Below are 88,511 nucleotides of genomic sequence, written 5' to 3' on the forward strand. Positions count from 1 at the left end.
TCCAGCACGACCTCGGCGCCGCAGGCCCGCGCCGCCTGGCGCGCCCCGGCCGACACGTCGAGCGCAACCACCTGGGCGCCGTCGGCCACGGCGATCATCACCGCCGACAGCCCGACGCCGCCGCAGCCGTGGACCGCGAGCCAGTCGCCGGCGCGGGGCCGGGCGTGCACGGTGACGGCGCGGTAGGCGGTCGCGAACCGGCAACCGAGCGCGGCCGCGGTCACCGGCGACATGCCGACGGGCAGCCGGACCAGGTTGACGTCCGCGTGGTCCAGCGCCACGTACTGGGCGAACGACCCGGCCTGCGTGAACCCGGGCTGGGTCTGGCACTCGCACACCTGCCCTTCCCCGGCCGCGCACGCCGCACACTCGCCGCACGCGCACACGAACGGCACGGTCACGTCGTCGCCCACACGCCAGTCGCGCACCGCCGGGCCGACCTCGGCCACGGTCCCGGCGAGCTCGTGCCCCGGCACGTGCGGGAGCGTGATCCCGTCGTCGTGCCCCTGCCAGCCGTGCCAGTCGCTGCGGCACACGCCGGTCGCGGCGACGCGCACGACGACGCCGTCGGCCGGGCACCCGGGGATCGGCACCTCGCGGACCACCAGCGGGCCGCCGAACTCCTCGAACACGACCGCACGCATCAGCGGAACGCCGAACGCGGCCGGGCTCGCCGTCCCGAGATCCGTGGCTCCCGGGCTCGTCGACCCAGAATCGACAGCCTTCGGGTTCGTGGACCCGACCACCTGGCCCGTCGGGATCGTCGGCGAAGACGTCGGCGGGGGAGTCGTCAGTGCGGGACTCGTCAGTGCGGGAGGCGTGGTGGCGGCGTCGGGCATCATCGGGTCAGCGTGCACCAGGTCCACCGGCCGGCGAGCAGCGTTCCACTGACCGGCATGGCTCGCAGCGTCGCGTCGTCGGCGTCGAACGGGTCGACGTCGACGATCGCGAGGTCCGCGACGTCCCCGACCTCGACGCCCGCCCGACCCCCGGTCGAGGCCGCGAGCGCGACGTCCAGCGGAAGCTCCTGCTCGGGGTGCCACGCCTCGCGGTCGTCGCGGGAGCGGTGCACCGCCGCGGCGATCGCGAGCCACGGATCGAGCGGCGCGACGGGCGCATCCGACCCGAGCACGAGCTCCGCGCCGGCCGCGAGCAGGTCGGCGTAGGCGAACGCGCGACCGGTCTGCCCGGGCCAGTGCCGGTCGGCGACATCCCGGTCGTCGAGGGCATGCTCGGGCTGGATGCTCGCGACGACGCCGAGCGCGGCGAACCGGACGAGGTCCGCGGGCGCGAGCAGCTGCGCGTGCTCGATGCTGCCCCGCGCGCCGGTCGCCTCGAACGCGTCGAGCGCGAGCCCGACCGCGCGATCGCCGATCGCGTGGATCGCACACGTCAGCCCGAACCGGGTCGCCGTGGCCATCAGCCGGGTGAGCTCTTCCGGGCCGACGGCGAGCACCCCGTGCGGCGCCGTCGTTCCCTCGAGACCGGGGTACACCTGGTGGCAGAACGCCGTGCGGGTGTTGAGCGAGCCGTCGCTGATCACCTTGAGCGGCCCCTGGGTGAGCAGCCCGTCCGAGCCGGGCACGACGTCACCGGTGGCGAACTCACGCAGTCCCGCCTGGTCGAGGTGCTCGGGCCAGGTACCCGCCGCGACCCGCAGCGCGTCCGCGCCCGCGTCGATCCGCCGACGCCAGGCGACCAGGTTGTCGGCCAGCTCGTAGTCGATGACCGAGACGACCCCGCGCGCGGCGGCAGCCCGCGCGGCCTCGTCGACCCAGGCGTCGAGCACGGGGGTCGGCACCGCACTGATGGCCTCACTGAGCGCGAACCACTCCTGCTCGCGCATGATCCCGGTCGGGTGCCCGACGACGCCGTGACGCGCCAGCGCGGTCACGTTCAGCCACCCGCAGTGCAGGTCACCGGACACGAGCACGACCGGGGTGTCCGGCAGGCCGGCCGCGCGCAGGCCGTCGTCGAGCATCGCGGCGCTCGGGGCGTCCGGCCAGAGCCCGTCGCGAAACCCGAACCCGATGAGCGGCGCACCCGGGGCGAGCGGGCGGTCCCGCAGGCGCGCGACGACGAGCGCAACCGTGTCGGCCGCGGACCGTGCCCCCGACACGTCGAGCCGCTGCCTGGCCAGCGCCCACTGGGCGAAGTGCACGTGCGCATCCCGAAGCCCGCGCATCACGGTGCGCCCGCCGAGCTCCACGCGCTCGGGCTCGTCGGCGCCGTCAGACACGCCCGGCCCGCCCGAGCCGTCAGACCCGCCCGACCCGCCCGGACGACCAGCTGCCGCCGCGGCGATGCTCACCACCCGACCGTCTCGCACGAGCACATCGACGAGCTGGGTCGACCCCAGCAGCCGTCCACCGCTCAGCAGAACCGAACCACTCACCGTGACCGCCACCCCGTCCTCCCCACGCCGCACCGGCTCTTCCGCGCGACTCATCATGACGCTCCGAGTTGTCATACCAATGCCCAGCCGCGACGACGCCGCATCCCCGACGCCGTTCGGTGCCCGGTGCTGACAGCCGCACCTGGGGCGAGAGTGGCCACCGGGGCAGATGAGACATCCCACCGACCACACGGCGACACTGCAGCCCCACGCGCGGCTGTCCACACCGCGCACCCTGCCCGAGCATGCGCCTGCGGACCCCGGACCCGGCCCGGGCCTACCGCAGGGGGTGGCCGGTGAGGCGCTCGTACGCCTCGTGGTACCTCGCCTGCGTGCGCTCGACGACCTCGGCCGGGAGCTCGGGCGGCGGCGTCGTGCCCGCACGGTCCCAGCCCGACGCCGACGACGTCAGCCAGTCGCGCACGTACTGCTTGTCGAAGCTCGCCTGCGCGCGGCCCGGGGCCCACGTGTCCGCCGGCCAGAACCGCGACGAGTCGGGAGTGAGCACCTCGTCGCCGAGCACGATCGCGCCGGCGTACGGGCCCTGGGTCGCCCGGCCGAACTCGAACTTCGTGTCCGCCAGGATCAGTCCGCGTCCGCGGGCGATCGCCTCGGCCCGGCCGTACACCGCCAGGGTGAGATCGCGCAGGCGCGCCGCGTCGTCGGCCCCGATCGCGCGCGCGACGACGTCGTAGCTCACGTTCTCGTCGTGCTCGCCGACGGCGGCCTTGGTCGCCGGGGTGAAGATCGCCGCGGGCAGCCGTGACCCGTCCACCAGACCGCCGGGCAGCGGGACCCCGCACACGCTGCCGCCGTCGGGCCCGCCGCGGCGGTACTCCACCAGCCCGGAGCCGGTCAGGTAGCCGCGGGCGACGCACTCGACCGGGAACATCTCCAGGCGCTGGCAGATCATCGCGCGCCCGGCAACCTGCGCCGGGACGTCCAGGCTCACGACGTGGTTCGGCACGAGGTCGCTGAGCTGGTCGAACCACCACAGGCTGAGCTGGGTCAGCACGACGCCCTTGCCGGGGACGGGCGAGGGCAAGATGTGGTCGTACGCGCTGATCCGGTCGCTCGCGACCACGAGCACGACGTCGCCGTCGGGGTGCGGCGCGGCCGGCAGGTACAGGTCACGGACCTTGCCGGCGTAGGTGTGGGTCCAACCCGGCAGGTCGAGGGCGGTTCCGGGCACAGGCGCAGGTGGCTGGATCACGGGAGTCATCCTCCCGCATCGGCGGACGGCGGTGCAGCGCGCGCCACCTGCCGGTCGGCCGAAGCCGGTCCGGGACGAGGCGAGGCGCGGCGCGGCGAGCGAACCTTCGGCTCAGCGTCGGTCAGGACGCGGTCGACACCGCCAGGGCGATGTCCGACCGGTGGTGCGAGCCGGGCAGGGCGATCTGCTCGACGCCGGCGTACGCCGCCGCGCGGGCCGCCGCCAGGTCCGGGCCGACACCGACCACGGAGAGCACGCGTCCCCCGGCGGCGACGAGCGAACCGCCGTCGGAGAGCGCCGTGCCCGCGTGCAGCACGTGCACCCCCTCGACCTGCTCGGCGGCCTCGATCCCGGTGATCGGGTCGCCGCCGCGGGCCGACTCGGGGTACCCGTGCGCGGCCACGACGACGGTCACCGCGGCCGCCTTGCGCCAGCGCAGCGGCGGCACGTCGGCGAGGTGCCCGGTCGCCGCGGCGTGCAGCACGCCCGCGAGCGGGGTCTTGAGCCGGGCGAGCACCACCTGCGTCTCGGGGTCGCCGAACCGGGCGTTGAACTCGACCACACGCATGCCCCGACTCGTCATCGCGAGGCCGACGTAGAGCACGCCGGTGAACGGGATCCCGCGGCGGGCCATCTCGTCGACGGTCGGCTGCGCGACGCGCTCGAGCACGTCGGCGACCAGGCCCTCGGGTGCCCACGGCAGCGGCGAGTACGCGCCCATGCCGCCGGTGTTCGGGCCGGCATCGCCGTCGTGCGCGCGCTTGAAGTCCTGCGCCGGCGCGAGCGGCACGACCGTGACACCGTCGGTCAGGCAGAACAGCGAGATCTCCGGCCCGTCGAGGTACTCCTCGATCAGCACGGTCCCGCCGGGCTTGTCCAGGCAGGACGCGGCGTGCGCGAGCGCCTCGGCCCGGTCGGACGTGACCACCACGCCCTTGCCGGCGGCCAGACCGTCGTCCTTGACGACGTGCGGCGCGCCGAACGCGTCGAGCGCGTCGGCGACCTCGGCGAGGGTGGTGCACACGTGGGCCATCGCGGTGGGCACCCCGGCGAGGGCCATGACCTCCTTGGCGAAGGCCTTCGACCCCTCGAGCACGGCGGCCTCGGCGCTGGGGCCGAAGCACGCGATCCCGGCGTCGCGGACGGCGTCGGCCACCCCGGCGACCAGGGGCCCCTCGGGGCCGACGACGACGAGATCGGCACCGAGGGACGTCGCCAGCGCGGCGACGGCGGCGCCGTCGAACGCGTCGACGTCGTGCAGCTCGGCGAGCTCGCCGATCCCCGGGTTGCCCGGGGCGGCGTGCAGCTCGTGGGGCGCACCCCCGTCGGGCCCGACGGCGAGTGCGCGGACGAGGGCGTGTTCGCGGGCGCCGGTCCCCACCACAAGAATCTTCACCCGGACAACCTATCGGCCCGGCAGACCCCCGGCAGACCCCTGGCAGACCCTCAGCCGACTCCGAAAAGCCCCCGCCGAGAAGGTGAATCCCGTCCGAACACGCCGTTGTAGTCGGACGGGAATCACCCCCTCGGCGAGGTGGGTCGAGGCGGGTCAGCCGGCGGCGAGGCGGCTGCGCAGGGCGTCGAGCTGGGTGGTCATCTCGGCCGGGAGGGTGGCGCCGAACTGGGCGAAGTACTCCTGCGTCAGCTCGCACTCCGCCAGCCAGGACGCCGGGTCCACCTCGAACAGCGCCCGGACGGTCGCCGCGTCCAGGTCCAGCCCCGTGAGGTTCAGGGCACCGTCGGCCGGGAGGTACCCGACCGGCGCGGGGACCGCGTCCGCCGTCCCCTCCACCCGGCGCAGGATCCACTCGATCACGCGCGAGTTCTCCCCGAACCCCGGCCACAGGAACTTCCCGTCGGCGCCCTTGCGGAACCAGTTGACCTGGAAGATCAGCGGTCGGCCGACGTCGCCGAGCACGTCCCCCATCTCGAGCCAGTGGCCCCAGTAGTCGGCCATGTTGTAGCCGCAGAACGGCAGCATCGCGAACGGGTCGCGGCGCAGCGCCCCGACGGTCCCCTCCGCCGCCGCGGTCTGCTCGGACGAGATCGTGGCGCCCATGAACACCCCGTGCGCCCAGTCGAGGGACTGCGCCACGAGCGGCACGTTGGTCGCGCGCCGCCCGCCGAACAGGATGGCGTCGATCGGGACCCCCTCGGGCGCCTCCCACTCGGGCGCGATGGTCGGGCACTGGCTCGCCGCGACGGTGAACCGCGAGTTCGGGTGCGCGGCCGGGGTCGTGGACGACGGCGTCCAGTGGGCGCCGCGCCAGTCGATCAGGTGCGCGGGGGCCTCGTCGGTCAGGCCCTCCCACCACACGTCGCCGTCGTCGGTCAGGGCGACGTTGGTGAAGATGGTGCGTTCGGTCATCGTCGCGACGGCGATCGGGTTGGTCGAGTGCCCGGTGCCGGGCGCGACGCCGAAGAAGCCCGCCTCGGGGTTGATCGCGCGCAGCCGACCGTCCGCGCCCGGTCGCATCCACGCGATGTCGTCACCGATCGTCTCGACCTTCCAGCCCGGGATGGTCGGCGTGAGCATCGCGAGGTTCGTCTTGCCGCACGCCGACGGGAACGCCGCGGCCAGGTGGAACGGGCGGCCCTCGGGGGAGGTCACCTTGAGGATGAGCATGTGCTCGGCCAGCCAACCGCCGTCGCGCGCCATCACCGAGGCGATCCGCAGGGCGAAGCACTTCTTGCCGAGCAGCGCGTTGCCGCCGTAGCCCGAGCCGTAGGACCAGATCTCGCGGGTCTCGGGGAAGTGCGCGATGTACTTGGTCTCGCTGCACGGCCAGGCGACGTCGAGCGGGCCGCCTTCTTCGCCGTCGGTGCCGTCCGCCTCGACGAGCGGGGCGCCCACGGAGTGCACCGCCGGCACGAAGTCACCGTCGGCCCCGAGCAGGTCGAGCACGGCCGCGCCCATCCGGGTCATGGTGCGCATGCTCACCGCGACGTAGGCCGAGTCGGTCAGCTGCACCCCGAGCTGCGAGATCGGGCCGCCGAGCGGTCCCATCGAGAACGGCACGACGTACATCGTGCGGCCGCGCATCGACCCGGCGAACACGCCGGTCAGCTCGGCGCGCATGACCACCGGCTCACGCCAGTTGTTCGTCGGGCCGGCATCCTCGGGCCGCTCGGAGCAGATGAACGTGCGGTCCTCGACGCGGGCGACGTCCGACGGCGCGGAGCGGGCCAGGTAGGAGTCCGGTCGCAGCACCGGGTCCAGGCGCAGCAGCGTGCCGCGGTCCACGAGCAGGTCCGTCAGCCGTGCCCACTCCTGGTCCGACCCGTCGCACCACTCGATCCGGGCCGGCTCGGTGAGCGCCGCGACCTGGGCGACCCAGGCGCGCAGGGCGGCGTGCCTGGTCTGGACCGGCTCACCCCCGCCGAAGACGGGCTGCTCGAGACGGGTCCGGCGAGTGTTGGCTACGGAGCTATCCAGGAGCGTCATGCGATCGGCCTCTCACAGCGGGGGACATCTCGGCGTGTTGTTCTTCCACCCTCCGCTCGAGGCGCACACTTTTCCACCCGAGTTGCCGAGAAGAATCGCCGTTCTTGCTCTAGCGTCAAGTCATGGTCCCCACCCCGCGCTCCACCCCCCTGGCCGACGACGACGGCGCCGACGGCGACCCGGCGGTCGACGCGGGCGCTGCGGCACCCGACCTGATCACCCTCGGTCGCCGGATCCGACACTTCCGCACGGAACGATCCTTCACGCTCGACCGGCTGTCCGCCGCGGTCGGCACGGCCTCGAGCCAGCTCTCGCTGATCGAGAACGGGCACCGCGAGCCCCGCCTGTCGCTCCTGCGCGCCATCGCTGCCGCGCTCGACGTGCCGCTCGCGGACCTGCTGGCCGCCGAGCCGCCGAGCCGCCGGGCCGCGCTCGAGATCGCCCTCGACCGGGCCCAGCGCGGCTCGCTGTACGCCTCCCTCGGCCTGCCGCCGGTCCGTCCGGGCCGCAAGCTGCCGGTCGAGGCGCTCGAGTCGCTCGTCGGGCTGCACACCGAGCTGGCCCGGCGCGCGAACCAGTCGATCGCCACCCCGGAGGAGGCGCGCCGGGCGAACACCGAGCTGCGGCTGTGGATGCGGAGCAAGGACAACTACCTGCCCGACATCGAGCAGCTCGGCGAGGACATGGTGCGGGCAGCCGGGTACACCGTGGGGGCCGTCACGCACCGGGCGGTGGCACGGATGGCCGAACAGCTCGGGTTCACGATCATCCACGTGCGCGACCTGCCGCACTCGACCCGGACCGTCACCGACCTCGCGAACGGGCGGATCTACCTGCCGCCCGCGTCGATCCCGGGCGGGCACGGCCTGCGGTCGCTCGCGCTGCAGGCGGTCGCGCACCGGGTGCTCGGCCACGAGCGGCCGGCAAGCTACGCCGACTTCCTGCGGCAGCGGGTCGAGATCAACTACTTCGCCGCGGCCGCGCTCATCCCCCGCACCGCGGCGCTCGACTACCTGTCCGCGGCGAAGAAGGAGAAGGACCTGGCGATCGAGGACTTCCGCGACGCGTTCGGCGTCACGCACGAGGCGGCCGCGCACCGGTTCACGAACCTCGCGACCGTCCACCTCGGTCTGCCTGTGCACTTCCTGCGGGTGGGCGACGACGGCGCGCTGTACCGCGGGTACGAGAACGACCGGGTGGGCTTCCGCACGGACCCGACCGGCGCGATCGAGGGGCAGCTGGTGTGCAAGCACTGGGCGGCGCGGGCGGCCTTCGCCCGGCGGGACCGCACCACCGAGTTCCACCAGTACACCGACACCCCGAACGGCACGTTCTGGTGCACCACCCAGACCGGGGCGACGTCGTCAGGCCCGTTCTCGATCACCGTGGGGGTGCCGTACGCGCACTCGAAGTGGTTCCGTGGCCGCGAGACGACCCGGCACACGGTGTCGCGCTGCCCGGACGACACCTGCTGCCGGCGCCCGCCGGCCGACCTGGCCTCGCGCTGGTCCGACCAGTCCTGGCCGAGCGCGCGCCTGCACTCGCAGATCCTCGCGCCGCTGCCGCAGGGCAGGTTCCCGGGGGTCGACGACACGGACCTGTACGCCTTCCTCGAACGGCACGCCACGAGCTGACCGCCGCCCCGCACCCCACCGGCGGCGGCCTGCGGTCAGCCCAGCAGGTCGTGCCGGGTGATGGTCGCCTCGCGGTCGGGTCCGACGCCGATCGCGGAGATCCGCGTCCCGCTCATCGCCTCGAGCGCGAGGACGTACGCCTGCGCGTTCGCCGGCAGCTCCTCGAAGGTCCGGCAGCCGGTGATGTCCTCGGTCCAGCCGTCGAACTCCTCGAGGATCGGCACGGCGTGGTGGAAGTCGCTCTGGTTCATCGGCATCTCGTCGTGCCGCACGCCCGCGACGTCGTACGCGACGCAGACCGGGATCTTGTCCAGGCCGGTGAGCACGTCGAGCTTGGTGAGCACGAGGTCGGTGAGCCCGTTGATGCGGCCCGAGTAGCGGGCCACGACGGCGTCGTACCAGCCGCAGCGGCGCGGCCGCCCGGTCGTGACGCCGAACTCCCCACCGGTCTGGCGCAGGTGCTCGCCCATCTCGTCGAGCAGCTCCGTCGGGAACGGGCCCTCGCCGACGCGGGTCGTGTACGCCTTGATGACGCCGACGACGCGGTCGATCCGGGTCGGCCCGATGCCCGAGCCGGTGCACGCGCCGCCCGCGGTCGAGCTGGAGGACGTGACGAACGGGTAGGTGCCGTGGTCGACGTCGAGCATGGTGGCCTGACCGGCCTCGAAGACGACGATCTTGCCGTCGTCGAGCGCGCGGTTCAGCACGATCGACGCGTCCGCGATCATCGGGCGCAGGCGCTCGGCGAACTTGAGCAGCTCGGCCACGGTCTCCTCGACCGTGATGGCGCGGCGGTTGTAGACCTTCACGAACAGGTGGTTCTTCTGCTCGAGGGCGCCCTGGACCTTCTGGCGCAGGATGTGCTCGTCGAACAGGTCCTGCACGCGGATGCCCACGCGGGAGATCTTGTCCGCGTAGGTGGGCCCGATGCCGCGGCCGGTCGTGCCGATCTTGCGGCTGCCGAGGAACCGCTCGGTGACCTTGTCGAGCGTGCGGTTGTACGGCGCGATGATGTGCGCGTCGCTCGAGACGAGCAGGCGGCTGACGTCCACGCCCCGCTCGATGAGCGCGTCGAGCTCCTGGAAGAGGACCTCGAGGTCGATCACGACGCCGTTGCCGATCACCGGGGTGACTCCCGGCGACAGGATGCCCGAGGGGAGCAGGTGCAGCGCGTACTTCTCGTCCCCGATCACGACGGTGTGGCCCGCGTTGTTGCCGCCGTTGAACTTCACGACATAGTCCGCGTGCGAACCGAGCTGATCGGTCGCCTTGCCCTTGCCCTCGTCGCCCCACTGGGCGCCGATGACTACGACGGCTGGCATCTGATTCCCACTCTCGCCCTGCCTTGGTGGCTGGCACCCGGTCGAACCGCGTCAGCCGGGGCCCGGACGGCAGTGGCCCGGAACCCCGGATAGAGGTTACCTGAGGGCACGACGGCGGCGTGGGCCCCGTCTCAGCGCAGCGGCCGGTCAGCGCTGCGCAGCCGGTCAGCGCAGGGCGGCGACCTCCGCCGGGGTCGTGCCCGAGTCGAGCAGGAGCTGCGCGCACCGTTCGGCCTCCGGGGCCTCGCCGATCGCGGCGGCCGCCTCCGACAGGGCGAGCACGGCCCGCAGCACGCCCTGGTTCGGCACGTGGTCGACCGGGACGGGTCCCTGGCCGCGCCAGCCCGCGCGGCGCAGCGCGTCGAGACCGCGGTGGTACCCGGTGCGGGCATAGGCGTAGGCGGCGACCGGGTCGGACGCACCGCCGCCGGCCGGCGCGAGGGCCTCCTCCGCGAGCAACGCCCACAGGTACGACGACGCCGGCTCGTGGCGGACGACGTCGCGCACCTCGGCCCCGGCCGCGAGCGCCGCGCGGGCCGCGGTATCGGGGTGCGTGGCAGGCAGGAGCACGGGGGCCGGGCCGTCGAGGAGGTTGCGGGAGGTCGGGTGTTCGAGGCTCATCGGGACAGTGTGGACCGTCGCAGGGCGGCGTGCGGCCACGTCCGGCCCCGGCGCGACCAGGATTCGCGGCCGAGAACCTGACCACGAGCGGCCCGGATCGTCTAGCGTGCGAGCGAGGTCCTATGTCCGAAAAGTGGTCGCGGACGCGGTCACGCAGCGCACCGACGTCAGGAGCACCGTGGCAGATGCAGACGGCCCGCCGGGCGACGCACCCGACCCCATCGACCCGGCCGCCCAGCCTGAGGTGGCCGACCCCGTCGAGACGGTCGCCCCGACGTTCGGCCCCGGCGCCGTCGAGCCGGGCACCGTGCACGTGTTCGTCGGCGCGGACCGGACCCGGATCGTGCTCGCGGGCGAGATCGACACCGAGCTGGCGGACGACCTCCATGACGCGGCCGCCGCCGCTGAGCACGCGCACCAACCGATCGAGATCGACGCGCACCACGTGACGTTCATGGACTCGTCCGGGGTCGCGTTCCTGGCTCGGCTCTCGACCCGCAGCACCACGCCGGTCCGGCTGATCCGCGTGCCGCCCACGGTTCGCTTCCTGCTCGAGGTCACCCGCATCGGCGAGCTGCTCGACGTCGTCGACGACGACGACCCCGGCACCGAGCTCTAGCGCCGACGGCGCCTCGAGCACCGCCTGACCGCCTGATCGCCTGGACCTGACACGACAACGTCCGAGCGCCGACGTCCTCTCGGACGCCCGCGCTCGGACGTTGGTCGCGAGATGCGGTGCAGCTGGTGGGTACCAGGTCAGATCTTGGTGCCCGCCGAACGCAGCTGCTGGCAGGCCTCGACGAGGCGAGCGGCCAGTCCGGCCTCGGCCAGCTTGCCCCAGGCGCGCGGGTCGTACATCTTCTTGTTGCCGACCTCGCCGTCGATCTTCAGGACGCCGTCGTAGTTCTTGAGCATGTGGCCGGCGACCGGACGCGTGTACGCGTACTGGGTGTCGGTGTCGATGTTCATCTTGATGACGCCGTTGTCGACAGCCTCGGAGATCTCGGCCGCGGTCGAGCCCGATCCGCCGTGGAAGACGAGGTCGAACGGGTTGACCTTGCCGAGCGAGTCGCCGACGGCCTTCTGGATGTCCGCGAGGATCGCCGGACGCAGCTTGACCGCACCGGGCTTGTAGGCGCCGTGCACGTTGCCGAACGTCAGGGCGGTGAGGTACCGGCCCTTCTCGCCCGAACCGAGGGCGGCGACGGTGGCCAGGCCATCAGCGACGGTCGTGTACAGCTTGTCGTTGATCTCGGCCATGTGGCCGTCCTCTTCGCCGCCGACGACGCCGATCTCGATCTCGAGCAGCGTGCGGGCCGCCACGGAGAGCGCGAGCAGCTCCTCGGCGATGACGAGGTTCTCGGCGAGCGGCACGGTCGAGCCGTCGAACATGTGCGACTGGAACGTGGGGAGCTTGCCGGCCTTGACCTGCTCCGCCTCGAGGGCGAGCAGCGGGCGGACCCAGGAGTCAAGGTTCGCGGCGACGCAGTGGTCGGTGTGCAGCGCGACGGTGATGCCGTAGTTCTTCGCGGCCTCGGTGGCGAACGCCGCGAGGGCGAGCGTCCCGGAGACGCGGTTCTTGATCGTCGAGCCGGACGCGTACTCGGCGCCGCCGACGGAGACCTGCAGGATGCCGTCGCTCTCGGCCTCGGCGAAGCCCTGGAGGGCGGCCGTGATGGTCGAGGAGGACGTCACGTTGATGGCGGGGTAGGCGAACTTGCCGGCCCTCGCCCGGTCCAGCATCTCGATGTATACCTCGGGGGTTGCGATGCCCATCGACGGATCTCCTCAGACGTGTTCGGGTGTGGTGATTTTCGCTTCGATTCTGGCACGGATGAACGCCGCGTGGCCGGGACGTCCCGCCTATGGACGCGCTGGTGAGCGCTCGAAGGAGCTCAGCCGACGTGCGCGTGCTGCGCGATCCACGCGTGCATCGCGATCGCGGCGGCCGCGCCCGCGTTGATCGAGCGGGTCGAGCCGAACTGCGCGATGTGCAGCACGTCCCGCGCCCCCGCCCGCGCCTCGTCGGACAGCCCCACGCTCTCCTGCCCGAACAGCAGCACGCACGCCCGCGGCAGGGCGTACCCCTCGAGCGGCACCGAACCGGGCAGGTTGTCGATCCCGAGGACCGGGATCCCGGCCCCATCCGCCCAGGTCAGCAGGTCGGCGACGTCGGCGTGGTGGCGCAGGTGCTGGTAGCGGTCGGTGACCATCGCGCCGCGCCGATTCCAGCGGCGGCGCCCGACGATGTGCACCTCGGCGGCGGCGAACGCGTTCGCGGTCCGCACGACCGACCCGATGTTCATGTCGTGCGCCCAGTTCTCGATGGCGACGTGGAACGGGTGCCGGCGGGTGTCGAGGTCGGCGACGATCGCGTCCATCGACCAGTACCGGTAGCGGTCGACGACGTTGCGCCGGTCGCCGCATCCGAGGAGCTCGGGGTCGTAGCGGGGGTCGTCCGGCCACGCCTCCGGCCCACCGGGCCAGGGGCCGACGCCGACCTCCATCCGGACCTCCGCCGTCCCGTCCGGGCCGTCGGGGCCGCGGACCTGGGACGTCACGTCGAACGCGGTGCGCTCGCCCAGTGCCTCAGTCATCGACCCACCCCTCGACACCGGCCGCGGCGGCCACGTGCGGGGACGACCCTAACGAGAAACTGCGTGGGTGCTCCACGTCGGGGCGAGCCCCGGAGGCGGCGCACCGAATGGGGACGAGGGCGCGCCCCCCGTACTCTGGACGGTGTGCTTGAGCTGACGGCCTTCGCGGCCCCCCTGTCCAGCGGCCTGTCGTCCGGTCTCGTACCGGACTGGATGCATGCCGACTCGCTGATCGCGTCGTTCGGTCCGTATGCCCTGATCGGCATCGTGATCGTCGTCTTCATCGAGACGGGGCTGCTGTTCCCGTTCCTCCCCGGCGACTCGCTGCTGTTCACCGCCGGCCTGCTGGTGGCGCAGTCCGAGCTGGACTTCCCGCTCTGGCTGCTCTGCCTGCTGATCTTCCTCGCCGCGTTCCTGGGTGACCAGGTGGCCTACTTCATCGGCCGCACGATCGGCCCGAAGCTGTTCGACCGGCCCGACTCGCGGATCTTCAAGCAGCAGTACATCGATCACACCAACGCGTACTTCGAGAAGTACGGCGGGCGCACGATCATCATCGCCAGGTTCGTCCCGTTCGTGCGGACGTACGCCCCGGTGACCGCCGGCGTCGGCAAGATGAGCTACCGCCACTTCGTCTCGTTCAACGTCGTCGGAGCGCTGATGTGGGGCGTCGGCGTGACCGTGCTCGGGTACTTCCTCGGCAACGTCACCATCGTCAAGGACAACATCGAGCTCATCCTGGTGGGGATCGTCGGGGTCTCGGTCGTGCCGGTGGCGATCGAGCTGCTGCGGGCCCGCCTCGGAAAGGGCGCGAGCCCGGCCGACGGGTCGCAGGCGCACGCTCGGGTCGAGCCGACGGACGTCGAGGGATGACGCGCGAGATCCGCAGCTGGCTGTCCGACATGGACGGCGTGCTGGTGCACGAGGGGCACGCGATCCCGGGGGCGCCGGAGTTCGTCACCGCGCTGCGCGACAAGGGCCTGCCGTTCCTGGTCCTGACGAACAACTCGATCTTCACGCCGCGCGACCTGCGGGCCCGGCTGGCCGTCTCGGGGATCGACGTGCCCGAGATCGCCCTGTGGACCTCGGCGCTGGCCACGGCCCAGTTCCTCAAGGACCAGATGCCGGGCGGCAGCGCCTACGTGATCGGCGAGGCGGGCCTGACGACCGCGCTCTACGAGGCCGGCTACACGCTCACCGACTCGGACCCCGACTACGTCGTGCTCGGCGAGACGCGCACCTACTCGTTCGAGTCGATCACGAAGGCGATCCGGCTCATCCAGGGCGGGTCCCGGTTCATCGCCACGAACCCGGACGCGACCGGGCCGAGCAAGGACGGCGACCTGCCGGCGACCGGCGCCGTCGCCGCGCTGATCACCCGCGCGACCGGCCGGGACCCGTACTTCGTGGGCAAGCCGAACCCGATGATGTTCCGGTCGGCCCTGAACCGGATCGACGCGCACTCCGAGCACACCGCGATGGTCGGCGACCGGATGGACACCGACATCGTCGCGGGCATCGAGGCCGGCCTGGCCACCTACCTCGTGCTCACCGGCTCGACCCGGGCGGAGGACGTCGGCCGGTTCCCGTTTCGCCCGCACCACGTCGTCGACTCGATCGCCGACCTGGTCCCCCTGATCTGACCCCACCAGCCTGACCCACCAGCCCGCACCCCGCCGAGTGCGGGCGTTCGGTCGTTCCGGACCCGCCCGCACCAACCGATGTTCCGCACTCGGCGAGCTCCGCGGTCGGGAGTAGGTGTCCGGGGCGTCCGACGGTTCCGGACCCGCCCGGTCGAGCACGGGCGTCCGTACGGGGTCGAGTGCGGGCGTTCGGCTGCTCCCGGCTCCGCCACAACGACCGAACACCCGCACTCGGCGAGTTTGCCGGGTCCGGGCGTTCGGGCGGGTCGGTTGGCCGGGCTGGGCGGGCTGGGCGGGCCGGTGGGGCGGGTCAGTCGGTGGGGGTGCCGAAGGTGACGTTCGGGACGGCGCGGACGGCCGGGTCCTCGGTCTCGAAGTACTCCGCACGGCTGAAGCCGAACGCCGAGGCGATCAGGTTCGACGGGAACGACTCGACCTTCGTGTTCAGCAGGCGCACGTTGGCGTTGTAGAACCGGCGGCCGGCCGCGATCCGGTCCTCGGTGTTCGTGAGCTCGAGCTGCAGCTGCTGGAAGTTCTCGCTCGCGCGCAGCACCGGGTAGTTCTCGGCGACCGCGAACAGGTGCCCGAGGGCCTGGCTCAGCACGTTCTCCTGCTGGGCCTGCGTGGCCGGGCTGGTCGGCCCACCGCCGACGGCGGCCGCCCGCGCCCGGGTGACCTCCTCGAACACGCCACGCTCGTGGGCGGCGTAGCCCTTGACCGTCTCGAGGAGGTTGGGGATCAGGTCGTGCCGGCGGTGCAGCTCGACGTCGATCTGCCGCCACGCCTCCTGGACCAGGTTCCGCAGCCGCACGAACCCGTTGTACGTGGCGATCGCCCAGATCAGGGTGATGACGATGATCGCGACGATGACGATCACAGCGATGGTTACTGCAGTCACTTCTGCTCCTCGAACGGGGTGAACGTGGGGGGACTCGGATCGTAGCCATGCTCCAGCCAGACGAAGCGCGGGACCGAGCGCACGACGGCGTCGAGCAGGCCCAGGCGGGAGGCGATGAGGTCGAGATCGGTGCTTCCGGCCGACCAGGTGAGGATCTCGGTGCCCTCGATGCGCAGGTTGGTGGCCGACCCGGGTCGCAGCAGCCGCTCCATCAGCCGCGGATGGACGACGTCGGACGCGAAGCGCGGCATGCGCGAGGTCACGCGCCAGGCCCGGTTGAAGTCCTCCGACTCGAACTGCAGGTCCTGACCCCCGATCGCCTTGGCCAGCCGGGCTCCCATCCCCTCGGGGGTGAGCTCGAGGGTCGGCAGGAACGCCGGCAGCCCGAGCAGGAGCACGTGGAACGTGTGCGTGGTCCGGTGCTCCCCGCCCTGGTCGGTGTACCGGTACCGGAACGACGTCGCCGGCCGGCCCTGCCACGTGCCCGACAGCACGTCGGTGGCCCGGCGCGAGCTCCCGATCCCGAACGGCAGCCCCCGCCACCGCTCGGTGAGCTCGGGTGCGGAGCTGCGGTACTCCCACCCGTTGAGGGCCGCCCAGGCTGCCAGGGCATGCGTCCGCCGGCGCTGCAGGACGAGGCCGACCACGCCGATCGCGGGCACGAGCAGGAACGCGACGGCGAACAGCAGAGAGATCTCCATCGGCCCGGTCCCCTCGTCGCCCGGGCCCTACAGGCCGAGATCCTGCAGGTCGAACAGGTAGTGGTACGGCACCCCGAGCGCCTCGATCTTCTCGCGCGCGCCGGTCGCCCGGTCGACGATCACCGCGACGCCGACGACGTCGGCCCCGGCCTCGCGCGCGGCCTCGACGGCCGCGATCGGTGAGGCGCCGGTGGTCGAGGTGTCCTCGAGGACGACGACGCGACGCCCGGCGATGTCGGGCCCCTCGACCCGGCGCTGCATGCCGTGCGCCTTGGCCTCCTTGCGCACCACGAACGCGTCGAGGTCCTGGCCGCGGGCGGCGGCCGCGTGCAGCAGGGCGGTCGCGACCGGGTCGGCACCGAGGGTCAGCCCGCCGACGGCGTCCACCTCGGCGGTGCCGAGCCCGACCTCCTCGAGCAGGTCGAGGAGCACGTGCCCGACGAGGGGAGCGGCGCGGTGGTGCAGCGTGATCCGGCGCAGGTCGACGTAGTAGTCGGCCTCCGCGCCGGACGACAGCGTCACCCGACCACGCACGACGGCGAGCTCGCTGATCAGGTCGCGCAGCTGCTCGCGAGGCGTGGGGGACATCAGGGCGGGATCGGGTCCGGTCACGCCCCCAGGCTACCGATCGATCGCCCCGGCCAACGGGACCGGACGGGGGACACCGCCGTCGGGCCGGCGTCAGGCATCGGCGGCGTCAGGCATCGCCGGCGTCGGGGACGGCGACGTGCCCGTGGGACCCTGTTGGTCGAGGCCGGCACTCCAGCGCTGCAGGACCTACCCCACCCTTGAGGACCCTCATGACCACCCCCCTGACGACCGTGATCGCGCCGGACGGCACCGTGTTCCGCGATCTGAACGGCAACGGCGTGCTGGACCCGTACGAGGACCCGCGGCTGCCGGTCGGCGCCCGCGTCGAGGACCTGCTCGGGCGGATGACGCTCGAGGACAAGGCCGGCCTGATGTTCCAGACGGTGATCGAGACGGGGGCGGACGGCTCGCTGGTCGAGGCGCTGGGCGTCATCAGCAAGTCCCCGACGACGCTCGTGGTGCAGGGCAAGCGGGTCAACCACTTCAACGTGCACAAGCTGCCGACCCCGCGGCTGGCCGCGCGCTGGCACAACGCCCTGCAGGTGCTCGCCGAGCACACGCCGCTCGGCATCCCGGTGACCGTCTCGACGGACCCCCGGCACGCGTTCCACGAGAACTCCGGGGTGTCGTTCGCCGCCGGCCACTTCTCGCAGTGGCCCGACTCGCTCGGCCTGGCCGCCATCGGCGACGTCGACCTCGTGCGCGAGTTCGCCGACGTCGCGCGCCAGGAGTACGCCGCGGTCGGGATCCGCGCCGCGCTGCACCCGTGCGTCGACCTGGCGACCGAGCCCCGGTGGGCCCGCCAGCTCGGCACCTTCGGTGAGGACACGCTCCTGACCAGCGAGTTCACCGCTGCCTATCTCGACGGCTTCCAGGGGCCCGGCGGGCTGCTCGGCACCGGCTCGGTCGCCTGCACCACCAAGCACTTCCCCGGCGGCGGCCCCCAGAAGGACGGCGAGGACGCGCACTTCCCGTACGGCCGCGAGCAGGTCTACCCGGGCGGACGGTTCGAGGAGCACCTCGCGCCGTTCCGGGTCGCGATCGCGCACCGGACCGCGGCGATGATGCCGTACTACGGCATGCCGGTCGATCTGGTCGTCGACGGCGAGCCGATCGAGGAGGTCGGCTTCGGCTACAACCGCCAGATCGTCACCGGTCTGCTGCGCGAGAAGCTCGGGTACGACGGCGTCGTGGTGACCGACTGGGAGCTCGTCAACGACAACCTCGTCGCGAGCGGCCAGGTGCTCGCGGCGCGGGCGTGGGGCGCCGAGCACCTCGACGCCCCCGGGCGGATGGCGAAGATCCTCGACGCGGGCTGCGACCAGTTCGGCGGCGAGGAGTGCCCGGACCTGCTGATCGGCCTGGTGCGCGACGGCCAGGTCACCGAGGCCCGGCTCGACGAGTCCGTCCGCCGGTTGCTGCGGGTCAAGTTCGAGCTCGGGCTGTTCGACGACCCGTACGTCGACGAGGACGCCGCCGAGGCCGTCGTCGGGCGCGCGGACTTCGTCGCCGCCGGGCTGCGCGCGCAGAGCCGCGCGGTCACGGTGCTGACGAACGGCATGCTGACGAACGGCGCGATCCTGCCGCTCACCCCCGGGTCGCGCGTGCTCGCGATCGGGTTCTCGGCCGCGGAGGCCGCGCTTCTCGGCACCGTGGTCGACGACGTCTCGGACGCCGACGTCGCCGTCGTGCGCCTGGCCGGGCCGTTCGAGCCCCGCGACACGATGTTCCTCGAGGCGTGGTTCCACGCCGGCTCGCTGGAGTACTCGGACGAGGTCGTCGCCCAGGTGCGGGCACTGGCCGAGCGGGTCCCGGTGGTGCTCGACGTCAACCTCGAGCGTCCGTCGATCCTCACCCCGCTGGTCGGGCTGGCGACCGCGATCGTCGGCTCGTACGGCACGTCCGGTCCCGCGCTCGCGGACGCGCTCACCGGCGTCGTTGCGCCGCACGGGCGGCTGCCGTTCCAGCTGCCGCGCTCGATGGACGCCGTGCGCGCGTCGCGCCCGGATGTCCCGTCGGACACGATCGACCCGGTCTTCCCGGCGGGCCACGGCCTGACGCTCTGACGCGGCGGCGCGGGGAACCTCAGTCGGTCGAGACGTCCTCGACGGGCTCGGTCTGCTTGCGGTACTTGCCGATCGAGCGGACCGCGGCCCGCGGCAGCAGGCGCATGACACCGGAGACCGCGCGGTAGCGCAGGCTCGGGGTCGAGATGACTGCACCGCGCCGCACGTCGGCCAGGGCGGTCGCCACGACGGCGTCGGCGTTGAGCCAGGCGATCTCGGGGTAGTCGGCCATGTCGATGTCGGCCCGCTCGTGGAACTCGGTGTGCACGAAGCCGGGGCACAGCACGGTCGCCGTGACCCCGGTGCCCTCGAGCGCCACCGCCAGCCCCTCGGTGAACGTCCGCACCCATGCCTTGTGCGCGGCGTACGTGCCGGTCGTGAACAGCGCAGCGATCGACGCCACGTTGAGGATGGCACCCCGCCCGCGGGCGGCCATCTGCTCGGCGGCGGCATGGGACAGCACCAGGACCGCGCGGACCATGACCTCGAGCGCACGTTCCTCGACCGCGAGGTCGCCGCCGACGAACTTCTGGTGCAGCGCGAACCCGGCGTTGTTGACGAGCAGGCTGACGGGCTTCTCGGTCGCGCGCAGCCGCTCGGCGACCCGCTCGACGTCGGCCCGCACGGACAGGTCCGCGGCCAGCACCTCGACGTTCACCCCGGCAGCGGCGTGCAGCTGCGAGGCGAGGCGCCCGAGGCGCTCGGCGTCCCGCGCCACGAGGACGAGGTCGTACCGCGCGGTGGCGAGCTGCCAGGCGAACTCGAGGCCGAGCCCGGCACTCGCACCAGTGATCAGAACGGTAGCCATGGGAGTCAGCCTACGGTGGACCGAACCCCGCGCGCCGCCGCCCGCGCGAAGGGCTCCGCACCTTTCGACGGTTAGCCTGACCGCATGCGGCTGGCAACCTGGAACATCAACTCGATCCGCTCCCGAGCAGACCGTGTGCTCGCCTTTCTCGAGCGCAGCGGTACGGACGTGCTCGCCCTGCAGGAGACCAAGTGCAAGGACGAGCAGTTCCCGCGCGCGGGGTTCGAGGCCGCCGGGTACGAGGTCGCGACGTTCGGCCTGAGCCAGTGGAACGGAGTCGCGATCGTCTCGCGCGTGGGCCTGGCCGACGTCGAACAGGGTTTCGCCGGGCAGCCGACGTTCGCCGCCCCGACCCTGGAGCCCGTCGTCGAGGCGCGCGCGATCGGCGCGACGTGCGGCGGCGTGCGCGTGTGGAGCCTGTACGTGCCCCACGGCCGCGCCGTCGAGGACCCGCATTTCGCCTACAAGCTCGAGTGGCTCGCCCAGCTCAAGGCCCAGGCCGAAGGCTGGCTCACCGGTGACCCGGCCGCCCAGATCGCCCTCGTGGGCGACTGGAACGTCGCCCCGAAGGACACCGACGTGTGGGACCTCGCCGCGTTCGCCGGGCTGACCCACATCACCCCGGCCGAACGCGCGGCGTTCGCCGCCTTCGCCGCAGCCGGGTACACCGAGGTCACCCGCGAGCACGTCCCGGAGGATCGCAAGTACACCTACTGGGACTACCAGCAGCTGCGCTTCCCCCGCAACGAGGGGATGCGGATCGACTTCGCGTACGCCTCCCCCGCCCTCGCGGCGCGGACCACGGGCGTGGAGATCGACCGCAACGAACGCAAGGGCAAGGGCGCCTCCGACCACGTCCCCGTGATCCTCGACCTCGCCGACTGAGCCCGTCGGCCGCGCTCGCCCCGACGCATTCGGGCGAACGCGTCGGAGCCGGCTCCCCGCGCCACTAGGTTCGAGCCCATGAGCACGCCACCCGCCTGGTCCCCCGGCCGCCTCGACGACAGCTGGCCGGCGCCGCCGCCGCCGAGCGGTTTCGAGGCGAAGCTCGACGTGGTCGCACCCACCCCGCCCAACCCCTTCCGAGCGCCCGAGCCGGGGGCACCCGAGCCCGACCCGCGATTCACGGCGAGCCCGTACGACGCCGCCCCGTTCGGGAGCCGCCAGGGTTCCGGTCAGGCATACGCCGGCCAGGCATACGCCGGCCACCAGGGCCCCGGGTCGCAGTACGCCGGGGCGCAGTACGGAGCCGGGGCTCAGGTCAGCGCCGACCCGTACGGCGCCCCCGCGCCCGGAACCACCGCGGGGATGACGGCCCCCGGATACGGGGACGGGTACGGGTACGCCTACGGACCGGGGAACGCCTACGCGGTCCAGACCACCAGCGGCCTGGCGATCGCGTCCCTCGTCACGAGCATCTCGGCCATCTTCCTGGGGATCACGGCACCGGTCGGGTTGATCCTCGGCTTCTTCGCGCTGTCCGGGATCAAGCGGAACGGGACCAAGGGCCGCGGACTCGCCATCGCGGGCATCGTCGTCGGGGGCCTCTTCACCCTCATCCTCCTCTTCGCGGTCGCCGCCATGGTCCTGATGATGATCGCCTTTGCCGGGGCGGGCATGTGAGTCAACCGCCTCTGGCCGCGCCCGACGGGCCGTACTACGCGCCGGGCTGGCAACCGCCCCGGCCGCCGACCGACGCGTTCGCTATCGCGGCACTCGTGACCGGCGTCCTCGGTCTCGGGCTCGTCGCCGTGGTGCTGGGCATCGCCGCGCTGGTCCGGATCGGCCGGGACGGCACGCGGGGACGCTGGCTCGCGATCGCGGGCGTCGCGCTCGGGACGATCTCCACGCTCGTGGTCGCCGGACTCCTCGTCGTCGCCGTGAACGGGGTGCTCGAGACCCGCCCGCTGCCGCCCGACGTCACGGCGGCCCGCGATGCGCACGCCCGCCAGCTGGTCACGGGCAACTGCCTGGACCCGCTGCCCGACGACGGTGAGGTGAACGACGTGCGCGTCGTCCCCTGCACCGACCCGCACGCCGCCCAGGTGATCTCGCAGTACGAGTTCGAGTCCGACGCGATCTGGCCCGGCCAGGCCGCGGCGGACCGCCGGGTGGCCACCGCGTGCCAGGTCAGCGCCGCCGAGACCGAGGCCGGCCTGACGCCGGTGACCTGGGCGCCGACGGAGCAGTCGTGGGAGGACGGCGACCGCACCGGACTGTGCCTGCTGCACCGCGCGGACGGCACCCCCCTGACCGGCTCGCTCCTGCCCTGACCCCACCACCTCAGCGGACCGAGAGCACCAGACCCTGCGCATCCCCGGGGGCACGATCGACCACGACCGTCTGGCCGTCGTGCGCGTCGCCCGCGAGCAGCAGCCGGGCCAGCCGGTCACCGATCTCGCGCTGCACGAGCCGACGCAACGGTCGCGCACCGTACGCGGGGTCGAAGCCCTCGATCGCGAGCCATTCGCTCGCCGCCGGGCTGACCTCGAGCGTGAGACGCCGGTCGGCGAGCCGCGCCCCGAGGTTCGCCACCTGCAGGTCGACGATCCGGCCGAGCTCGGTGAGGGTCAGCGCGTCGAACAGCACGACGTCGTCGAGCCGGTTGAGGAACTCGGGCTTGAACGCGGACCGGACCGCGCTCATCACGGCCTCCCGCTTGGCCTCGTCGCTCAGCATCGGGTCCACCAGGAACTGTGAGCCGAGGTTCGAGGTGAGCACGAGGATGACGTTGCGGAAGTCGACCGTGCGGCCCTGGCCGTCGGTGAGGCGGCCGTCGTCGAGCACCTGGAGCAGCACGTCGAAGACCTCCGGGTGCGCCTTCTCGATCTCGTCGAGCAGCACGACCGAGTACGGCCGCCGCCGCACGGCCTCGGTGAGCTGACCGCCCTCCTCGTACCCGACGTACCCGGGTGGCGCCCCGACGAGCCGAGCGACGGTGTGCTTCTCGGCGTACTCGGACATGTCGATGCGGACCATGGCGCGCTCGTCGTCGAACAGGAAGTCCGCGAGCGCCTTGGCGAGCTCGGTCTTGCCGACGCCGGTGGGTCCGAGGAACAGGAACGAACCGGTCGGCCGATCGGGGTCCGAGACGCCGGCCCGGGCCCGGCGAACGGCGTCGGACACCGCGGCCACGGCCTGGCCCTGGCCGATGAGCCGACGCCCGATCGCGTCCTCCATCCGCAGGAGCTTGCCGCTCTCACCCTCGAGCAGGCGGCCGGCCGGGATGCCGGTCCACGCCGCCACGACGTCGGCGATCTCGTCCGCGCCGACCTTGTCGGCGATCATCGGCGCGAGCGCGGGGCCGACGACGTCGACCGAGACGTCCTGACCGGCGGTCGCGGCCTCGGCGAGCGTGGCGCTGTGCTCGCGCTCCTCCGCCTCGGCGATCTCCTTCTCGACCGCGGGGATCTCGCCGTACATGAGCTGGCTGGCGCGCGCGAGGTCGTTCTCGCGCAGGGCCCGCTCGGCCACGCCGCGCAGCTCGTCCAGGCGCGCGCGGAGCTCACCCACCCGGTTGTGGCCGGCCGTCTCGGCCTCCCAGCGCATGGTGAGGGCTGCGAGCTCCTCCTTGCGGTCGGCCAGGTCGGCACGGATCTTCGCGAGCCGCTCGATCGAGGCGTCGTCGTCGGAGTGCCCCAGCGCGAGCTCCTCCATGAGCAGCCGGTCGACGGCCCGGCGGAGCACATCGATCTCCACCGGCGAGGAGTCCATCTCCATCCGCAGCCGGGAGGCGGCCTCGTCGACCAGGTCGATCGCCTTGTCCGGCAGCTGCCGACCGGGGATGTACCGGTTCGACAGGGTCGCCGCTGCGACGAGCGCGGCGTCGGAGATCCCGACCTTGTGGTGCGCCTCGTACCGCTCCTTCAGCCCGCGCAGGATCGCGATCGTGTCCTCGACGCTCGGCTCACCGACGAAGATCTGCTGGAACCGCCGCTCCAGGGCCGGGTCCTTCTCGATCCGCTGGCGGTACTCGTCGAGCGTCGTCGCCCCGACCAGCCGCAGCTCACCGCGCGCGAGCATGGGCTTGAGCATGTTGCCCGCGTCCATGCTGCCCTCGGCCGCGCCGGCGCCGACGACGGTGTGCAGCTCGTCGATGAAGGTGACGATCTGGCCCTCGGAAGCCTTGATCTCCTCCAGCACGGCCTTGAGCCGCTCCTCGAACTCCCCCCGGTACTTGGCCCCGGCGACCATCGCCGCGAGGTCGAGCGCGATCAGTCGCTTGTCGGTCAGGGAGGCCGGGACGTCCCCGGCGACCATGCGCTGGGCCAGTCCCTCCACGACGGCGGTCTTGCCCACCCCGGGCTCGCCGATCAGCACGGGGTTGTTCTTGGTGCGGCGCGAGAGCACCTGGACCACCCGGCGGATCTCGTTGTCGCGCCCGATCACCGGGTCGAGCTTGCCGTCCCGGGCCGCCTGCGTGAGGTCCACGCCGTACTTCTCGAGCGCCTTGTACGTGTTCTCGGGGTTCGGGCTCGTGACCTTCGCCGTCCCGCGCACCGCGGGCAGCGCCGCGAACAGCGTCTCCCGGGTCGCGCCGGCCGACCGCAGCGCCTCGGCCGCGGGGGACTGACCCGCAGCGATGCCGAGCAGCAGGTGCTCGGTCGAGATGTACTCGTCGCCGAGCGCCTGCGCCTCGGTGCGCGCCGTCTCGAGCACGGCAGACGTCGCCCGGGACGGGGTCGGCTGCGCGACGGCGGTCCCGCTGGCCGCCGGGAGGGCGACGAGGGCCGCGCGCACGCGCCGACCGAGGGCGCTGCGGTCCGCGCCGACAGCGTCCAGCAGACCCGACGCCACACCACCCTCCTGGGCGAGCAGCGCGTTCAGGAGGTGCGCCGGCTCGAGCTCGGGGCTGCCGGCGGCGGACGCCTGCTGGATCGCGTCCCCGAGGGCTTCCTGGGTGCGGGTGGTGAGCTTGTCGGCCACGGGGTCCTCCACTGATTGCCGTTTGGTCTGAGTGTGGCCCGTCTCGGCGGGCGCCGCGCGCACGCCCAACGTCTCAGGGGCGCCGCGCGCACGCCGCCCTGCGCCCTGCGTTCACCGGATGCGGATTGCCGGCACGGATTGCTGGCAAGATCATCGCGAACACGGCGTCGTCTTCGCTCGGCGCCCCAGCACGCACGAGAGGACCGAGCGCATGCCGATCATTGTCGGGTACACGACCAAGCCCGAGGGCAAAGCAGCGCTGCAGCACGCGCTCACGGAGGCCCGCGCGCACGGGGAGTCCCTCGTCGTGGTGAACATCGGCACCGGCCCGCACCCCGAGAACACGCTGGCGGGGGAGGAAGACCTCGCCGAGGTCAGCCGGATGCTCAAGGCGACCGGCATCGAGCACCAGGTCCGCCAGCTCGTGCGCGGCAAGGAGCCGTCCCAGGAGATCGTCGACCTCGCCGACGAGATCGGCGCCACGATGATCGTCATCGGCCTGCGCCGCCGGAGCCCGGTCGGCAAGCTGCTGCTCGGCAGCAACGCGCAACAGATCCTGCTCGACGCGAGCTGCCCCGTCGTCGCCGTCAAGGCCTGACCTCACCCGCAATCACCGGGCACCCGGCCGTGCACGGTGGGACGATCGGCCTCATGACGCACCTGTCGGACCGCCCCGCCCCCGAGATCGACGAGCCCGTCCCGGACGTCCTGGGCCCGGGCTGGACCGCCCGCACGATCCACTTGCGACCCGACGACGAGGGCGACGTGGTGGCCACGCTGGTGCGACGCACCCCGCCCGCCGAACCGACCCGGCGGGCCGTGCTGTACGTCCACGGCTTCGACGACTACTTCTTCCAGTCCCATCTCGGTGACGCGTGGGCGGAGCAGGGCTTCGACTTCTACGCGCTGGACCTGCGCAAGTACGGCCGGTCGCTGCGCCCTGGACAGTCCCCCAACTACGTCACCGACCTGCGGGACTACCTCGAGGAGCTCGACGCCGCCGCGCAGGTCATCCGGGACCAGGACGACCACGACGTGATGGTCGTCCTGGGGCACTCCACGGGTGGACTGCTTGCGAGCCTGTGGGCGCACTCGGAGCGGGGCAGCGGCCTGATCGACGCGGTCGTGCTCAACAGCCCGTGGTTCGACCTCGACCGGGGCTGGTTCGAGCGGGTCGCGCTCACCCGCACGGTCGACGTCGTCGGCCGCTTCGTCCCGCGGCTGCCCATCGGCGCGACCGGGTCGGACTACGGCCGCAGCCTGCACCGCGAGACCGGCGGCGCCTGGGACTACGACCTCACGTGGAAGCCCCACGAGGGTTTCCCGGTGCGCGCCGGCTGGCTGCGCACGATCCGCCGCGGCCACGCCCGGATCGCCCAGGGGCTCGACATCGACTGCCCCGTGCTCGTGTGCTGCTCGACGGCCAGCGGGCCGCACGACCGGCTGCATCCCGACATCGGCACCACCGACAGCGTCCTCGGCGTCGAGCAGATCGTCGCGCGCTCGACCGGGCTGGGCGCCGAGGTCACGGTCGCGCAGATCCCGGGCGGCGTGCACGACCTCGCCCTGTCCGGCCCCGTCGCGCGGCAGCACTACTTCGACGTGATGTTCGACTGGGTCCGCACGCACGTCCCGGGCGGCGACCTCGCGCCGACGAGCCATTCCCCGCAGCCCCCCGTGGTGGTCTGATAGGGCTGCTGCCGCCGCTCGGGCGGCGCCCGTAGGGAGAGGAGTGCCCCATGATCCGCCAAGAGGCCTGGCCCGAGGGAACCCCCGCCTGGATCGACCTGATGATTCCCGACCGGCTCGTCGCGCAGGCGTTCTACGGCCCGCTGCTGGGGTGGGACTTCGCCGTCGGCGGCCCGGAGACGGGGTACTACACGATGGCGCTCAAGCACGGGCAGCCGGTCGCGGGGCTCGGCGAGCCGATGGGCAACGAGGCTGCGCCGGCCTCGGCCTGGACCACCTACCTCGCGGTGGACGACATCGAGGCGACGGTCGAGCTCGCCCGCGCGGCGGGCGGGACCGTCCTCCTGGAGCCGATGGCGGCGATGGAGTTCGGCCGGATGGCCGTGCTCACGGACCCGACCGGCGCGGTCGTCGGCCTGTGGCAGGCCGGGACGCACACCGGCGCGAACCTCGTCAACGAACCCGGCACCATGATCTGGAGCGAGGCGCTCAGCGACGACCTCGCGGCGGCGCGCGCCTTCTACGGGGCGGTGTTCGGGTACGAGGTCGCCGACATGTCGGGACCCGGCTTCGAGTACGCCTCCGTGAGCCTGCCGGGCACGACACCCGACGAGGCCGTCGGCGGCCTGGGCGGTGTTGGCACCCAGCCCGAGGGCACACCCCCGCACTGGCAGACCTACTTCGCGGTCGCCGACACGGACGCGGCGACCGCCCTCGTGCTCGAGCTCGGCGGACACGTCCTGGACGGACCGAGCGACACCCCGTACGGCCGCGTGGCACGCGTGAGCGGACCCGCGGGGGAGCAGTTCTCGTTGATGTCGACCACCGAGCCTGAGAGCGCCGACGGGCCGGTCTAGGTCGGCACGTACCCTCGGCCCTCTTCGACGAAGGGGCCTGCTCACGATGCGCCGCACGACCTGCCCACCGGGCTGCCCCACATGATGGGTGGGCACCACGCGATCAGCGGCGCCGCCGCGTGGGTGGCGGTCACCGCCGCCGCTCCGTTCACCCTGGGCCTGAACCCGCTGCCCGCGTCGTCGGTCCTGCTCGGTGCCGTCGTGACCGCCGGGGCCGCCCTCCTGCCCGACCTCGACCACCGCAGCGCCACGATCGCCCGCTCGGGCGGGATGGTGACCTGGGGCGTCTCGACGGCGGCCAGCGTGACCTCCGGCGGGCACCGGCACGGTCTGCACTCGCTGCTGGCGGTGGTCGGGTTCACCTTCGGCACGACCCTGGCGGGCCGCTGGGAGGCGGTCGTCCCGGTCTTCGGCCTGATCCCGGCCGGCTCGGCGCTCCTGCTGCTGGCCCTGGTCGCGTTCTCCACGAGGGCCCTGGACATCACGCGCGGCGGGGACGTCGTGCTGTGGCTCAGCGCCGCCGTCGCGGTGGTCGTCGTCCTCGCGGTGGCACCGGAGCAGCTGGAGTGGCTGCCGACGTCGGTCATGATCGGGGTCGTCGTGCACCTGCTCGGGGATCTGATCACCACCGGCGGGATCCCGCTGCTGTGGCCGTGGATGCCGCGGCCACCGCGGGCCGTGTCGCGGATCCCCGGGATGCGCAAGGTGTGGAGGTCCGGCGGGTATCTGGCCCTCCCGGTGCTCGGGAACGCCGGCTCGAAGCGCGAGTGGGTGCTGTGTGCAGGGCTGTCCGTCTACGCGCTGTACGGGCTGGCGGCGTCGGCCGGGGTGCTCGGGGCCCCCTGAGGGGACGTCGGCCGGGGCCTCGGGTTCGGCACCGAGGCCCCGGCCGGGGCGACCTCAGTAGGTGAAGGCCGCCAGACCCTCACGCAGGCCGGCCGAGAGCAGGGCGAGCTCGTCGACCGAGGCGCCCATCTGCGCGAGCACCTCGCTCGAGGTTGCTGCCCCGGCGGCGAGGCCGACGATGTTGGCCGCGATCTCCCCCGAGCCCGTCGCGGCCTCGGAGACCGACCGGGACATCTCGTTGGTGGTGGCCGTCTGCTCCTCGACGGCGGCGGCGATCGTCGTCTGGTAGTCGTTGATCGAGGCGATGATGTCGCCGATCTCCCCGATGGCGACCACCGCGCCGGTGGTGTCGACCTGGATCGCCTCGACCCGGCGCGTGATCTCCTCGGTCGCCCGCGCGGTCTCCCGGGCGAGCTCCTTGACCTCGCCGGCCACGACGGCGAATCCCTTGCCGGCCTCACCGGCGCGGGCGGCCTCGATCGTGGCGTTCAGGGCGAGCAGGTTGGTCTGCTCGGCGATCGACGCGATCGCCTTGACGACCGCCCCGATCTCCGCGGTGGACATCCCCAGCTTGGTGACCGTGTCGTTCGTGGTGGTCGCCACTCCCGTCGCGCGGCTCGCGACCCTGGCGGCCTCGTTCGCGTTCTGGGCGATCTCCCGGATCGAGGCGCCCATCTGCTCAGCCCCGGCGGCGACCGTCTGCACGTCGCGCGAGACCTGCTCCGAGGCGGCCGCGACCACGCCTGCCTGTGCGCTGGTCTCCTCCGACCCGGCGGCGACCTGGGTGTTGGCCGCCGACAGCTCCTCCGCCGCGGCGGCGACCGTCTGGGCGGTCTCACCGACCCCGGTGAGCATGGAGCGCAAGGACCGCTGGGCGGCGGCCAGGGCCTGCGCCATCTGCCCGATCTCGTCGCGGCTGGTCACGTCGGCCGGCACGGTCAGGTCCCCGGACGCGAGCGCGTCGAGCGACACCCGCACCTTGGCCACGCCACGGCGGATGGTGCCCGCGGTCACGAACCCGAGCGTGATCGCGATCACCAGGCCGGTCGAGAGCGAGATCACCAGGGTGCGCACGGCCGAGTCGGCCTCGGCCGCGGCCGCCACCGCGAGGTTGTCCGTCACTTCGGTCAGCTCGATCTCAAGCTGGTCGAGGTTGGCCACGAACGCGGCGATCAACGGGACGCTCACATCGTTGAGCACCGCCTCGAACCCGCCGTCGGTGCTGTTGGCCAGCGCGGCCGGGACGATCTCGGCATCCCGTGCGTCCACCCAGTCCGCGTAGGTCGCCAGGAACAGCTCCCAGCTCGGCAGCTCGGCGCCCTCGCTCGCCGCGAACTCGTCGAGCACACCCTGGAGGCCTGCGTCGTTGTCGGTCTGCTTCTGCACCCAGATGTCCTTCGACTCCTGGGTGCTCAGGCCGGCGATGTTGCCGACGATCTGCCGGGCCACCACCTGCTTGATGTGGATCTGGCCGCGGAGGTAGGCCGGCCCGGACTGGATGGTCGCGAGGTGCTCCGTGTCGGCGGCGATCGACCGCATCGAGGCGATGGACAGCACGCCCGACCCGATCGCGACGACCGCCAACGTGGCGACGACCGCCAGGATCTTCGTGCGGATCGACCGGTCCGCGATCCAACGGGTCCGGCCGGTGCTCCCGCTCGGCAGGCTTGCGGCGGGATAGGTGTTGCTCATGGACGGATCCTTCAGCGATGGGCGGGGACCCACGCGATCGGGGGCCGAGGAGCCAATCGGCCACGGATGCCGCGCATGAGCGTTGACGGACGAGTGCTTGCACACGTTTCTCACAGGAACCCGCGGGAAGGCCCCCGCGCCGGGGTGGGCAGGGGCCTGGGGGCGCGGCGCTCAACCCTCCTGCTGGGCCGCCTGGAGGAGACCGATCACGTTGCCGTCGGCATCGGTCACCGAGGCGATGAGCCTGCCGCCGACATCGGTGACCGGCTGCTGCGCGGTGGCCCCCGCCGTGAGCAGCCGGGCGACCGTGTCGGCCAGGTCCGCGACGTGCCAGTAGTTGACCGGGCCGGTCATGCCCTTGCTGTGCCCGTGGGGGTCGAGCCCGACCTCCTGAGTCGCGGTGTTGAACTGGACGTAGTAGGCCTCGTCGAGGATGGGCTCGCTGCCCAGGAGCGTGGCGTACAGCGCCTTGGCCTGGGCGAGGTCGGAGACGGGGTGGATGACGGTCTTGAGGATGGGGGTCACGAGAGCTCCTCGGGTCGCGGGTCACATCGGCGAGGTTTCGCCGGTCATCTAGATGACAGTCCGGAACGGAGGAGTGTGACGAGTGGACGATGACGACTGGCTCGCGCAGCGATTCGAGGCGCACCGCCCCCACCTGCGGGCCGTGGCGTTCCGCATCCTCGGCTCGCTGAGCGACGCCGAGGACGCCGTTCAGGAAGCGTGGCTGCGCCTGAGCCGCTCCGACACGAGCGAGGTCGAGAACCTCGGCGGCTGGCTCACCACGGTGGTCGCCCGGGTGTCGCTCAACCTGCTGCAGACCCGCAGGTCCCGGCGCGAGGACCCCCAGGGCGCACGCGTGCCGGACGAGCTCGCCGGCTGGGCGGGCACCGCCCAACCCGAGGATGAGGCGCTGCTGAGCGACTCCGTGGGCCCCGCCCTCCTGGTCATCCTCGACAGCCTCGAACCCGCCGAGCGGCTCGCGTTCGTGCTGCACGACCTGTTTGCGGTGCCGTTCGACGAGATCGCCCCCATCGTGGGCCGGTCGCCGGCGGCGGCCCGTCAGCTCGCCAGCCGCGCGCGTCGACGGGTCCGGGGCGCCGAGCCTCCTCGTGACGCAGACCGCCGTCGCCAGCGGGAGGTCGTGGCCGCTTTCCTCACGGCCTCCCGCAACGGCCAGTTCGACGCCCTCCTGGCGCTGCTCGATCCACGCATCACGCTGCGCGCCGACGACGCCACCGTCCGGATGGGTGCGTCGAGCGAGGTGCTCGGGGCGCGGGCCGTCGCCGAGACCTTCTCCGGGCGGGCCCGAGGCGCCCGGCTGGCGCTCATCGACGGGGCGCCGGGCGCGTTGTGGGCGGTGGACGGTCGACCGCGCGTCGCGTTCCGGTTCACCGTCGCCGCCGGAAAGATCCTCGCGATCACGATGACGTCCGACCCGGCGACCCTGAGCACGCTCGACATGGAGGTCCTCACCGACGAGATCCTCACCGACCCGGCGGGCTGACGTCCCCTTCGCGCGGGTGGCCGGGGGGCGAGGTCAGGCCCGGAGGCGAGGTCAGGCCCCGGGACCGCCGGTCAGGGCCTGGCGCACGCGCGCCGAGAGCGCCTTGCCGTCGACCCGCCCCACGGCCGCCGCCGCGGCGGTGGCGGACTTCATCACGGTGCCCATGTCCTTGATGGTGGCAGCGCCGGTGGCGGCGATTGCCTCGGTGACGATCGTGTCCAGCTGTTCCGGGGTGAGGGCGGCCGGCAGGTAGGCCTCGATCAGGTCGGCCTCGGTGTTCTCCGTGGTCGCCCGGTCGGTGGCGCCCGCGGCGAGGTAGATCGCGGCGCTCTCGCGGCGCTTCTTGACCTCGGCTCCGAGCACGGCCTGGACCTCTTCCTCGGTCAGGTCGTGCGCGGCGGTCCCGGACTTCTCCGCGACTCGGACCGCGGCGATCATCTGTCGCACGGTGTTGGTCCGGAAGGCGGTGCGGGCCTTCATGGAGGTCGTCAGATCGGCTGTGAGTCGTTCGATCGTGGTCATGGGTCCCATCGTGCTCCACTCCGGGTTCGGTCCCGACGTCACGCGGGCCTCGGAGTCATGGCTGTGCCCCGTGGGATCGACCCAATCAGGCCGGTGCGGCTCCTGCGGTCTCTGCACCGGGTGCGGCACGAAAAAGCCGGAACCTCGGGAGTGAATACCCGTGATTCCGGCTGCTCGAACTGTGTGCGCCCGAAGGGATTCGAACCCCCAACCTTCTGATCCGTAGTCAGATGCTCTATCCGTTGAGCTACGGGCGCGTGGCCTTACGGCCGGAGTCGAGGATAGCGCCCTTGGGGCCGATGCCCAAACCGGCTCCCAGATCCACCCCTCGGAGGGACAAATGCAGAGGGCCCCGACTCCACCAGGGAATCGGGGCCTTGCGATGCGGAGACGGTGGGATTTGAACCCACGGAAGGGTTGCCCCTTCACGACCTTAGCAGGGTCGCGCACTAGACCGGACTATGCGACATCTCCAGGCGGAGACAGGGTACCTGCCCGGTGCACCGTGCTGCAAAGCGTCCTCACCAGCGGCTTTGGCTATCGCTCGAATGCCCACGCGCGGTCGGTCAGCATGCGCGCCCCCGCCAGCCCGATGGCGATGGCGACGACGACCAGTCCCGCCTGCAGACCGTACGAGATGGCCTGCGTCATGTCACCGTTGTTGAGGAAGAACACCGCGCGGTACGCCGCCGCACCGGGCACCATGATGACCACCGCCGGCACGGAGACCGTGATGCGCGGCACGTGCATCCGGGGCGCCAGCCAGGCCGCCATCAGCCCGACGGAGAGCGCGGCCGCGGCGGCGCCGGCCTGGGGTGCCGCACCGACGTCGACGAGCTGGATCCGCACGACGTTCGCGACCATGCCGATGCTGGCCGCCGTCAACGCCATCTTGGCCGGCGAGTTGAACATCAGCGCGAACCCGAGCACCCCGAGGAAGCTGGCCAGCGCCTGCAGAGCGATCATCGCGACCGGCGCGAGCACGATCGGCTCGACCGGATCCGGGCTCAGCCCGGCCAGCGACGACACGGCCCAGACGCTCAGGGCGGCCGACGTGAGGATCATCAGCGCATACGTGAGCCGCGCGACCCCCGCGCTGAAGTCGAGCTTGGCCAGGTCGAGCGCCGCGGTGACGAGCGGGAAGCCGGGGATGAGGAACAGGACCGCCGAGACGTACCCGATCTCGTGGCGCGGATCGACCACCCCGAGGGCCTCCAGCCCGAGGATGAAGGCCAGGTACCCGAGGCAGGCCACCGCCGCCGCGACCATGGCCGCGCCGAACTGGTTGTAGCGACGGTGCGCGAACGCGCGGCGGACGTACTGCCCCAACCCCGCGCCGACCAGGACCCCGAGTATCTCCACCGGGCCACCGTTGTTGAGGAACGCGAACGCCCCGCAGGCGATCGAGCTCCAGAGCGCGTTGAGCAGCGGGCGGTACAGCGGCGGTTTGCGCTCTATCCGGTCCAGCTCGGCCGACACCTCATCGACCGTGACCTTGGGCGGCAGCGCACGCGTGAGGCGCTCGAGCTCCGCGAGCCGGTCCGAGTTCACCCCGATGGAGCGCACCTCGGTGACCTCCGTGCGGAAGATGGACCCCCGGTGCGACGTGGCCGTGATCTCGGTGAGCGTCACGTGGGCGTGGTGCCGGTCGAGACCGAGCGCCAGGGCCACCCGCTGCATCGCGTTCTTGACCCGGTAGGACCCCGTACCCGCGGAGAGCATCAGCTGACCGGTGCGCAGCACGACGCCGGACTGACGGATCAGCTCGACGGGTTCGAGGGTCTCTTCGGCGGGTGGTTGCGCGGTCACGCGACAATCATGACGGCGCGCCGCGGCTGTCGGTAATCCGGGTATCCGCGGAGCGGACGATATTGCTTTCGTGCTTGGCGGAGGGCGTGGGATTCGAACCCACGAGAACGGGGTTACCCGCTCCAACGGTTTTCAAGACCGTCTCTTTCGGCCGCTCAGACAGCCCTCCCGTACGCAGGCATTGTGCCGCACCCGCGCCTACCGCTCCCACCACCCGTCCACCGATCCCGGACTCACCACGGTGAGCCCGTAGATCGCCGCCACCCGCGCCAACAGCTTGTCGTAGGTCGCGAGCGTGGAGATCTCCGGATCGGACGACGCCACCCCCAGGTGCAGGGCCCCGAACGGAGACAGGACGGTCAGGGCCATCGCCGCAGTCCTGATCGCCTGGTCGGAGAAGCGCCTCACGGCGATCGTCTCGCGGACCTCGAAGGCACGCGTCCGGCGCGCGGCGTCGAGCCCGTCGGCCGCACGGTGGAACTCCATCAGGCCGAGCGGGGAGGTCACGAACGACGTCTCGTGCGTGGCCGCCCAGGCGCGCCACTCGGCGGCGCCGGGGACGTCAACCAGGTAGCGCCGCAACGACGAACCGTCGACGTAGACCTGCATCACGCCCCGATCCCGACGATGCGCCCGTGGGCGCCCTGATGGTCAGGAAGCCTATCGGGCGCACCTCGGTAGCCTCGCACCGCGAACGGCGCGAACCGCCCTTGGCGCACTCCAGCGTCGCGTCAGGCGCCGTGCAGACGCTGCATCGCGAGCTGGACGAGCTTGATCAGCGACTGCTTCGTGGCGGCGCGAGACCGCGCATCCGTGTAGAGCACGGGGACGTGCGCCGGGATCTGCAGCGCCTCACGGACGTCGTCGAGCTCGTGCTTGGCGACACCGTCGAAGCAGTTGACTCCGACGACGAACGGGATGCCGCGGCTCTCGAAGTAGTCGATCGCCGGGAAGCACTGCTCGAGCCGGTCGGTGTCCACCAGCACGACGGCGCCGATCGCGCCCCGCACGATGTCGTCCCACATGAACAGGAAGCGGTCCTGGCCGGGGGTGCCGAACAGGTACAGCCAGAGGGCGCCCGGGAGCTCGATCCGACCGAAGTCCATGGCGACGGTCGTGGTGGTCTTGCGTGCGGACCGACCCCCGGCGTCATCGACCCCCACCGAGTGCTCCGTCATGGCCGCCTCGGTGTTGAGGGGCTCGATGTCGGAGATCGACCCGATGAAGGTCGTCTTGCCGACGGCGAAGCCACCGGCGACGACGATCTTGACGACGGTCGGCGCGACGCGCAGCCCCGCGGCCGTGGGCGCGACCACCGTGGTATCAGAGGGCGGATAGGCCATTGAGAACACTCTCCAGCACGCTCATGGACATGGCAGGGAGCCCGTTGCGGACGTCCGCCGGCGTCGAGGTGTGGACGCGAACATATTTCGCGTCCGCAAGGTCGGCCACGATGACGCGGACGACCCCGATGGGCAGATGAAGCAGCGCCGAGAGCTCGACGACGGTGACAAACGTGTGCGCAGCATGCTGCAGGATCGCCCGCTTCTCGGCGGGCAGACCTTGGCCGCCGACGGCGCCGGGCAGGACCTCGACGAGCGCCTCGAGAGGCATGTCGGGGGTTGCGGAGCGGACCCGGCCGCCCGTGACGGAGTACGGCCGGACCGACCGGGTCTCGAACTCCTCGTGTGGCGCGAGCGAGGCGTCATCCCATGGGGGCACGGGTCGCTCCATCGGTCGGCAGCTGGCCGCGCATCTCGGTGATGAGCTGGGGGGTCAGGGTGGCTTCCGTGCGCGAGACCAGCATCGCCATCTCGTAGCCGATCAGGCCCACGTCGCAGCTCGAGTCCGCGACCACCGCGAGCACCGAGCCGTTCGACACGCTCATGAGGAAGAGGAAGAGCTCGTCCATCTCGACGATCGCCTGCCGGACCTCGCCCGCCTTCAGCTGCCGCGCAGCGCTTCGGGTCAGGCTGGACATCCCCGACACGATGGCCGCGAGCTGATCCCCGCTGGTCCGGTCGAGCTGCTCCGACATGGCCATGAGCAGCCCGTCAGCCGAGACCACCATGGTGTGGCGCGTGCCCGGGATCGTGCGGACGAAGTTGTCCAGGAGCCAGCCGAAGTTGGCTGCCTCGGTGCTGAGCGCTGTCACTCTTCCTCCTCGTGTGTGGCCCTGGGCGCGTCTGCTGCGCGGGGCCGCGTGATGACCGTTCCGGTGTCGGACGGCGCTTCAGCGTCACCCGTCGCCTCGACGGGCTGCTCAGCCGCGGCCCGACCGCGACTCGTTCCGGACTGGAAGCTCGACAGCCGCGAACGCAGCTGATCGGGGTCCCGGGTTGTGGGGCCTGCCTCGTCGATCGGCGGGGCCTGGGCAGGCATCGCGGTGGGGACGCGGCGAGTGAGGGAGTTGCCGCCGTTGGACCCGACAGCGCTGGGCCGATAGGCGGCCAGCTGACCGAGCTCCGCGAACGCCTGCTCCTGGATGTCGGACCGAAGCGCGAGCATGGCCGCGACATCGGCGTCCAGCACGCCCGACGAGGGCGGCCGGTGAACGATCACCGGCGGCGGCGCCGGAGAAGGAACCCCGCGGGTGTCTGCGGGGTCGGCGGCCCGATCGGCATCCGACGTGCTGTCGGGGCCAGTCTCTGCCCACACCGGCGCGCCCCACCCGCTGGACGGGACGCTCGGGATGGCATCGACAGGCACGTACGCCACGGGCTCGGGCTGATCCCGCTGGGGGGTCCACCGCGGTGCCGCGTCAGCGAGGGGCGGCACGACGGCGGGTGCTTCCCACGCGGAGATCCGCGGCGGAAGTACGGAGCTTGGGTCGACCGCAGCTGGCGCCTGCTTGCGCCCCCGCCAGCCACGCTTGACGCGTGGGCTGGGTTCGGCGGGGCCGGCCGCAGCCTGGCTCCGCTCCGGCTCCGGCTGTGGGTCGAGCGCGGCGCCGATGATCTCGCCGAACGACGTCGGGGCCCAGGCCACCTTCGGCAGCGGCGGGTCCGTCGGGTCAGCCATCGCGGGATCGGCGACCGGTGCGGGATCGGCGACCGGTGCGGGATCGGGCTCGGTCGCGGCGACGACGGCGATCGCAGCCGTCCGCGGACGCCGCGCATCACTGCGCTTGACGAGGGCGCCGGTCTCCGACCCGCCGACGACGGGCGCCACCCACTGCGGCTCCTCGTGGAGCGCGGCCAGGGCAGCGGCCGCGGCGTTCTCCTCGAGGGTCGGCCAGCTCTCGACCGCACCCTGGCGGCTGTGACGCCCCGACCTGGGGGCGGCGGGCGCGAGCGGCTCGCCGACGACGGCCGCGGCGGCTTCGGCTGCGGGAGCTGCGGGCGCTTGGGGCTCGGGCAGGAACGGCTTCGGCAGGACGGACGTGCGTTCGGGCACGATCGCGACTGGCTCGACCGCCGCGGCAGAAGCAGGTTCGACCGCCGCGAGAGGTTCGGCCGGCACCCAGGGCGCGGCCACAGCCGGCTTGGCCGACCGACGACCGAACCAGCCGCGCTTGGCCGGCTTGGCCGGCGCGGTGGCCTCGGCGTCGGGCGTCGGCGCATAGACGACCGCCGACGGAACCGGCAGGATCTCGACTGCTGGCGCCGGAACGACGTCGGGCACCGGAACGACGTCAGGCACCGAAGCGCCGTCGGGCACCGACCACGCTGCGGAGACCTTGTGCTCGACTGCGACCTCGGGCTGGACCTGCTCGTCCACGACCGGGGCCGGATGCAGCTCGGGCGCGCTCCACTGCCCGGCGCCGGGCGCAGGCACCGGCTCGACCTGGGGTGCGGGCTTCCAGGAGGAGACGTCGTCCTCGCCCCAGGCACGGGCCTCGTTCAAGATCGGGAAGACGACGGGGGCGTCGCCGGCAATCGTGGCTGCTGGTGTGGGGGCCGACGGCGTGACTGCGACCGGCGGCGTGGCCGCAGCAACCTCGACCTGGGTCACCGGCGCGACGGCTTCCGCCGGCGCAACGAGCGGCTCGCCGACGGACATCTGCGGCGCCCAGGGCTCCTCGTCGGGCTCCAGCTGGGGCACCACGAAGTCGAACCGCGGCTCGGGGCTCGCGACAACGGGGGGCACGACGGCGGTCTCGGTCTCCGACACGTCGTGCGCGCCAGGGATCGTGCGCCGGTCGAGCGGCGGCCGGTCGATCGACGGCGGCGCGTCGGCAGCCCGTCCGCGGAACCCGCCGAAGAGCGCGCCCCGGTCGGGCTTGGAGACCCGGGGGGCGGTCGAGCGGGTGCCGATGCCATGGTCCTCGCCCACGACCGTCCGCGGCGCGTTCGCGCGGTTCGGGAGCTGCGAGGCGGACGTGGTGGAACGGGAGGCGGACACCTCGGGCGCCCAGCCGGCCTCGGGGACCGACAGCTCCGGCGTCAGCCGGGCCTCCTCGAGGGGCGGCAGCACGAACAGGCGGCCGTCCCGGTCGACGACGGACTCCGGCGGCAGCGCGCCGGTCGGCAGGTCGGACTCGTCCGGGCGGAGCGCGGCGGCGTCCCCGGACGCGGACTCGGGTGCCCCGGGAGTGACCGCTGACCCGTCCGGCGCAGCCGCTCCGGCCTCGACGCGCGGGCGACGGCGCGGAAGCCCGAGAGAGGTCTCCCCGTCAGTCAGGGCCGCCAGGTCGACCGGCACGACAACCGGCGGCTCGGGCTCGGCGAGCGCAGGGCTCAACCCCAGCTCGGACGTGGACGGCGTGGTCGAGTCGTCCGTCAGCGCGGTCGTCCCCTCGAACAGCCGGGCCGGGAAGCGCACCGTGATGACGGTGCCGATCCCGTTCGGGCTCTTCGCGATGACGACGTCGGCGCTGAGCCGGGCTGCGAGGCGGCCCACGACGTAGAACCCGAGGTGCTGAGCGCCGAGCACATCACCGGCGGCGGTGGACCGGATCTTCAGGTGTGCCGCCTCGATCTCGGCGTCGGACATCCCCAGACCGAGGTCACGCACGACCACCTGGACGTCGTCGCCGTCGATCGACGTGGCGACCTCGACCGGGGTGCCAGGCTCGGAGAACATGGTGGCGTTCTCGAGCAGCTCGGCGAGCAGGTGAGCGCCGGCGAGCGCGCTGAACCCGATCATGTTCGGGTCGACCCCGAGCTCGAGCTGGATCCGGTCGTACTGCTCGATCTCGGACGAGGCGGTGCGGATCACGTCGGACAGGGACATCGCGTCGCGCACCCGGCGTCCGGACTCGATCCCGGCGAGCACCAGGAGGGACTCGGCGTTGCGGCGCATCCGGGTCGCGAGGTGGTCGAGGCGGAAGAGGTTGCTCAGGACGTTCGGGTCCTCTTCACTCCGCTCGAGCGCATCGATGAACGAGATCTGCCGGTTCAGCAGCACCTGGTCGCGGCGGGCGACGTTGACGAACATCTCAGCGATCGAGCCACGCAGGGCGGCCTGCTCCTGCGCGATCTGGATCGTGGTCGCGTTGACGTCGTTGAAGGCCCGCGCCAGTCGGCCGACCTCGTCGCGCGAGGTCACGGGAATCTGCACGAGCGAGAGCTGGGGTGCGTCACCGGGCACCGAGACCTGCTCGACGAGCCGCGGCAGGGCTTCACGCACATCGCCGACGGCCTTGGTCAGGCGGCGCAGCGGGACGACGATCTGACCGGCGATGAGCAGCGCGATCGCGATCGACAGCAGCACGATGAGACCGGTGGCCCCGATGGTCAACCGGGCCGAACGGATGGTCGCGGCCTCGTTGACGGCGGCCTTGTCGACGCTGATCTGGCGCACCTGCTCGGCGATCCCCGCCAGCTCATCGATCTCCGCCGCCGAGGCTTCCTGGAACGTCGCGAGGTCGACGTTCGACACGCTCAAGGCGTTGCCAGAGGAGAGCAGGAGCCGCTGGCCCGCGTAGGCCGCGTCCTGGCTCGTGAGCTGGATGTTGGTCAGACGGAGCTGATTGACGGCGGTCCGCGCCTGCGCCCGAAGGGCCGTGGTCACGGCGATCGAGGGTGCGACGTTGACGACCTCGCGCACGTCGGCGCCGTCGGTGCTGATCACCTTGACGGCCGATGGCAGCTCGTGAACGATCCTCTCGCGCGCCTCGCCGACGAGGCCGTACGCGTCCAGGTACTTCGCGAGCGCGCGATCCGACAGCGCGTCCGCGACCGCGCGGGCCGTCTCGACGTGCAGCTTGATGATCGCGGTGTACTCGGCGTCGACGACCGTGGGCAGCAGGGCTGCGGTGACGTCCCACCGTGCCGGCAACGTCGGCAGAGTGTCGCGGGACTTCTTGGCCAGCGCGAGGTACTCGCCGACCGAGGCATCCAGAACGTCGACGTTGATCGGGGCGATCGCCACCGCATACTCGGCGGACCTGGTGTCCGTCTCGGTGCGGGCGGCGTACAGGGCCTCACGAGGAGCGGCCGGATCGGCGAGGAACGCGAGCGTCTCCTGGCGTTCGACCTGCAATGCCGCGGTGAACGCCCCGAGCTCGTCGGCAGTGCTGACCAGGCTGTCCACGGCACGCGCGACCTGGCTCGCCTCGATCGACTGCGACGAGATCACGGAAGCGGCACCGAAAAGCACAAGTACGGGTACGGCGAGTGCCGCGAGCACTTTCCCGCGGATGCCCAACCTGCGCAGCATGGGTACCTCTCCGTCACAGACCGGCGAACGCGCCGATAGTCGACCTGACCTGAGCGGTCGGGTGCCGTTCACATTTCATCGGCGCCAAGTGGGTCGGAGATTAGGGCCCACGGCGAACTTTATCTGCCGGGCTTCCCATCCGTCCGATTCGTCCCCGTGAGGTTAGGCTCCAGAACGTGCGCGCCGTCGTCATTTCCTCCCCCGGGGGGCCCGACGTCCTCGTCGAGCGCACCCTGCCCGACCCCACCCCTGGCCGCGGCGAGGTGCTGATCGACGTCGCCGCGGCGGGCGTGAACCGCGCCGATCTGCTGCAGCGGCAAGGAAAGTACCCGCCACCGCCCGGCGCTCCGACCTGGCCGGGCCTGGAGGTGTCGGGCACGATCGCGGCCATGGGTCCCGGTGCGGTGTCCTGGTCGGTCGGGACGCGGGTGTGCGCCCTGCTCGGCGGTGGGGGCTACGCCGACCTCGTCGTCGCGCCCGCGGCCCAGCTCCTGCCCGTGCCGCCGGGGCTGGACCTCGGGGCGGCCGCCGCGCTCCCCGAGGCCGTCTGCACCGCGTGGTCGAACCTGGTCGACGCCGGCCGGCTGCGGGCCGGGGAGTGGGTCCTCGTCCAGGGCGGCTCCGGCGGTGTCGGTTCGGTCGCCATCCAGCTCGCCGTCGCGCTCGGGGCCCGCGTGGCGACGACCGCCGGCGGTCCCGAGCGCACCGCTCGGTGCGCCGCGCTCGGGGCCGAGCTCGTGATCGACCACCGGACCCAGGACGTCACCCGCACCGTGCTCGAGGCCACCGGTGGCCGGGGCGTCGACGTCGTGCTCGACGTGCTCGGCGCCGGCGCGCTGGCCGCGAACCTCGAGTCGCTCGCGATCGGCGGGCGGCTCGTGGTGATCGGGCTGCAGCAGGGCCGCCGCGCCGAGCTCGACCTCGGCCTGCTCCTCACCCGGCGCGCCTCGGTCATCGGGACCACGCTGCGCGCGCGCTCGACCGCGGAGAAGACCGCTCTCGTCGCCGCGTTGTGCGCCCACGCCTGGCCGATGCTCGACGACGGTCGGCTGCGCCCGATCGTGCACGCCCGGATCCCGTTCGATCGGGCCCGTGAGGCGCACGAGCTGCTCGAGTCCGGCGAGGTGTTCGGCAAGGTGCTGCTCGTCCCCTGACCGGCCGACCCGGACCGCCGTTCGCGGGCGGACCCGCCGCCGGCGGGCAATGATGGGCGGATGATCGACAGCGACGACGGCCCCGCAGTGCACCCGACGGATCCGGACACGCCCGTGGCCCGAGGCATCGTCGTCGGCCCCGACGACCGGGGCTGGGACGAGGCGCGGCCCGGCGATCGCGCGGCGGTCGCCCGGAGCGAGGACTCGAGCGGCGCTGCCGGGGCCGGCGACGAGCCGGGCGAGAACCCGGCCGAGCTGGTCGACCAGCCCGCGAAGGTGATGCGGATCGGGACGATGATCAAGCAGCTGCTCGAGGAGGTCCGGAGCGCCCCGCTCGACGAGGCCGCCCGGACCCGGCTGGCCGCCGTGCACGAGCGCTCGCTGCACGAGCTGGAAGACGGCCTGTCCCCCGAGCTGGTCGCCGAGCTGCACCGCATCACCCTGCCGCTGGGGGCGGACGGCATCCCGTCGGACGCGGAGCTCCGCATCGCCCAGGCGCAGCTCGTCGGTTGGCTCGAGGGCCTGTTCCACGGCATCCAGACCGCGCTCGTCGCGCAGCAGATGGCCGCGCAGAGCCAGCTCGCCCACATGCGTCGCGGGCTGCCGCCGGGCCTGGAGCTCGCCCCGGGGACCGCCCCGGCGCTCCCGCAGGCGGCCGACGGCCCCGGCCAGTACCTCTGACCCGCTGACGCGGGCTCTACGCGGCGGGCTCGGTCCGCGGTCGACGCGGGGACGGTGCGGTGGTGAGCGCGATCGCCCCCGAGACCGCGAGGAGGCCCGCGATCTCGAGCGGGGTCGGCAGCTGGCGCAGGACGACGGCGCCCACGACCGCCGCCGTCGCCGGCAGCAGGGCGAGCATGACCGCGAACGTCGCCGCGCTGACCCGCCGCAGCACGACCTGCTCGATCGCGTAGGGGATCACCGACGAGAGCACCGCGATCCCGAACACGGCGGCCGCCAGTCGCCAGTCGCCCAGGACGGGCGCGGCTCCGGCCGCGAGGAACGGCGCGAACACGATCGCGCCTGCGGTCATGGCCAGCGAGAGCGACGTCACCCCGGACCCCTTCAGCGCGACGCGGCGCCCCAGCACGATGTAGCAGGCCCAGCACACGGCCGCCGCGCCGATCGCGACGAGACCGATGACGACGTCGGGCCCGCCACCCTGCGTGAGCGTGACGCCCGCGAGCAGGGCCACCCCGGCCGCCGCGAGGATGATCCCGATCCGCTCCCGCCGACCCCGGCCGGTGATGGTCGCGACGGCGATCGGCCCGATGAACTCGATCGCGACCGCCGTCCCGAGCGGCAGGTGGTCGATGGCGATGTAGAACGTCACGTTCATGGCGGCGAGCACCGAACCGAAGACGGCCACCGCGACCAGGTCGCGGCGCGACCACCTCGTCCGCCACGGCCGACGCCACCCGAGCAGCACCCCGGCGGCGACGACGATGCGCAGCCACGCGACGTTCGGCGCCGCGAGCACGGTGAACAGGCCGACGGCCAGCGCGGCACCGAGGTACTGGGTCAGTCCCGAGACGACGAACAGGGCCAGCGCGGGCACCCGGTCGAGGGGGGAGCCGGGGCCGGGTCGGGGTTGCACGCCCACACCGTAGTGCGCCGACGCCGCACCCCCGCCGGCCCAGCTCTCGGTCCGAGCTGCCGGTCTCAGCTGCCGGAAGGGTCGACCGTCGCCAGCTCGCGCAGATCGGTGCAGGTGCGCGCGGTGCCGTCCGGCCCGGTCCAGGTCAGGGTCGCCTCCTTGGTGGCGAAGGCGACGTCCAGCGCGGCGGTGTGCGCGCCCTCGGTCCAGGTCAGGGTCAGGCGGTCGCCGCCGCCACCGACCGTGCACTCGCCGGCGAAGGCCGGGTGGGTGTTGCGGAACCGGATCAGCCCGGACAGCGCGGCCACGACAGGTCGGGCCAGGTCGCTGTCGATCTCGGCGCGCGTGTAGCTGTGCCGGTTGATGTCGCGGCCGACGCCGGAGCGGGCCAGCAGGTCCATGTCGTTGCCGCCGGCCAGCAGCCCGACGTAGTACACCTGCGGGATCCCCGGCGTAAAGAACTGCACGGCGCGGGCGATGAGGTAGGCGCGGTCGTCCCGGCCGAGCGCGTCGTAGTAGGTGCAGTTGACCTGATAGACGTCGAGGTTGGACGCGGCCCAGCCGGTCGCCTTGCGCGAGCTTCCACCGGAGCGCTCGTGGATGCCCTCGACGAGATCGTGCACCTGGTCGGGGGTGAGCAGGCCGGGGCGGCCGTCGCCCATCTGGTCGGGGCCGACGTCGATCACCCCGATCCCGTCGTGGGTGTCGAGCACCGTGACGGCGTTCGCCGGGCGCACGTCGAGCCACCGGTGCAACGGGGCGGCGTCGCCCGTGGACAACGAGTGCAGCAGCAGGGGCGGCAGTGCGAAGTCGTACACCCGGTCCACCGCGGAACCGATGGCGATCTGACGCTCGAAGTGGGCGTGGATCTCGACCAGCACCTGCACCCCCAGCTCCCGCGCCCGAGCCGTGAGCTCATCGATGAACCCGAACGTCTGCGGGGTCATGAACGACGACGTGCCGGCCGACTTGATCGCGTAGCCCACCGCGTCGAGCCGCACCATGGACACACCGCCCTGCGCCAGCGTCGTCAGCACCCGGTCGAGGTAGGCGCGAGCCGTCGGGTTGGCAAGGTTGAGGTCGATCTGCTGGCTGGTGAAGGTCGTCCACACGAGGCGCTTGCGCCTTCCGAGCGTGAGGACGGCGAACGGCAGGCCCGGGCGTGGGCGGTAGATCCCGACCAGGTCGGCCTCGGTCGCGCCCAGCGGGTAGACGTCGTCCATGGTGAGGAACATCCCCGCGTGCGGGGACTCGTCGCCGCGGGCCACCACGTCCCGGAACTCCGCCGAGTCGGCCGAGACGTGGTTGACGATGAGGTCGACCATCAGCGTGTACTCGGCACCCAGCGCGCGCACGTCGTCCCAGGTACCGAGCCGCGGGTCGACCGCCGCATGGTCCATCGGGTCGAAGCCGGCATCGGCGCCGTCGAACGGGGTGAAGAACGGCAGGATGTGCACCCCCGTGAACAGCCCCGCCATCGGCCCGTCCAGGATCTCCCGGAGCTGCGCGAGGCTGCCCCCGAGCCGGTCCGCATACGCAATCAGCTGGACGCCTTCGCGTGCCTGTGCCGTGTCCATGCCACTCGCTTTCGGTGCCGAAGGTCAATGGGCGATGCGCGTGAGCGGGCGCAAGATCCGCGCGCCTGCGCGGTGTCGGTCGTGCGCGCCTGCGCGGTGAAACAGCGATCGGCCCGCGCTCCGCACTCGATGCGGGACGCGGACCGACCGGTTGAGCCGGGGTCAGCCCTTGAGCCCGCCCGCGAGCAGGCCGCGGACGAAGTACCGCTGCAGGGCGATGAACACCACGACCGGGACGATGATCGCGACGAACGAGCCCGCGGAGAGCAGGTGCCACGCGGTGTCGCGGGTACCGCTCAGGTTGGCCAGGCCCACCGTGATCGGCGCAACCGCCGTCCCGCCACCCGCGAAGGTGAGCGCGACGAGCAGGTCGTTCCAGACCCAGAGGAACTGGAAGATGCCGAAAGCCGCGATCGCCGGCTTCATGAGCGGCAGCAGCACCCGGAACAGGATCTTCACGTGTCCGGCGCCATCCATGCGCGCCGCCTCGATGAGCTCCTTCGGGATCTCCTTCATGAAGTTGTGCAGGATGAAGATCGCCAGCGGGAGCGCGAAGATCGAGTGGGACAGCCAGATCGTCCAGAACGTCCCTGCGAGCCCGGCGTCCACGTACAGGGTGAGCAGCGGGATCAGGGTGACCTGGATGGGCACGATCTGCAGCGCGAAGACGGCCACGAACAGCGCGTTCCGACCGCGGAAGTCGATCCAGGCGAACGCGTACGCCGCCAGGATCGCGAGGCAGATCGGGATGATCACTGCCGGGATGACGATGACGAACGAGTTGACGAAGTAGGCCCCCAGCCCCGAGGAACCCTCGGTGCTGAGCACCGCCTTGTAGTTGTCCAGGGTCGTCTCGGGATTGGCGAAGAAGGTCCACCACCCGGAGGTCTTGATCGCGAGCTCCGGACGGAAGGACGTGACCAGCAGTCCGAACGTCGGGACCGTCCAGAGGAACGCGAGGACCACGGCGACGAAGGACGCCCACGGCGACGTGAGCTTCTTCTTGGCATTGATCGCTGCTCGACCGGCAGCCGACCGGGCCTGGAGCGCGGCCCGCTCCTCAGGCGTGAGATCGAGCTGGGGCGTGACGGTGCTCATCGTGCCTCCGATGCGCGCAGCTGGTGGACGTTGTAGACCACGATGGGAACGACCAGGACGAAGAGCAGCACGGCCAGCGCGGCACCGAGCCCCTGGTTGTCGCTGCGGAAGCTCTGCGAGTAGAACTCGTTCGCCACCACACTGGTGTCGAACTGCCCACCGGTCATCGTGCGGACGATGTCGAAGACCTTCAGCGTGGCGATCGAGATCGTGGTCATCACCACGACGACCGACGGGCGGATGGCGGGCAGCGTCACGAACCGGAACATCTCGAACGGGTTCACCCCGTCGAGGCGGGCGGCTTCGATGACGTCGTCAGGGATCGCCTTGATCGACGCCGACAGGATGGTCATCGCAAACCCGGCCTGGATCCAGATCATCACCACGATGAGGAAGAGGGTGTTGAACGGGGTGCTGATCAAGAATTGTTGGGGTGGTAGCCCGACCCACACCAGAATCTGGTTGAGCAGGCCGATCTGGTTGACGTTGGGCTGGTCGGGCCGGAAGGCGTAGACGAACTTCCAGATGACCGAGGCGGCGACGAACGAGATGGCCATCGGCAGGAAGATGAGGGCCTTCGCCGGTCCCTCCCCGCGGGCACCGTCCACGAGGATCGCGTAGAGCAGCCCGATGGCGGTCGCGACGAAGGGGGTGATCAACACCCAGATCGCGGTGTTCCGCAGCACGATGAGCTGCTCGGCCGAACCGAAGATCGTCTCGTAGTTGCCGAGCCCGATGAACGACGTGCCGGCCGCGTCGAAGAAGGAATAGAAGATCGTGCGAACTGCGGGGTAGAGCAGCCCGACCGTCAGCATGATGGCGGTCGGCAGGAGAAACAGGAATGCCACCCGCTTACCGCTGGTGCGCTCTGATCGCCCGGCGATGAAGAGGATGACCCCCACCACGGCGACGAAAATCAGAATCGCGAGAGCCATGGTCAGGAACTTCGTTGCGATGTCCATCTGAGCCCATCACCTCCTCGTGAGAGCGAACGGGTGCCCGGGCGTGCACGCTGCGCTAGCCGTGCACGCCCGGGTTGTCCCGAAGATCAGTCAATCAGGGTGGTCAAACGATCAGGAAGCGGGCCACGCCGCTTCGATGTTGTCGACCGTCTCCTTCGTGCTCTGACCGGTGATCCAGTTGGTGGACTGCTTCCAGAACGCGTTCGAGCCGATGGCCGCCGGCATCATGTCGGAACCATCGAAACGGAAGACCGCGTTCGGGTCCTGGAGAATCGTCGCCGCGAGCTTGTCGACGGGGCTCACCAGGTTGGCGACCTCAAGGCCCTTGTTGGCGCTGACCCAGCCACCGGCCGGGCTTGCGATGGCCTTGTTGTTGGCCCAGAGATCGGTCGAGAGGTAGGTCTGGAAGGCCGCGACCTCGGGCCGGTCGGCGAATGCGAGCACGAACTCGCCACCACCGAGAACCGGCTTGACGTCTTCGGTCTCACCCGGGAGGTAGAACGCGAACACGTCGCCGTCCTCGGAGACGTTCGTCCCTTCCGGGAAGTTGGCCGCGTAGAAGCTGGCCTGACGGTGCAGCGAGCAGGTGCCCTCGAGGATCGGCAGTCCGCCGTCCTGGAACGCCGTCGCCGCGATGCTGTTCACGTCGCCGAGCCCACCGTTCACGAACGCCGGGTTCTTCAGGTAGGCACCGACGCCGTCGAGCGCTGCGGTCGGGGCCTCCGAGTTGAACGCGATCTCGTGGTTGACCCACTGGTCGTAGACGTCCGGCCCGGACAGACGGAGCATGAAGTCCTCCATCCAGTCGGTGATCGGCCAACCGGTGGCCTCACCGCTGCCGATGCCGGCGCACCACGGCACCTTGCCGTCCGCCACCATCTGCTCCGTGAGAGCCATCAGGTCGTCGAGCGTCGTCGGGATCTCGTAGCCGGCGTCGGCGAACTCGGTCGGGGAGTACCAGACGAGCGACTTCACGTTGGCACCGAGGGGCGCCGCGTAGACCTTGCCGTCGACCGTGGCGTAGCCCTTCCAGTCCTCGCCCCAGAACTCGTCGATGTTGTCGACGACGGTCTGCGGGGCCTCAACTGCGGCGCCGGTCGCGACCAGCTGGTTGAGCAGACCCGGCTGCGGCACGTATGCGATGTCGGGCGGGTTGCCCGCCTTGGCGCGGACCAGGACCTGGGTCTCGAACGCCTTGTCGCCCACGTACTCGATCGTGGCGCCGGTGCACTCTTCGAACGGCTTGTAGGAATCGATCTGGGGCGTGTCCTCGGGGGTCACGATGCTCGTGTAGACGCTGACCGTCTTTCCGGACAGGTCGCCGTACGACTCGTAGGCCGCGCAGTCCCCACTGGCAGCGGTCGTTTCGTCACCGCCGGAATCCCCGCCGGAACACGCCGTCAGGACGAGGGCGAACCCCAGCCCCCCTGATACCGCCGCAAGAATGCGACGAGAGCGAATGCTGGACATCTGGTGACCTCCACTGCGTTGTGGTCTTCGGCGGCTCGTACGGAACGATCTTGGTCCCGTAAGTGCCTTCGCCCCATGTAAGCGCTTACATCGCAACGGCGCAAGCCAGAACACGCCACAACTGGATAACAATTCGGTCACATTCCGTGGGCCGCCCGGGGAGGGCCGGTCGAACCCCGATCCAGGAGGGTGGTCTGGTAGACGACGTCGCCCGGCACAGCCCCCCCGGCGATCAGCTCGAGCAGCAGGGTCGCAGCCTTGGCGCCCTCCTCGACGGCCGGCTGGACCATCGTCGTCAGCCGTACCAGCTCGCCCAGGTCGTGGCCGTCGACCCCCACCACGGACAGGTCCTGGGGCACCTGCAGACCCAGGTCCCGCGCCGCGAGGATCGCGCCCATCGCCATCTCGTCGGACGCGGCGAAGATCGCGGTCACGTCCGGGCACTGCCGAAAGAGCTGGTGCATCGACTCGCGACCGCCGTCGAGGTCGAAGTGCCCGTGCACCTCGAGCTGCGGGTCGGCGGGGATCCCGGCGTCCGCGAGCGCGGCGAGCCAACCGCGGCGTCGGGCCACGGGCGGTGAGAACGGCGTGATGTCGTCGGGCGATCCGCTGATGTGCCCGATCCGCCGATGCCCCAGGTCGATGAGGTGCTGGGTCGCCGTGCGACCGGTGGCGAGGTCGTCGAGGCGGACGGTGACCTGACCCGGGACGCTGGACCCGATGAAGATCATCGGGTGCCCCAGGCCCAGCAGGGAGACGACCTCGGAGTCGTCGAGCGGGAATCCCACCACGAGGATGCCGTCGACCCGACGACGCAGCACGTCCGGGTCGACCCGCAGCCGGGGGACCTTTCGGGAGACCTCGAAGGTGTGCAGGAGCGCGTCGTAGCCCTGCGCGCGCAGCGCCTGCTCCGCGCCCTCGATCACGTTCGAGAAGAACCAGTGGTTGACCCACGGGGTCAGCAGGCCGATCGTCCGGGTCCGCCCGGAGGCGAGGGAGGCGGCCGACGGCGACGCGACGTACCCGAGCTGTGCGGCCGCGGACCGGACCCGCTCACGCGTGGCCACCGAGACGTTCGGGAGTCCACGAAGCGCACGGGAGACGGTCGCCGTCGAGACTCCGGCAACCCGGGCAACTTCATCGATGCCATGCGCCACGTTCGCGACTGTGCCACTCGCCAGGGGCAGCCGTCCACCCGGATCCACGGGGGTTCAGCGCAGCAGGCTACGGAGCACGTCGAGCGCGCCGTCGTCGTCGATCGTGCCCGTGACCTCGTCAGCGACCTCGCGGACCGGCTGCGGGGCATGCCCCATCGCGACCCCGCGGGCGGCCCAGTCGATCATCTGCAGGTCGTTGCTGCCGTCCCCGATCGCGACCGTGCGGGCGGGCTCGACGCCCAGCCGTCGCCGGACCACCTCGAGCGCGCTGGCCTTCGTGACCCCCTTCGGGGCGATGTCCATCCAGGCCGTCCAGCCGACCGCGTAGGTCACCTCGTCGAGGCCCATCCGGTGGACGAGGTCGTGGAAGTCGGTGCTCGTGTGGTCCGGGCTCCGCACGACGAGGCGGGTGACGTGCTCGCTCCAGAGGTCCTCGAGATCGACGACCTCGTGGTGCCCGCTGAGCTCACCCGTGGGGAAGAGCTTGTTCATCCGGAACCCCGAGTCGAGGTCCTCGACCGCGAAGTGCGCGTCCGGCAGCTCGGCGTGCATGAGCCGCAGCGCCGGGCCGGGATCGAACGTGATGCGGTCCGTGACCTCGTACCCGGTCTCGGCCCCGGGGTCGAGACGCAGCGTGACCGCCCCGTTGGACGACACCGCCCAGCCGTCGGTGAGCCCGAGCTCGTGCGCGACGGGCACGGTCGCGTGGACCGATCGCCCGGTCGCCAGCACGAGGTGCGCGCCGGCGTGCCGCAGCTCGGCGACCACGCCGCGCAGGTCGGCGGAGATCTCGCCGTCGTACGTCATCAGGGTGCCGTCGATGTCCAGCGCGACGAGCATCGGGCCGGAGCCGACCAGCCCGGCGCGGCCCACGCCCTGACCGACGTCCGGTCGCTCGCCCCGGGGTGGGCTCATCGCCCGACCGGCTCGAGGACCTCGAGCCCGCCGAGGTATCCGCGCAGGCCTTCGGGCACCCGCACGGAGCCGTCGGCCTGCTGGTGGTTCTCGAGGATGGCGACGATCCACCGCGTGGTGCCGAGCGTGCCGTTGACCGTCGCGACCGGGCGCGTCTCGCCCGCCGACGTCCGCTCCCGGGTGTTCAGCCGGCGGGCCTGGAACGTGGTGCAGTTCGACGTCGAGGTGAGCTCGAGGTAGCGGTTCTGCGTGGGCAGCCAGGCCTCGCAGTCGAACTTGCGCGCGGCGCTCATCCCCAGGTCACCGGCCGCGGTGTCGATGACGCGGTACGGCAGCTCGACCTTGGCCAGCATGGCCTCCTCGAACCCGAGCAGGCGCCGGTGCTCGGCCGCGGCGTCCTCGACCGAGGTGTAGCTGAACATCTCGACCTTGTGGAACTGGTGCACCCGGATGATCCCGCGGGTGTCCTTGCCGTACGAGCCGGCCTCGCGCCGGTAGCAGGCCGACCAGCCGGCGTAGCGCTTGGCACCGGCGGTCAGGTCGAGGATCTCGTTCGAGTGGTACCCGGCGAGCGCGACCTCGCTGGTGCCGGTGAGGTACAGGTCGTCGGCCTCGAGCCGGTAGATCTCGTCCGCGTGCGCGCCGAGGAACCCGGTGCCGGCCATCATCTCGGGCCGGACCATCGTCGGAGTGATCATCGGGGTGAACCCGGCCGCGAGCGCGGTGTCCATGGCCGCGTTGAGCAGCGCGAGCTCGAGCCGCGCACCGATGCCCGTGAGGAAGTAGAACCGCGAACCGGACACCTTCGCGCCGCGCTCGGTGTCGATCGCCCCGAGCATCTCGCCGAGGGAGAGATGGTCGCGGAGCTTGAAGTCGGGGCCGTACTCGCCCGCGAAGTCGCGCGGGGTGCCTTCGGTGCGCAGCACGACGAAGTCGTCCTCGCCCCCGACGGGCACGCCGTCCTCGACCACGTTGGCGATCTTGTACGCGGTCTCGGTGAGCAGTGCGTCCGCGGCGTCGGCGTCGACCTGGCGGGCCTTGACCTCCTGGGAGAGCGCCTTGGTCCGCGCCAGCAGCGCAGCCTTGGCCTCCCCCTGCGCGACGGCGACCTGCTTGCCGAGGGTCTTCTGCTCAGCGCGGAGGCGTTCGAAGTCGCCGAGCGCCGCCCGGCGGCGTGAGTCGGCGTCGAGCACCGCGTCCACGAGGGCAGGGTCGTCGCCGCGCGCACGCTGGCTCGCGCGGACGAGATCGGGGTTTTCACGGAGGAGGCGCAGATCGATCACCCCCTGAGGGTAACGACCCGAACCGGCACCCCTGCGCTACCGCCGACACCGGTCAGGACACATCGAAGCCCGTCGGGGCCCTACCGTTACGCCATGTCGTGGTCCGAATGGCTCAGTCTCATCGCCCTGGTGCTCGCCGGCGGGGCGCTCCTGCTCTCGTTGTCGACCCGTCGCACGGCCGGGGAGCAGGCGGCTCGACGCCTCCTGGCGCCGCGGTCCGGGCCCGGCGCGGCGGCCACCGAGCCGCCCCTGCCCCCGCCGCCGCCGGCCGGCGACCTGGTCGCCTTCATCGCCAACCCGACCAAGCCGGGGGCGAGCGAGCTGCGCGAGGCCGCCATCAAGGAGTGCACCGGGCGGTCCATGCCCGAGCCCCTGTGGCTCGAGACGACGGCCGAGGACCCGGGAGTCGGTCAGGCGCGCCACGCGATCGAGCTCGGCGCGGTCGCGGTGGTCGCGGTGGGCGGCGACGGTACGGTCCGCGCGGTCGCGGAGGCCCTCGCCGGCACCGGCGTGCCGATGGGGCTCATCCCGCAGGGCACCGGAAACCTGCTTGCCCGCAACCTGGATCTGCCGCTCACCGACACCCCCGAGCTCCTGCGACTCGCGCTGACGGGCGCGGGCCGCGCGATCGACGTCGGCTGGCTACGCGTCATCCGCGAGGCCCCGGACGAGCCGGACGACGACACCGAGCCCGAGGACGACGCCGTGTCGGACGACGGCCCGGATTCCGAGAGCACCAGATCTGATGACGGCGCTGAGTCTGATGACGGCGCTAGGTCTGATGACGGCACTGAGTCTGATGACGGCACGGTGTCGGGCGACAGCGCACCGCCCGCGGCGGACGCACCCGCCGAGCCGGCGCGCGAGCACATCTTCCTGGTCATCGCGGGCCTGGGGTTCGACGCCGCGATGGTGGCGGACACCGACGAGGACCTCAAGGCGCGGGTCGGGTGGATCGCGTACTTCGTCGCCGGAGCGCGTCACCTGCACGGTCGTCGGCCGCGGCTGACGATCAAGATCGACGACGATCCGGTCGTCTCCCGCCGGGTGCGGAGCCTGCTGATCGGGAACTGCGGGCGCCTGCCGGGCGGCATCACGCTGCTCCCCGACGCCGTGCTCGACGACGGCTGGCTCGACATCGCGGCGATCGACACGCGGGGCGGGCTCGCCGGCTGGGCCCAGCTGCTCGGCGAGGTCGTCCTCCAGGGTGTCGGGATGCGCAACGATCTCCGGGGCAAGATCGGCCGGATCGACCACGTGCGGGCCCGTCGCATCCACGTGGTCGCCGACCGCGCGGAGGCGGTCCAGGTCGACGGCGACGTCCTCGGCCGCGCCCTGGAGATCATCGCGAGAGTGGACGCCGGCGCGCTGATCGTCCGCGCCTGACCCGCCTCGACCGGTTCAGCAACCCCTGCGCAGGGTGGCCAGCCAGTCACGGGCGGCAGCGAAGTCGGCGTCGTTGGTGCCCGGGGCGACCTCGGTCACCGCGCCGTCGGCCCTGGGGTAGGACCCGAGGAAGCGCACGTGCGGGCACACGCGGTGCAACCCGATCAGCGCCTCCGCGACCCGCTCGTCGGCGAGGTGGCCCTCGGCGTCGATCGAGAACGAGTACCGGCCGAGCAGGTCGCCGAGCGGCCGCGACTCGATCCGCGACAGGTTGACCCCGCGCGCGGCGAACTGCTCGAGCATCGCGAGCAGGGCGCCCGACTCGTTGCTGGCCAGGTGCACCACGAGGGAGGTCTTGTCCGCGCCGGTCGGGGCCGGCAGGGCGCCGGGCAGGCCGACGACGACGAACCGGGTCACGGCCGACTCGTTGTCCGCGACGTGCTCGGCGAGGATCTCGAGCCCGTAGAGCTCGGCGCTGAGCGGTGCGACCAGCGCCGCGTCGAACCCGGGGTCGTGCTCCGGCGCGAGGTCCGCGAGCAGCGCGCCCGCAGCGGCGGTCGAGGTCGCCGGGACGTGCACGGCGACCGGGAGGTTCACGTTGAACCAGCGCCGGCACTGCGCCCAGGCGTGCGGGTGGGTCGACACCCGCGTGACGTCGGCGAGCACCGTCCCCGGCCGGGCCGCGAGCACGAACGACACCGGGACCACCACCTCGCGCAGCAGCACGAGCGCGTCCCCGGTCGCGAGCGTGTCGAGGGTCGCGGTGACGCCACCCTCGACGGAGTTCTCGATGGGCACGACGGCGAAGTCCGCGCGCCCCGAGCGCACGGCCTCGAGCGCGGAGATGACGTCGACCATCGGGACGTACTCGGCCTCGTCCGGCCCGGCGAACTGCCGCAGCGCCGCCTCGGTGAACGTCCCCGCAGGTCCGAGGTAGGCGTAGCGCGGCAGGCGGGTCGGACCGGACATCAGCGGTCTCCTTCAGAAGCGGAACGTCGGCGGGGTGCCGCCGACGTTCGCGCCGGAGGCGGGCCGAGCCTAACGCGCCGCCCGTAGGCTGGGCCGATGCCCCGTCCCCCCGGCCTCGTCCGTGCCGTCTCCGCCGCGGCGGCAGTGACGGTCGGGGTGCTGGCGGTCTTCGGCGGGGCCCTGCCGGCCGGCGCTGTTGGTGCCACGGCCGGCGACACGGTGGCCGCCGCGGTTGCCGCCGCGGAGAGCGAGCCGAACCCCGTCGTCGTCATCGGCGCGACCGGGCTGCGCTGGGAGGACGTCGGCGCGCTCACCACCCCCGCGCTGTGGGACCTCTCCCGCACCGGAGCGGTGGGCACGATCGCGGCGCGCAGCCTGCGTCCGTCCGCCTGCCCGGCCGACGGCTGGCTCGCCGTCTCCGCCGGTGCCCGCGCCTCCGACCTGGCCAGCGACCCCTACGGCACGTGTCGACGGCTCCGCGAGCCGGGTACCGACCTTCTCGTCCCCGGCTGGGCCGACTACCTCGAGTCCGCCGCCCAGGGGAACTACGGCGCGCAGCCCGGTCTGCTCGGGGACACCCTGGCCTCGGCCGGCGTGACCGCCACCGGGGTCGGACCCGGGGCCGCCGTCGCGCTGGCCGACTCGGACGGCCGACCGGTCGGCGAGCACGTGCGCCTGCCGGCGACGGCCAATGGGCTGACCAAGACCGTCGAGACGGCCCTCGAGACGTCCCAGCTCGTGGTGATCGACGTCGGCACGGTCCGCGACCCCGGCCAGCTCACCGTCGACCGACCGGCGTCCGCCCTGGACACCGACGGCGACGGCCAGCCCGACCCGGGGGCCACCGCGCTCCCCGAGCCCGGCGAGATCCTCGAAGGTGACCTCACCGCCCCCGACGCGGTGACCGAACCGGCGCGCTCGGAACAGGTCCGGACCATCGACGAGCGCATCCGCGCCGTGCTCGAGGCCGTCGACGAGTCCGGTCAGGACACCACCGTGCTCGTCGCGTCGCTCGCCGACTCGGGCCGACAGCCGCACCTGCAGCTCGCGGCCGCAGCCGGGCCGAGCGCGCTCGCGACCGGGGAGCCGTACGAGGAGAACCTGCTCGAGTCGCGCTCGACCCGCCAGCCCGGGTACCTCATGCCGACGGACATCACGCCGACCATCCTGTCCGCGCTCGACCTCCGGGACCAGGTGACCCCCGGTGCCCTGGTGGGGTCACCCGCGACCGGTGTGCCCGGCCCGCCGCTCGCGAGCCAACGGGTCGCCGCGATGGTCGACCAGGACCGGCACGCCTGGGCGGTCCGGCCCCTGGTGGCGCCGTTCTTCATGCTCCTCATCGTCATCAACCTCATCCTGTACGGCCTGGTGACCCTCGGCCTGAACGGCGTCGTCCTCGCGCGGCTGAGCAGCGGACTGAGCCGCGCGCTGCCGGGCCGGATCGGGCGCGCGGTCGCGGACGGGATGACGAGCCAGCCGGGGATGGTCCTCGGCGCGCTCCGGATCGCCGGCGTCGCCGTCGCGTCCATCCCCGTGGCGACGTTCCTGGCCAACCTCACGCCGTGGTGGCGCGTCCAGCCGGCGTCGTACGCGCTGACCGCGCTCATCATCGGCTGGGTCGCCGTCATCACGGCGCTCGCGCTGCTGCCGCGCTGGAAGTCGTGGCTGCTCGGACCGCTCGGGGTCGTCGCGGCGATCACCGCCGCCGTCATCGCCGTCGACATCGCCACCGGCGCGCGGCTCCAGATCTCTGCGCTGATGGGTGTCCAACCGCTGGTGGGCGCCCGGTTCTACGGGTTCAACAACCAGGCATTCGCGTTGTTCGCCGCGTCGACCGTCCTGCTCGCCGTCGCGTTCGCCAACCCGCTGGTCAAACGCGGACGGCCGGGCTGGGCGGCGGCGGTCGTCGCCATCGTCGGCGTGGTGGCCACCGCGCTCGACGGACTTCCGAGCGTCGGCGCCGACTTCGGCGGCCCCCCGGCGCTCGTGCCCGCGTTCGCGGTGCTGGCCCTGCTCGCCGGGGGGATCCGGATCGGCTGGGTCAAGGCGCTGGGAATCCTCGGTGCCGCGGCCGCCGTCGTCATCAGCTTCGCGGTGGTCGACTGGCTGCGGCCCGCCGACTCCCAGACGCACCTCGGTCGCTTCGTGCAGACCGTGCTCGACGGCGGGATCTGGCCGGTGATCACCCGCAAGGCCTCCCAGAACATCGAGATCCTGTTCGGCAACGCGCTGACCCTGCTCGCCATCGCGGGCATCGCGCTCGTCGTCCTCGTGCTCGGCCGGCCGTTGCGGGCCATCGCGAGCGCGCCCGACGGCGGGCCGTTCGGCTGGCTCTCGGCCGGCGCGCCGCTCACACAGCTCGGCACCGATGCGCCGATGCTCCGTCCGGGGCTGGTCGCGCTGGCGATCGCCCTCGGGATCGGCTTCGCCCTCAACGACTCGGGCGTCGTCATCCCCGCGGTGGGCATCACGGTGGTCGTCCCGCTGCTGGTGGCCGCCTGCGCGGGCTGGATGCTGAGCGTCCGCCCCCGCCAGCCGCGCTGACTCACGGCGGCGCGGACTCACCCGACCTCGCGGGCACGACGACACGCGGGTGCGACGACGCAGGCGTGACCGGCGTGCGAGTCGGCGCTATCGGTGGGTCGGGGGGACGTGCGGCGGGGCGACCTTGTCCCGGATAGCGCCCGCGGCGCCGCGCACGCGTCGGTTCGTCACCGCGAGCATGACGTCGCGGTACTGGGCTGCGCGGTGCAGCTGGCCCTTCAGATCGGTGCCCGACGGGCGGTGCCGCAGCTCGCACGGCACCTCGACCGCCACGTAGCCCTGCCGGAGCAGGTCGATCGTCATCCCGGTCTCGACGCCCCAGCCGCGTGCGAGCGGCGTGGCGGCCTCGAAGGCTTCGCGGGTCAGGCAACGCATCCCGGACAGCGGCTGCGTCGGCGTCCAGCCGGTGAGCGACGCGATCGCCCGACGTGCGGCGCCGACGACGATCCCACGCCCGCCCGCCCCGACCTGCGGCGGCAGCAGCGCGATGGACAGGTCGGCGGCGTGCTCGAACACGGGCGGAACCAGGGGTGCGGTGTTCACGGCGCTGTCACCCAGGTCGCCGTCGATGAACAGCAGCAGCCGCGGCGGCCGGTCCTCGGTGTCACGCATCGCGACGATCGCCGCGCCCGTCTCCATGGCGGCGGCCTTGCCGCGGTTGTGCGAGTGGCGCACCACGACGGCGCCCGCCTCGCGTGCGACGTGCTGCGTGTTGTCCGCGCTGCCGTCGTCGACGACGAGCACGAGGTCGACGTGGGGGATCGCGCGTGCCGACCGGACCGTCGCGGCGATCCGGCGGGCCTCGTCCTTGGCCGGGATGATCACGGCGACCCGCTGACGGGGTCGACCGGCGTGGGCGACCTTGTGCGTCGGGGAGGTGATGCCCGGGCCCGGGGCCGCCGCGCCGCGCGCAGCCTTGCGCAGCTTGCGACCGCGCCTGCCCTTGACCGGAGTCGACTCGGCCGCGCCGTCGGCGAGACTCTCGTCGGCGCCGCTCTCAAGTCCGGCGCTCTCAGGTCCGGGAGCCCCGACCTCGGCGGCGTCGACCGCCCGGTCCCCTGCCCCCGCACCCTCGCCGGTTCCGGCCGTCTCCCCAGTCACGAGTTCCACCCTAGCCACGCGTGCCGGCTGGGCCGTGCCGCCGCGCTCCCGGTCGGCACCGATCAGCGCAGGGTGACCTGGCGGGAGACGAGCCCCGCGCGGGCCCGACGGGCGTTGGAGTCGAGCGGGGACGTGTCCGCGAGCGCCGCCTCGAGCCGGGTGAGGAACTCGCGCGCGGGCTCCTCCACGTCGGCCGCCTCGGTGCCGGGCGTGAGGTCCCAGACGGGGACGACGACGCCGGTCGAACGGAAGTACCCGACGAGCTTGCCGCCGGCGATCCCGGCCTCGCGGGCCCCGTGCAGCCGGGCGAGCGCGTCGACGAGCTGCTGCTCGTCGTACGGCATGGCCCACCGCAGGTACTCGCGGTCGCGCATGCGGCACCAGTACGCGGAGTCCACGCCGGAGAGCTTGGTCGTCGGGATGATGGACTCGTTCGCCTGCTCGAGCGACGCCCGGACCTCATCGTTGACGTCGGTGTCAGGCGCGAGCCAGTAGTCGAAGCCGTCGTGGACGGTGACGTCGAACGGCACGGTCGGGTCGAGCACGTCCTGGAGCCGCGGGCCGGGGCCGGGGGCGGTCGCCGTGTCGACCGGCGTCCCGGGCTCGAGCTCGAGCGCCTCGAGCAGCACGGCGGCGACGTCGCGGCTCGGGTCGCCGAACCCGGAGCTGGTCTGCAGGGCGACGAGCACGACGCCGTCGGCCCGGTGCAGGGCAGGCCACGCCATCGGCAGCACGGTGGTGATGACGACGTCGCGGGAGCCGTACTCCGCGGTCGTGCGTGCGGTCGCGGTGGCGGCGGGGACGACCTCGCGCATCGCGACCCAGTCGGGCTCGCCGGCGAGCCCCTCGAACGGGCGCAGCACGAACTCGACAGAAGGTTTCTTGGCCATCCCCGCAGCGTACCGGCGTCCTGCCCGACCCCACCCATCCGCCCCCGAGGGGTCTAGGTGACGGGGAGGCCGGCGCGGGCCCAGGCGACCATGCCGCCGTCGAGGTTCGCCGCGTCGTACCCGGCGCCGTTGAGCCAGGCCGTGGCGCGTGCGGAGCGGGTGCCGGAGTGGCACACGAGGAGCAGGCGCCCGCCGACGGGGAGCTCGCCCACGCGTGCCGTCAGGTCGCCGAGCGGGACGTGCACCGCACCCGGCGCGTGCCCCTCGTCCCACTCGCTCCGCTCGCGCACGTCCACCAGCGTCGTGCCGGTCGCGATGGGCGCGGTCGGGTCGAGGTCGGCAGGGACGACGGCGGGAACCGGCGAGAGCATCGGGACCAGAGGCGAGGACATCGCGCCAGACTACGGGTCGGACGCTGCGGCGCTCCCGGCACAGGAGTGAGAGCATCGACGCCATGGACCCGCGCGCCGGAACCCCCGCCCAAGCCATCGACCTCATCGACACGGATGCCGTGATCGGTGCCTACTACGACCGCAGGCCCGACCTGGACGACGTCGCGCAGCAGGTCGTCTTCGGCACCTCGGGTCACCGCGGCGCGAGCCTCGACGGCGCGTTCAACGAGCCCCACATCCTCGCGATCACCGCGGCGATCGTCGAGTACCGCCGCGCCCAGGGCACGGACGGACCGCTGTTCATCGGCCGCGACACCCACGCACTCTCACTTCCGGCCTGGCAGACGGCGCTCGAGGTGCTGGCCGCCGCCGGCGTCGAGGTGCACATCGACGCGCGCGACTCCTACACGCCGACGCCGGCCGTCTCGCACGCGATCCTGCTGCACAACGGCGCGGCGACGTCCGCCGGCGTACGCAGCCAGGGCCCCGGGCTCGCGGACGGCATCGTGGTCACCCCGTCCCACAACCCGCCCCGCGACGGCGGCTTCAAGTACAACCCGCCGCACGGCGGACCTGCGGACTCCGACGCGACCGGTTGGATCGCGGCGCGCGCGAACGAGATCCTTCGCTCCGGCGTCGGGCAGGTCCGGCGGGTGAGCCTGGAGACCGCCCTGGCTGCGGACACCACCCGGCGGCACGACTTCATGGCCGCCTACGTCGATGACCTGCCGAACGTGGTCGACCTCGAGGCGATCCGCACCGCGGGCGTCCGGATCGGCGCCGACCCGCTGGGCGGCGCGTCCGTCGAGTACTGGGCCGCCATCGCCGAGCGGCACGGCCTGGACCTCACCGTGGTCAATCCGCGGGTCGACCCGCGCTGGGAGTTCATGACGCTCGACTGGGACGGCAAGATCCGGATGGACTGCTCGTCGCCGTCGGCCATGGCGTCCCTGGTGCGGATCATGGCGGGCGACGGCGCGGGCGGGAGCGCCCCGTACGACCTCGCCACCGGCAACGACGCCGACTCCGACCGGCACGGCATCGTCACCCCGGACGCGGGCCTGATGAACCCCAACCACTACCTCGCCGTGGCGATCCAGTACCTGAACTCCGGCGCCCGCCCGCACTGGTCGCCGACGGCGGCGATCGGCAAGACGCTCGTCTCCTCGGCGCTCATCGACCGGGTCGCCGGTTCCCTGGGCCGCACCCTGCTCGAGGTGCCGGTCGGGTTCAAGTGGTTCGTGCCCGGCCTGCTCGACGGTTCGGTCGGGTTCGGCGGCGAGGAGTCCGCCGGGGCGTCCTTCCTGCGCACCGACGGCACCGTGTGGACCACCGACAAGGACGGCCTGCTGCTCGCGCTGCTGGCCGCCGAGATCCAGGCGACGACCGGACGCTCGGCGTCGCAGCACCACGCCAGCCTCGTCGAGCAGTTCGGCGAGTCCTGGTACGCCCGGGTCGACGCGCCCGCGACCCTCGCCGAGAAGGCGACCCTGGGACGGTTGACCCCGGAGCAGGTCCGCTCGACCTCGCTCGCCGGCGAGCCGATCACCGCGAAGCTGACGACGGCGCCGGGCAACGGCGCGTCGATCGGTGGTCTGAAGGTGACCACCGAGAACGCCTGGTTCGCCGCCCGCCCGTCGGGCACCGAGAACGTCTACAAGATCTACGCCGAGTCGTTCATCTCGGCCGAGCACCTGGCGCTGGTCCAGGTCGAGGCCAAGGCGGTCGTCTCGGCCGCGCTGAGCTGAGCGCGCTGGCCTGAGCGACCAGCACCGGTCGCTGTCTCGACCGGATGGGAGAGAATGGCCGCGTGCACCGGCCCTACAGCGAGATCCTCAAGACACCGGGCTCGTTGGCTTTCTCGGCTGCTGGCGTGCTCGCGAGACTGCCGATCTCGATGGTCGGGATCGGGATCGTGCTCATGGTCTCCGCGATCTACGACTCGTACGGGCTGGCCGGGCGGATCTCGGCGGTGTACGTGATCGCGAACGCCGTCTGCGGTCCCCAGCTCGCGCGCTACGTGGACCGGTACGGCCAGGCGCGGATCATGCGCCCGGCCATCGCGGTCGCCGTCGTCGGGATCGCGGCCCTCGTGCTGGTCGCCTCGGCGCAGGCCCACCCGGTCTGGCTCTACGCCACGGCGATCGTCGCGGGCGTCCCGGCCGGCTCGTTCGGCTCGCTGGTGCGGGCCCGCTGGTCGTACGTGCTCCACGATCCCCGCCAGCTGCACACCGCCTACTCGCTCGAGTCGGCGCTCGACGAGGCCGTGTTCGTCATCGGCCCCGTGCTCGCCACGGTGCTGGCCACCTCGGTCGCCCCGTCCGCCGGCCTGATCGTGCCGATGGTCGCGCTGATCGTCGGGGGGTACCTGTTCCTGTCGCTGCACCGGACCGAGCCGCCCGCGTATCAGGCCGTCCTGGCCGCATCTCAAACCGTTCCGGCCGCGCCCGGCGTCCCGGGCGCGCAGACCGACTCCCTCGGGACGGCCGCGCAACCCGCACCACGCCGCACGCGGGCCCGCAGCGTCCTGCGGTCCCCCGGCATGCTGGTGCTGGCCATCGTCTTCGTCGCGATGGGTGGCATCTTCGGCGCGACCGACGTCTCGACGGTCGCGTTCGCGCAGGAACAGGGCTCGAAGGCCTCAGCCGGTTTCGTGCTCGCCTCGTTCGCGCTGGGCTCGATGATCTCCGGCCTCGGCTACGGCGCGCGGCACTGGCTGACGCCGCTGTGGAAGCGGTTCGCGATCGGGATGGTCGCCCTCGCGTTCGGGGTCTCGCTCTTCTTCCTGGTCAACAGCATCCCGATGCTCGCCCTGGTGATGTTCGTGACCGGCTTCGCGATCGCCCCGACGCTGATCAACGGCAACGGGCTGGTCCAGTACTTCGTGCCGCCCGAACGGCTGACCGAGGGGCTGACCTGGGTGGGCACGACGCTCGGGATCGGCGTCTCGTTCGGTTCCTCGATCGCCGGGATGCTGATCGATCGCCAGGGCTCCCGCGGCGGGTTCGCCGTGGTCGCCTTCTGCGGCGGGTTCGCCGTGCTCGCCACGTTGGCCTCGCTCCGCGCGCTGCGGGCCGGCAACCCCGCGGTCGTCGTCGTCGGCCCGTAGGCACGAGGCACCGCGTCGCGAACGAGGATCCAACCGCCGAGCTAGAAGCCGTTGAGGTCGCGGATGTGGGCGCGGGCGGCGGTCATGATCTCGCGCATGACGCGCTCGGCCTCGTCCGCATCGCCGATCAGGATCGCGTGCGCGACGGCGTCGTGCCCGTCCAGCGACTCGGTGCCCGGCTCGCGCTGCGCCTGCCCCTCATGGGTGCGCCCCACGAGGACCTCCGCGAAGACGTCGGTCAGGGCGGCGAACATCTCGTTGCCGCTCGCGCGGAGCACCGCGGTGTGGAAGGCGACGTCGAGGGCGAGGTACTCCTCGCTCAGCCGGGCCTCGCCCGCCGCCCGCATCCGGCCGGCGATCACGACGAGCTCGGCGCGCTGGGCGTCCGTCGCGTGCCGCGCCGCGGCGCTCGCCGCGAGCGGTTCGACCGCGACCCGGAGCTCGTTCAGGGAGCGCAGCTGCGCGGAGCGCCCCGGACCCCCCAGCCGCCAGCGGATGATCCGCGGGTCGAGGACGTCCCACTCCTCGGTCGGCCGGACCACGATGCCGACCCGTCGACCCGACGTCACCAGCTGGAGCTGCTCGAGCAGGCGCATGCACTCGCGCGCCACGGTCCGGGAGACTCCGAACCGCTGCTGCAGCCGCTCGAGGGTGAGGACGCTGCCCGCGACCAGCTCACCGGCGGTGATCTCCCGCCCGAGCGTGTCGAGCACTGAAGTGTGCAGCCCTTCGGACATTTCGGCCCTTCGCTACCCCCGATGGAGCGTTCTGTATCAGTTTGTCTACTCTGACCCAGTTGCGCATTATTACCGTCGCGCGACTTTACACCGAGATGGCGCAATCCGGACGAGAATCTCACCGGAGCCGCAGGTTGAGCGCCGAAAAGTCCCCCGGACGGACCAGAAGCAGACGATTTCCACACAAATGCCCATCGCTGCCGCAGCGATCAGCCGCCCGGGATGGTCGTCCGCGCGGGTCGTCAGTTCGTTCCGGGACCACTCTCGCGGGAGTCGACGACGTATTCGACCGTGCCGGCGAGCTTTTCCTTGAACGTCGAGCCCTCGGACTTGGCGAACTCGGCCACCCGGTCCTTGAGCGCCGCGCCCTCGGTCTTGGCGAACTCGGTCGCCTTGCTGCTGAGGTCGGTGACCTGGGCCTGGACCCGTGGATCCGACCAGGCATCCTGGGTCCAGCCGCGGACCTTCTCCACCTGCTCCCGCCCCGCCTTGGTCCCGAGGAGGTACCCGAGCCCTGCACCGACGATGAATGCCGCTTTCGACCCCATGTTCAACTCCCCGTGTGTGCGTTGGTGCGTCCGTGTCGTTGCGGTCGAGCCTACGGCGTGGGTCCCGGCGAGGTCAGCCGACCGTGGCCCCGAACGCCAACCCGAGCAGATACGTCACCGCCGCGGCGCCGTAGCCGATCGCGAGCTGGCGCAGCGCGCGCCGGACCGGCGGCCCGCCCGAGAGGATCCCGACCGTCGCCCCCGTCAGCAGGAGCGCCAGCCCGACGAGCGCGGACGCGAGCAGCACGGCGGCCAGCCCCTCGAGCCCGAACAGGTAGGGCAGCACGGGGATGAGCGCACCCGAGGCGAAGAAGCAGAAGCTCGAGGCGGCCGCGCCCGCTCCGGTGCCGATCGCCTCGTGCTCGTCGGGCGGGGACGACGACGGCGGCTCCACCACCCCCGCGAGCACGCCTCGGGCATGCTCGACGGCGTCGTCCTCCGCCATCCCGCGGGCCCGGTACACCAGCGCCAGCTCGTTGGCGTCGACGTCCAGGTAGGGGACGGCGCCCTGCGCGTACAGGTTCGACGACGAGGCCTCGAGCAGCTCGCGCTGGGAGCGGACCGACACGTACTCCCCGGCCGCCATCGACAACGCTCCCGCGAGCAGGCCGGCGAAGCCGGTGAGCAGCACGGTCGCGGGCCCGACGCCGCTCGCGCCGATCCCGAGGATCAGGGCCAGGTTGCTCACGAGCCCGTCGTTCGCCCCGAAGACCGCGGCCCGGAAGGTCCCGGACATCCGGTTGCGGCCGCGGGTGGCCAGACCGCGCACGACCTCCTCGTGGATCTGCTCGTCGGCGGCCATCGCCGCCGTGGCGTCCAGGTTCGTCGCGTACTGGGACCTCGCCTCCGCCCGTTGCGCCAGGGCGAGCACGAAGACCGAACCGAACCGCCGGGCCAGGAACCCGAGCGTGCGGGTGCGGAAGTCACCGCGCGGCACCCGGCCGACGTCGTCACCGAGGAGGCCGAGCCAGTGCGCCTCGTGCCGTCCCTCGGCCGCAGCCAGGGCGAGCAGGATCGCGCGCTCCTCACCCGTGCGGCGCGCGGCCAGGTCGCGGTAGACGGCCGCCTCGGCCCGCTCGTCGGCGAGGTACTGCCGCCAGCGCTTGAGGTCGCTCGGGGTGGGGGTGCGCGCGTGCGCGGCGGGTCCGGGCGAGGCTGGCATAGGCGACATCTTCCCTCAAGGTCCCCGCCGCCGACCCGCGGGCGCTCAGTGGGCCCAGGCCTCGACGTGCGTGCGCACGCTCACCCCGGTGCGGGCGGCGGTGCCGATCGCGAGCCCGAGCAGGTGGTCCTGGCAGCCCTGGGCGAGCGGGTACGGCGCCGGCCCGCCCGCGACCCACGCGGCGGTGCCGGCGAGCAGGGCCGCGACGGCCAGGTCGTCGTCGGCCAGGCGCGCCCCTTGGAAGACGTTGCGGTACAGGACCTGACCGTCGACGCTCAGGTGGTCGAGGTCGAAGCCGTCGAGGTTCTGCTCGATCCCGGCCTGCCGGCGCACCAGGTGGGACTCCACCACGGTCCGGTCGCCGGTGAGCCGGACGATCCGGTCGTCGACGAGCTCACCTCGGCTCCCGCGCACCACGATCCGGTTGGTCCGCAGCGGGTTGTGCCACTGGTTGTCGGTGAAGTCGTACAGCCCGCTGCGCCCGTCGCCGAAGTCGAGGGTCGCGATCGTCGTCGTCGCGTCGCGCGCCGTGTCGTCGCTGGTCCACCCGGCGCGCGTGATCGGGTCCACGAGCGGCGCGGTGAACGTCCGCGCGCTCACGTCGACCACACCAAAGCCGACCCCACTCGAGCCGGCGCCTGCATCGCCGCCCACGCCCACGCCCACGCCCAGCATCGCCCGGATCACCGCGACCGCGTGGTACTGGTGCGTCGAGGAGATCTGCACCGACGTCACCTCGCCGACGAGCCCGAGGCGCAGGGCAGCGAGGCGCGCCGCGTGGGCGGGCATGAACGGGCTGTGCTCGGCGACCTGGACCAGGCCGGACTGGCCGACGTCGGCCCACAGGGCGCGCAGGCCGGCGAGGTCGGGCGCCGGCGGGGTCTCGGCGAGGACCGGCACGTCCCAGGCGACGAGCTCGCGGATGACGCCGGGCGACACCGCCCACGGAACGGCGACCACGACGAAGTCGGGGAGCTCGAGCTCGAACGCGGCCGCGATCGTGGGAGCGGTCGGCACGCCCCACGCACGGGCGACGTCGGCCCGGCGCTCCTCGCCGCGACTCACGACGGCAGTCACCGCGAACCGTTCCGGCATCAGACGCGCCAGCCGCGCGAAGAACTCCGCCCGCCAGCCGCTGCCGACGATCGCGAACCGCGCCTGGGCGATGCCGTTCGCCGTGCCCGGGTCGAGGCTGTGCGTCATGGCGGGGACTCCTCGGGTCTGCCCCGGGGCCACGCCGGTCCGGGGCCTCTCGACCCTAGCCCCGGACCGGACCTCGCCCCGGCACGTCGCAGCCTCCCTCAGACGGCCGGTTCTCAGACGGCCGCGCGGAGCCCCTCGGCGAGCGTCGTCGTCGGCCGCCCGAGCAGCCGGCCCAGGTCGCCCGACGTCTCGGCGAGCAGCCCCGCCCGCGTGTCCCCGTCGAGCGCGACGATGAACCCCGCCGTGCCCGGGTCGATTCCCGCCTCGGCGAGGGCGGCCAGGTGCTCCTCGGGGGCCAGCGAGCGGTAGGCCACCGTCCGGCCGACGATCTGGCCGAGGACCTCAGCCAGCTCGTCGAAGCCCCACGCGGTGTCGCCGGAGAGCTCGTAGACGCGGCTCTCGTGCCCCTTCTCGGTCAGGACGCGGGCGGCCGCGGCGGCGTAGTCCGCCCGGGTCGCACTCGCGACGCGGCCCGCCCCGACGCTGGCGACCAGCTCCCCGGTGGACCGGGCGTGCTCGACGTTGCCGAGGTAGTTCTCGGTGTACCAACCGTTGCGCAGGATCGTGAACGCGAGGCCGGACGCCCGGATCAGCACCTCGGTCGCCCTGTGCTCGGGCGCCAGGATGAGGGCGGTCGTGTCCGCCTGGGGAGCGCTCGTGTACACGATCCGGTGGACGCGCGCCGTCACGGCCGCGTCGATCACGTTGGTGTGCTGGACCAGCCGCTGGCCGACCTCGCTGCCCGAGACGAGGAGGACGACGTCGGCCCCGGTGAAGGCCGCGACGAGCGTGTCCGGCGCCGCGTAGTCGATCGCGGCGACCCGGACGCCACGCGCGGCGAGGTCGGCCAGCGTGTCGACGCGACGCCCGGCCGCGACGATCTCGTCCGGCGGCAGCCCGCCGGCGAGCAGAGCCTCGACGACGAGGCGACCGAGATGGCCCGTGGCACCGGTGACGACGACAGACATGAGGGTCCTCTCGATTGTTGAGTAGTTGAACGGGTCAACAATCGCGCGCCGAAATCGTTACCGGTGAGGGGCCAGCCGACCGCGTCGCGCCCGAACCCGCTCGCGGGTGACGTAGATCGCGACCACGATCCCCACGAGCACCGCGGTCGCGAAGACCTGAGCTCGAGCGGCGTCGTCGGTGAGCATGAGGCCGACCAGTCCGACCAGCAGGGCCAGCGTGAGCCAGCTGAGGTACGGGAAGCCCCACACCCGGACCGTCAGCAGGCCCTCCGCCTCGAGCCGGCGACGCAGGCGCAGCTGAGAGATCGCGATCACGATCCAGATCACGACGAGGGACGAGCCCACCGCGTTCAGCAGGAGGCCGAGCAGCTGGTCCGGCAGCAGCCAGTTGAGCAGCACGCTGACCAGCGCGAACACGACCGAGACGAGCACGGCGGTCACCGGCACGTCCTGCCGGGAGACGTGCGTCAGCGACGGCGGTCCGTCGCCCCGCTGGGCGAGCGAGAACGCCATCCGCGACGTGCCGTAGATGTTCGCGTTGAACGCGGACATGAGCGCCACGACGACGACGATCTCCATCATCAGCGCCAGGCCCGGGATGTTCGCCAGCTCGAGGACCGCGACGAACGGACCCGCGAGGAGCGCCGGCGAGTTCCACGGCAGCACCAGCACCATGATCGCCACGGAGCCGACGTAGAACAGCATGATCCGCCACACGACGCTGCGAGCCGCGGCCGCGATGCTGCGCTGGGGGTCGTCCGACTCGGCCGCCGCGATCGTGACGATCTCGATGCCGCCGAAGGCGAAGACGACCACGAGCAGGCCCGCGGCGACCTGGCCGACGCCGTTGGGGGCGAAGCCGCCCTCACCGAGCAGGTTCGTGAACCCGACCGGCTCGGTGCCCGGCAGCAGCCCGAAGACCAGGGCGGTGCCGACCACCAGGAACACGACGATCACGGCGACCTTGAGGGCCGCGAACCAGAACTCGAACTCCCCGAAGTTGCGGACCCCGACGAGGTTCACGGCCGCGAAGAAGGCGATCAGCGTGAGAGCGACCGTCCACTGCGGCACGGCGGGGATCCAGCTGTGCACGATCGACGACGCCCCGGTGAGCTCGACCCCGAGCACCATGATCAGCGTGAACCAGTAGACCCACCCGAGGGTGAACCCGGCCCAGCGGCCGATGCCCTCCTCGGCGTACGTCGAGAACGAGCCGCTCGAGGGCAACGCCGCTGCCATCTCGGCGAGCATCCGCATGACGAGGACGACCAGCACCCCGGCGATCGCGTAGGACAGCAGGATCGCCGGTCCGGCCGTGCGGATCCCGGTCCCCGTGCCGAGGAACAGCCCCGCGCCGATCGCCGATCCGAGGCCCATCATCGTGAGATGACGCACCTTGAGCCCTGTACCGAGATGCTCGGTTTCGTTGCCTGACACGCGGCGAGGGTACCTACCCGCGGCGCCCGCCCGATTGACGACCTCCCAGCGCACTCCCAGACTGTGCCCGTAAACTGCTCGCCGTCCGTCGCCGTGCGCGCGTACCGATTGCCGTGCACCGACCGCCGATGGGCAGCAACAACGATGAAGGGCCCGATCTTGCGCCGACTTACCCGTACCACGGTGGCCGCCTCCGTGGCCGCGCTCCTCCTGCTCGCCGGATGCTCGGGCGGCTCCGGCGACGATGCGACGCCGTCGGCCACCCCCAGCGCCGACTCCGCCGCGGACGCCGCTCCCGAGCCGACCGCCGAGGACATCGCGGCCCTCGAGGCGGTGAAGGTCGAAGGTGAGGCCGGCGCCGAGCCGACCGTCACGTTCGAGCAGCCGTTCACCGTGTCCGCCGCGGTCGCCCGGGTGGTCACCGCCGGTACGGGCGAGGACCTCACCGACGGGCAGATCCTGTCCATGAACTACATCGCGGTCTCCGGCGCGGACGGCACGACCCAGAGCACCACCTACGGCGCGGAGCCGGACCACATCACGATGGGCGACCCGTCCCTCATCCCTGCGCTCAACGACGCCCTCGCGGGCCAGCAGGTCGGCACGCGCGTCCTGCTCGCCAGCCCGGGCACCGAGGACACCGCCCTCCTGGCCATCGAGGTCACCGAGGCCAAGACCATCCCGACCCGCGCCGAGGGCGAGGCCGTGACTCCTGCGGACGGCCTGCCCGTGGTCGAGCTCGGCGACGACGGCGCCCCGACCATCACCCCCGCCACGGGCGACGCGCCGACCGAGCTGGTCGTCCAGCCGCTGATCAAGGGCACGGGCGCCGCGGTCACGACGGGCCAGACCGTGACCTTCCAGTACTCCGGCGTGCTGTGGGACGGCACGCCGTTCGACTCCTCGTGGGAGAACGGGGCACCCTTCACCACCACGATCGGCACCGGCGCGGTCATCCCGGGCTGGGACCAGGGCCTCGTCGGGCAGACCGTCGGCAGCCAGGTGCTGCTGGTCGTCCCGCCGGCGCTCGGCTACGGCGAGACCGCCACGGGCGCGATCCCGGCGAGCTCGACCCTGGTCTTCGTCGTCGACATCCTCGACGCGAGCTGATCCGCGCCACCTGATCGCCCCGCGCGACCTCGAACGGGACACATCCCGTTCACCGAGAGCGACGTTCCGCCCCCTGCACGACGCACAATGGGGCTGGGACGTCGCTCTCGGCGTCTGACCTGCGGGAGGGGACAACGTGGACCTCGGGGTGTTCGTCGGCCTGGCCACGCTCGACGTGGTGCACCGTGTCGAGCGTCTGCCCGGCACGAACGAGAAGGTCACGGCGCTGCGACAGGACGTCGCCGCCGGCGGCCCGGCCGCCAACGCCGCGGTCGTGTTCGCGGCGCTGGGCGGGCATGCGCGGCTCGTGACAGCGCTCGGCACCGATCCGGTGGCGCGCCTGATCCGCGCCGAGCTCGAGGCCCGGGGGGTCGAGGTGATCGACGTGACCCCCACCGCCACGACCCCACCCGCGGTCTCCGCCGTGGCGGTCACCGACTCCACGGGCGACCGCTCCGTCACGTCGAGGGACGGCGCCGCGCACGACGTCGCAGCCCCGGCCGATCTGGCCCGGCATCTCGCGGGCGCCCAGGTCGTGCTGCTCGACGGACACCACCCGCACCTCGCGGCCGCCGCGGCGCGGGCAGCCCGGCCGGCGGACCCGGCGGCCGAGCGCGCCGTCGTCGTGCTCGATGCGGGCCGGTGGCGACCGGTGATGGCGCACCTGCTCGACCTCGTCGACGTCGCGGTCTGCTCGGCCGACTTCCGCGCCCCCGGCACCACCGACTCCGACGCGAGCGCCGTCGCGCTGCTCGAGCGCGGAGCCGGGTGCGTGGCCACCACGCACGGGGCCGACCCGGTGCAGTGGTGGCGGCCGGCGTCGTCGGGCCGCGCGGTCTCCGGCACCGTCCCGGTGCCGCGCGTGACCGCGGTCGACACGCTCGGCGCCGGGGACGCGTTCCATGGCGCCTTCGCCTGGTTCGTGGTCCAGCGCCCGCTCGATCACGACGGCGCGGGCATGCGCCGAGCGCTCGACTCCGCCGCCCGCGTCGCCGCCCTGCGGTGCACGATCCCGGGGCCGCGGGACTGGTTGGCGGCCCTCGCCTCGTGGCCGACGGCGGCGGGGTCGCTTCCCGGGACGGCTCCCGGTACGTCGTCGGCCACGAGGTCGGCGACGGGGGCCCGGTGACGGCACCCGACGTCGTCGAGTGCACGCTCGACGAGCTGGCCGAGCGTGCCCGCACGCTCGTGGTCCCCGGCACACGGCACCTGCTCGGCCTGACGGGTGCGCCCGGCGCCGGCAAGTCGACGGTCGCCGCCCAGCTGGTCGCCCGGCTCGGTCCGGGAGCCTCGATGCTGGTCGCGATGGACGGCTTCCACCTCGCCGGGACGGTGCTCGATCGGCTCGGCCGCGGCGCGCGCAAGGGTGCCCACGACACGTTCGACGACGCCGGGTACGCCGCGATCCTGCGCCGGCTGCGGGCCGCCGATCCGACCGAGACCGTCTATGCCCCGGAGTTCCGCCGGGAGCTCGAGGAGCCGATCGGGTCGGCGATCGCGGTGCCGCCGCACATCCCGCTCGTGATCACGGAGGGCAACTACCTCCTGCTCGACTCCGGCGCCTGGCCGCAGGCGCGCGACCTGCTCGACGCGGTGTGGTTCCTCGCCCCGGGCGACGCGGTGCGCCGGGACCGGCTCGTGCGCCGGCACGAGGCCTTCGGCAAGTCCCCGGAGCAGGCGCGGCACTGGGCCCTGGGAAGCGACGAGCGCAACGCCGAGCTCATCGCCACGACAGCGCGGCATGCCGACCTGGTGGTCCGGCTGATCTGATCGCGCGCGTCGTTCCTGCGGCGTGCCGTTGCGCTCGGACGACCCCGGATCAGGAGCAACAACGCGGCAATTCACCCGTTTGCCCGTGAGATAGGACACACTGACTCAGGTCAACGATGCGTTTGACCGGATTCGTCCGGCATTCGCAGGCGCCCGCTCCATCGCAGAAGTGGAGAACCGTGAATACAGCCCGGAAATCTGTGGCACTCCTCGGCGTGGCCACCCTGGCCTTCTCAGTCGTCAGCATGCAGGCCGGGGCGTCCGCCTCGGTGGACTCCCCCACCTTCGTCGTGCTCGCCGACGATGCCGCCTCGGTCGACAGCGCGATCGCCGCGGTCGAGGCCGCCGGCGGTCAGGTCGAGCGGGTCAACAGGGCCATCGGCCTCATCACCGCTTCCTCGACCGACACAGCGTTCGCCGCGGAGGTCTCCGCGAAGGCCGACGTCGCCGGCGTCGCCCGGGACAAGCCGATCGGCTCGGTGCCCGACGAAGCCACCCAGCAGCGGGACGCCGTCGAGCAGGAGGGGCGGGACACCTCGGGTGCCGCCGCCGACGCGACGGCCCGCCGTGGCCCGCGGCCCGGCGGGATCGCCGCGGAGCCGCTCGCCGCGTACCAGTGGGACATGGCGATGATCGGCGCGACGCCCCGGGGCTCGTACCGCGAGCAGCCCGGCCGCAAGGACGTCCTCGTCGGGATCATCGACACCGGGATCGACGGCAGCCACCCCGACATCGCGCCGAACTTCGACAGCGCCCTGAGCCGCAACTTCACCACGGACATCGAGCTCATCGACGGCCTGTGCGCCGACGAGCCGGACCAGTCCTGCGAGGACGCGGCCGACGTCGACGAGGACGGCCACGGCACGCACGTCGCCGGGACGATCGCCGCGCCGATCAACGGGATCGGCATGGCCGGGGTGGCCCCGAAGGTCACGCTCGTGAACCTGCGAGCCGGCCAGGACTCGGGCTACTTCTTCCTGGCGGCCACCGTGGACGCCCTCACGTACGCCGGCGACAACGGCGTCGACGTCGTGAACATGAGCTTCTACATCGACCCGTGGCTCTACAACTGCCGCAGCAACCCGGCCGACTCCCCTGCGGAGCAGACCGAGCAGGCCACCATCATCGACGCGACCCAGCGTGCCCTCGACTACGCGCGCAACCACGGTGTCACGCTCGTCGCCGCGCTCGGCAACGAGAACACCGACCTCGGTGCGGCCCTGAAGAGCGACGGCTCCAGCCCGGACTTCCCGCCGGGAACGGAGAAGGACCGTGAGGTCACGAACGACTGCCTCGACCTGCCCACCGAGGGCAACGGGGTCATCTCCGTCTCCTCGGTCGGCCCGAGCGGCAAGAAGTCGGACTTCTCCAACTACGGGCTCGAGCAGAACGATGTCGCCGCACCCGGCGGCTTCTTCCGTGACTTCATCGGCACGCCGCAGAACCGGGTTCCCGAGAACCTGATCCTCGGGCCGTACCCGAAGAGCGTGGCGGTGGCCAACGGGGAGGTCGACGAGACGACCGGGGAGTCGATGTCGGACTTCGTCATCGCCGAGTGCTCGGCGAGCGGCATCGACAGCTGCGCCTACTACCAGCTGATCCAGGGCACCTCGATGGCCGCGCCGCACGCAGCCGGCGTCGCGGCGCTCATCGTCAGCGAGGACGGCAAGCGCGACCGCCGTCGTCCCGGGCTCACGATGGACCCGGCCAAGGTCGACAAGGCCCTGCGCAAGTCGGCCACGGACGTCGCTTGCCCGGCGCCCGTGATCACCTACGCCGCGGAGGGCCGCGGTCCCGAGTTCGACGCCCCGTGCGTCGGGACGGCCAAGCGCAACTCCATCTACGGGGACGGCATCGTCAACGCGCTGCGCGCTGTGCACTGACCCCCGCTGACGAGAAGGGGCCGGACGTCGTCGACGTCCGGCCCCTTCTCGTGCTGGGCCGAAGGCCCCTCGCGGGCGACCCGTGGGCGCGGTCTGCTGGAGTCGGTGGTCGCGAAGCAGGCGATCGCCACGCCGGCGTGGAGGGAGGGCGGAGCGATGCGAGCCTCGGCGCGGACCCACGCGTCCGTCGGCACCCGCACGACGGAGGACTTCCTGCGGCCCTGGACGGCGTCCGTGACCGCGGGCGAGCTTCTCGGGTTCTGCGCTCCGGCGCTCGTCGGCCCGCTGGTGTGGGACGCCCGGCCCGCGATCGCCCTGCCTGCCCTCATGGCCGCCGGCGTGGTCGAGGGGGCTGTGCTCGGCTGGTCGCAGGCGCGGGTGCTCCGCGGCCCGCTCCCCGCGCTGTCCAGGCGCCGGTGGATCGTCGGCACGGCGGTCGGGGCCTCGATCGCGTACCTGTTCGGCATGCTGCCCAGCACGACGTACGGCACGTGGTCGAGCTGGCCGGTCGCCGCCGTCGTCGTCGTCGGCATCGTCGTCGGCGGGCTGCTGCTGTGCTCGATCGGGGTGGCCCAGTGGCTCGAGCTGCGCCGGCACCTGGCCTCCGCGGGTCTCTGGGTGCTCGCCTCCGCGGCCGCCTGGGCGGTCGGGCTCACCGCGTTCGTCCTCGTCTCGACGCCGCTGTGGCAGCCCGGGCAGGGGCCGGTCCTGGTCGCGGCGATCGGCGCGCTCGGCGGGCTGGTGATGGCGGCGACGATGGCGATCACGACGGGTCTCGCGATGCGGCATCTGCTGCGCCGGATGGTGCCGTAAGCGCCTCAACTCCTTGCCCTCGTCACTAGCATGGCGATAGGCCCACTTGGCAACGAGGGAGACCCCGATGGACACGGCAACGACGCCCAGGATCCGGAACGTGGCCCTCGTGGGCCATAGCAGCAGCGGCAAGACGACGCTTGCCGAGGCGCTCCTGCTCCGGGCCGGGGAGATCACCCGCGCAGGTCGCGTCGAGGACGGCACGACCGTGAGCGACTTCGAGGCCGAGGAGATCAAGCACGGCATCTCGCTCTCGCTCGCGGTGGCGCCGTTCCGGTGGACGGCCTCGGACGGCGAGTCGTACAAGGTCAACCTCCTCGACACCCCGGGATATGCCGACTTCGCCGGCGGCGTCGATGCGGCGCTGTCGGTCGCGGACCTCGCGGTGCTCGTCGTCAGCGCGGTCGACGGCGTCCAGGTGGGCACCGAGCAGGTCTGGGCGCAGTGCGTCGCGGCCGGGATCCCGCGCATGGTGTTCATCACCAAGGAGGACAAGGCCCGCGCCGACTTCCACCGCGTGCTCGACGAGCTGCGGGCAGCGTTCGGGTCCGGGTTCGCGCCGCTCGAGCTGCCGCTCGGCGAGGAGGACGCGTTCCGCGGGGTCGCCGACGTGCTCTCCGACCAGGGTCTGGCCTACGACGCCGACGGGGCGCGGCACGTCGAGGCGATCCCGACCGCGGTCGAGGCCGAGGAGCGGCGCCTGCACGACGAGCTCGCCGAGGAGATCGTCTCCGGCGACGACGACCAGCTCGAGCGCTACCTGGCCGGCGACACCCCGAGCGTCGCCGAGCTCGAGCGCACCCTGGCCCGCGAGGTCCTCGACGAGGTCGTCTTCCCCGTCCTGGTCGGCTCCACGGTCAGCGGCATCGGCATCGACCGGCTCGCCGACTTCCTGTGCGAGATCGGTCCCTCACCGGCGGACCGCCCGACGACGGTGGTCCTGGGCGAGGAGCGGATCTCCGTGGCCGCCGACCCGGACGCCGACCCGCTCGTCTACGTCTTCCGCACGGTCGTCGACCCGTTCGTCGGGCAGGTCTCGCTGTTCAAGGTGCTCTCCGGGACGGTCGCCAACGAGAACCGGCTGGTGAACACCTCCACCCAGATGGAGGAGCGCCTGCACGGGCTGTTCCACCTGCGCGGCAAGGACCACCTGCCCGCCGACCGCGTCGTCGCCGGCGACATCGCCGCCGTCGCCAAGCTCGCCAGCAGCCCGACGGGATCGGCGCTCGCGCTGCGGACCACCCCCGTCCACGTCGTCGGCCCGGCGCCGCGCCCGACCCCGTACGGGCTCGCCCTGAAACCGCTCACCCAGGCCGACGACGACAAGCTGTCCGGGGCGCTGCAGCGCCTGTGCGGCGAGGACCCGTCGCTCGTCGTCGAACGGTCGGGGCAGTACGCGCAGACCGTGCTGCGCGGGGTCGGTGACACGCACGTCGCGGTCGCGCTCGAGCGGCTCGCCCGCAAGTTCGGCGTCAACGTCGAGACCGAGCCGATCCGCATCCCGTTCCGGGAGACGATCGCGAAGGGTGCGGACGTCGAGGGCAAGGTCAAGAAGCAGTCCGGTGGCCACGGGCAGTACGCCGTCGCGCAGCTGCGGATCAGCCCCGCCGCACGCGGCCAGGGCAGCGAGTTCGTGGACCGGATCGTCGGCGGATCGATCCCGCGCAACTACATCCCGGCCGTCGAACGCGGGGTCACCGAGGCGATGGCGGCCGGCGGGCTGCACGGCTTCCCGGTCGTCGACGTGCGGGTCGAGTGCTACGACGGCAAGTACCACTCCGTCGACTCGTCCGACATGGCGTTCCGCAACGCCGCGGCGCACGGCCTGCGCGAGGCGCTCAAGACCGCGGGGACCGTCGTGCTCGAGCCGGTCTCGCGCCTCACGGTCACCGTGCCGGCCGAGCTCCAGGGGGACGTGCTGGGTGACCTGTCCACGCGGCGGGGCCGGATCAGCAGCACGACCGTGCTCGACGACGGGCGCCAGGTCATCCTGGCGATGGTCCCCGAGGCGGAGCTGTCGCGGTACGTGCTCGAGCTGCGGTCCCTGACCGGAGGCCGCGGCGTGTTCGAGGCGGAGCACGACCACTACGACGTGCTGCCCGACCAGCTCGTCGCCAAGGTCACCCGGGTCGGCGCGAACGGCCAGCCCGAGATCCAGAACCACTAGCTCGCACCTGCTCCGCGGCCCTGAGAGACTCGGCGCGACCCACCGCACCCGACCGCAGGAGAACCATGCCCGGCACCGTCCCCGTCCTGACCCTCAACAACGGCCGGGAGATCCCGCAGATCGGCTTCGGCGTCTTCCAGGTGCCCGACGACGCGACGACCGCTGCCGTCGCCGCCGCGCTCGCCGCCGGCTACCGGAGCATCGACACGGCGGCCGTCTACGGCAACGAGGTCGGCACCGGCCGCGCCCTGGCGGAGTCCGGGATCTCCCGGGACGAGCTGTTCGTGACGACCAAGCTGTGGAACAGCGCGCAGGGGTACGACTCGACCCTGGCCGCGTACGACGCGAGCCTGGCGAAGCTCGGTCTCGACTACGTCGACCTCTACCTCATCCACTGGCCGTCCCCCGCGCGGGACCTCTACCTGGAGACGTGGCGCGCGTTCGAGCGGCTCTACGCCGACGGCCGCGTCCGCGCGATCGGCGTCTCGAACTTCCTCCCGGAGCACCTGCAGCGCATCCTCGACCTCGGCGGAACCATCCCGGCCGTGAACCAGATCGAGGTGCACCCCGCACTCCAGCAGCGCTCGATCATCGAGTTCAACGATGCGCACGGCATCCGGACCGAGGCGTGGAGCCCGCTCGCCCAGGGGGGCGTTCTCGCCGATCCGGTCATCGCTGCGATCGCCGCCCGCACCGGGCGCACGCCCGCGCAGGTCGTGCTGCGCTGGCACCTGCAGCAGGGCCGGATCATCATCCCGAAGTCGGTCACGCCGAGCCGGATCGCCGAGAACCTCAGCATCGTCGACTTCGATCTCACGGCCGCCGATCTCGCGGAGATCGACGCCCTGGAGAGCGCTGGTCGGACCGGCCCCGACCCGGCGACGTTCAACCGCTGACGGCTGTCAGACCCTCAGCTCGGCGAGCTCGACGACGACATCGACCAGGGCACCCCGCCGGAAGACCGTGACGGGGAAGCGGCGGCCGACCGTGGTGCCGAGCATGAGGCGCTGCAGGTCCTGGGCCGTGCTCACCGGGGTGTCGCCCGAGGCGATCACGACGTCGCCGAGGTACAGCCCGGCAGCCGCAGCCGGGCTGTGGGGCACCACCTCCGAGACGAGGAGCCCGGTGCGCCGACCGAGCCGGTCCGCGAGCGCGGGCGGGACGGCCACGGGAACCCCGCCGACACCGAGCCACGCCCGGCGGACCCGGCCGTCCGCGGTGAGGTCGGCCAGGATGCGCCGGGTCGTGGGGTTGATGGGCACGGCCAACCCGAGCCCGATCCCCGCGACGGCGGTGTTGATCCCGACGACCCGGGAGGCTGCGTCCCCGAGCGCTCCGCCGCTGTTGCCGGGGTTGAGCGCCGCATCCGTCTGGATCACGTCGTCGATGGCGTGCGCTCCGCGCGCCGTCCGGACCGGGAGGGAGCGCCCGAGGGCACTGACCACACCGGCGGTGACCGATCCTGCCAGGCCGAGCGGGTTCCCGACCGCGACCACGAGCTGACCGACCCGAAGGCCGTCGGCGTCACCGAGCTCCGCCGCCGGCGCCAGGCCGACACGGGCACGCAGCACCGCGAGGTCCGAGAGCCGGTCGGACCCGACGACGTCGAACGGGGCCTCCTCTCCGTCGGGCGCGACGACCCCGCCGCCGCTCACCCCCTCGACGACGTGCGCGCTCGTCACGAGGAGCCCGTCACCGGCGATGACGACCGCGGAACCGGCTCCGCTGCCACGACCGCTGCGCACGAGCACCGACAGCACGCAGGGCTGCAGCGCAGCGGCAACCGTGGTCACGATCCGCGAGTACGCGTCGAGAGCCTCATCCATCGGGAAAAGAACCATCCATAGGCATAAGAACCGCGACCGGGCGGCGGTCATGCCCGCCCGCCGTTCGCCGTCGGCGGACGACGCACGTCACCGGTCGGGCACGCCACCGGTCGAGGGGCACCTCCCGTGAGCACCCAGGCGCGCCGGGCGACCAGACCCGCGACACCGTGGCGACCGGCTTTCCACGCCGCGTGAGGCAGATGCTCTCGCCCCCCTCCACGGCGGCGATCAGTGCGCTCAGGTGAGCCTTCGCCTCAGCGAGGCCCATCGTGCGAAGTGGTTCGACGTCCATCGTGACTCCTCAGCGGTTGACCGCACTCATGTCGACGTACCGGTCGCCGACGACGGCGTGGGGCGGGACCGCCGCAGCCAGCGCGGCCAGGTCCGCCGGGGTCAGGTGCACCCCCACCGCCGCGACGTTCTCCTCGAGGAACGGCACGCGCCTGGTCCCGGGGATCGGGACGACGTCGTCGCCCTGGGCCAGCACCCACGCGAGCGCGAGCTGTCCGGGGGTGATGCCCTTCGCCTCCGCGAGCGCGCGGACCCGCGCCACGAGCTGGAGGTTCGCCGCGAGGGCCTCGGGCTGGAACCGCGGGTTGGACCGGCGGAAGTCGTCCGCCGCGAGGTCGCTCGTCGACAGCAGCGTGCCGGTCAGGAGGCCGCGCCCGAGCGGCGCATAGGGCACCAGACCGATGCCGAGCTCGCGGAGGACGGGCAGGACCTCGAGCTCGACGTCGCGCGTGAACAGCGAGTACTCGGTCTGGAGCGCGGTGATCGGATGCACGGCGTGCGCGCGCCGGATCGTGGCGGCGCTCGCCTCGGACAGGCCGAGCCGGCGCACCTTGCCCGCGGCGACCAGCTCGCCCATGGCGCCGACCGTCTCCTCGATCGGGACGTCCGGGTCCACGCGGTGCTGGTAGTACAGGTCGATGTGCTCGACGCCGAGCCGGCGCAGGCTGGCGTCGCACGCCTGGTGGACGTACTCGCGACGGCCGTTCACGCCGCGGCGGGCGCCGTCGGCGGGGGTGCGGTCGATGCCGAACTTCGTCGCGATGACGACCTCGTCCCGGCGTCGTGCGATCGCCGTGCCGACGAGGCGCTCGTTCGTGAACGGGCCGTAGATGTCGGCGGTGTCGAGCAGCGTGACGCCGAGATCGAGGGCCCGGCGGATCGTCGCGAGGGCATCCACCTCGGCCTGGGTGCCGACCGGGGAGGTGTGCCCGTAGAAGTCCGACATCCCCATGCACCCGAGCCCGACGGCCGAGACCCGCAAGGCGGTGCCGTTCGCGTCGTTTCCGAGGGTGCGGGTGACCAGTCGCGAGGAGCTCATGGGAGTCAGACTGCCCCTCTTCGAGGGCGTTCTGGGCCGATATCGGCACTCCGCACGGTCTTTTCCGACGCCTACTCTTAGGACATGGCGAAGTACTTCGACGTCCACCCGCACGACCCTCAGCCGCGGTCCATCGCGCAGATCGTCGCGATGCTGCGAGACGACGCCCTGATCGCCTACCCGACCGACTCGGGCTACGCGCTCGGCTGCCTCATGGACAGCCACACCGGCGCGGATCGCATCCGCACGATCCGGCACCTCGACGACAAGCACCACTTCACGCTCGTGTGCGCCGACTTCGCCCAGCTCGGCCAGCTCGTGCAGCTGGACAACGCGGAGTTCCGGGCGATCAAGGCGTCGACGCCGGGCCCGTACACGTTCATCCTGCCCGCGACCAAGGACGTCCCGCGCCGGCTCGCGCACCCCAAGAAGAAGACCGTCGGGGTCCGGATCCCGGACCACGCGGTCGTCCGCGCACTCTTGCGCGAGCTCGGGGAACCGCTGCTGTCGAGCACGCTGATCCTGCCGGGCGAGGACGCGCCGATGACCCAGGGCTGGCTCGTCAAGGACGAGCTCGACCATGTCATCGATGCCGTGGTCGACGCCGGGGACACCGGGTCCGAGCCGTCGACCGTCGTGGACTGGTCGGAGGGCGCGCCCGAGGTGGTGCGGATCGGCGCGGGGGACCCCTCGAGATTCGCATGACCGACGGCGCTGAGCTCCCGGCGCCCGCCTACCCGACGCTCGCGCGCTCGGCCCGCACCATCGACGAGCTCGACCGGCTCGTCGTCGACTGCCGCGCCTGCCCACGGCTGGTCGCGTGGCGGGAGCACGTCGCCGAGGTGAAGCGCGCGGCCTTCCGGGACGAGACCTACTGGGCCCGGCCCGCGCCCGGGTTCGGGGATCCGCACGCCGGGGTGCTCGTGGTCGGACTGGCCCCCGCCGCGCACGGGGCGAACCGCACCGGCCGGATGTTCACCGGCGACCGCAGCGGTGACTTCCTCTTCGCGGCCCTGCACCGGACGGGCTTCGCCTCGCAGCCGACGTCGGTCCGGGCCGGCGACGGGATGATCCTCACCGGCCTGCGCCTCACGGCACCCGTCCGCTGCGCACCGCCCGAGAATGCGCCGACACCCGCCGAACGGCGCACCTGTGGACCCTGGCTCGGCCGCGAGCTCGAGCTCGTGGCGCCCGACGTCGTCGTCGTGCTCGGCGGGTTCGGCTGGCGGGCGATGCTGGTGACGCTCGCCGAGCAGGGGTGGCACGTGCCGCGACCCCGGCCGGCGTTCGGTCACGGCACCGAGGTACGGCTCGACGGTCCGGACGGACGCGGCCTCACGCTGCTGGGGTGCTTCCACGTCAGCCCGCACAACACGTTCACGGGCCGCCTCACCGAGGCGATGCTGGACGCGGTGCTCGACCGGGCGCGCGCGCTCGCGAGCACCTGATCGCGGGCGCCTGATCGCAGGCGCCCGATCGCACGCGCCTTCCGCGGCTCGGCGGCGCCTTCCGGCACGAACGCGCGCCTTCGGGCAGGAAGCGGCGCGAAGGCCCGACGAAAAAGACTCGTGGCCCGCCCCCTGTGATGGGTGTTGAGAAGACACCCGGCAGGAAGCGGACCACGAGCCGACCTCAGAGCCTACGCGGTCGCGGAGGACCGCTGGACTCGGCGGTTCCCTACTTCATGAAGAGCAGCGGCTTGCCGTCGTACTCGTCGTACGGGTTCGGCTCGGCCCAGCCGCCGTCCCACATGACGCCGGCGATCTCGTTCCCGCCCTCGACCGATGCCCCGACCACGCACTGGGCCAGGACAGCGCCGGCGGTGTCGAACTCCGTGGAGAAGGAGTTCGTCGTGCAGTCGTCCCAGCCGATGACGGAGACCAGCTGACCCTTGGCCCCCTCGGTGTCGACCGGGTCGAACGACGTGTAGTCGGAGTCGAATGCGATCGTGTCGCCGGAGACCTTGGTCTGCTCGAGCCGGAGCAGGGTGACCTTGTACCCCTTGAGCTGCGGGATCTGCGCGACGAGGAAGGCGGTCTGCTCGGCGCTGGCGGCGTCGGCGGAGACCATCTTGACGCTGATGACGGCCTTCTCCGTGCCGGCGCCGCCCGTGACGAACGGGTAGGTCTGCGACTCTCCGAGGCCCACCTTCGACCCGGGTGCGGCCACGTCGCCAGCGGCGGCGGGCGGCGCGGCGGTCTCCTCGGGCGACTCGCTCTCCTCGGGCGACTCGCTCTCCTCCGGTGCGGCGGACGACGCCGGCGCGGTCGATGCCGCGTCGTCGTCCTTGGATGCTCCGCACCCGCTGAGCGCGATTGATGCGGCGATGACCATTACTGCGACGGGCAGAATTCGGCTGGACTTCACAGGCTTTGCCCTCGATCTTGATATGGGGAGGACCGACCATTGGCCCATTTTTCAGTCTAGTCGAGGAATTCCGGCCAAACCTGGCGCAGAACACCGTCCCGGGTATTCTCCGTGCCGCGGCGACAATTTCGAAGGTGTCGATCGTTGCAGTCCGAGCCCAGTTCACGCGTGCAGAGCGGGGTCCGACGACCTGGATGTGAATTTCACCACTTTCTCTACAAGTCAGTCAATCCGGCCGGATGTTCTGCGCCGTTGACGGCAGGCGTGGGACGCTTCTTTGGTCACGCCGTCTGCACCCGAAAAGAAAAGACCCGAACATGGTTGTCTTCGCCTGGATCGCCGCCATCAGCCTGGTGCTGCTGGTGGTCAGTGCATTCGTCGGGGATCTGCTCGACGGCGTGCTCGACTCGATCGATTTCACCGGTGGATACCTGTCCAGCGCATCCCTGCTGGCGTTCACCGGCACGATCGGGTTCGCCGGATGGGTCTCGATGTACGCCGGGCTCTCGGTCTTCGTCGCGGCGGGGATCGGTCTGGGCTGCGGTCTCGTGGTGGGCACCGGCGCGGGCCTGCTCACGCGCGCCCTCGTGCGTTCCCCGACCGGGCACCAGATCACGTCCGCGGACTACGTGGGCGCCGTCGCGACCGTGGTCACCGCGATCCCGGACGAGGGCTACGGCGAGGTCACGATGACGGTGTCCGGCCACCCCCTGAAGCTCGCCGCCCGGTCGAGAGTTTCGGTCGACGTCGGTGAGCAGGTCGTCGTGACCGCCGTCCTGAACGAGGCGACCGTCATGGTCGCCGTCACCGTCGCGCCCTGACCGCACCGATCCGACCGCACCGCACTGCTCCGCACCTTCTCCGCACCGCACCTCGCCTTCTCCGCACCCCACCGCTGTACGACACCAAGGAGCTACCCACCTCGTGTTCTCCAACCTCTCTCCCGTGGCGCTGAGCATCGTCGGCATGGCCGTCGTTCTCGTCGTGCTCATCGCAGCGATCATCAAGCGGTACCGCGTCGCCAAACCGAGCGAGGCGTTCGTCATCACCGGCCGCAGCTCGAAGAACGTCGAGGACCTGTCGGGCCAGCGGGTCGTGACCGCCGGCGGCGTGTTCACCCTGCCGTTCGTGCAGCAGCTGACCGTGATCGACCTGTCCAGCCGCCGGATCTCGCTCACCGTGGCCGGGGCACCGTCGATCCAGGGGATCAAGCTCAACGTGACCGCGGTCGCCGTCGTGAAGGTCGCGAGCTCCGCGGAGTCCATCCGCGCCGCCGCGCAGCGGTTCGGCAACCAGCAGGACCAGATCGACCCGTACACGAAGGACCAGCTCGAGGGCGCGCTGCGCGCGATCATCGGCAACATGACGGTCGAGGACATCATCGGCGACCGGCAGAAGTTCGCCCAGCAGGTCGCCGACGCCGTCACCCAGACGCTCGCGAGCCAGGGTCTGGCCCTGGACACGTTCCAGATCGCGGAGGTCGCCGACACCGGCACCGGCACGTACATCGCCGACATGGCCCGGCCCGAGGCGGCCGCCGTCCGCCAGCGCGCCATGATCGCCGAGGCCGAGGCCCGCCAGATCTCCGAGCAGCGCCGCCTGGCCGCCGAGAACGAGATCCAGAACGCCCAGCAGATCGTCGACGTGCGGGCCGCCGAGATCCAGGCCATCACCGACAAGGCGAAGTCCGCCGCGAACGCCGCGGGCCCGCTCGAGGCCGCCGCGCGCCAGCAGGACGTCCTGACCGCCCAGGAGAAGGTCGCCGAGCGCCAGGCCGCGCTGACCGAGCGCCAGCTGGACACCACCGTTCGCCGTCCGGCCGATGCCGAGCGCTACCGCCTGGAGAAGATCGCCGAGGCGAACAAGACCACCGCGATCCTCGCCGCCGAGGCGGCGTCCGCCGAGGCACGCCTGCGCGGTGAGGGTGAGCTCGCCCGTCGTACCGCGGAGGCGCAGGCCGTGCGGCTCGAGGGTGAGGCCGCGGCGTCGGCCCGCGAGGCGATGGGTGCGGCCGACGCGTCGGCCCTCGACTCCAGCGCGGAGGCGTACGGCAAGTACTCCACCGCGGCCATCCTGTCGCTGGTCATGGGGACCCTCCCGCAGGTCGCCCACGAGCTGGCGGCGCCGATGGCGGCGATCGACTCGCTCACGGTGATCTCGACCGATGGCGCGTCCGCGCTCCCGAAGGCAGCCGTGTCCAACTTCGCGCAGCTGTCCGCACTCACCGGGCTCGACGTCCCGAAGATCATCCAGGGGCTCGTCGCCGGGAACGGCGGCCTCGCCGGCCTGGCCGACGGCGTCTCCGCAGCAGCTCACCCGGCGGCCGCGCCGATCGTGGCACCGGCGCCGACACCGACGTTCAACTGACCCCACGCTCGACCCGGCACACCGCCCGCACGGCCCGGCATCCAGCGAGATGCCGGGCCGTCGTGCGTTCTGCACCCGGACGGATGACCCGTTGAACTGGTCCGACTTGTCCGAATTGTGTCTACAGTCCTGTATCGCGAACTCTCGCGATGCGTCCATTTGACGCTGGTGCACGTGCGCGGAGAGGACCAACCGTGCCGCACTTCGGACCGACGTCGACCGCCATCCCCCAGCCCGGCTCGGTGCACGACATCGCTGTCGATCGTGAGCGCATTCGACGACGCCGGGTCTACCGGCTCGCCGCGGTGGTGCTCACCTTCGAGGCGTACCTCATCGCGATGCCGTTGCTGGGCCGGGCGCCGATGCCCCCGCTGCCGGCGATCGACCCGCTGATCGTCGCGCCCGTCGCGTTCTTCATCGCCCTGATCGCCCTGCTCGTGGGCACGCAGGTCATGGCCGGCCGGTCTCCGCACCTGATCTTCCGGCCCGAGCAGATGGACGTCACGCTCGACGACGTGATCGGCATCGACCCGATCAAGGAGGACGTGCGGCGGTCGATCGACCTGTTCCAGACCCATCGCCGGTTCGCCGACCAGATGGGTGGCACCCCGCGGCGCGGCCTGCTCTTCGAGGGCCTCCCTGGCACCGGCAAGACCATGACCGCCAAGGCGATGGCGGCCGAGGCCGGCGTGCCGTTCCTGTTCGTCTCGGCCACGTCCTTCCAGTCCATGTACTACGGCGCGACGGCGAAGAAGATCCGCGCGTACTTCGCGGCCCTGCGCAAGGCAGCGCGGGCCGAGGGCGGGGCGATCGGGTTCATCGAGGAGATCGACGCCATCGCGACCCGCCGCGGTGGGCTGCTCGCGGCCGACGGCGTCTCTGGCGCCGGGTGGGGTGCCGGGTGGGGTGCCGCGTGGGGTGCCGCGTGGGGTGCCGGGTCGGGTGCCATCCGGCACGCCGTGGTCAGCGAGGGCACCGGTGGTGTGGTGAACGAGCTGCTGGTCCAGATGCAGTCGTTCGACGAGCCCACCGGCCTCGAGCGCCTGCGGAACGCCTTCACTGCGCGGATCAACCTCCTGCTCCCGGCCGACCGGCAGATCAAGCAGATCAGACCGGTCCGCGCCCCGATCCTGCTGATCGCCGCCACCAACCGGGCGGACTCCCTCGACCCCGCCCTGCTGCGCCCGGGCCGCTTCGACCGGCTGCTGACGTTCGCCGCCCCCGACGTGCACGGCCGGCGGGCGCTGGTCGACCACTTCCTCGCGAGGCGGTCGCACGATCCCGCGCTCGACGGCCACGGCCTGCGCGACCGGCTGGCGGCGGCGACGAACGGGTGGACACCCGTGATGATCGAGCACCTGCTCGACGAGGGCCTCGTCAACGCCGTGCGCCGCGGCGCCGGGGCGATGTCGTTCGACGACATCGAGACGGCCCGGATCACCGAGATGGTCGGCATCGGCCAGCCGGTCCGGTACACGAGCGCCGAGCAGAGCCTGATCGCCACCCACGAGGCGGGCCACGCCGTCGTCGCGTGGCTCGTCGCGCCGAACCGGACCCTGGAGGTGCTCACCATCGTCAAACGCGGGTCAGCCCTCGGGCTGCTCGCGCACGGCGACACCGAGGAGGTCTACACGCGGTCCACCGAAGACCTGCAGGCCCTGGTCCAGATCGCGATGGGTGGGCTCGTCGCCGAGGAGCTGTTCTTCGGCCAGACCTCGACCGGCCCGGCGAGCGACCTCGCCGCTGCCACCCAGACCGCCGCCCAGATGGTCGGCGCGGCGGGGATGACCGGGTCGCTCGTGTCGTTCCAGGCGAACGGTCGTGATCTCATCTCGTCCGTCCTCGGGGACCCCGCCGCTCGCGCTCAGCTCGAGGCGGTTCTCGATTCCGCCCGAGACTCCGCGCGCGTCCTGCTCACGCAGAACCGCCACCTCGTCGAGGCGCTGCGGGACGCACTGCTGGAGCGGCACGAGCTCGTCGGGGTCCAGATCACCGAGGTCCTCGAGTCCGCCCGCGCGGCCGCTCCCGCCACCCGGTAGCGCAGACTGCTGGGCATGCGCCACGCCACCCGCTGGGAAGACAAGACGACCGCCGACCCGAACCACTCGACCTGGTACGTCGAACGGTTCCGGCGCATGGTGGCCGATGGCGCGGACCTGGCTGGCGAGGCGCGGATGATCGACGCCCTGATCCCGCGCGGCTCGCGGGTGCTCGACGCCGGCTGCGGTCCGGGCCGCGTGGGTGCCGAGCTCGCCGCGCGTGGCCACCTCGTGACCGGCGTGGATGTGGATCCGGTGCTGATCGAGGCGGCCCGGGCGGACCACCCCCGATCCGAGTGGCTGCTCGGCGACCTGGCCGAGCTCGACCTGCCCGCCCGGGGGGTGCTCGAGCCGTTCGACGTCGCCGTCGCGGCCGGGAACGTCATGACCTTCCTTGCCCCGGGAACTGAGGTCGAGGTGCTGAGCCGGCTGGCCGCGCACGTGCGCGCCGACGGTCGAGTCGTGCTGGGGTTCGGCGCCGGTCGCGGGTATGCGTTCGAGGACTTCTTCGCCGATCTCGACCGTGCGGGTCTGCGGCTCGAGGCGGCGTTCTCGACCTGGGACCTGCGGCCGTTCACGTCCACGTCCGATTTTGTCGTCGCGGTCACGGCCCCGGCGTCGGCCTGACTCGCGGCCGGTCCTTAGTCCCTAGTGACCGCCGTGATCCGCCCGGGATACTCATCTCATGGCTATCACAACGATTGCGGTCGACTCGGCCGTGCGGGACCGCATCGAGACCGCGGCGGAGCGTCGCGGGCTCACTGCGGGCGTCTTCGTCGAACTCCTGCTCGAGGCGTGGCTGCGCGAGGAGCGGCTCACGGCGATCCGCCAGGCGATGGAGCAGGCCACCCGCGACGCCGCCGAACCCGGCACGGCAGCGGGTGTCGAGATCGGCGTCGAGGCTGGCATCACCGCCCGCTGACTCCGAAGCGTCGCGGCATGGAAGGCTGGTCGCCGTGACCCCGAGCGCGGTACAGCCCGTCGTCAGTTCCGCCACGGCACCACCGGGCGCGGACGTCACCGCCCTGCGCCGACTTCTCGGCGGGGCCGACGTCGCATGGCTGGTCCAGCGGGTGCGCGGCAAGATCGCGACCGGCCACACCGGCCGGCTGTCCGGCACGGTCCAGCTGCGCAAGCCGACACCAGACGAGCGCGACGGCGCGGTGCGGCTCGTCGGGCCCCCGAGCCGCCTGAGCCGCTCGAGCAGCACCCTGCACGTCAACCTCGGCACGCTCGACGACCTGCTCGTCCAGGGGATCTGGCCACGGGGGTTGGCCGATGCCGTCCTCGTGCTCACCGGTCCGGTCGCGACCTGGCCCCGCGAGCGCGCCGTCGTGGATGCCGCCTGGGTGCACGCCGCCGCCGCCTTCACGCCCGCACTGCTCGTAGACCCCGTGCTGGAGACGTGGTGGGGAGCGTGGTGCGCGTCGGGACACCTCCGACGCGCCGGCCTGGACGATCCCGTCGCTGCACGACGTCTCGCGGCGGACGCGGCGGCCTGCCTGTGCGCCCTGCCGACCACCGGCGAACCGCTCGCGGTGTTCGCTCGACGCATCACCGGTGACGCGCACGCCCTCGACCGCACCCGCCCGCTGAGCGGTCTCGTGCTCGCAGCCGTGCACGCCCTCGAGCTCGGCTCCCCCGCCCACGGCCACGCGGCAGCGCAGCCCGAGGCACGCGCCCACGGCCTCGCGGCGGCCCAGCCCGATGCCGCGGTGGCGGAGGAGCTCCCGGCATCACGAGGGATCTGGGCGAGCGCTGGCCTGCTCCCCTCGATCGCGTCGGCGACGGTGCTGTGCCTCGGGGTCCAGGGGGATCCGTTCGCACGGAGGCGCGGGCTCCTCGCGGCGAGCGCCACGGCCGCCGCCCTCACCGGGTGGTGCACCGCCGGGGTGCCGGTCGCGCTCACCCTCGACCAGATCCGCTCCGGGGGCGTCGGCGTGGTGCCGTCCGACGGCGTCGTCCACGTCTGCACGAGCGCGATCGTGATGGAGGCGGTCGCGGCGGAAGCCACCCGGCGCGCCGACCTCGCGGCGTCGACCCTGTCCGGGGACCGAGCGACCCCGATCTTGGTGTGCACCGACGGGCCGCCAGGGGCCGCCGCTCTCGAGCTGCTCGAGCGGCTCTCCTGGGCCGGCGCGGAGGTCCGGTTCCACGGCGACTTCGACTGGGAGGGCCTGCAGATCGGCGTGGCGCTCGCCGAGCGCATCCCGTGGGCACCGTGGCGGTTCGGGACGATGGACTACGCCCAGGCTGTGGCGGCCCTCGCCGCGGGCGAGCTGTCCGAGGCGACCGTCGACCGTCGGCATCTCGGGCGGCGGGGAGAGTCTGTGACGTCTCCGTGGGACCCGGCGCTCGCCGAGGCGATGGAGCGGTGCGGCGAGGTGATCGAGGAGAGCGAAGTCGTCGACTGGCTCGTGACCGACCTGCTCGACCCCGTTCGGCTCGAACCTGTCTCACCCGCGCCTGCCCTGCCGCCCGAGCCCGCACGGCCAGACCCCGACGACGTTGCCGGTGAGCTTCGCGACGAGATCGACGGTGAAGTTCGCGACGGCGTCGACGGTGAGACTCGACCCGCAGCGCCATGACCCGCATCGTGCTGGGCTCGGCGGGCCCCATACAGGTCCCATCCGAGTAGCTCGACCGCTCCGGTCGGTGGTCCCGCGGTCGGTGGTCTCGCGGTCGCCGGTCTCGCGGTCTCGCGGTCTCGCGGTCTCGCGGTCTCGCGGTCTCGCGGTCTCGCGGTCTCGCGGTCGGTGGTCTCGCGGTCAGCGGGTGATGACGTTGCCGTGGCG

79 protein-coding genes and 3 tRNA genes are annotated in these 88,511 nt (G+C 72.3%); 34 read left to right on the forward strand and 48 right to left on the reverse strand.

Translation table 11 applies throughout. The features are described 5' to 3' along the window. The 5 genes from EUA98_RS07415 to EUA98_RS07435 form a co-directional block, all read right to left on the reverse strand. Positions 1 to 644: alcohol dehydrogenase catalytic domain-containing protein (locus EUA98_RS07415; protein ID WP_165372751.1), on the reverse strand; the 644-nt coding region annotated here is incomplete at its 3' end. Positions 645 to 838: 194 nt separating this feature from the next. Next, positions 839 to 2,449: an amidohydrolase gene (locus EUA98_RS07420; protein ID WP_130102044.1), complete on the reverse strand. Its 1,611-nt coding sequence runs from the start codon at positions 2,447 to 2,449 to the stop codon at positions 839 to 841. A 223-nt stretch (positions 2,450 to 2,672) separates the two neighbouring features. Beyond that, positions 2,673 to 3,617, reverse strand: coding sequence for a phosphoribosylaminoimidazolesuccinocarboxamide synthase (locus tag EUA98_RS07425; protein ID WP_130102045.1), 945 nt, complete (start codon positions 3,615 to 3,617; stop codon positions 2,673 to 2,675). A gap of 112 nt (positions 3,618 to 3,729) precedes the next feature. Next, positions 3,730 to 5,004, reverse strand: a complete 1,275-nt coding sequence (gene purD, locus EUA98_RS07430) for a phosphoribosylamine--glycine ligase (RefSeq protein WP_130102046.1) — start codon at positions 5,002 to 5,004, stop codon at positions 3,730 to 3,732. 153 nt (positions 5,005 to 5,157) lie between these two features. After that, the gene (locus EUA98_RS07435) at positions 5,158 to 7,053 is read right to left on the reverse strand and encodes a phosphoenolpyruvate carboxykinase (GTP) (protein ID WP_130102047.1); all 1,896 of its coding nucleotides are present in this window, start codon (positions 7,051 to 7,053) and stop codon (positions 5,158 to 5,160) included. Between the two features lie 122 nt (positions 7,054 to 7,175). Between EUA98_RS07435 and EUA98_RS07440 the strand changes: the two genes are divergently transcribed. Continuing rightward, positions 7,176 to 8,687, forward strand: coding sequence for an XRE family transcriptional regulator (locus EUA98_RS07440; RefSeq protein WP_130102048.1), 1,512 nt, complete (start codon positions 7,176 to 7,178; stop codon positions 8,685 to 8,687). Between the two features lie 35 nt (positions 8,688 to 8,722). Here the strand turns inward: EUA98_RS07440 and EUA98_RS07445 are convergent, their stop codons facing one another. Next, complete coding sequence (locus tag EUA98_RS07445; protein WP_130102049.1) at positions 8,723 to 10,009, reverse strand: adenylosuccinate synthase; 1,287 nt, start codon at positions 10,007 to 10,009, stop codon at positions 8,723 to 8,725. Positions 10,010 to 10,174: 165 nt separating this feature from the next. Then, positions 10,175 to 10,630 carry a DUF3151 domain-containing protein gene (locus tag EUA98_RS07450; RefSeq protein ID WP_130102050.1) on the reverse strand — a complete coding sequence of 152 codons (456 nt, stop codon included), beginning with the start codon at positions 10,628 to 10,630 and terminating at the stop codon, positions 10,175 to 10,177. Between the two features lie 178 nt (positions 10,631 to 10,808). Here EUA98_RS07450 and EUA98_RS07455 point away from each other — a divergent pair, with 178 nt between their 5' ends. After that, on the forward strand, positions 10,809 to 11,249 hold the full coding sequence (locus tag EUA98_RS07455; RefSeq protein WP_242511329.1) for an STAS domain-containing protein: 441 nt from the start codon (positions 10,809 to 10,811) through the stop codon (positions 11,247 to 11,249). A gap of 137 nt (positions 11,250 to 11,386) precedes the next feature. Here the strand turns inward: EUA98_RS07455 and fbaA are convergent, their stop codons facing one another. Further along, positions 11,387 to 12,406 (reverse strand): class II fructose-bisphosphate aldolase, encoded by a 1,020-nt coding sequence (fbaA, locus tag EUA98_RS07460; RefSeq protein ID WP_130102051.1) that lies wholly within the window; start codon positions 12,404 to 12,406, stop codon positions 11,387 to 11,389. Positions 12,407 to 12,525: 119 nt separating this feature from the next. Continuing rightward, positions 12,526 to 13,137: a TrmH family RNA methyltransferase gene (locus EUA98_RS07465; protein ID WP_207219008.1), complete on the reverse strand. Its 612-nt coding sequence runs from the start codon at positions 13,135 to 13,137 to the stop codon at positions 12,526 to 12,528. A gap of 234 nt (positions 13,138 to 13,371) precedes the next feature. On the opposite strand from EUA98_RS07465, the gene EUA98_RS07470 reads away from it, so the two are divergent. Both EUA98_RS07470 and EUA98_RS07475 read left to right on the forward strand, forming a co-directional pair. Next, positions 13,372 to 14,100 (forward strand): VTT domain-containing protein, encoded by a 729-nt coding sequence (locus EUA98_RS07470; protein WP_350339487.1) that lies wholly within the window; start codon positions 13,372 to 13,374, stop codon positions 14,098 to 14,100. Continuing rightward, positions 14,097 to 14,870, forward strand: coding sequence for an HAD-IIA family hydrolase (locus EUA98_RS07475; RefSeq protein WP_130102053.1), 774 nt, complete (start codon positions 14,097 to 14,099; stop codon positions 14,868 to 14,870). Before EUA98_RS07470 ends, EUA98_RS07475 begins: the two co-directional genes overlap by 4 nt. A gap of 310 nt (positions 14,871 to 15,180) precedes the next feature. Here the strand turns inward: EUA98_RS07475 and EUA98_RS07480 are convergent, their stop codons facing one another. Genes EUA98_RS07480 through pyrE form a run of 3 tightly spaced genes read right to left on the reverse strand, consistent with a single transcriptional unit; the run spans position 15,181 to position 17,057 of the window. After that, positions 15,181 to 15,768 carry a LemA family protein gene (locus tag EUA98_RS07480; RefSeq protein WP_130102054.1) on the reverse strand — a complete coding sequence of 196 codons (588 nt, stop codon included), beginning with the start codon at positions 15,766 to 15,768 and terminating at the stop codon, positions 15,181 to 15,183. Further along, complete coding sequence (locus EUA98_RS07485; protein WP_130102055.1) at positions 15,765 to 16,469, reverse strand: type III secretion system chaperone family protein; 705 nt, start codon at positions 16,467 to 16,469, stop codon at positions 15,765 to 15,767. Before EUA98_RS07485 ends, EUA98_RS07480 begins: the two co-directional genes overlap by 4 nt. 27 nt (positions 16,470 to 16,496) lie before the next feature. Next, positions 16,497 to 17,057: an orotate phosphoribosyltransferase gene (pyrE, locus tag EUA98_RS07490; RefSeq protein ID WP_130102111.1), complete on the reverse strand. Its 561-nt coding sequence runs from the start codon at positions 17,055 to 17,057 to the stop codon at positions 16,497 to 16,499. Positions 17,058 to 17,269: 212 nt separating this feature from the next. Here pyrE and EUA98_RS07495 point away from each other — a divergent pair, with 212 nt between their 5' ends. Continuing rightward, on the forward strand, positions 17,270 to 19,126 hold the full coding sequence (locus tag EUA98_RS07495) for a glycoside hydrolase family 3 protein (protein ID WP_130102056.1): 1,857 nt from the start codon (positions 17,270 to 17,272) through the stop codon (positions 19,124 to 19,126). A 19-nt stretch (positions 19,127 to 19,145) separates the two neighbouring features. On the opposite strand, the gene EUA98_RS07500 is transcribed toward EUA98_RS07495, so the two are convergent. Further along, positions 19,146 to 19,934 (reverse strand): SDR family NAD(P)-dependent oxidoreductase, encoded by a 789-nt coding sequence (locus tag EUA98_RS07500; protein ID WP_130102057.1) that lies wholly within the window; start codon positions 19,932 to 19,934, stop codon positions 19,146 to 19,148. Positions 19,935 to 20,018: 84 nt separating this feature from the next. Here EUA98_RS07500 and EUA98_RS07505 point away from each other — a divergent pair, with 84 nt between their 5' ends. The 3 genes from EUA98_RS07505 (at position 20,019) to EUA98_RS07515 (ending at position 22,207) form a co-directional block, all read left to right on the forward strand. Next, a complete protein-coding gene (locus tag EUA98_RS07505; RefSeq protein WP_130102058.1) occupies positions 20,019 to 20,819 on the forward strand; it encodes an exodeoxyribonuclease III in 801 nt (266 codons plus the stop codon). Between the two features lie 78 nt (positions 20,820 to 20,897). Then, entirely contained in the window at positions 20,898 to 21,557 is a 660-nt protein-coding gene (locus EUA98_RS07510; protein WP_130102059.1) for a DUF4190 domain-containing protein, read from the forward strand. Next, positions 21,554 to 22,207 (forward strand): DUF4190 domain-containing protein, encoded by a 654-nt coding sequence (locus EUA98_RS07515; RefSeq protein ID WP_242511330.1) that lies wholly within the window; start codon positions 21,554 to 21,556, stop codon positions 22,205 to 22,207. Before EUA98_RS07510 ends, EUA98_RS07515 begins: the two co-directional genes overlap by 4 nt. Positions 22,208 to 22,217: 10 nt before the next feature. On the opposite strand, the gene clpB is transcribed toward EUA98_RS07515, so the two are convergent. Continuing rightward, a complete protein-coding gene (clpB, locus tag EUA98_RS07520; RefSeq protein WP_130102060.1) occupies positions 22,218 to 24,860 on the reverse strand; it encodes an ATP-dependent chaperone ClpB in 2,643 nt (880 codons plus the stop codon). Positions 24,861 to 25,071: 211 nt separating this feature from the next. On the opposite strand from clpB, the gene EUA98_RS07525 reads away from it, so the two are divergent. From EUA98_RS07525 to EUA98_RS07540, 4 genes are all read left to right on the forward strand, one after another. Beyond that, a complete protein-coding gene (locus EUA98_RS07525; protein WP_130102061.1) occupies positions 25,072 to 25,458 on the forward strand; it encodes a universal stress protein in 387 nt (128 codons plus the stop codon). Positions 25,459 to 25,511: 53 nt separating this feature from the next. Beyond that, on the forward strand, positions 25,512 to 26,549 hold the full coding sequence (locus EUA98_RS07530) for an alpha/beta hydrolase (protein ID WP_130102062.1): 1,038 nt from the start codon (positions 25,512 to 25,514) through the stop codon (positions 26,547 to 26,549). 50 nt (positions 26,550 to 26,599) lie between these two features. Then, positions 26,600 to 27,406, forward strand: coding sequence for a VOC family protein (locus EUA98_RS07535; RefSeq protein ID WP_130102063.1), 807 nt, complete (start codon positions 26,600 to 26,602; stop codon positions 27,404 to 27,406). An 81-nt stretch (positions 27,407 to 27,487) separates the two neighbouring features. Then, the gene (locus EUA98_RS07540; protein WP_130102064.1) at positions 27,488 to 28,252 is read left to right on the forward strand and encodes a metal-dependent hydrolase; all 765 of its coding nucleotides are present in this window, start codon (positions 27,488 to 27,490) and stop codon (positions 28,250 to 28,252) included. 54 nt (positions 28,253 to 28,306) lie between these two features. Here the strand turns inward: EUA98_RS07540 and EUA98_RS07545 are convergent, their stop codons facing one another. Next, positions 28,307 to 29,944, reverse strand: a complete 1,638-nt coding sequence (locus EUA98_RS07545) for a methyl-accepting chemotaxis protein (protein WP_130102065.1) — start codon at positions 29,942 to 29,944, stop codon at positions 28,307 to 28,309. 171 nt (positions 29,945 to 30,115) lie between these two features. Then, positions 30,116 to 30,469, reverse strand: coding sequence for a VOC family protein (locus EUA98_RS07550; protein ID WP_130102066.1), 354 nt, complete (start codon positions 30,467 to 30,469; stop codon positions 30,116 to 30,118). Between the two features lie 82 nt (positions 30,470 to 30,551). Here EUA98_RS07550 and EUA98_RS07555 point away from each other — a divergent pair, with 82 nt between their 5' ends. Continuing rightward, positions 30,552 to 31,451, forward strand: coding sequence for a sigma-70 family RNA polymerase sigma factor (locus EUA98_RS07555; protein ID WP_130102067.1), 900 nt, complete (start codon positions 30,552 to 30,554; stop codon positions 31,449 to 31,451). A 51-nt stretch (positions 31,452 to 31,502) separates the two neighbouring features. Here the strand turns inward: EUA98_RS07555 and EUA98_RS07560 are convergent, their stop codons facing one another. From EUA98_RS07560 to EUA98_RS07605, 10 genes are all read right to left on the reverse strand, one after another. Continuing rightward, positions 31,503 to 31,973 (reverse strand): GatB/YqeY domain-containing protein, encoded by a 471-nt coding sequence (locus EUA98_RS07560; protein WP_165372747.1) that lies wholly within the window; start codon positions 31,971 to 31,973, stop codon positions 31,503 to 31,505. 184 nt (positions 31,974 to 32,157) lie between these two features. Next, positions 32,158 to 32,230: transfer RNA gene (locus EUA98_RS07565), tRNA-Arg, on the reverse strand. A gap of 128 nt (positions 32,231 to 32,358) precedes the next feature. Next, a tRNA-Ser gene (locus tag EUA98_RS07570) sits at positions 32,359 to 32,447 on the reverse strand. A 63-nt stretch (positions 32,448 to 32,510) separates the two neighbouring features. Continuing rightward, on the reverse strand, positions 32,511 to 33,782 hold the full coding sequence (locus tag EUA98_RS07575) for a threonine/serine exporter family protein (protein WP_242511331.1): 1,272 nt from the start codon (positions 33,780 to 33,782) through the stop codon (positions 32,511 to 32,513). A 75-nt stretch (positions 33,783 to 33,857) separates the two neighbouring features. Then, positions 33,858 to 33,951, reverse strand: a tRNA-Ser gene (locus EUA98_RS07580). 29 nt (positions 33,952 to 33,980) lie between these two features. Then, a complete protein-coding gene (locus EUA98_RS07585; protein ID WP_434063485.1) occupies positions 33,981 to 34,394 on the reverse strand; it encodes a PIN domain-containing protein in 414 nt (137 codons plus the stop codon). Between the two features lie 119 nt (positions 34,395 to 34,513). Further along, positions 34,514 to 35,125, reverse strand: a complete 612-nt coding sequence (locus EUA98_RS07590) for a GTP-binding protein (protein WP_130102069.1) — start codon at positions 35,123 to 35,125, stop codon at positions 34,514 to 34,516. Beyond that, positions 35,106 to 35,504 carry a DUF742 domain-containing protein gene (locus EUA98_RS07595; RefSeq protein ID WP_242511332.1) on the reverse strand — a complete coding sequence of 133 codons (399 nt, stop codon included), beginning with the start codon at positions 35,502 to 35,504 and terminating at the stop codon, positions 35,106 to 35,108. The genes EUA98_RS07590 and EUA98_RS07595 overlap by 20 nt, the downstream gene beginning before the upstream one ends. Next, on the reverse strand, positions 35,488 to 35,937 hold the full coding sequence (locus EUA98_RS07600) for a roadblock/LC7 domain-containing protein (protein ID WP_130102071.1): 450 nt from the start codon (positions 35,935 to 35,937) through the stop codon (positions 35,488 to 35,490). Before EUA98_RS07600 ends, EUA98_RS07595 begins: the two co-directional genes overlap by 17 nt. Then, complete coding sequence (locus EUA98_RS07605; RefSeq protein ID WP_130102072.1) at positions 35,934 to 40,304, reverse strand: sensor histidine kinase; 4,371 nt, start codon at positions 40,302 to 40,304, stop codon at positions 35,934 to 35,936. Before EUA98_RS07605 ends, EUA98_RS07600 begins: the two co-directional genes overlap by 4 nt. A gap of 257 nt (positions 40,305 to 40,561) precedes the next feature. On the opposite strand from EUA98_RS07605, the gene EUA98_RS07610 reads away from it, so the two are divergent. Together EUA98_RS07610 and EUA98_RS07615 are read left to right on the forward strand one after the other, a co-directional pair. Then, positions 40,562 to 41,539, forward strand: coding sequence for an NAD(P)H-quinone oxidoreductase (locus EUA98_RS07610; protein ID WP_130102073.1), 978 nt, complete (start codon positions 40,562 to 40,564; stop codon positions 41,537 to 41,539). 60 nt (positions 41,540 to 41,599) lie between these two features. Then, positions 41,600 to 42,220, forward strand: a complete 621-nt coding sequence (locus tag EUA98_RS07615) for a bacterial proteasome activator family protein (protein WP_130102074.1) — start codon at positions 41,600 to 41,602, stop codon at positions 42,218 to 42,220. Between the two features lie 16 nt (positions 42,221 to 42,236). On the opposite strand, the gene EUA98_RS07620 is transcribed toward EUA98_RS07615, so the two are convergent. The 8 genes from EUA98_RS07620 to serS all read right to left on the reverse strand — a co-directional run bounded on the left by EUA98_RS07620 (position 42,237) and on the right by serS (position 51,598). Further along, positions 42,237 to 43,136, reverse strand: a complete 900-nt coding sequence (locus EUA98_RS07620; protein WP_434063486.1) for an EamA family transporter — start codon at positions 43,134 to 43,136, stop codon at positions 42,237 to 42,239. Between the two features lie 65 nt (positions 43,137 to 43,201). Next, complete coding sequence (gtfA, locus tag EUA98_RS07625) at positions 43,202 to 44,713, reverse strand: sucrose phosphorylase (RefSeq protein ID WP_130102075.1); 1,512 nt, start codon at positions 44,711 to 44,713, stop codon at positions 43,202 to 43,204. A gap of 162 nt (positions 44,714 to 44,875) precedes the next feature. Beyond that, positions 44,876 to 45,811, reverse strand: coding sequence for a carbohydrate ABC transporter permease (locus EUA98_RS07630; RefSeq protein WP_130102076.1), 936 nt, complete (start codon positions 45,809 to 45,811; stop codon positions 44,876 to 44,878). Then, positions 45,808 to 46,773 (reverse strand): carbohydrate ABC transporter permease, encoded by a 966-nt coding sequence (locus tag EUA98_RS07635; RefSeq protein WP_130102077.1) that lies wholly within the window; start codon positions 46,771 to 46,773, stop codon positions 45,808 to 45,810. Before EUA98_RS07635 ends, EUA98_RS07630 begins: the two co-directional genes overlap by 4 nt. A gap of 111 nt (positions 46,774 to 46,884) precedes the next feature. After that, positions 46,885 to 48,243 (reverse strand): ABC transporter substrate-binding protein, encoded by a 1,359-nt coding sequence (locus tag EUA98_RS07640; RefSeq protein WP_130102078.1) that lies wholly within the window; start codon positions 48,241 to 48,243, stop codon positions 46,885 to 46,887. A 137-nt stretch (positions 48,244 to 48,380) separates the two neighbouring features. After that, a complete protein-coding gene (locus EUA98_RS07645) occupies positions 48,381 to 49,448 on the reverse strand; it encodes a LacI family DNA-binding transcriptional regulator (protein WP_350339488.1) in 1,068 nt (355 codons plus the stop codon). A gap of 6 nt (positions 49,449 to 49,454) precedes the next feature. Then, the gene (locus tag EUA98_RS07650) at positions 49,455 to 50,315 is read right to left on the reverse strand and encodes an HAD family hydrolase (protein WP_350339489.1); all 861 of its coding nucleotides are present in this window, start codon (positions 50,313 to 50,315) and stop codon (positions 49,455 to 49,457) included. After that, entirely contained in the window at positions 50,312 to 51,598 is a 1,287-nt protein-coding gene (serS, locus tag EUA98_RS07655; protein WP_130102080.1) for a serine--tRNA ligase, read from the reverse strand. Before serS ends, EUA98_RS07650 begins: the two co-directional genes overlap by 4 nt. A gap of 93 nt (positions 51,599 to 51,691) precedes the next feature. Between serS and EUA98_RS07660 the strand changes: the two genes are divergently transcribed. Further along, positions 51,692 to 52,984 carry a diacylglycerol/lipid kinase family protein gene (locus EUA98_RS07660; RefSeq protein ID WP_130102081.1) on the forward strand — a complete coding sequence of 431 codons (1,293 nt, stop codon included), beginning with the start codon at positions 51,692 to 51,694 and terminating at the stop codon, positions 52,982 to 52,984. Between the two features lie 15 nt (positions 52,985 to 52,999). On the opposite strand, the gene pheA is transcribed toward EUA98_RS07660, so the two are convergent. Next, positions 53,000 to 53,953: a prephenate dehydratase gene (gene pheA / locus EUA98_RS07665; protein WP_130102082.1), complete on the reverse strand. Its 954-nt coding sequence runs from the start codon at positions 53,951 to 53,953 to the stop codon at positions 53,000 to 53,002. Positions 53,954 to 54,049: 96 nt separating this feature from the next. On the opposite strand from pheA, the gene EUA98_RS07670 reads away from it, so the two are divergent. Further along, positions 54,050 to 56,497, forward strand: a complete 2,448-nt coding sequence (locus EUA98_RS07670) for a hypothetical protein (protein ID WP_130102083.1) — start codon at positions 54,050 to 54,052, stop codon at positions 56,495 to 56,497. Positions 56,498 to 56,584: 87 nt separating this feature from the next. Here the strand turns inward: EUA98_RS07670 and EUA98_RS07675 are convergent, their stop codons facing one another. The 3 genes from EUA98_RS07675 to EUA98_RS07685 form a co-directional block, all read right to left on the reverse strand. Then, positions 56,585 to 57,379 carry a glycosyltransferase family 2 protein gene (locus tag EUA98_RS07675; RefSeq protein WP_242511337.1) on the reverse strand — a complete coding sequence of 265 codons (795 nt, stop codon included), beginning with the start codon at positions 57,377 to 57,379 and terminating at the stop codon, positions 56,585 to 56,587. Between the two features lie 281 nt (positions 57,380 to 57,660). After that, positions 57,661 to 58,488 (reverse strand): DUF5926 family protein, encoded by an 828-nt coding sequence (locus EUA98_RS07680; protein ID WP_130102084.1) that lies wholly within the window; start codon positions 58,486 to 58,488, stop codon positions 57,661 to 57,663. 53 nt (positions 58,489 to 58,541) lie between these two features. Then, the gene (locus EUA98_RS07685; RefSeq protein WP_242511333.1) at positions 58,542 to 58,880 is read right to left on the reverse strand and encodes a rhodanese-like domain-containing protein; all 339 of its coding nucleotides are present in this window, start codon (positions 58,878 to 58,880) and stop codon (positions 58,542 to 58,544) included. Between the two features lie 62 nt (positions 58,881 to 58,942). Here EUA98_RS07685 and pgm point away from each other — a divergent pair, with 62 nt between their 5' ends. Together pgm and EUA98_RS07695 are read left to right on the forward strand one after the other, a co-directional pair. Next, positions 58,943 to 60,628: a phosphoglucomutase (alpha-D-glucose-1,6-bisphosphate-dependent) gene (gene pgm, locus EUA98_RS07690; protein ID WP_130102085.1), complete on the forward strand. Its 1,686-nt coding sequence runs from the start codon at positions 58,943 to 58,945 to the stop codon at positions 60,626 to 60,628. Between the two features lie 62 nt (positions 60,629 to 60,690). Then, on the forward strand, positions 60,691 to 61,989 hold the full coding sequence (locus EUA98_RS07695) for an MFS transporter (RefSeq protein WP_242511334.1): 1,299 nt from the start codon (positions 60,691 to 60,693) through the stop codon (positions 61,987 to 61,989). 41 nt (positions 61,990 to 62,030) lie between these two features. Here EUA98_RS07695 and EUA98_RS07700 read toward each other — a convergent pair whose 3' ends face one another. The 6 genes from EUA98_RS07700 to EUA98_RS07725 form a co-directional block, all read right to left on the reverse strand. Beyond that, positions 62,031 to 62,726, reverse strand: coding sequence for a FadR/GntR family transcriptional regulator (locus EUA98_RS07700; RefSeq protein ID WP_130102087.1), 696 nt, complete (start codon positions 62,724 to 62,726; stop codon positions 62,031 to 62,033). Positions 62,727 to 62,968: 242 nt separating this feature from the next. Next, entirely contained in the window at positions 62,969 to 63,274 is a 306-nt protein-coding gene (locus EUA98_RS07705; RefSeq protein ID WP_130102088.1) for a YtxH domain-containing protein, read from the reverse strand. Between the two features lie 73 nt (positions 63,275 to 63,347). Continuing rightward, complete coding sequence (locus tag EUA98_RS07710) at positions 63,348 to 64,445, reverse strand: VIT1/CCC1 transporter family protein (RefSeq protein WP_130102089.1); 1,098 nt, start codon at positions 64,443 to 64,445, stop codon at positions 63,348 to 63,350. A gap of 36 nt (positions 64,446 to 64,481) precedes the next feature. Then, positions 64,482 to 65,639, reverse strand: a complete 1,158-nt coding sequence (locus EUA98_RS07715; protein WP_130102090.1) for a Gfo/Idh/MocA family protein — start codon at positions 65,637 to 65,639, stop codon at positions 64,482 to 64,484. A gap of 113 nt (positions 65,640 to 65,752) precedes the next feature. After that, on the reverse strand, positions 65,753 to 66,607 hold the full coding sequence (locus tag EUA98_RS07720) for an SDR family oxidoreductase (protein WP_130102091.1): 855 nt from the start codon (positions 66,605 to 66,607) through the stop codon (positions 65,753 to 65,755). Between the two features lie 57 nt (positions 66,608 to 66,664). Then, complete coding sequence (locus EUA98_RS07725) at positions 66,665 to 68,044, reverse strand: amino acid permease (RefSeq protein ID WP_255424289.1); 1,380 nt, start codon at positions 68,042 to 68,044, stop codon at positions 66,665 to 66,667. A gap of 183 nt (positions 68,045 to 68,227) precedes the next feature. On the opposite strand from EUA98_RS07725, the gene EUA98_RS07730 reads away from it, so the two are divergent. The 7 genes from EUA98_RS07730 (at position 68,228) to EUA98_RS07760 (ending at position 76,683) form a co-directional block, all read left to right on the forward strand. Further along, positions 68,228 to 69,154, forward strand: coding sequence for an FKBP-type peptidyl-prolyl cis-trans isomerase (locus tag EUA98_RS07730; protein ID WP_242511335.1), 927 nt, complete (start codon positions 68,228 to 68,230; stop codon positions 69,152 to 69,154). A 136-nt stretch (positions 69,155 to 69,290) separates the two neighbouring features. Further along, entirely contained in the window at positions 69,291 to 70,283 is a 993-nt protein-coding gene (locus tag EUA98_RS07735) for a PfkB family carbohydrate kinase (protein ID WP_130102093.1), read from the forward strand. Then, the gene (locus EUA98_RS07740; protein WP_130102094.1) at positions 70,280 to 70,924 is read left to right on the forward strand and encodes a nucleoside/nucleotide kinase family protein; all 645 of its coding nucleotides are present in this window, start codon (positions 70,280 to 70,282) and stop codon (positions 70,922 to 70,924) included. Before EUA98_RS07735 ends, EUA98_RS07740 begins: the two co-directional genes overlap by 4 nt. Before the next feature lie 215 nt (positions 70,925 to 71,139). Continuing rightward, positions 71,140 to 72,807 (forward strand): S8 family serine peptidase, encoded by a 1,668-nt coding sequence (locus EUA98_RS07745; protein ID WP_207219006.1) that lies wholly within the window; start codon positions 71,140 to 71,142, stop codon positions 72,805 to 72,807. A 156-nt stretch (positions 72,808 to 72,963) separates the two neighbouring features. Further along, positions 72,964 to 73,620 (forward strand): hypothetical protein, encoded by a 657-nt coding sequence (locus tag EUA98_RS07750; protein ID WP_130102096.1) that lies wholly within the window; start codon positions 72,964 to 72,966, stop codon positions 73,618 to 73,620. 67 nt (positions 73,621 to 73,687) lie between these two features. Then, entirely contained in the window at positions 73,688 to 75,787 is a 2,100-nt protein-coding gene (locus EUA98_RS07755) for an elongation factor G (protein WP_130102097.1), read from the forward strand. Between the two features lie 65 nt (positions 75,788 to 75,852). Beyond that, the gene (locus EUA98_RS07760; RefSeq protein ID WP_130102098.1) at positions 75,853 to 76,683 is read left to right on the forward strand and encodes an aldo/keto reductase; all 831 of its coding nucleotides are present in this window, start codon (positions 75,853 to 75,855) and stop codon (positions 76,681 to 76,683) included. Between the two features lie 6 nt (positions 76,684 to 76,689). Here EUA98_RS07760 and EUA98_RS07765 read toward each other — a convergent pair whose 3' ends face one another. From EUA98_RS07765 to EUA98_RS07775, 3 genes are read right to left on the reverse strand one after another with little or no spacing between them, the layout of a single operon-like run. Then, complete coding sequence (locus EUA98_RS07765; RefSeq protein WP_130102099.1) at positions 76,690 to 77,613, reverse strand: S1C family serine protease; 924 nt, start codon at positions 77,611 to 77,613, stop codon at positions 76,690 to 76,692. Then, a complete protein-coding gene (locus EUA98_RS20525) occupies positions 77,606 to 77,905 on the reverse strand; it encodes a type II toxin-antitoxin system Phd/YefM family antitoxin (protein WP_130102100.1) in 300 nt (99 codons plus the stop codon). The genes EUA98_RS07765 and EUA98_RS20525 overlap by 8 nt, the downstream gene beginning before the upstream one ends. 9 nt (positions 77,906 to 77,914) lie before the next feature. After that, positions 77,915 to 78,943, reverse strand: a complete 1,029-nt coding sequence (locus EUA98_RS07775; protein ID WP_130102101.1) for an aldo/keto reductase — start codon at positions 78,941 to 78,943, stop codon at positions 77,915 to 77,917. 84 nt (positions 78,944 to 79,027) lie between these two features. Here EUA98_RS07775 and EUA98_RS07780 point away from each other — a divergent pair, with 84 nt between their 5' ends. Together EUA98_RS07780 and EUA98_RS07785 are read left to right on the forward strand one after the other, a co-directional pair. Then, positions 79,028 to 79,648, forward strand: a complete 621-nt coding sequence (locus EUA98_RS07780; RefSeq protein ID WP_130102102.1) for an L-threonylcarbamoyladenylate synthase — start codon at positions 79,028 to 79,030, stop codon at positions 79,646 to 79,648. Then, a complete protein-coding gene (locus EUA98_RS07785) occupies positions 79,645 to 80,391 on the forward strand; it encodes a uracil-DNA glycosylase (protein ID WP_130102103.1) in 747 nt (248 codons plus the stop codon). Before EUA98_RS07780 ends, EUA98_RS07785 begins: the two co-directional genes overlap by 4 nt. A 229-nt stretch (positions 80,392 to 80,620) precedes the next feature. On the opposite strand, the gene EUA98_RS07790 is transcribed toward EUA98_RS07785, so the two are convergent. Then, positions 80,621 to 81,277 carry a hypothetical protein gene (locus EUA98_RS07790; protein ID WP_130102104.1) on the reverse strand — a complete coding sequence of 219 codons (657 nt, stop codon included), beginning with the start codon at positions 81,275 to 81,277 and terminating at the stop codon, positions 80,621 to 80,623. 350 nt (positions 81,278 to 81,627) lie between these two features. Between EUA98_RS07790 and EUA98_RS07795 the strand changes: the two genes are divergently transcribed. The 6 genes from EUA98_RS07795 to EUA98_RS07815 all read left to right on the forward strand — a co-directional run bounded on the left by EUA98_RS07795 (position 81,628) and on the right by EUA98_RS07815 (position 88,304). Beyond that, positions 81,628 to 82,131 carry an NfeD C-terminal domain-containing protein gene (locus EUA98_RS07795; RefSeq protein ID WP_130102105.1) on the forward strand — a complete coding sequence of 168 codons (504 nt, stop codon included), beginning with the start codon at positions 81,628 to 81,630 and terminating at the stop codon, positions 82,129 to 82,131. A gap of 103 nt (positions 82,132 to 82,234) precedes the next feature. Continuing rightward, the gene (locus EUA98_RS07800) at positions 82,235 to 83,677 is read left to right on the forward strand and encodes a flotillin family protein (protein ID WP_207219007.1); all 1,443 of its coding nucleotides are present in this window, start codon (positions 82,235 to 82,237) and stop codon (positions 83,675 to 83,677) included. 194 nt (positions 83,678 to 83,871) lie between these two features. Continuing rightward, positions 83,872 to 85,716: an AAA family ATPase gene (locus EUA98_RS07805; protein WP_242511336.1), complete on the forward strand. Its 1,845-nt coding sequence runs from the start codon at positions 83,872 to 83,874 to the stop codon at positions 85,714 to 85,716. 15 nt (positions 85,717 to 85,731) lie between these two features. Then, on the forward strand, positions 85,732 to 86,343 hold the full coding sequence (locus EUA98_RS07810; protein WP_130102107.1) for a class I SAM-dependent methyltransferase: 612 nt from the start codon (positions 85,732 to 85,734) through the stop codon (positions 86,341 to 86,343). Positions 86,344 to 86,401: 58 nt separating this feature from the next. Next, the gene (locus EUA98_RS19705; protein WP_165372749.1) at positions 86,402 to 86,638 is read left to right on the forward strand and encodes a hypothetical protein; all 237 of its coding nucleotides are present in this window, start codon (positions 86,402 to 86,404) and stop codon (positions 86,636 to 86,638) included. Between the two features lie 34 nt (positions 86,639 to 86,672). Continuing rightward, positions 86,673 to 88,304: a TIGR02679 family protein gene (locus EUA98_RS07815; protein WP_165372750.1), complete on the forward strand. Its 1,632-nt coding sequence runs from the start codon at positions 86,673 to 86,675 to the stop codon at positions 88,302 to 88,304. The last annotated feature ends 207 nt before the right edge of the window (positions 88,305 to 88,511 follow it).

The sequence above is a fragment of the Pengzhenrongella frigida genome, from assembly GCF_004168625.1.
In the GTDB taxonomy this organism is placed as follows: domain Bacteria; phylum Actinomycetota; class Actinomycetes; order Actinomycetales; family Cellulomonadaceae; genus Pengzhenrongella; species Pengzhenrongella frigida.

What these genes read in the sequence shown, in the direction of transcription:
- EUA98_RS07775 (WP_130102101.1), bottom strand. Translation starts at nt 78,943, where the DNA reads ATGAGCTCCTCGCGACTGGTCACCCGCACCCTCGGAAACGACGCGAAC.
- fbaA (WP_130102051.1), bottom strand. Translation starts at nt 12,406, where the DNA reads ATGGGCATCGCAACCCCCGAGGTATACATCGAGATGCTGGACCGGGCG.
- EUA98_RS07700 (WP_130102087.1), bottom strand. Translation starts at nt 62,726, where the DNA reads ATGTCCGAAGGGCTGCACACTTCAGTGCTCGACACGCTCGGGCGGGAG.
- EUA98_RS07425 (WP_130102045.1), bottom strand. Translation starts at nt 3,617, where the DNA reads ATGACTCCCGTGATCCAGCCACCTGCGCCTGTGCCCGGAACCGCCCTC.
- pgm (WP_130102085.1), top strand. Translation starts at nt 58,943, where the DNA reads ATGGACCCGCGCGCCGGAACCCCCGCCCAAGCCATCGACCTCATCGAC.
- EUA98_RS07795 (WP_130102105.1), top strand. Translation starts at nt 81,628, where the DNA reads ATGGTTGTCTTCGCCTGGATCGCCGCCATCAGCCTGGTGCTGCTGGTG.
- EUA98_RS07450 (WP_130102050.1), bottom strand. Translation starts at nt 10,630, where the DNA reads ATGAGCCTCGAACACCCGACCTCCCGCAACCTCCTCGACGGCCCGGCC.
- EUA98_RS07640 (WP_130102078.1), bottom strand. Translation starts at nt 48,243, where the DNA reads ATGTCCAGCATTCGCTCTCGTCGCATTCTTGCGGCGGTATCAGGGGGG.
- EUA98_RS07750 (WP_130102096.1), top strand. Translation starts at nt 72,964, where the DNA reads ATGCGAGCCTCGGCGCGGACCCACGCGTCCGTCGGCACCCGCACGACG.
- EUA98_RS07650 (WP_350339489.1), bottom strand. Translation starts at nt 50,315, where the DNA reads ATGAGCCCACCCCGGGGCGAGCGACCGGACGTCGGTCAGGGCGTGGGC.
- EUA98_RS07755 (WP_130102097.1), top strand. Translation starts at nt 73,688, where the DNA reads ATGGACACGGCAACGACGCCCAGGATCCGGAACGTGGCCCTCGTGGGC.
- gtfA (WP_130102075.1), bottom strand. Translation starts at nt 44,713, where the DNA reads ATGGACACGGCACAGGCACGCGAAGGCGTCCAGCTGATTGCGTATGCG.
- EUA98_RS07535 (WP_130102063.1), top strand. Translation starts at nt 26,600, where the DNA reads ATGATCCGCCAAGAGGCCTGGCCCGAGGGAACCCCCGCCTGGATCGAC.
- EUA98_RS07615 (WP_130102074.1), top strand. Translation starts at nt 41,600, where the DNA reads ATGATCGACAGCGACGACGGCCCCGCAGTGCACCCGACGGATCCGGAC.
- EUA98_RS07810 (WP_130102107.1), top strand. Translation starts at nt 85,732, where the DNA reads ATGCGCCACGCCACCCGCTGGGAAGACAAGACGACCGCCGACCCGAAC.
- EUA98_RS07505 (WP_130102058.1), top strand. Translation starts at nt 20,019, where the DNA reads ATGCGGCTGGCAACCTGGAACATCAACTCGATCCGCTCCCGAGCAGAC.
- EUA98_RS07545 (WP_130102065.1), bottom strand. Translation starts at nt 29,944, where the DNA reads ATGAGCAACACCTATCCCGCCGCAAGCCTGCCGAGCGGGAGCACCGGC.
- EUA98_RS07685 (WP_242511333.1), bottom strand. Translation starts at nt 58,880, where the DNA reads ATGTCCTCGCCTCTGGTCCCGATGCTCTCGCCGGTTCCCGCCGTCGTC.
- pyrE (WP_130102111.1), bottom strand. Translation starts at nt 17,057, where the DNA reads ATGTCCCCCACGCCTCGCGAGCAGCTGCGCGACCTGATCAGCGAGCTC.
- EUA98_RS07590 (WP_130102069.1), bottom strand. Translation starts at nt 35,125, where the DNA reads ATGGCCTATCCGCCCTCTGATACCACGGTGGTCGCGCCCACGGCCGCG.
- EUA98_RS07495 (WP_130102056.1), top strand. Translation starts at nt 17,270, where the DNA reads ATGACCACCCCCCTGACGACCGTGATCGCGCCGGACGGCACCGTGTTC.
- EUA98_RS07660 (WP_130102081.1), top strand. Translation starts at nt 51,692, where the DNA reads ATGTCGTGGTCCGAATGGCTCAGTCTCATCGCCCTGGTGCTCGCCGGC.
- EUA98_RS07440 (WP_130102048.1), top strand. Translation starts at nt 7,176, where the DNA reads ATGGTCCCCACCCCGCGCTCCACCCCCCTGGCCGACGACGACGGCGCC.
- EUA98_RS07765 (WP_130102099.1), bottom strand. Translation starts at nt 77,613, where the DNA reads ATGGATGAGGCTCTCGACGCGTACTCGCGGATCGTGACCACGGTTGCC.
- EUA98_RS07705 (WP_130102088.1), bottom strand. Translation starts at nt 63,274, where the DNA reads ATGGGGTCGAAAGCGGCATTCATCGTCGGTGCAGGGCTCGGGTACCTC.
- EUA98_RS07435 (WP_130102047.1), bottom strand. Translation starts at nt 7,053, where the DNA reads ATGACGCTCCTGGATAGCTCCGTAGCCAACACTCGCCGGACCCGTCTC.
- EUA98_RS07710 (WP_130102089.1), bottom strand. Translation starts at nt 64,445, where the DNA reads ATGTCGCCTATGCCAGCCTCGCCCGGACCCGCCGCGCACGCGCGCACC.
- EUA98_RS07760 (WP_130102098.1), top strand. Translation starts at nt 75,853, where the DNA reads ATGCCCGGCACCGTCCCCGTCCTGACCCTCAACAACGGCCGGGAGATC.
- pheA (WP_130102082.1), bottom strand. Translation starts at nt 53,953, where the DNA reads ATGTCCGGTCCGACCCGCCTGCCGCGCTACGCCTACCTCGGACCTGCG.
- EUA98_RS07475 (WP_130102053.1), top strand. Translation starts at nt 14,097, where the DNA reads ATGACGCGCGAGATCCGCAGCTGGCTGTCCGACATGGACGGCGTGCTG.
- EUA98_RS07525 (WP_130102061.1), top strand. Translation starts at nt 25,072, where the DNA reads ATGCCGATCATTGTCGGGTACACGACCAAGCCCGAGGGCAAAGCAGCG.
- EUA98_RS07500 (WP_130102057.1), bottom strand. Translation starts at nt 19,934, where the DNA reads ATGGCTACCGTTCTGATCACTGGTGCGAGTGCCGGGCTCGGCCTCGAG.
- EUA98_RS07635 (WP_130102077.1), bottom strand. Translation starts at nt 46,773, where the DNA reads ATGGACATCGCAACGAAGTTCCTGACCATGGCTCTCGCGATTCTGATT.
- EUA98_RS07485 (WP_130102055.1), bottom strand. Translation starts at nt 16,469, where the DNA reads ATGGAGATCTCTCTGCTGTTCGCCGTCGCGTTCCTGCTCGTGCCCGCG.
- EUA98_RS07530 (WP_130102062.1), top strand. Translation starts at nt 25,512, where the DNA reads ATGACGCACCTGTCGGACCGCCCCGCCCCCGAGATCGACGAGCCCGTC.
- EUA98_RS07780 (WP_130102102.1), top strand. Translation starts at nt 79,028, where the DNA reads ATGGCGAAGTACTTCGACGTCCACCCGCACGACCCTCAGCCGCGGTCC.
- EUA98_RS07510 (WP_130102059.1), top strand. Translation starts at nt 20,898, where the DNA reads ATGAGCACGCCACCCGCCTGGTCCCCCGGCCGCCTCGACGACAGCTGG.
- EUA98_RS07560 (WP_165372747.1), bottom strand. Translation starts at nt 31,973, where the DNA reads ATGACCACGATCGAACGACTCACAGCCGATCTGACGACCTCCATGAAG.
- EUA98_RS07785 (WP_130102103.1), top strand. Translation starts at nt 79,645, where the DNA reads ATGACCGACGGCGCTGAGCTCCCGGCGCCCGCCTACCCGACGCTCGCG.
- EUA98_RS20525 (WP_130102100.1), bottom strand. Translation starts at nt 77,905, where the DNA reads ATGGACGTCGAACCACTTCGCACGATGGGCCTCGCTGAGGCGAAGGCT.
- EUA98_RS07465 (WP_207219008.1), bottom strand. Translation starts at nt 13,137, where the DNA reads ATGGAGGTCGGCGTCGGCCCCTGGCCCGGTGGGCCGGAGGCGTGGCCG.
- EUA98_RS19705 (WP_165372749.1), top strand. Translation starts at nt 86,402, where the DNA reads ATGGCTATCACAACGATTGCGGTCGACTCGGCCGTGCGGGACCGCATC.
- EUA98_RS07670 (WP_130102083.1), top strand. Translation starts at nt 54,050, where the DNA reads ATGCCCCGTCCCCCCGGCCTCGTCCGTGCCGTCTCCGCCGCGGCGGCA.
- EUA98_RS07540 (WP_130102064.1), top strand. Translation starts at nt 27,488, where the DNA reads ATGATGGGTGGGCACCACGCGATCAGCGGCGCCGCCGCGTGGGTGGCG.
- EUA98_RS07720 (WP_130102091.1), bottom strand. Translation starts at nt 66,607, where the DNA reads ATGTCTGTCGTCGTCACCGGTGCCACGGGCCATCTCGGTCGCCTCGTC.
- EUA98_RS07445 (WP_130102049.1), bottom strand. Translation starts at nt 10,009, where the DNA reads ATGCCAGCCGTCGTAGTCATCGGCGCCCAGTGGGGCGACGAGGGCAAG.
- EUA98_RS07790 (WP_130102104.1), bottom strand. Translation starts at nt 81,277, where the DNA reads ATGGTCATCGCCGCATCAATCGCGCTCAGCGGGTGCGGAGCATCCAAG.
- EUA98_RS07630 (WP_130102076.1), bottom strand. Translation starts at nt 45,811, where the DNA reads ATGAGCACCGTCACGCCCCAGCTCGATCTCACGCCTGAGGAGCGGGCC.
- EUA98_RS07680 (WP_130102084.1), bottom strand. Translation starts at nt 58,488, where the DNA reads ATGGCCAAGAAACCTTCTGTCGAGTTCGTGCTGCGCCCGTTCGAGGGG.
- EUA98_RS07420 (WP_130102044.1), bottom strand. Translation starts at nt 2,449, where the DNA reads ATGAGTCGCGCGGAAGAGCCGGTGCGGCGTGGGGAGGACGGGGTGGCG.
- EUA98_RS07715 (WP_130102090.1), bottom strand. Translation starts at nt 65,639, where the DNA reads ATGACGCACAGCCTCGACCCGGGCACGGCGAACGGCATCGCCCAGGCG.